Origin of the sequence: Catenovulum sp. SX2 (assembly GCF_052056295.1) — a bacterium.
Taxonomy (GTDB): Bacteria; Pseudomonadota; Gammaproteobacteria; order Enterobacterales; family Alteromonadaceae; genus Catenovulum.
Genome location: NZ_CP182493.1, coordinates 2,998,917 through 3,114,259, shown reverse-complemented (window position 1 = coordinate 3,114,259; position 115,343 = coordinate 2,998,917). Strand labels below are relative to the sequence as shown.

Genomic DNA, 115,343 nt, shown 5'->3' with positions numbered 1-115,343 from the left:
AAATAGTCAAAAATGGCGGCAAACTGAGGTTGTAAAATCCATTTATCATCGTCGATATCCTGCAGCATTGGCCGAATACCTTTAAATACTGGATTACTCGCAAAATCTTGTAACTGCGCAAATACCTGCTCATCAGCCAAATTAACCCAACCAACAACGCCGCGAATAAACGAGTGCTCTGCGGCTAATGCCAACATATAATGAGTTTCCGCTGTTGTTTCAGCCGCTTGCACCAATACTGTTGCTTGCACATTTGCTTGCTGCATATAAGGCATTAGCTGCTCTGGTAAAAAATCCTGATACAGCTCAGTTAACTCAGCTGTTAACCAATGATAATCGTTACGAGCAAGAGACCAAAAATGCTGATGTGAATCTATTTTGGCAATCTGCTTTGATGATTGAATGTGTTGTGATGCATTCATTGGCAGGGCGCATCCTCGGCAATTAACCCTAGGTTTTTTAGCGCTAACCAAAATTCAGGATCTATCTTTAAGTTAAAGTTTGTGACTGTATTTTGCACTTGCTCGGCGCTGCTCATACCCGGAATAACATTAACCACAGCTGGATGAAACAGTGGAAATTGCACAGCAGCGGCGGCAAGCGGTATAGCAAATTGTTGGCAAACTTGTTCGATTTGTTCAACTTTATCAATAATCTGCTGGCTAGCTGGCGCATAGTTGTAATACAGAGGTGCATTTGTTTGTGTGCCACTGGCTAAAATGCCCGAGTTATATGGACCACCTAAAATAATAGAGCTATTGTGCGCTAGGCATTTAGGTAAAAAGCTGGTTAACGCAGCTTGCTCTAGTAAGGTGTAACGGCCGGCCAATAAAAAACAATTAAAGTAGCCGTAATCCATAGCTTGTTCACATACTTGATACTCGTTAACCCCCAAACCAATGGCTTTAACTAAACCTTGCGAACGCAACTCATCCATTGCTTTATAACCGCCTTGCATAGCCGTTTTAAACATTTGAGCGTGTTGCTGTTGGTGAGTCACTTGACCGATATCATGCATCAACAAAATATCTATTTTGTCTAAACCAAGTCGCTGTAAGCTATCTTCAAACGAACGCATAACCCCGTCGTAGCTATAATCATATACAGACTCAAATGGCATAGGTGAAGCAAAACCATGACGGTTTTGGCTGACGTCTTGTTTACTCGGTTTCAGCAAACGCCCTACTTTGGTTGAAATGACATATTGGTTATTTGGCTGCGCACGCAATACATCACCTAATCTACGTTCGCTATAACCAAAACCATAATAAGGCGCTGTATCAAAATAATTAATCCCACAGCTAAGCGCTTGACTAAGAGTAGCCTGCACAGATTCATCCGAGACAGCTTGATACAAATTGCCTAACCCAGCACAACCTAAACCGAGCTGGGTAATTTGAATATCTGTATTGGCAATTGTGTTTTTAATCATGGTTTATTCCATTAATGCGGCAAACAAGCCGGTCCTAACTTATGAAACTGTTTATAGGTTAATAAGAATTCTTGATGGCCTAGTGCTTCCGATTTACTCTTTTCACCTTGCGCTAACTGTAATGTTAGTTGGTAAATTTCTTCACCGACCGAGTCGACACTTGCTTGACCTAAGATAATTTTGCCAGCGTTTATATCCATATCTTCAGCTAATTTTGCGTAAGTTTCTGGGTTTGCACATACTTTAATAACTGGTGATATGGCAGAGCCAACTACAGAGCCGCGGCCAGTGGTAAATAATATAACGTGGCAACCAGATGCTATCATCTCAACAATTTCAGCATTGTCGGCAATATTTGGAAAACCAAACCTAGGCTCGCCGTCTGGTACAACATCCATTAAATATAAACCATGCTCGGGGGCTTTTTCACCAGGCTTGATAATACCTTTAATTTTAGATGCACCCGATTTTGCATAAGCGCCCATAGATTTTTCTTCTTGGGTAGTTAAACCGCCTTCTGCATTACCCGGGGCAAAACTGCCATAACCCATAATGCGATAGTAATTTTCCGCTTTTTCAACACACTCAATAATTGCTTGGCCAACTTCATCATCAATTGCTCTGTCTGCCATAATTTGTTCGCAGCCAATTAACTCGCCGGTTTCTTCAAAAATACAGGTAGCTTGTTCAGCAATTAACTTGTCAAATGCCCGCCCCACAGCAGGGTTGGCACTAATGCCGCTGGTGCCATCTGAGCCACCACAAATAGTGCCGACTATTAACTCTGATATTGCAAAATCAACCATAGGGGTTTGCTGCGCTTTGGCAACTAAATTAGCAACACATGCTAAACCTTTATCTATGGTTGAACGAGTACCACCATTTTGTTGGATAACTAAAGTTTCGCAATCTCGTCCACTGGCAATAATTTGTTGTTGCAGCGCTTCGCGATTAAATCCTTCGCAACCAAGCGACACCAACAAAGCACCTGAAACATTAGCGTGGGTGCAGAGTTTTTTCATCATATCCAAGGCATATTCATTTGGATAACACCCCGGAAAGCCAATTAATTGCACATCGGTATTGTCCGCCAGAGTCACTATTTTTCTCGCAACATGGTGAGCACATTCAACTAAATACGCCACCACCACGACATTGCGAATACCTTTTTGCCCATCGGCTCTTAGATAAGCTTTCATTGACGTTTTTCCACTTGTTGAGCACGCGTGTGGCTAGAAATGTAATCACTTTGCATATTGTGCATATGTACGTGTTCACCTATGGCTAAGTCTTGTGTTGCAGAGCCAATAGGTGCGCCATACTTGATAATTTTTTCGCCTTTGCGAATAAAAGTTCGAGCTATTTTGTGCCCTACTTGGATCTCGCAACTCAAGGGCACCTGTAGCTGTTCTATTTGCACTAACTCTCCACTTGGGCTGTTTTGACAACATACAAGTACATTGTCACGTGCATCCAACAGGACAAACCTTTTATCAATGGCGCTCATAACTCAACATTTTTGTTAATTAATTTTTATATAGCTACATTATTAATACATTTAAAATAATTTACAAGTGAAATACATTTAATATATAAAACACAAAGTTCTTTTAATGAACAATTCTTGTTATGTTTGCTTTAGTTGTTCATGCATAACTATGATTCGGTTACACTGCTTCACACACTGCATCTAAGCCGTTTAAATACAGATATACCTAGAGTGAATTGATGGAAGAAAAAAACAAACGAACCTACACAGCGCCTGCGCTAGAAAAAGGATTTGAGATTTTAGAATTGTTGGCTGAAAAACAAGATGCGATGTCGTTGGTGCAAATTTCGGCTGCACTCAATCGCTCGAAAAACGAGTTGTACCGCATGATCACAACACTTGAATCTATGGGGTATTTAGCCAAAGAAGAAGGCTCTGATTACTATCGAATTACCAATCGCTTGTTTGATTTGGGCGTGCGTGTACCGCCCGTTGGTACTTTTATTGAATCTGCTTACCCTATTTTAAAAAACTTATCGGCAGAAATTTTTCAATCTAGCCATATTGCGGTTGAAAGCCAAGATCGTATGGTGGTGGTTGCTAAAGCAGATACCCCTGCAAGTGTTGGTTTTACTGTGCATTTAGGCCATCACTTGTATTTACATGAGTCAGGCTCGGGAAAAGTTTTACTCGCATGGAAAAGCCCAAATGTTTTGGCTCAAACTTTTGAGCGTTTAGCCGAGCAAGCGCCTGAGTATAATTTTGTTGAGTTAACCAAGGAGCTTCAGCAAATTCGCCAAGCTGGTTTTGCATTAACTGCCAGCCCAATAATTGAAGGTTTAATTGATATTTCATACCCAATTTATGCTGGTAGTAGTGACGATATTGTCGCAGTACTAACCGTGCCTTATTTAAAAAATAAAGCAGCCAAATTGGATATTGAGCAAGCCCAACAAATTATTGCGACAGCCGCAAATAAACTATCTAGTTTAACTGTTGCTTATGCTGGTAGCCTTTAGCAAGTATAACTTAATAAAAATACGTACAAACAAGGAATTAATATGAAAAATGTACTGATTACAACGGCATTAATCACAGCTTTGGCAAGCAGTTTAAGCGCCTGCTCAGACAAAGAAGTGGGTGATGTTTCGCTGGGTTTATTTACTACTAAAGATATCAAAATATCGTCTATGCAAGATCCGCTTGTGCCCGGTGTTACTTGCCATGTTGCTTCTATTGAAGCTGATTTAAGTTTATCCGACCCAAGCGATAGCTCAATTTCCTGCCGTCAAACTGGTGAAATTACCGGACAAATGCTCACCAATATAGATAAAAGCAAATCAGGTGATGTTGTATTTAAACAGTCGAAAAGCATCTTTTTCAAAACTATGAAAGTTAGACGTATTTATGATGCTGAAAATCAAACCTTATTGTATTTAAGCTACACCACCAAAGAAACCGACGGCAGTTTTAAACATAGTTTATCAACAGTGCCACTGTGGGGCACAGCGGCGTATGTTGAACCGGTAGAGAAACCTTAATCTGATATTAGCTGCCTGCGGGCAGCATATTGGCTAAACTAAGCAGCAAATATTCATCAGCGCATTCGTTTTTATCTAACTTTGCAAAGTTACCTTGTTGGATGTTAATCAGCTCATCATTGCCTGATGAATAGGCAAATATCATTAATAAAAAGCCTAAATGGCATTGTTTTGAATCTGGTTTAGTTTGATAAAAATATTCAATTGGCTGCTCAGCCGCTTTGTTTGCTTTTAGCGCGTTAACGAAATCAATTTCCCAAGGTTCGGGTTCTAGCGCCATTGCGTTATCCAACAATTCGGGCTTAGGCTGCCCTTCGCCTAAATACATCAGGTATTTAAGTAATTCATCATCTGCAGAAGTACACGGAAGCTCCTTTTCAAACCTTTCTTGTAGCTTTGGAAAAAAGGCGTCGGCTTTTGCAAGCCAGTTTTGCCAAGTATCACCAGTTTTATAGGGTGAAAAATAGGCAGTTTCAGCTAAAGAGCCGGATGAGTAATAACCAGCACAACCCCATTCAGTGCCGGTTTTGTAGGTTTCTGTATGCAAGTAAATTGCTTTTTTCGGATTGATAACTGTGTCATCTTGCCCATAAAAATTTTTATAAGCCAAAATATTCATGCAAGCCGCATGCTTCATTTCAGCACAATATTCTAGATAACGGCTACCGAGCAAAGTATCCTCTAGCAGAAATAACGCAGCAGAGTACATACTTCGATACAAATACTTATCTGGTGCCTCTTGCATAACAAACTCTAAGTCGTCTATCGCTAGCTTAATTTCACTCTTACTAACCTCACCTATATCGGTCACATCTCCATCAACTTCCCCTTGGTGAACACCATTTCGCTTGTGGTTTATCGCAATTAAAGCAAGTCCTCTAGCTTTGCGTAAAATACGAAGGGATTCATGATTTAAATTTGGTCTCTCTAACATAAATTGATCAATTTGTGCTAATGCTTCTAGCGACTTGACCATATCTATCTCTTTTCTTTTTGCTTTGTGTGTATGTTTTCTCAAATATCGCATAGCAGTGTTCACTGTATCTGCCGAAATTGGAAAATTATCAAATCTAAGTAAAACTTCTGTTTTTTGCGCCTCTTCTGATGCTAGGTAATAACCTTTTTCGCATATAGGGGAATAACGCCATTGCTTGAGCGCTTTAATAGCAGCATCTTCATACATCCCAGCAGGCTCAGATTCAAAGATTTCTATATTTTTTGGATGACCCTTTTTGTCGACTTTGAATCGCGCTTTGACAAATCCTGGCTGATCAGCATTAGCAGGATATCTTGGTTCAACCTGCATAACACTTTTAACTTTGTTAGTAGTCATAGGTTTGCCCGAACGACTAGTGCATGATGAATCGTATTCAGGTGTGCTAACACAAGCAATTAAAGAAAAACTAACTAGCAGTAAAATGATATTTTTCACGAAAGTAAACTCCCTGTTTTAGCTGGCTAAATGTCCGAACTTTCTGGTAACCAACTGGCGTAATTAAGCATTAAATACTCATCTTTACATTCTGTTTTATCCAAGTCCGTAAAGTTATTTGTTTGAATTTTTATAAGCTTGTCATTATTTGTAACATGGGCAAACGTAACCAACAACATGCCTAGATTGCATTGAGTTGGCTCTGCTTTAGTTGAGAAAAAATATTCGCTCGGCTGGTTCAAATCTGTATTGGCCTTTAATGCATTAATTAATTCTATTTCCCAGGCTGCAGGCTCTAACGACAGAGCGTTGTCAAGATAGTCAGTTTTGACCACACCCTCTCCTAAATAGGATATGTATTTAAGTAAGCCAACATACGCTGAAGAACAAGGCACATCTTTATTAAATTCCTTTATTAGAATTGGCAAGAACTGCTCACCTTTTTTATACCAGTTCTGCCAAGTATCACCTGTATTAAATTGAGTAAAATAAGATATTTCAGCAAGATGCAATGCAGAAAAGTAGCCTGCACAACCCCAACTAGTAGCTAACTTAAAAGTTTGTTTGTGCAAATAAATCGCTTTTTGTGGATTAATAACATTGTCTTTCATTCCGTAAAATGAATAAACAGCAAGTATGTTCATGCACGCAGCATTTTTCATCTCGGCACAATACTCGTAGTACCTATTACTTAGTTGATAATCTTTTAGTAACACGCTCGCCATACCAGCCATATCTCGATATCTTTCACTATATGGTCTGGCTTGGTTAACAAATTCTAAGTCGTCAATTGCCAGCATAACTTCTTGTTTATTAACCTCAGCATCCTGCTCATTAGCAGTTGATTCTTCAATTTGGTCGGTATTGATGTAGTGTCTTTTGAAATTTATCGCTTTTAGTCCATACCCTCGCGCTTCTCGCAAAATCTTTAGCGTCTCATTTGACAAGTGGGGGTTATTATCTAAGTAAGTGGTTATTTGCTGTAGTGCTTCGCTAGACGCCTCTAAGTTTATATCTTCAGCCTTAACATCATTTGTGTGTGCTTTCAGATATTGCAGTGCCTTATTAACTGTATCCATAGTTACCACAGGCCATGTAAAGCTCAGCTTCACCTCAGTTTGCTGAATATCATTTGGCGCTGTTACATAAATTCCATTCTGACAAACGGGTGTGTAGTGCCACTGCTTTATTGCATTTATCGCCGCACTGTCGTACAAATCAGCTGGTTCTGATTCAAATATTTTAATGTTTTGCGGCCGACCATTTTGATCCACAGAGAATCGAGCCCGTACATAACCAGCTTGATTTGCGTTTGCAGGATAAATTGGTTCAACTTTAACGACACTATTCACTGTGTCAGTAGTGAGAGGTTTACCCGAGCGACTAGCGCAATGTTTGTCATATTGAGGCGTATTAATACAGGCAATTAAAGAAAAGCTAAGCAGCAGTAAAATTATATTTTTCAAACGATTGATTCCAAATTATGGCGCTAGGTTTTATTCAGCCTTGAATCAAACCTTATCCATTAGCTTAAATTTAAACGTCAAAATAAAACATAATCAATCACAAATCAACATACCTATTGCTAGTCCGCAGTATGGACTTAGTTCTTAAAACACCCGGAGATTATCATGGTAAGTACCATTGGAAAACGAGTTCCTTCGCTTCGTTCGGCACTAATGGAAGAGCAGCCAAACCTGAGATACTGGCCCAGATTAATTCATACCGATTCAACGGATTTTGTGTCTCTAGTTCGGGTCCTAGACCCAATTTAGCATCAAATTTTTCTGTAAAGGAAAGGTAAAAGTGTTCTTGTCTTCCATGGTTTAGCAAACAAAATAACGGCAGAACGTTAACTAATTTATGTGATGTTTCTTCTAAGGTTTCCCTTATGGCTGCATCTGCCAAAGATTCACCGTCCTCAACCCCGCCACCTGGGAAAACCCAATACACTCTGTTATCTTTTCTACGTTTTATCAAAAGTATTTCGTTTTCAGGATTGACGATTATTAAGCTTACCCGAGCTTTAACCTTTGTTGATAATTGGCTTGTTGTCATTGATGGCTCATAGTCTAGTTTCAATGTGCTGTTTGATATCCAACAAATCTTGTTTGATCATTTTCTCCATCGAACCTTTCATTAAAAAGCCCATACAGCATGACATTATTTTGCCGAATAGTGTTTGTGCTTGGCCATTAAAGGTCATGGTGAGTTTAGTGCCATCGGCAATTTCTTCGACAATCAAACGGCTGATATAAATAGCACCATGGCTTTCAGCACGTGTTTGGTAGTAGTGGTTTTCTTCCGCGTCGGTGATCCACATAGTTTCAGTGGCGTCTTTGCCAAACATTTTACGTGTTTCCGACCATTTAAAACCGATTAGTCCTTGCTCTGGTTGAGCCAATACTTGTAAGTCGGTTATCGCATTAATAACGTTTTTTGCATTATTGAAGTCGGTAATAACAGACCAGACGCTTTGTTTATCTGCTTTGATATCAACACTTACGTTCACTTGCATTTTGTTCTCCTTGCCTAACGACCAGCACTGCTCAAGAGTTTAATACAAGTATGCTAAATTGCTAATTTCTAAAATTTCATAAATTCAGCGAGCAGCCATGGATTAGGGAACAGCGCTTGTGGTTATGTGCTTTCAACACATAATATAAATGGGGTATTCCTCACAAAATCGCTTTTAACTCATCCTTGAGCCGCTCCCACAAGATGTCCCTCTCTTGTGAAGTTTTGTTCGAAACACTCCCATCTATATTATGAACATTTTTGTCGCGGCACATTTAATCTAAGTACTGCACAAAGCTGAATACAAGTATGCCGAATTGCTAACTTCTGCATGGTTAGCAAATCGCTCAGCATTATCGGCTCATAGGACTAGGGTTAGGTTTATATAAGCAGACCGTACAAATCGTGGATGATTTGTCTCGAGCTTCCACGGATGGACTTACAGCGAGTCTGCGTTAGAAACCTAATCCTAGGCCGACAATATTGCACTATTTGTCTAAGCCGCATTATTTATATAACCTTACCAATAACGCTAACCCAATAGATTAACTCATGAATCTAGCACTGTTTGATTTTGATGGAACAATCACAAAGCAAGATACCTTTACCAAATTTATCTTCTACGCCACACCTAAAACTAGATTAATCATCGCTGGTTTATGTTTATTACCGATCATACTGCTATACAAACTAAAACTTCTCCCGGCGAGTATAACTAGACCCCTAGTCGCCAAAGCCGCATTTATCGGCCGATGCCACAAAGCAGTTAATCAATCAGCCCAACAATATGTTGATGAATATATACCCAGCGTTTTGCGCCAAAGTGCAATTGCACAAATAAAGTGGCACCAACAGCAAGGTGACACTATTTATTTAGTTTCAGCGTCACTAAATCCTTATTTAGAATTATGGTGCAAACAAATGGGCTTAAGGCTCATTTGCAGCGAACTTGAAGTAAAAAATGGCAAATATACAGGACGCTACGTACAAGGAGATTGCAGTAAACAGACCAAAGCCAAATTGATTAAACAAACAATTCAATTAGCCGACTACCAACAAATATATGCCTATGGTGATACCCCAGAAGATAAACAAATGTTGGCATTGGCTGATGTACGCTTTTATCGCGGCAAGCCTATATCAAACTATGATAATTGATTCATATGAACCTTTTTAAAATTCGCTTCGTCTCTAATAACAAACCCCATATAAGCTAAGGAATTCAGTGCAACAAGCGGAAATTGATTTACTGGTAATGTCAGCACAAAGTGGCAACCAAGCGGCGTTTGCAAAATTGGTTAGTAGCTTTAACCAACCACTGCTGCATTTTGGTTATCGTTTATGTGCGAACCCAGAGTTGGTCAAAGATGCCGTGCAGGAAACTTGGTTAAACACAGCCAAAAGTTTGCATAAGTTAAATGATCCCAGCGCGTTTCGCTGTTGGTTATATCAAAACTTGCGTTGGCGCATAACCGACTTAGCTAGAAAACAACAGCTAGTCGATCACAATGAAATCACAGACAAGCTTGATGATGTTGCAGCACAAAACAAACAGGCAAGTAATGTTAGCGATGAATTGACCAAAGCCATTGCGCAGTTAGGCGACATTGAACAACAAGTACTGCACTTATTTTATTTGGATGAAATGAAAATGGTCGAGATTGCCGCTGTACTCAGTATTCCAGTTGGCACAGTTAAATCTCGACTCGATAGAGCACGTAAACAGTTAAAAACCTTATTGGAAGATTAGGAGAAGCGATATGAAACTTGATGAGCAAATTAAACAGTCTTTACAGCAAGAAGCACAACAACTAGACGCGATACTTGCGCAACAGCCGGGTATTTTTGGCATGATAAATAACTCGTACCGCGGCGCGTTGCGCATTTGGTTAATCATAGCCAGTATTGCCGGTGTTATCGCCACTGCTTTATTACTTTGGTGTGGCTATGAGTTTGTTATGGCCGAATTAGTTATTGATAAAATACATTGGGGTATTTGGTTTATTGTCAGTTTATTTATTCAAGCTATGTTGAAACTATGGTTTTTTATGGAAATGAACCGCAATTCGACGGTGCGTGAAATAAAACGTTTAGAGCTAGCAGTTGAGCGCTTATATAAAAGGTTAGAGAGTTAAGTTCTATACAGTTCAACTCAATTAAGGTGGGCTTACTTGCGCAGCTTAGTCCACCTAATTTCTATTCGTTCAATACAATTAGGCTTTTAAAATCTCAGGATTAATAGTCACACTAGCAGAGTCTGTTGATAACCAAATTTCGCCATCTGTGATATTACATTGAATATTCATATTGCGTTGTGCAAGTTCAGCCAGCGCCTGTACGCTGGGTTCAGGAATATTAATAATGGTTAAATTAGTATAACGCGCCAACGCTTGCTGGTTTTGTTGCCACCAGATTGGCACACTTTTACCACCATAAGTAATTAACAATACCTGTTTGGCGCGGCCACAGGCTTTACGCAACCACTTTTCGTCGCTCTGGCCAAATGCTACCCATAAATTAATTTCGCCACTTAAACTTTTATCCCACAACTCAGCTTCGTCATCATCTGACGACAGTGCTTTGCTAAAACACAAAGTTTCGCTGGCGCGCATCATAAAAGCTAATAAGCGCACCATCATGCGAGCATTATTTTCCGACGGATGCTGCGCTATGGTTAATTCGTGATCTTGATAATAATTTCTGTCCACATCCACTATGTTTAATTTGGCTTTGAATATTGTTGCTTTTAATGCCACAGGATTTATTCCTCAATTAATTTAGCAGTGTCAGTTTGCTCTACTTGAGCCGCTTCTAACGCTTGTTTCTCGCGTTCAGCCTTTGAAATATATTTGGGTTTGGAGCTACGTACATTTTTAGCATTGGCTTTTTTCGCGCGTTTTTTCAAAATGGTAAAAATTTTTTTCTTGCGGTTCATTTCAAACAACTTAGATTCAAAGAAGGGAATTGCGCTAAATTATATACAAAAAAGCATAGATAAGCATGCGTGGATAAATGGTTTAGCTTGAGATATTTAACCTGAACTCTGGATAACAACCTGCTTTCTAGGGGGTATTTAGATAAAAAGCCTTTGTCCACACATGACAAAGGCTTTTGCACACAACAAAATGTGGTAACCCACGAACACGACTCTACCCTATACAAAGTAAAAATTTGGTTAAGGCAAACTAGAATGTGCTCAGCTACAAATAAAGATGTGTGCCATTGCGCTCAATCACTGAGCTACGTGAAAGGTTAAGACTGTCGCCAAACATCAGCATAAACAGTTGTTTTTGGGTTTGGTATTGAGTGATTTTCTGCGAAAAGCAGCTGTCTGAATTGTCGCTGCAGCCCAATAATTGTGGATTTTGTGTAAGCACAGTTAAATCGGCAATAACGTATTCTGGTTGATATTGTTTGAGTAGTTGTGCCGTTTTGCCTGCGTCTTGTTCTGCTATCAAGAGCACTAAGTTTTTTGCTTGCCAAGCAGGGAGTTGCTGCAACTTAGTAAATCGCTGCCAGTCGGGTTTAACGCCAAATACACTGGCGGCAGTCGACTGTTGATATTCAAGCAATCGCGCCAGTGATACTTTTTGCCCTTGTAAATAAAAACTCGGCACAGCATTAATTTGATAAGCGTCGACATATTGAGTGTTTTGTACCATTAAATCACTCTGTAGTTCACCATCACATTGTGGTTTTTGCCGCTGTGCAACTGCGGCCAATATAGCTTCACTGACTGGGCGCTGACATTGAAAAAATTCACTGCTTCTTTGTTTACTAGCAGAGCCTAATATGGGTGCCCAAAATAGATAAATATTGTAGCCAGCGAGTTGGTCAAGTTTGGGTATTACCTTAATACAGTAGGAGCAAAATGGATCTTTAAACACTAATAAGTTTGGTCGGTCGGCACGCCAGCTATTGAGTAAAAAAGCCTGTTGAGTGACAGGATCGGGTATTGGCATCACCTGCTGCGCCCGCGCAGGCAGCAACAGGTTAACCACCAATACAGCTATAAACAGCCAGTTAATTGGCTTGATCAATATTAACTTGCTGCTCATGCTGCATTTGCTGTAACGCAATAGGTAACACAAGTTCATTATACTCAGCCAATTTCTGATGAAGCTTTTGTTCTATTTGTTGCTTTTTATATCTGTCACTTAAGTTTTCATCCAAGTCAGCCATCAAAACTTCAATTTCAGCTTGTTTGAGCGCAACTTGCTGTTTGCGCTCACTCAACAGTTTGGCGGAGTCAGTGACACTTTCAGGTTTGTTATCCACCAGATCTTGCTGAGATGAGTCAACTCCTTGCGGCAAATTTTGCACTTGCTCAACATCACCGCCTCCCCCCTGTTGCTGTTGCACCGAAGGTGAATGTTTGGAGGCTTGTTCAGTCGGCCATAACTGATACAAAAGCACACCAACACATACACCTATGAAGACTATGAATATTGCTTTTAACTTTTTCATATTAATCACATATTCCTATTGCTTTATTCCGCTGTGGTAAAAGTACGCGTGCCACCATTTCGTGTATTACCCACTAAGTCTGGCACATAGTTATACAGCTCAACAACATACTGAGTGTTGGCTTGTAAGTCTTCATCAGGGTCGAGCGTAATTTGGCTGCCATTAACTGTATAACTAACCGCCACTAAGTTACCGCCTTGTTTTAACAGCGGCGCTGCGCGTAAATCGAGGGTTTCGTCATAATCCAATACTATATTGCTGCCAACCGCAATACCTGTGCTGTTATGCTCAGGCGTTATTGTTTGTAGTGTTGGGCCGCCAGTATCATTACTGCTATTCGCATTAGTGGTGAAACTCAAAGTATAGTCTGTTAACTTATTACCAGCGTAGTCACAAACATCTGTTAATGCCAATTGATAACTGCTTTCTGTGGCAAAACCTGCGGCAGCTTTTACCGTTAAAATATTGCGGCCATTAGTTAAACTCAGTGTTGTAGCAACATCTTCGCCACCTAAGGTCAGGTCAATACCATTGGCAAGTATGCAAGCGCCACTTAATGGCTCTGACATCTCTAATACTAGCTGGCCATTAATCGGCATGTCAGTTTCGCCAGTTGCAATATTGCTGCGACTTACAGCTGGTGCTGTTTCATCCGCTTCAGTATCCGTACCAGTAACAAAATATTTGTAGTTATTTGTTGCGATACGATTGCCGGATAAATCAGTCAGGTAAGGGCTATAGCCAACATACAAATAATAAGTATGTTCTGCGGTTAACAAATCATCTGGCGTTAAAGTTAAAGTCATACCGTCTGCGGTTAAATCCCAACTGCTGGCGATGGTCACTCTATCTGTGTTGTCCCACAAATAGAAGGTATTGCCATCAATTGTGGTTTTATCCACCCGCTCAGCGAAATGCACTTGCAACAATGGATTCAGCGCCACACCTTGGGTGTTATTATTGGGTATACCCCAATGTGCCACGCCACTGGTATGGAAGTCGCCGGTACCACTGGTCGTAAAATCAACCACCAAATCAGTTGCTAATGTATTGCCACTGATATCTTTGAGACCTGTCACAGTTAAGCTGTAGTCAGTATCAGCCATCAATAACTGTTTTGGCACTATGGTTAACAAGGTGCGGCCACGAGAAAGCGATAGATTAACCGGCACATCTACACCTAAAGCAGTTTGTAAACTCACTGCATTATCCACCAGCGGATTGAGCGATTCACTAAAGCGTACGTTAAAGCGTAAGTTAACAGGTATACCGCTTTGTCCGTCTGTCACACTTGTGCTAACAACTGTTGGCGCTGTTTCATCTGCAGCGGCACCTGTGGTGAAATAACGATAATGATTACCCAGGGTATTACCGCTAAGATCACGCATATAATAAGCATAGACATAATACTGACTAGCGGTATCTAGTGCTTCATCAGGTACAGTAGTTAAACGCATACCATCCGCGGACAATTGTGAGCTAGAAGCTATGGTTTCTCTGGTGGTATTGTTGTACATATACACACCAGAAGCCGTTACACTAACTGGATCAATTGGTTCGTTGAATATCCATTCCACCACAGGATTAGTCGCCACATCTTGTTGATTATTACTATAAGCAACATCTACAAGCTCAGGTCTAACAAAATCAGGCCCAGCTAGTGTAGTAAAGGTCGTAGAATCTTCTACCACTTGATTTTCCGCCATATCCAACATGCCAGCAAAAGTTTCTGTATGTTCAGCTTCTGAAGGTAGAGGGGTTAATTTACGGTAAATCACCACTTGGTTATTTTCGCTAAACTGCACACTAATGTTGGCACCATCAGCATAATCAAAAGTCAGTGGGTTCATTGGTTCATCAAAACGTACAGCAAACAAGGTATTCACCCCAACACCTGTTTGTTGATCAGGTGGGCTTAAGCTACTGATCATAGGTTGTCTATCATCCGCAACTGCATCTGCCGCTGTGTTAAAGTAAGTCGCATAATTAGTGCGTAAATTATCACCATCAGTATCTTTAATTGCATTTGAATACCAAACGTAATATTGGTTATCCGCAACTAAAGCTGCATCAGGGGTTACACGGATTATGGTGCCAGTTGCATCTAGCTCAGCACTGCTCGCCAATACAGTCCAATTGTCTGTGACATCATATAAAATAATGGTTTCAGAGCCGAAGGTGCTGCTATCTAGCGGTTCGGTAAACTGTGCGGTTAATATCGGATTCAGTGGTACACCCGCAGTATTATTAACTGGATGATAAGCGACAATTGTTGGCTGAGCGCCTACTCCGTCGGTCGCCACACTGGTATTAACATAACTACTATAGGTTTGCAGCGCATTACCTGTGGTATCCACAACTGAACTGTCGAGGTATAAACTGATACGACTAGAATCTGGGAAGTTACCATCAGTTGGTGTTACACGAATAGTGCGACCGTCGCCCATTAATGCCACATCTACAGGTAACAATACTCCATCGTCAGTCACCTTGATTGCAGCATCTATGCTCGCCAAAGTTAGGGCTTCAGATGCATACAAGGTAATTTCTTCTAAGCCAATCCAATTAGAACTACCATTGGCTGGAATTTGCGTCACTATAGTTGGACGTGTGACATCATTAGTCACTGTGCCTGTGGTAAATGAGCTGATAAATGGCGCAACTGCATTGCCAGCTAGGTCTTGAACATTCTCAGTCACTATAACACTGACTAAACTTGCATGAGGTAACGAAGCTGAAACTGTCACATCGCGGCCATCAGCCGAACGGAATACACTTGGTGTAATCACAACACCGTTCGCATACAGAGCAATATTTTGATTAGTAATACTGCTAGATAACATAGGTTCACTGAAACTCAGCACTACACTATGTGCTGGGTTCACATCAACACTATCCGCTGCAGGTGATATTGCACTAACAGTTGGTGCAACGGAATCAGCAGCTTCTTGCGTATTAAAGTAACGTGTACCAAGGTAACGAGTATTACCGGCTAAATCCGGCACATTGTAATACAGCTCGATGGTATAGCGAGTATTGCCTGCTAGCGTAATAGCCGGAACAAAGGTAATAACATTCTCTTCAACCGTATATTGACCAGGTACTGTAATACCACCACCTGTAACTGGCGGACGACTGCGCGCATCAATTGCTTCATCAAAAGTCATCACAATTTCAGTTAACTCAACCTCAACTTCGGTTGCTTGATGAATTGGTGAAATAGTCGATAAACTCGGTCCAGAGCTATCCGCATCAGCACTCACCAAAGTGGTAAAGTTAACTAAAGTTTGCGCCAACTCATTACCTGAATAATCACAAATACCATTAACGGCTAATTGATATTCAGTAGCAGCTTGCAAGTTTTGTTGGCCTTGAATGGTTAAGGTTCGTCTATCGTTTTCCATTGATACTTGAATATCAACCGCTTCGCCGCCAGTAGTTAAACTAAAGGCAGGTGCTATTTGGCAGGTATCGCTGAGGCGCTCAGAAAGCACAATCACAACTCGGCCATTTACCGGTACATCAGTATCCCCTTCAACCACACTAATTTGCTCTAATTCAGGTGCAGCTTCATCTGCACTGTCACCTGTGTAGAAATAGTGATAGTTATTCTGTCCAACTCGATTTCCTGCGTAATCATGTAAATAAGGTGAATAACCCACATAAAAATAATGTAGATGATTTGCTCTAAGCGCTTCGTCAGGGACAAAGTTAAGGGTTAAACCATCAGCTGACAACACCCACTCACCAGCAACACTAATACGCGCATCATTGTCGTATAAATAGAAGGTATCCGTATCTATAGTTGCTTTATCAACAGGCTCACTAAAGTGCACTTCAAGGTTAGGATTGAGTGCAACACCACGGGTATTATTTGGAATACTCCAGCGCACTATGCTTCCAGCAGTTAAATCAACCGTTGCACCTGTTGTGAAGTTGAGCATTAGCGTTTCAACTTGTTGGTTACTACTTAAATCAGACACACCTTCTATGGTTAACAAATAATCTTGCATTGGTGCCAATAAGTGGCGTGGGACTAAGCTCACTAAACGGCGTCCACGATTTAAACTAATATGCACAGGCACAACTTGACCACTAGAGTCGGTTAAGACAATGCCACCTAAATCAAGTGGATTGAGCATTTCGCTAAAGCGCACATTTAATCTAACATTGGTTGGTAACTCTGTTTGACCATCTATTATGCTGGTGTTAACCACTTCAGGTGCAACTACATCTTCAGCAAAACCTGTAGTGAAATATCTATAGTGATTACCTAAATTGTTACCGGCCAAGTCGCGCATGTAGTAGGCGTAAATATAATATTGACGACCAGCTAACAGTGCTTGATCAGGCATTAAGATTAAGCGTTTGCCATCAGCGGATAATTCATAACTGCTGGCAATAGTCACTCTATCAACATTGTCGTAAATATATACGCCTGAGCTAGTCACACTAATAGGGTCGATTGGCTCACTAAAGGTCCATTCAAATGCACTATTTAATGCAATATCTTGCTGATTATTAAATACGGATACATCTGTCACGCTAGGTTGAACAAAGTCTGGGCCTGTTGTGGTGGTAAACTGAGTTTGACTACCGACCGCCATATTACCGGCTAAATCCGCCATTTCAGGACTCATAGCAGTAATTTCACTTTCGCTCGCCAAAGGTTGCAACATGTTGTAACGCACAGTTAGATTGTTTTCCGCAAACTGCACATTAATCGCACCTTCTGCTGCAAAGGTTATTGGATTAATTTGTTCACTAAAGCGTGTCGCAAACCAAGCATTGGTGCCGACATTAGTTTCACCATCTGGTGGACTCATAGCTGCAACTGTTGGTTGGGTATCATCGACAATTGAATCAGCATCAGTTTGGAAATAAGTTGCTGAGTTACCTTGTAAATTATCGCCATCTGTATCCAACAAGGCGGTCGAGAACCATAAATAATATTGGTTGTCGGCAACTAAACCATCATCAGCAACTACCTGTGCAATTCGCCCTGTATCATCTAAGGTAATGGTACGAGGCATCACACTCCAATTGTCTGTGACATTATAGAGAATGGCACTTTCGCTGGTGAAGCTGGTTAAATCCATTTCTTCGCTAAAGCGCGTTAAGATAATGGCATTCAATGGCGTACCTCGGCTGCCATTGTTCGGGAAGTAAGATTCAACTCTAGGTCTAATACCCAAATTATCTGTGGTGGTTGAGGTATTAAAGTATGAGTTATGCGCATGTAATGGGTTGCCAGATAAATCTAATACACTGCTATCCCAATACAATTGAATTAACGCATTGTCGTTAAAATCTGTATCTTTAGTCACACGTATAGTGCGGCCATCACCTAACACATCAATTTCAACCTGAGCTAACACACCATCTTCAGCTAGGTTAAATGCATCGGCTAAAGTACTTTCATCCACAGCTTCATCTGTGTAGAAATACACTTGATTAATATCTGTCCAGCCACTTGAACCATTAACTGGCGTCTGCGCTATGATGCGTGGGCGAGTATTGTCGGTATCGGCTACGCCTGTGGTGAACGAACTCACAAACGGAACTATCGCGTTACCCGCTAAATCTTGCACACCGTCTGTCATGACCACAGAAACAATTGCTGAATGCGGCAATGAAGCAGATAGCGTCACTTGACGTCCATCAGCCGAACGGAAAATATTAGAACTGAGCACAGAGCCGTTATAGAACAGTGCTAAGTTATTGGCATTTAACGTATTTAAATTAACAGGTTCATCAAACGACAACACCACATTTTGTGCAGGATGAATATCATTCGACATATCCGCTGGTGAAATTGCCAAGACACTCGGTACTTGGGTATCTTCAACTACTTGGGTATCAAAGTATCTTGTACCACCATAACGTGTGTTGCCTGCTAAATCAGGTACATTGTAATAAAGCTCCACGGTAAAGCGTGTACTGCCAGGTAATAAAATATCTGGGGTAAAGGTAATTACCGCACCATTTACTTGATAACTACCAGGCACTGTAATGCCAGCACCTTTAATTGGTGGTGCAGAGCGTAAATCAATCGGCTCATCATAGGTCAATACAACTTGAGTGGTTACATCTATATCTGACGTTGCATTGGCAGGGCTGATATCTAATAAACTTGGACCACTAGTATCTTCAGCTTCGGCATCAACTGTGGTGAAAGACAATTGATATGTTTCAGATGCATTACCCGCATAGTCACATAAACCATCTAGGGTTAAGGTATATTCAGTCAAGGCTGTGAGATTTTCTTGCGGCGTAATGGTAATAGTGCGGCGATCATTCGCAAGGGCCGTATCAACTGCAATTTGCTCTTCACCTGCCACCAACTGAACCGCATCCGCTATCGGACAACTGTCGCTGATAATTTGATCCATATACAAGACCACTCTGCTATTGAGCGGCGCTTGGTCATTATCCATACCTAAATTACTGGCACTAACGGCAAGAGTTTCATTGTCTAAATCACGGCCGGTATAAAAATAATGATAGTTATTTTGTGCAATCAAATTACCCGCTAAGTCTTGCAAATACGGTGAATAACCAACGTATAAATAAAACAGGTGGTTTTCACGGAGAGGTTGATTTGGTACAAAGGTTAATCTGCGACCATCTTCGCTGAGTATACGTTGGCCAGCAACCGATAAATTGGTGCTGCTGTCGTATAAATAAAAACTGCTGGAGTTAACACTGCTAGGATCGATAGCTTCTGAAAATTCAACCGCCAATAATGGGTTACGCGCAACATCGCGTGAATTATTTGGAATACTCCAACGTATCGCTGAGCCAGTTTCAGTGTCGGCGACATCACTGGTCATAAAGTTAATTTCAATAGGATTAGCTAACAAGTTGCCACTTAAGTCCTGCACACCGTCTATCCATAAGGTATAACTTTCATTGGCATTAAGATTTTGTACTGGCGACAATACAACTCTGCGTCTGTCATTGCTTAAACTGCGACTGACAGCAACCTCAGCACCAACTGAGTTAAGCAATTGGATTTGGGTTAAATACAGCGCATTTACTGCTTCATTGAAACGCACAGCTGGTTGGACATTGACCGGAATATCCGTTGCTTCGTCGAGCATGCTAGTCGCAACCACTTGTGGGCCACTGCCATCTATATCAAACGAGGTATCAAACCAACGTGATGTACCAACAAAGGGGTTATTGAAAGTATCTTGAATGCCACTGGTTAGGTAAACATAATGACGACGGCCAACCAACAAAGGCACATTCGGAATAAACGAAATCGCTGAGTTATTTTCTGCTATGTCTAAAATACCACCTATGCGTTGACCACTAGATTGGTCAACCACATACATAGTGTCTTCAGTAACAGTTACAGGATCGATTGGCTCACTTAAAATCGCAGTGATCACGGCATTCACTGGAATATTGGAACTGCCATTAACTGGACTGATATCAATCAGAGTTGGTCTTTCTTCATCAACACAATTACCTGTGGTAAAGGTTGAAGTAAAAGTTTCAGCCAAAGGATTACCAGCTTCGTCTCTAACGCCACTGACTTCGATTGTGTAGCTACTATTATCCGCCAACAAATTGGTTGGATTAAATATCAGCTCAGTATTGCCAGTTGTTAAACTTTGCACACCAGATAACACTGTGGTGTCTTCAGCAATTAGCTGAATACTGAGATCGGTTAACGAACGACGTAAAATAGCTTCATTAAAGATCACACTTATATTGCTGTTTTCACAAATATCGGTCGCTGCATCTGCTGGGTCAATTGAGCTCACTTCAGGTGGTGTGACGTCCGGATTAAGTGGATCTGTGCCAGCGGCGACTTCATCACCATCGGTTCTTTCATCGTCATCTGAGTCTGTGTCGAGCGGGTCTGTTGCTAACTCTATTTCTAAACCATCAAGTAGACCGTCACCATCTGAATCTGGGTTTTCAGGATCTGTATTCCAAGTAAATACCTCTTCATTGTCACCTAAACCATCGCCGTCTTCGTCTGGTTCGACGGTTAACAACGCCAGATCGTCGCCAACATTGTTACCAAAATCGACCGCTTCGACCAGTATATTCATACTGGTGATGCCAGCTGGTACAGTAATAGGTACTTCGTATGGTCTGGTTGTATCCGAGGCAACTATAGTGCCATTTACCCGTATTTGCACAGTTGCAACTGCCACATCATCTGTTGCTTCTGCTCTGACTAAAATACGGCTGCCTTCAACCACAACATCACCATCAGGTGGTGATATTACTTCAACGCTCGGGGGGATACCTTGGTTGTCATTTAAGATTCGATATTGCGAAATATATAATCGACTGGTGGCGGTTGAATAAACAAACCCAGCATCAATCGATAGTGAGTTTGCATCTCTATCACCGAACTGACGAATATCAATCACACCTTGGAAGATAGAATTTTCAGGATCGGCTATGTTGACAAAAGGCACAGCATTAACAAACAAGATGTCGCTAAAGAAAGCAAAGCCATTGGTCAATTCAACATCCGATGGGTAAAAACGTGTATCACCACCCACTATAGTTGGGCGCATTGGGTCGCTAAGATTTATGACTTTGTAACCACAGGTATAACAGGCGACATAAGCATAATCACCGTCCATCACCACAGCACGAATGTTGCCTATATTGATGCTACCTAGGCGCATAGGTGAAGCTAAATCACTAATATCTAATACGATTACAGCTGAACTATTGGCAACAACGGCTCTATCGTTTGAGACATCCACGCCGATAATTTTGCCTAAATTATCTAGTTTAGCCACGCTAAATGGTGCAGAAACATCTTCAACATTAAATATTTCAAAACCACCACTCTCATTGGCGACAAATATATGGCTATTTTGGGCAGCTAAGTCGACCGCAATCCCATTACTGCCTATGTTGCTGACTAAAGTAGGTTGGCTGACATCAGCAATATTAATAATATCCAAACCCGCATTTGCGACAGCAACAAAAGCATAAGTGCCAACAACTTTGACATCTCTAGCTGTACCACTGGTGACTAATGTGCTGACAATTTCAGGGTTGGTTTTGTCGCTGGTATCGACTATGTGTAAACCTGCACTACCGGCAGCTATATAGACATAATCGCCTTGCACATCATTGTCATAAGCAGTGCCACTAAATGACAAAGTTGATATGCCGGCTGGTTGAAAACTTTCAACTGTTACTGGCACTTCAACCGATAAATCAAACAAAGACACTGTCACTGTAGCATTGCCTTCCGCACCACCAAATATTTGTCCGTCGGTAATACCAAAACTGACTGTGGCTAAGTCGCTCGATTGATAACTGGTGCCATTTGATTTAGCGGTAACATCTAAACTTGTGCCATCTAATACTGTTGCTGTCACAGTTAGTTGAGTGCTGACTTCGCTGTCGATACCGTTAAAAGTCATCACCACATTTTCGGGTACAACACTAATAGCGGTAATCGCATTTTGATAATCGGCTTCGCTGCTATCTGTTGGTGATGAGCCTAATGTCACTTCAACAAAATCAGATAAACCATCACCGTCTGAATCTGCTAATAATGCATTGGTAATAAACCCATCTTCACCTTCAATAATTTCTTCACCATCGTCTATGCCATCACCGTCTGTGTCGGCTAAATCAATGTCTGTGCCTGCTAGATATTCATCTAACGCACTTAAGCCGTCGTTGTCTCTATCTTCAAATGCATCTGCCGGATCGTTCGGGTCTAATCCATTAGCGCTTTCATAATCATCGGGTAAACCGTCTCCATCCTGATCACCAGTGAAACTGACTCTAACTAAACGTGTTGCCACTTGGCCATCTTTGCTAGCAGTAATTAATGCGTTACCACTGCCAACCGCAGAAATTAAACCATTGGCGTTAACACTCGCGACCGCAGAATTAGAACTGGTGTAATTGGTTCCAGAGGTGGCAGCGGTAACATTGTCTAATAAACCGCCCGGATATTCGGCGGTAACGTCAAGTTGATAAGTTTGCCCAAGTGCGGTTAGGCTAATTTGAATTGTGGTTAAAAAACTTATGCGTACCGGCACAGGCTCTTGTTCAACGAATTGAATTTCGCCAACCCGAGTTATGCCATTGGTAAGCAGGTTAAAATAACCTGATTGACCGGATAAAGTAGTGCCTTCTTCGCCAACACAAGTTGCCCTAGCTCTGACTGCACCTTGATTAGAAGGTACGTTTGGTAGTGACCAGCCACCATCTTCTGCCACCTGTATAGTGCGGTTTAAAATATTCACCACACAGTTTTCATCCAACTCTTCAGCTTTGGTGGCTGTCACCAAAGCACTACTTAAAAAGCAGGCTGTCAGCAGTATTCGTCCAGTCTGGATAAAGTTTTTCATTAGCTGATACCGTAGTCTGTATTTTTGGTTACAACTCCAACCACTCTGCAATTTGTTGTTTAATTCCGATATTGCGTTTGACATTGCCAAAACAAATATCAGAATCGACTATTGCCTTACGTTGATCTTTCACTAGCAGATAAACAGCGCCACCTCGCGCATATCTGCCACCTTTGCCGTAAACCATTTCTACTCCCCTGACATCCTTCAGAGAAAACCAATCTTCCGATTTAATCCATAAAAACCGCGTATGTAACACCACAGTTTTATTGTGTTTGTCGAACATTGTTTTGCGGCTGCGCTGAATTGCTAAAACAACCAAACAAACACCATTAAAAATTAAATAATCTTCTAGCTTTAAATCTTTGTCGCCAAAAACTGCAGCCAGCCAAAACAGTGATAAAAAGCCGAAAACCAGCAAACTGATACATTTGGGAAATGCGCTAACCACAAGTCTGTCACTGTCTTGTTGTAGAATTCGTGCCATATCAACCTGCCTGTGCCATATGTAGTTTTTCTTTGCTCAACCTTTCTTTGAGCTTTTGAAAAAACACTGCATTCATATAAGCTTGGTCAATGCGCCAGCGACCATTTTCGAGTTCAAAAGGTAACAAGTGATATTCGCTGTCTATTTGCACACCTATCAAGACATACTGACCCATCAAGATAAAATCTTTCAGCTGTGCAACCGACTGTTTGGTAAAAGTGGCGCGCCAAAAATTGTAAACACGGCGGGCTTTTTTCAGCTCTACTTTCGCTTGCCAATCTTGCAAAGTGGCTTGATTCCAACTAGTTAACCACCAATCAAAATTATCTTTACGCAGTGCTGATAAAAATTGCACTAACTGACGATCAGCGCCCTCATTAACATCACGCATTTGTATATCAAACTGAGTTAACACCACATCTGTGTACTGCATACGTTGATATTTGTAGTGTTCAACTAAAGTAAAACTGCGTTCGCCTTCATCTTGAAAACGTGTTGCCACAGCACCAACCAACATAGGCATAGTGAGCAACAAACAACAAAACGACTTGGTAACCTGTGTGATTAACTTATTCATATACAATCACCTTTCTGTCTTCACCATTTATCCATGGGCTGTAACGCAACAAAGGTTCGCGGCGTAAATCTAAACTGACTAACCACTGTTGTTCACGCTGGCTAAAAACCACAGGTAAATCTATCGGACCTGGTTTGCCATTGGCTCCAGCAACGTTGTAAATAATGATGATGTGCTGAGGTAATACAATTTTTTGTTTAAAGGTGATTTTTCGCCCAACAAACTGTTTTTGCCAAGTATCCAACCAATAACTTTGGTTCAGACCTTTGCTCGAAAAATACTCAAGTGCTAAATGTTTCGAATCCCCTTCCCAAGTATCTAACCACCATTGATAATCGAGCGATGCAATCGCTGACATACGCGAAATAAAAGCTTCTTCAGCTGAGGCCATAGACGAGTATTTACGTTGGACTAAACGCACTTTTTCGTAACCTTTTTTGGGCTCGTATAACTGATAGTGATAAACCTGTTCAACACTGATCACACCTTCTGTTGCTTCACCCACAGCAAAGGTGGGTGTCGCCCAAAAGTTATTTTGTGCCACCAGCGAAAAACTAATTAACATCATCCATAAATAGGTTAATCCACAACAAACTTTCACTTCTGCCTCCTTAATCTGGCAATGGAATATCAATAGTGGCAATGCTGCCTGAGTTCACTAGTTGAATACTTGTGCTGCCGCCAGTTTCAACCCAAGAGCCTTCAGCGACTATAATAGTTGCTTCGGCCGACACACCATTGTGGCCTATACCACCAGTGACTTTTTCGCAATTCACCCCAGCTTGAATATTAATGCCGGTTTTGAGTTTGCCTTCAATACGAATAATGTCGCATGGGCGTTTATCGTTAGGAGGTCCACATTCGGTTGGTGACGAAGCTGGATTTGGCACACTACCAAATGGGCCACCACCTACACCTAAATCACCTTTCACTTCACCACCCCAACAGTTGTCGCCCTGACATTCACGTTTAGTCCGGCTAATACTAAATTTGCCATCAAAACCCACTTCAAAACGAATGCCGTAGGCAATGCCAATTTCTCGGCCTAACACACTAAAGGTATAGTCACCCGACCAAGGAGGGATAGTCGGTGTCCATGCGTAACTCCAGCGCGGGAATATCACAGTGCCTTCGTCTTTTTCTTCACGGGTCATAACACCATTTTGTTGAGTACAACAGACCTCTTTAATACTGTTGCTTAACGACAAGGCTATTTCTGGGATTTTTCGGTCGGCACCTAAAAAGTCGAGCACTTTATTCACATCAGCGATAAAGTTTTTCACGCCATTGAAGGTGATAGAGGTACTACTAATTTCGTTGTCCGGTTTTTTCGTTTCTTTACCGTCTTGGCAAATAATACATTTATCTTCGTCTGGAACGTGGCCATCAGGTTTTGGTTCAGGGCCCTCATCACCACATGTGGTACACAAACTTTCATCTGAATTATCCACCACTTGCATTGACGAGCCATTTTCACAAACAAAAGATTTACAGTCGCCAGTTTCATCATCCGGTGGAACATCAGCATCGTCATTGACGTTAGTTAATGTGCCTTCTTGGCATTCTGGTTTTTTACAATCACCTTGTTGATCCATTCCTGCAAGCCTTGGATCACCTTCTGCTGGCACACAGTTACATTCTCCATCACAGTCCTGACAAATTGGACAGTTGTGCGCACATGCTTGACCACCAGGTTGTGAACCACAATGCCAACCAGCTTTAATAACACCGACACCTTGGTTCGAAGCGACAACTGTGCCATCTTCACTGACAGTACCTAAACCAATAGCAACAAACTCTTCGAGATCATGGTCGAATGAATACATTTCCACCTGCGCACCCGCTTCGTGAGCATCAACATTGGGTAAGGTTAATCTTGCTGGTGGATCAAATCTTGTACCTGTTGGTTGTATGGTCACAATAAATTGTGGCTGCATACCATTAGGTGGTGCCATGGGCACAGTACCGGCATTGACAGGGGTAACAGAAACAAAACCTTGGCGACTACCATCTGGGAAAGTGACTGAATCTTTTTTGATATCCAGTTTAAAACCAGGAAATTCATCTAGGGTTAAGGATACATCTTCAGCACCTGCATAAACTGCGTTATCTGTGTTGAGTTTCACCATATAAATGGGCGCGGATAATGGATTAGCCACCCCAGCAACTGTCACTAGGTTGTAACCCAAAGATGGAAACTCACCTTCCACAGTTGTGGTAGAACCATCAGCAATTAAATGTACTGGGCCAACCGGCGCTTGGGTGATCACAAAACGACCATTTTCATTGGTGACTGCTTCACGGGTGCTGCCTTCAACCCGTATAGTCACATTGGGTATAGGTGTTTCTTGATTATCTAACACCACACCAGTAATAGTGGTTGCACCGGGATCTGCAGGTACAAATGCAGTTGCACTAAAACCAGCAGTAATAGTTTGACCTTCAGGGGCATCAATTAAGGTGGCGGTTATGCGCTGTGCATCTATGCCAGTTAATTGACCTAATTTATAGGCAACCGACGCACGACCATCCGAATCTGTCGTGCGTTCAATTGAGGTTTGTTGATTGCTAGAAAATACTCCATCCCCTTTAGTTACCGCAAAACGCACACGCGAATTTGGTACTACATTGGCGCCTGCATCTGTCACCACAACCACCATAGCTTCAGGTAACACATTACCAACAGCACCACGTTGATTATTGCCAGAATTAACACTGAGTTTGTTACCAATTTGCCCATTTGCCGAAGCACTGAAAGTGATAGTGCCTGTGTATCCCACCACAGCGGCTGTCACTTTATGATTGTTAACTCCAGTTCTTGCACCCAGTTTAAAGGTAGTTGAGGCTAAACCATTTTCATCTGTATCAACCACAACTGCACGCCCTTGGTTTTCAGTACCAATAGCAACTGCACCTGAGCCTTGTGCGACCCTAAATACCACAGAGGCGTCTTGCACTGGATCGTCATTATCATCTAATACTTGCACTACCAGAGGGTCATTCAACTGATTGTTGATGACTGCATCTTGACCATCACCACTTTCGAGCAGTACACGTTTGCCGAGTAAAATTTCATAAACAAGGTTAATCTCTAGGCTATTGGTATTACCAACCTGATCTGAACCTCGCACTGTGATGGTATTATTCCCTTCTTGCAAAGTTACATTGGTCGCAGAATAACTACGGTTTTGAATATTGGCTTCAACGCCGTTTACCGTTACATTTGCTTGGCTGTCTTCAATGGTGCCACGCACTATATCGTTCACTAATCCAGTAATAGTAACTGTGCTTGAATAAACAGTTTGTTCATCTTGGTGAGAGTCTATGGTTAAGTAAGGTGGTGTTTTATCCAGCGAAACAGAGATGGTATCTGTTTGTATTTGTTGACCATCAACAGCTCTTGCTTCTATGGTGTTTAACCCTTCTTTTAATGCAACTTCACCGCTAAATACGCCATTGTCATTGGTAATAGTGACACCGTTTAAGGTAATAACTGCACCGGCTGACACACTACCAGTTACAGTAATAGGTGAACTACCAACTGTGATTAACGAATCAGGTGTAAGAATTTCAACTGCAAGTAGATCAATTTCTTCATCATCTGGAATACCATTACCGTTATCGTCGTCATCGGCCATCATGCCTAAATCTATACAGGCTTGATCACAATCGTCTGGAATACCGTCTTTATCTGTATCAACTAAATCACCAATTGCGATAAGCGGATATCCATCATCGACATCAAGAATTTGGTCGTTATCATCATCTGTATCTGCGTTATTGCCTGTGCCATCCATATCTGTATCAACAGATTCTGTTGCATCTAGTGGGAATGCATCATCAACATCGGCGACTTGGTCGTTATCATCGTCCGTATCAGCGTTATTACCTGTGCCATCCATATCTGTATCAAGCGATTCTGTTGCATCCAGTGGGAAGGCATCATCCACATCGGCAACTTCATCGTTATCATCGTCTGTATCTGCGTTATTGCCCACGCCATCCATATCTGTATCGACTGATTCGGTCGCATCCAGTGGGAATGCATCATCAACATCGGCAACTTGGTCGTTATCATCGTCCGTATCGGCGTTGTTACCTATACCATCCATATCCGTATCAACAGACTCGGTTGCATCTAATGGGAATGCATCGTCAATATCTGCAACTTGGTCGTTGTCATCATCTGGATCGGCATTGTTACCTACGCCATCCATATCTGTGTCAATAGATTCAGTTGCATCCAGTGGGAATGCATCGTCAATATCTGCTACTTGGTCGTTATCATCGTCGGTATCGGCGTTGTTGCCTATGCCATCCATATCTGTATCAACAGACTCAGTTGCATCTAGCGGGAATGCATCATCAATATCTGCAACTTGGTCGTTATCATCATCTGGGTCGGCGTTGTTACCTATACCATCCATATCCGTATCAATAGATTCAGTCGCATCCAGAGGAAATGCATCATCAACATCGGCAACTTGGTCGTTGTCATCGTCAGAGTCAGCGTTATTACCTATGCCGTCCATATCTGTATCAACAGATTCATTTGGATCAAACGGAAATGCATCAACTACATCTAACACACCGTCATTGTCAAAATCTTGGTTTTCACCACCGACGTTTACTAAGTTATCGTCTTCGATAATCAGCGTAATAGTTGCATCCAATAAAGTGGCATCTTGGCTATTCACAAAAGCTTCAAAGTTTTGTTGCGAAACTTCGTCTAACACCAAAGCTAATGTGTCGTTCACACCATCCGGCAAACTATATTCTGCATTATCAACCACTAACTTTATCAGCGCGGAGAATTTGAGCTTATCAACCACATCTATTCCACTGAGAAGAGTATTCAACTCTGCTTCTGTGGTTACCTCTGCACCTTGGTTGGCGCGTTGTAATAAAGCCGCTTCAGCTGTGGTGACATTGGTTATATTGATAGAGAAATTATCTTCAGCCGACAGTATGCCGTCATCACCGGCTTGGCTGCTTAAGGTCGAAAATGCTGGCAACTGGGATACAAACACAACACCGGGATGAGTTGTTGGATCACCTTCAGCAATTAATTTAACTAACTTATTAATATTGCTTTGGTCCACTTCAATTAGCAGCGAATAACTACCATCAACACCAGCTTGCACCTCAAACTCATCAGAGCCAACAATAATTTTCACTAAAGCATTGGCTAACGGCGCATCCGTCACCATACCTGTTAAAGTAAGAGAGCTTGTGATACGACTGACAGTAAAAGAATGACTATCAGTTGCGGTTGCACCATCGTTATCTGTTACCACAACAGACACAGTTACTTGACTGTCGGCTGTGATATCTTGAGTAGTGATCTGCAAACTGCTATTAGTGCTGGTGCCTAGGGTTACACCATCACCACTTTGCAAGGTCCATTGATAACTTTGCACTGAGCCGTCAGGATCACTCGCATTTGCTTGCAGAGTTAAATTATCCCCTTCAGTAACTTGGGTATCACCAGCAATGGTTACTGTCGGCGATTGATTGGGCATTGGGGTTTCTGGATCTTTGTCGTTTTTGCTACAGGCGGGTAAAAGCAGAGTGGTTACAAGTAAACACCCTTGAAGCCAGCGCAGATTGTTAGTTCCGAACAACATCATTACGCTCTCCAACAATAGTTGTGGCTGCAAGCAACCTAGTGTTGGAATATGCATAGTCCAGCTGAAATATTATTAATCCGTTAACTTACAGCTTTGCGCCTTCTGTACTAATAAAAGTAGGCACTTAGCTGACATCAAGCTACTACAACAAAATTACACCAGTTTCATCTGAAGAGACACATTCCAGAATGATTAATATTTGACCATGGCATCCATAAGGTATAGTCAAATAACTAAGACATAGCAACTTGCATTTGGATATTTTTTAGACAAGACTTAAAGCAGGAATTTGCCACAGATCTGACAGCCGATAAGGAACTAAAGTCATGGCATTTGTACTGTATAAACAAAGCGTTAAAATAATATCGAGCATATTTTTTATGCTGGCTTTAATTATGCTTGTGCTTATTTTAATTGCGCTGTGGCATGATAATTCGGCAACTTATGTTTACGAAAGTACCCCGAACTCACAAACTAATATTGAACTTTCGCCACTCAAGTTTGTTGACGTGAGCTTAACCAGTGGGTTGCAACACAGCCACACCCAGCATACAGGCAAAATCACAGATTTAATTGATTCGCTCGCCGCAGGTGCTTGTGTAGCTGACTTTGATCAAGATAACTGGGTTGATTTACTCTTTATTAGCGGCGCAGGACAAACCCGTTATTATGGCAACAAAGCTTGGTGGCACAAACACAATAGTGTGCAAATTTATCGTAATAACCAAGGATACTTTCATTTACAACAAGGCGCTCTAGCCACTCACCCTGTCAGCCATGCATGTGCTGTCGCCGATTTTAACTTGGATGGATTACCAGACATTATCATAGCGACACAAACCCAGGATATTCTTTATCAAAATTTAGGTAACTTTAAATTTAAACAAATAGACGCTTTTTCCAAGCTGACTTTGCCAGCTTGGACATCACATATTAGTGTTGCTGATATTAATCTTGATGGTTTGCCTGACATTCATTTGAGCCATTACCTCAAATACCAAAAAAATCAGAAAAACCTTGAAGAAGCCGCCGGTTTTACCGAACAACACCATAGAGAATTTCAGCCACAAGCTTACGATGGTATACACAATCAAGTATTGCTCAACCAAGGTAATTGGCAGTTTAAAGACATCAGTAGCGACCTTGGTTTAACTAAAATTACCGAACGCACTTTGGCGGCGATTTGGTTAGATTTAAATAATGATGACTGGCCTGATTTACTTGAATTTAATAGTGCTGACCAAGCTGTTCGTGGTTTTATTAATAATCAAATGTCGTTTAAACCTATGGCAACTGACTTTCTGCCAATTATTGCCAACGACAGTCGTTACGCATCTTTTAACAACCAGCTCAATGATCCTTTCTCTTTGTTATTTATTAGCCGCAATAGTGGTTTGGCTAATTTAGCGCTGGATATTGCTGCAGCGCCGAACCAGCGACAGCAAGCAAGTGACTTAAGTTGGCCATTACAACTCAACCAACATAAATACATTTATCAAACGCGTTGGGGTCATACTTTTGCTGATTTTAACAACGACGGTTTCAGCGAATTTATTTTAACCACAGGTAATTTAATGCCAGATCCTTTTAGCCCACAAATGGGGCTTGGCTCTAAAAATCATTGCCTACAATTGACTAATCAACCAGCAAGTATTCAGCCTGTAGCCTTTCAAACAACAGACTGCTTGCCCACTAATTTAGACTCTAGCCGCAGTGTCATTCGGCTTGATTTTAACAATGATGGTAAACTAGATATTCTGTTCACCAACAATAATGCTTTCCCACAATTATTGTTAAATACCAGTGCTGATAAATCAGCACAAAACAACTGGCTCAATTTAACTATCCCTGACAATACTAAGATTGAATATATTCAGCTTGAAGATAAAAAAATAGCCAACAGCCAAATCAATCGCCAAGCTTTATTTGGCCAGCACGATGCTAGATTACATTTTGGTTTAGCGGATAAACAATCGGTCAAAGTAACCATAAAAAGTGCAGCAAAAACTTACGTGCACTCCCTAGCTGCAAATGTTTTTTATCAATGGCAACATAATCAATGGCTGCCTGTCGCCAACAAACCAGAAACCACTGCAGAGCAACCAGCGGCATTAGCCGAGTTCACCCAAGAGTTAGATTTAACCGATTATTTACGCCGTAACCAACAGCAAACTTTGCATTATGCTGTGTTAGAAAAACTTAAACAGGCAAGTAGCACAGCCAATCAAAATGAATTGGCGGTATTAGTCGCAAGCACAGCACAAGATAATTGGTTAGCACTTTATTTATATTGGTTAGAAACAGCCGAAGGTCAATTACAACAAGCAGCAGCTAGTGCGCTAACCCAGTTAGAAGCAGAGCAAAGTACCCGTTATTTATTAAGCCTATTGGATACTAAAGACACCCAAACATTTTGTGCAACCGCCAATATATTCGCCTATTGGTTTAGCCAAGAAGAAGCCGTGGTTCGCAGTAAAAATAAAGCCCTGCCATACTTATTTAAACAAATTCAAAGCAAAGATGCTGCCACAGTAAATTGTGCAGCACTCGCTTTGGCCGAAGCAGAGCACCACAATTCAAGTAGTGTAATTATTGAAGCTTTTGCCCAAGCGCCTGTATCGAGTCGCGCCACTTTACTCAATGCACTTGGCAAAATAAGACAAACTGAAGCGCGGCCGCTGCTGCTACAAAGGTTAGCGCACAGCGACAATTATCAAGAAATTCAACAAGCCTTGATTGCACTAACCCGCTTAAATACTGAGCTAGATAGTCTGATAACTCAGTTGGCAGCCAATAAAAATATTAATGTGTTTTTGGCTTTAGCTTTAATGTTGCAAGCAGAAGATGCGATTGTGCTCTCACAACAACAAGTGCAACACTGGTTAACTCAGTTTAAAGTTAATTATGCTGATATGCAGAGCAGCAAGCAACAAATCTTATACTTAACCGCAGCACAGCAAGGTGCACTCAATTTGCCTGATTTTGACTTATTTAAACAAACAAAGATAAAGCCAGATGTGCGCAATGCAGCCTTAGCTTTATTGATTCATAAACCACAAATTATAAACTCAACAGACAAAAAATATTGGTTGGGCCAACTACTAGCTTTGCAGTTAAATCAGCAAGAATTACATTTGCTTGGTAACAATTGGTTAGAAGATATTATCCAGCTGGATATCAAACAACTGAATGCAGCACAAACTAATAACCTAGTTGCATTATTTAGCAAACTGACGAAAAAACAGCAGCAAACGCTCGTACAAATATACCAACAACTCGGTTGGCAAAGTGGCCTAAGTAAAATGCAACAACAAGCGCTGTTGCAAAGCTGCTTTAACCATGCACAAATGATAGATAAGTTAGACATCAGCACAATTGGGAGCGAGTTTGTTTTATGTAATATGCTGGCACAAAGTAAACTGCACCCAAGTAATAAAAAAAGCGCAAATGACTTAGTTAGTCAGCTCCATAATTGGCTCGCCAGCGTCGACACGCCTGTCCATTTTCAATTATTAAGCTTGTTAGATTTACCGTTACAAACCCGCAAAACCTTAGCTTACCAGCGTTTATCAGCGGCTATTATCACAGCGCCGAACTTAGCTACACCAATAAAACAAACTTGGGCGCTACACCAATATAAACAAGACAAATTCAGCGCCAATTGGTTATTACAGCAAATCAATGCTGGCAATAATGCTGTGTTATCCAGCGTGATCACAGCGGGTGATTATCCTTGGTTAGCCGCAACACAAGATATCAATAAAATAATGGAAAATCAGTTATTTGCCACGCATGTACGCGAAAAACTAAAAAGCTACTGGTTACAGGAAAATAGCTTACAGGAGAAAGTGCAATGACTAAATCAGCCCATTTAGAATCTCATGCTTTTGCATGGTTGGTGGTATTGTTTTTTGCACTGGCTATCAGTGGTTTTGTTAGCTACTTTTTACCGCACCATGTATTTAATCAAATTAACAGCCTGCTGCACTTAGTGTTTGGCAGTTTATGGGCGCTGCTCATTGTGCCTTATAGTTTTGTCCATTTTAAACGCATACTCGGTGTACGTCGGTCAATGGTGTTTGTTAGTGGCTTATTAACACTAGCGGTAATGTTAACCGTAGTTTTTACCGGTATCGAGCTAGTCTACCAAGGCCAGCGCGAAGACAATAGCAGCACTTACCAATGGCACTTTTTCAGCGCCATTAGCATAGTTTTGTTTTTAGTTATTCATATACTGCTACATTTTGTCACTCATAGAAGCCAAGCCAACAAACGTTTTCAAACCAGTTATTACATTCCAAGCGTCTTTGCCAGTGTTGCCCTTTGTTCTATTGTCGCTGGCGGTGTATTGTGGTGGGCAGACAAAACTACAGAACAGCCCTATTCAACCCAAGCAATTGTTGAAAATTATCAATACAATTATGGCCCTCACCCATTTCGCCCGAGCCAAACCGACACAACCAACAATATTTTTATTGATGAAAAAGCCTTAGCAACCACAGATAAATGCGCCAGTTGCCATATGGATATCGCCAAACAATGGTATCGCTCAGCACATCGCCAAGCAGCATCGGATAAAACTTATGTCACTAACGTGACACTACTCGCAACTAAAAAGGGTATTGAAGCAACACGTTATTGTGAAGGTTGCCATGCACCATTAGCTTTATTAACCGGCCAGTTATCTGAAGGCGGTGAACATGCAGGTATAGTTGGTAGCCTTGCCAATGTAGAAGGGGTCAATTGTCAGTCGTGCCACGGCATTAGTAAGTTAGTCCACAACAAAGGTGTAGCGAGTTATCATTTTGATATCAATCAGCCATATATTTTTGAAACTGCAGAGCAGACTATGTTGCAGCAACTCAACCGTTTGGCGATGCGTTTTAATCCAGCACAACATAAACAAGATATGGCACCCGCTTTACTTGGCACGGCAGAATATTGTTCTGCTTGCCATAGTCAGTTTATTGATAAAGATCTCAACGGTTGGGGTTGGATCAAAATGCAAGATGAATACACAGCTTGGTTAGACAGCCCCTACTCAGGCAACAACGATCCTAAATTTAGCCATGCGCAGCAACAGCGCTGCCAAGATTGCCATATGCCTTTGGTTAAAAGTGACGATCCATCCGCGTCGAAAGATGGTTATGTACGCAGCCATGAATTTTTTGCTGCCAACAGTATGTTAACTACCCTAAGCAAAGACTACCAAGGCCAACAAGCTATCGCACAATTTATGCAATCAAACAAGGTGCGTATCAGCATCGAGCCGCCGCATAGAAAAGACGCAACCATTAATAAAATGCCGATAAACCCAAATTTACGCCATGCAGCAGTACAGCCTTATTATTTTTACAAAGGTGAAAACGCCAGTATTAAAGTAATTGTCGCTAACACAGGTGTTGGGCATAACTTCCCCGGTGGCACAATAGATATCAACCAAGCTTGGGTGGCAGTGCAAGTTGTTGATGCCGAAGGCCATGCAATTTTTAATAGTGGTGATGTAGATGAAGCTGGATATCTTGAACAAACAGCCTACCAATACCGTTCATTACCTACAGATAGACAAGGGCAAATTGTGTGGAAACACGACTTATTTAATATGGTCGGCAAAGCTTCAGTAAACGTAATCCGAGCCGGCGAATCCGATGTCATTGATTACCAATTTAAAATTCCATATTGGGCAAAAAGCCCTATCTCTATCAGCACCCAAATTAACTACCGTAAACTCAATACCCGTTATGCAAAATGGGCGATGAAAGAGCTTTATGAACCATTGCCGATTATTGAGTTATCCCGTGCGCATTTAGCAGTTCCGCTGCGCGATAAACTCGAAACAGTAGATAATTTAACTGTATCTAAATTATTAAACTAATTAGTTTAAACTGTTGCGCACCACGGCTTTAAAACTTGCACAAAAGTCATCTAACTGTTGTTGGCTAATTTGCTCGGCTAATGGATGGTAATTATCTGGTACTAAGCCTTGGCCTAACATAACTTGCTGCCAGCTCGATTCAGAAAAAAGCTCATCTTGCTGGCGAATTACTTGGCCGGTTTGCCGGAATAAATCTAGCTTTTGTTGCAAGCTCTCTGGGATCGGCATAGTACGCATATGTTGCCAAAACTTACTGTCGCCTCTTTGATTTAAAAAATAATGCAGCACAATAAAATCACGAATGCGTTCAGCTTCTACTTCAGCAAGTTGGTTAAACATATTTTGGCTGGCTGGGGTAATTTGTCCATTTGGCATCAGTTTTAGTAATCTTAATAAACTGCTTTGCACCATATGCAAACTGGTTGACTCCATAGGTTCAACAAAACCACTCGCAAGACCAACGGCAATAACATTTTTATGCCAAGGTTTAGTATAACGACCAGTTTTAAATTGAATTATTCTTGGCTGGTGTAAAGTTTGCCCTTGGCTAGCGTGCAGCAAAGTGTTTATGGCCCAGTCGTCTGACGCAAATTTTGAGCTATAAACTAAACCATTTCCGGTGCGCGATTTAAGTGGAATTTGCCACGACCAGCCAAATTTATGAGCATTTGCTTGCGTATATAACAAAGGTAATTTGGCATCGGTTTGTACAACAACAGCACGGTCAGCGGGTAAATAGTGCGACCAGTCTTGGTAGGGGGTATTAAGGCTTTTATCAATTAATAATGCTTTAAAACCCGAACAATCAATAAACAAATCACCTTCAATTATTTGCCCATCTGCCAGTTTCAAAGCACTGATATCCAAGGTTTGTGGGTTTTGGAGCACCTCAATCACTTCCCCTTGAATGTGGCTTACTCCATTTTGCACACTAATACGTTCTAAAAAGTCAGCGTATAAAGCTGCATCAAAGTGATAAGCATAAGTTAACCCGGGCAACCGAGTGCCCGCTAAGTGTTTTGCTTGCACAAATTGGTTTTGTGCTGCAGCTTGGGCATTTAAGCTATATTGCCAAAAATCATCGACGGATAACTGCTGTTGTTTGGCAGCTCGTAGCCAATAATGAATAAATGGAATTAGCCCAAGTGGTTTGCCAACCTCACCAAACGCATGCAAATAACTTTGCCCCTGTTTGCCCCAATGATTAAATTGAATGCCCAATTTATAGGTTGCATGTGTGTATTGGATAAAGTCTGCTTCATCAATTTTTAAAATTTGATTAAACAGTTGGATTGGGGGTATGGTCGCTTCGCCAACACCAACAGGAGCATACTGGTTAGATTCAACTAGGCTAATTTGTAGATTTGTAAAAACTCGGCTTAAAAATGCTGCGCACATCCAACCAGCCGAACCACCACCTAAAATCACAACTTTGTTAACCATAAACTCACCCCATTCATTGCATGAGTCAGGTATATAAAAGTTGTGGTTACATTTAGGTTACCGACAGGGTTACTTTTCGGCCAGTTGCATATTCTTCTACCTGATAATTAAGTTTTAACCGCTCCATTACCCGTTTAACAATTTCAAGGCCAATGCCAAAACCATCGTGTCGGCTAGCATTATCCGCCGAGTTGTTTTTATTATGAATAACAATAAGCTGCTCAGTTACTAGAATGTCTATCGAACCCACTTGGGTATTTTGCAAGGCGTTGCGGATCAGGTTATTAATGGCAATTTGCAATAACATGGGTTCGGTTTGCCATGCAATGTCATGTTTTTGCCAGTGTTTATTGATCACCACATTTTGTTCGTCGTGATAAATGCGGTTTTCATCTAACGATTTTTCAATCAACGACACAAGCTCACACTCTTCTATGCTCGACAGTTCACTTTCTTTACTTAAACACAGCAGTGCGTCGGTTTGATATTTCATATCTTCTACCGCCAATAACATGCGATTCAGGGCTTTGCGCTCTGCCGGTTTTAAGTCTTTCATTATAAATTCTAGAATATCCATATTGGCAGACAATACCGCCACATGGGTGCGCAATTCGTGGCTGCTAAAACGCGCAAATGCATGTTCTTGTTCTAAAATTTGGCTAAAGGTATTTAAACTTTGATCTAACGTATGCGCTAGATAATTCATGCCGCCAGCTGCCACTTTAGGCGGGGCAGTAAACTGTTTTGAATGCGCCATATCATCCGCCCAATCGACTAAAGCATTGACTACTTTGTTTACTCTATAGGTTTGAACAAATTGAAATACAAATAACACAGCAATAATCACAATTGAAACCAACAAAGCAGGTTGCATACGTCCGTGTAAATAACTGTTTAGCTCTAAATTATTAAAATCTGTGTTGTTGTGAAAATAGGCAAAGTATTCTTGCTGGTTATGCTCAAAACTATAAATCAGCATTATGTCAGCAGCTGTAACCACAGCGCCTAGACGGCGCAAAATTAAATTCACTTGCTCCGCCACTATTTGCTCGCGCTCTGGTGCGTCAACTAAATGTGTTTTTAGCTCTTGATAGCTACTGACAAATTGCATTCTGTCATCACCTAAAATAGTCGCATTTGCGCCTAAATATTGCTGTGGATTAGTCATTACTCGGCTATAAGCGCGTTCAGCAAAACCTTGCAGTACATTGCTTTTTTGCTGGATAAACTGCCATTGATAACTAACCGAGCTATAAACTAAGTAACTCAACATCAAGCCAACTAATGCGAATGCAACCACTATTGTCAGCTTAAACTGAGAAACTTTAGCAACTGAAATGGCGTGCCAATTAAGCGCCATCTGATGCTCCTAACCCAAGCTTAACGCCAAAGCCACTAACTATGTGTACTATGGGTTGCTCAAATGGTTTGTCTAATCTTTGCCTTAGCCTATGAATATGAACTTTCAGTGCACCGCCATCTGGTGCATCTTCCCCCCAAATAACATGCTCTAAATCGCGTTTGCTGACAGCTTTAGGATAAGCCCGCGCTAAGGTTTCTAAAATGCGCCAACTTGAAGGCGTTAATTGCACGGGTTGATTTTGCCGACTAGCTGTGTGTTGATCTAAATTTAATTCTAACTGGAGCTCTGCAATAGATAATTTGCTCACTTTGCCACTGCGGCGTTTTGATAACGCAAATACCCGCGCAACCAATTCACGCATTTCAAATGGTTTAGTTAAATAATCGTCTGCGCCACGCTCAAACCCAGTTAACTTGTCGTTTAAATGACTTAACGCGGTTAATAAAATAACAGGTGTATCCACGCCGTTTTCCCGCAAGGCTTGGCACATGTCTAAGCCGTCTAATTTAGGCATATTAACATCGCTGATAATCACATCGTATTGATTATCCGACAGTAAATTGAGTCCCATGCGGCCATTGTGGCAATAATCAACAAGTATGTCGTTTAGCTCTAAAAATTGAGTCACACTTTCGGCAAACTTTTTATCGTCTTCAACAAATAAAACTCGAGTTGTCACTATTACCTCACTTGCATTCGTATGCACTCAGCTAAATACCACTTGGGTTTTGTCGCCACTTCGTTAAAATATTGTAATAATATTTAGTCAATAAAATCCACTTAAATGAAACACAGCCACCGCAAACTTTCTGTTATTCAGCTTGTACCAGCGCTTGCCCTTTTGCTCGCTGGCTGTGAAATGCATTTTACCTTGCCCCAACAATTTTCCGCGCCAACCAGCCAAAGTGAATTTGACCAACAAACAGGTTATCAACTGCCTTACGCTATTCACCTACCCAATTCATATACAGGTTGGCAGCCAAATGAACTTAACCAATTTGTTTATGATGCCAGCAGCCAAAGTTATTATGTAAACAACATAGAACTCAACAACAAGCAGGTCGACAGTTGGGGCTCTCGCTTTAAAATCGCCAGTGCCGACTGGACTCACGAGTTTGGCTTTAGCAAAGCGCACGACACGCCTGAACAGTCTAAATTTGGTATCAGCGAAGCGGGTTCTATCGTCCACCTGCAACACATTTTTTATGCATCAGATATGTATTTTGAGCTACCGCATAATACGAAAGCTCGCTACCTACATGCGCGTTTTAAAGTACTAGAAAATTCAGCAACACCAACTGCGCTACTTTCAGTTACCTTGTCTGCTGAAAAAAAAGCCCTTACTCAGTAGAGCAAGGGCTTTTTGCACACAACAAAATGTGGGGATACCACAAGCAATAAATTAATCCCTTGCAGGTAACATTTGGGTTACACAATGCAAATTATTTGTTTTATTTAACTTTTTGCAAAATAATCGCAGCCCCACCACCTGCGGCTAAATTAATACTGAGTTTGTCTTGTTGTGTCAGTTGCTGTTGTTCAATCACATATGCTTCTGGATTAGTTTGATAATGTGCATCTGCAGCATCTTTAAATATTTGCGCTTGATAAGTCGCATTAGCGTCGAGAAAATCTAGCTCTATTTGCGCTAAGCGGCTTTGTGAATTGGTCGCTAAACCTATATACCAAGTATCGCCTGTTTGCCGCGCAAGATAGATATATTCACCGACTTCACCGGCGAGAATTTTGCTGTCATCAAAATCGACATTGAGCTGGCGAATAAACTCAAATGTTGGATGGCCTTGGTAATTTTCCATTACATCTGCGGCCATTTGAATTGGGCTATACAGCACCAACATATTAGCTAACTGACGCGCCAAAGTGGTATGTACACGATATTCAGACTTTTGTGGATTACCCCACCAATCGTAACGTTTTCCTGCAAAGTTACTGTAGTCGATATCAAACACGCCCGGCGTATAATCCATAGGACCAGCCAATAAACGAGTGAAAGGCAAAATCATAGTATAGTCAGGCGAGTTGCCTGCACTCCACGCATTCCACTCACCGCCGCGCGCGCCTTCTCGTGTCATCATATTTGGATAGGTGCGACGAATACCTGTGTCTTTCACCGGCTCATGCACATTTAACATAATTTTGTATTTGGCCGCCAATTCAACAATTTTACGATAGTGATTAACCGCAAATTGCCCATGATGATTTTCGCCGTTGGCAAAACCCTGTTCAGCGACATAACCGGTTTTAACCACGTTAATACCCAGCTCGCTGTAAATAGAAAATATTTCATCCACATGCGATTCGTATGCTTCAATATTGCCGCCTGTTTCATTGTGGCCAACAATAACTACGCCTTTACTTTTGGCATGATTAGCGACTTTTGCTAAATCGAAATCGTCAGTTGGCACAACATAAGCTTCGCGTGTGCCCCATTGTTCCCAACCTTTATTCCAACCTTCAAACAATACAGCTTCAATATTGTTTTCTGCGGCAAAGTCTATATAGGCCATGGCTCTTTCTGTGGTGGCACCGTGGCGTGGCCCTTCTTTCCACGTGTGTATACCCAAGTGGATTTCCCACCAAATACCCATAAACTTCATTGGTTTAATCCAACTGGTATCAGCTAGTTTATTGGGTTCGTTTAAGTTAATAATTAAGTCAGATTCAACTAATTTCGCGGCACTATCGGCAATTTGTATAGTGCGCCACGGTGTTTGAAATGGCACTTGTGCCTTAACTTTGGTGCCATCAGCCCAAGGTGCTAGTTCAGCTTCTAATACTGTGTCATTAGTGCGGACTAACGACATACTCGCATAGTCGGTTAATGCAGCTTCGTGAATACTCAAATGCAAACCATCTTGCCCTCGCATGGTCAGCGGCGTTTGCACATGCTTTATCTTGTTTAATTCACTGGTTTGGTAAGGTTTTTCATAGCTATTGTAATCCGCCTCAATCCACCAAGTTTGCATATTTTCTGCTAAGTTAAACTGAGTTTTTTCGTCGGTAATAACAAACTTCGACATCGCCGCTTGCTGCGGGAATTCGTATCTAAAACCTAAGCCATCATCAAACAAGCGAAAACGCAGATTGAGTTTGCGCTGGCTATGTTTGTCTTGTAACAAAACAAATAACTCATTGTAGTTTTGTTTTATCTGTTTACGCTCACCCCATACGGCTTGCCAGCTCGATTGATGCGAACGCATTTGGCTATCGAGTAATTGGAACTGAGTTAACGCAGGCTGTTTAACAAACTCAAAACCAAGTTGTGACGGCTTAACTATCACTTGTTGCCCACGCATGATTTGATAAGTTAACTCACCATTGTCTGCTAATTGCAGCTGTATTTGGGTTTGTTTATCCGGCGAACTCACACTTAAGTTTTTTTCAGCTGTGCCACAACTGGTTAAACTTAACCCCAACAAACTGCTGAGCAGAATTAATATAAATCGCATATTTTTCCTCAATAAAAAGTGCTTTAAACCCATTTGAAACCAGTTGGGGTTACAAATGGGTTAACCTAATCACTTTTGTTTTCACAAACCTGAATTATTGCCTTGATCGCTGACAGCAAAACCTGAGTTGTCCATACCACCGCTAAGGGCATTGCTGACACTAACCTTGTTAAGCGAGATATTGCCTCCACTCACCACAGTTTTAATTCCCCAACTGCCTGCGCCATCAATCACCACATCCTCTAGTTGTAAATCAGCGACATTTTGATTGTAGCTGACCAATACACCTTCGTATGTTGCCTGATTAATTTGTATATCGCGCAGCACAATAGGAGCGTCAATTGCACTATTGTCGGTAAATACCCAGATACTGCCAAAACTGGTATTCCAGCCATAATCCCAACCACCGGTGCGCGTTAACGTATTGCGTTCAATAAGGGTTGTGCCACTAAAAGCATGAGGTGCAAATCTATGGCTAATGGCAATGCCCGCGGCAGACACTACAGTGTCGCTGACTAGGTTGTCTGTCACTAAATTAGCTTCACCACCATAGATAGCAAAGCCGTTGGCCAAGGTTGGAATTTGCACTGTGTTGAAGCTAAATTTATTATTGCGATTTTTGATTTGTAACGATTTTTCCGACCACATGGCAAATGCATCATCACCTGTATTACGCACATTAAACTGGCTGATTTGGCTATTAATCACTCCACCATGAAAATTAAAACCATCCGCATAAGTATTGCGCACTCGACCATCTACTAGATACAAACCATTGGTGCCTTGGGTGAACCAACCACCAACTTTCATATGTTCAACCCAGACAGATTGAATCAGTGAATTTTTGCCAAAATTGCCTTCAAACGCCGCGTGATCATCTGAGTCTTTGCGAATTTTCGCATCACTGGTTATTTTGAGATCTGCTATGGTATTTCGACCACCATTGGCATAAAAACCACCTTTGCCATTAGTGCCATGTAATTCGCTATGCCAAATCCCCGCGCCGCGTATATGTACATCTTTAATATCAATTCGATTGTTAATGGTAAATTTTCCAGCGGGTAGCCACACACCAGTATTGGCAGCTTTAGCATCGACAATTGCAGCTAAAATGGCTTGGGTGCTATCAGCAACGCCAGTAGCATCGGCCAAATATGGCGCTGTTGTAATATCAATAAAATCAGCTGGTTTGATATAAGGCGCAGGCGCTTGTTCAAGGTTGATTAAATCTATTATGTATTCAGCTGCTTGGTTGTCGGCATCTTTTTGAATGCGCACTGTGGTGTTGGCGGCAATATCAAGGGCGAAAGCCGCTTCATCGTAAAATCTGTGCGCACCGCCTTGCGCGGGTATATTGGTATAAGGATAACTGCCATACACCCAAGCATGTTCACTCGAAAGATTAACACTGGTTTTAACCCCATCTACATACACACTTAAGCTTTGTATTTGCCCTGCGCCATCAGTTGAATCAGGGATAACATAACGCAAGACTAATTGATTGCTCTGTGCCGGCGCAGTGAATTCGATATAGTCGCCTTGCTGCTGTAATTTAACCGCTTGGCGAGCAGAAGATTCAGCCGCAATTGTGCCGTAACTTGTATCAAAGGCTAAAATGCTTGCATTGGTGGTTAAGTTTTCAGCCTCTAATTCGTGATAAGGCAAAGTGGCTCCGCGCTCTGCGAGTGGCTCACCACCCGCCACATAGATAGAACCAATAAAGACTTTGCCTGTGTTGTTTTCATCTGAAATTAAACTAATGGTATTAATGCCTGCGCGTAAGGTTAAACTTTCGCTGTGACTTGCCCATGCATCCGCGCCGGTTGCCGCCAAACTAACCTGTTTAATGTATAAACCATTTACATACAAAGCTAAGCTTTGCGCTTGCGCTAAGGTATTGGCGTAACGAATGCTCACATCTGTTGTTTGTGCGCTATTGCTTAACAGGGTAAATATCACTTGATCATCCGCTTGAGCAAAACCGCTGATATATGAGTCAGCAAGTTCGACCTGACCACTGACAAACTGAGCTTCCGCTTGATAACGCTGAGCTGTAAGGTTGGTATCGTCTGTTTCCGCAAGCGACGGATTTTGTTGTTCTACAGGTGTCGGCGTTGGGCTGGGAGATGGATTAGGTGAAGGTGAAGGCGATGGCGTTGGGCTTGGGGTCGGTTTTGCATCAGATCCACCACATGCGGTTAATAATAAGCTGAAAGCGATAGCGGCTGAAATAGCTTGAATTTTCATAATAAAACCTATCGGGCAAATAAATTTGGGCAACAAGTCAAACACCACAAGCGACTTGTGGTGTTTGCATTCACGAGATTAGAACTTATAACTAGCCGACAATAACAAGCTGCGGCCGTATTCTTGATAGTCACTAACCAAAGCTTGGTTGTTGGCAACATAAGCTTGATATGGCTGGTCGGTTAAGTTGTAACCTTGCAACATAAGAGTTAAGCCTTGCAGCGCTTGAATGTTTGAATGTTCAAAGCTATAGCCAATTTGTGCATCAACTAAAGTTTCCCCCATTACAGTTTTTGCGGCATTGTTGTAGCCCAATGAATCAGGGTATTCATCGCGTTTACGCAAACTAGCGCGAATTTGCCAACCGTGGTTTTCGTAATAAGTGGTAAAGGTATAAACAGAGTCAGATAAACCCGGCATACGTAATTCGCCTCGACCTTCTATATTTAAACTTGCGTCTAAATAAGTTGCACTAGCAATTACCCCAAAACCGTCTAAAGCGTCAGCAAAAATATGCCCAGGCAAAGCTAAGGTAATTTCTAAACCATCTATATTACCGCCATTTACTTTGCCCCACTCCCATACATAACCTTGGAAATATTCAATTTGATCAGCTGGTACAGGCGCAAACTCTGCATACTGAGTAAAGTCGATTTGGCGTGGTACTGGCTCCTGCCAGTTTTGAATATCTTTATGGAAGTTAGCCACTGAGATATAACCGTCGTCGGCAAAATAATATTCGTACGACAAGTCGTAATTAAGTGCCTCGTACGGCTCAAGTTTTGCTGTACCCGCATTGGCACTCCATGGTGTCCAGTCTAACGAATAATCTTGCCCATCATCTGTGACAGCTTCGTTGTAATTAATTGAGAAAGACGGCGACAATCTGTCCATACGTGCGCGAGAGATGGTTTTAGCAACAGAAAAGCGCAGATACACATCGTCAAACAGATTTAAATTTAAGTTTACCGACGGCAAAAAGTTCGCATAGTCATGCTCATCAGTAATAGGTGAACGCTTCACTACTTGCGCTGGAAAACTTGCAGTGGGGTTTGGAATTAATGAGCCAACATAACTTAAACCAGCTTGTTCAGTGCGAATGTACTGTGCGCCGACACTACCGCTAAAAATAGCTTGTGATGACATTTCATGTTCAAAATTCGCTTGAACAAAAGTCGTTAATACTTGCTCTTCAATTGTCCAAGAGTTCGATGCGCGGAATAACTCAGTTTCATCACTGACAGCTTCATCAAAATAACCTTGGTCGTATAAAGCTTTTGAGTCGTAACTCAGCATATTACCCATACCTAAAAATTCTAATGAGGTAGGTGCCAGAATCAGCTCATCTGGGATATCCAGCATTTCAGGATAAGCTTTTAAGGTTAAATATCGACCTGTGTCTAATTTAGATTTTTTGCGATCGCTATAGTTAATACCATAGTTAATTTTGCTGATAAATCCTTGTTGGAAGCTTTGCTCTGCGGCTAATTTCAAGGTGGTTAACTCATCTTCAATTTCAATGATAGATAAGAATCCGTCTTGGTCGTCAGACGCTTCGTACAGTGGGTTACCACTGCCCCAACTTAACGCGGCACCAATTTTATATACGTCGGTATCGCTATAATCTTGATCAGACTTAAATACCACACCTTGGTTGCCATCGCGCATCCAAAACTCGATATTTTCAACTGCACCAACACCGTCACCACGGCCACTGCCCGCGTATGTTTCTAACTGCCATTTATCACGGGTTACTTTGGACGTAGCTGCATCAAATTCAAGGGTTAAACTGTCATTCACTTGATACTGAGTGTTTACGCCAAGTGCATATAATTTTGAGTCTTCGCTTTGGTAGTCACCATGTAATACCGAACGAGTATTGCCAATTTTACCGTGACTAACAACACCATTAGCCGTGTCGTAAATTTCCATGTTGGCACCGCTCCACGCCGCTGGAGTTTCAATGCCGCGTTGAATTTGTTCATCTTCAAAATCAATAATTAATGCGTCAGCAACTATGTGTAAATTGTCAGAAGGTTTAAGCTCAACTACACCCATTATGGTGTCACGCGTTTGCAAAGTTGAACGCACACGCGGATTTGCCCCACCTAAAATATATACATCTTCCCCTTCATAATTGCGCGTCGGCCAGTTGTCGTCGCCCCAAGCTAACCATTTTTTCTGTTGGGTTGGTGAGGTCATATGGTTAACCGATAAAGCCACGCCTATAGTGTCGTTAGCAAATTGGTCGATATAAGATAAATTAAAGCGTTTCCCTGTATCTTCGCCGTCTGGGTTTAAGCTGCCCAAGGTGTTTTTTTCAAAGGTCGCGCCTAACTGCACCGTTTGTTCACCATGCGCCAGTGGTTTAACCGTTTGTAGGTCAACCACACCAGCTAAACCTTGAGTCATTAATGTCGCATCAGATGATTTATATACAGTCACACCCGACATAATTTCCGCTGGATATAAAGAGAAGTCGACCCCACGGTTGTCGTTTAGTGATACTTGTTCACGGCCATTAAAAGTTGTGGTGCTAAAATCTTCATTTAAACCACGAATAGAAATTTCAGCCGAACGGCCATCAACGCGGCGAGCGGCAATACCCGGTAAACGGGTAATAGTTTCAGCAATGCTTGGGTCGGGCAATTTGCCGATATCTTCAGCTGTGATAGCTTCAACTATCGCTGAGCTGTCTTGTTTAACGGCTTGCGCTTTAATTAAGCTGGCGCGAAAACCTTGTACTTTTATAACTTCAGTACTGTCTTCATCTTGTGTTTGTTCTGCCGCCTGTGTGTTGAAAGTTAGCAAACCTGCAGTGGCAAGTGCTAGAGTGATAGCTTTTGGTTTAAAGTTTTGCATCTTTGTGCATCTCCAAAATTCTGAATGTTTAGTGACGGTGAAATTTCAACCGTTTAAACACTCTAGAATTTTGTAGGTTACAAAAAGGTATCAATTTGTTTTTATTTTGTAGCTCAATAGCGTGGCAAGTAAAATAAGTACAACAACGAAAAATAGCGCAGTTGGCAAACCAAATGCTTGCGCGCCAAAACCTACAAGTGCCGGGCCTGCTAATACACCCACATACCCAAGGGTGGACACAGCAGTAACCGCCACTGATTCTGGCATAACCTGTTGTTTACCTGTCGCCGAAAACATAATAGGCACCACATTCGAGCAGCCCAAACCTATACAGGTGTAACCCACTAACGCCACCAACCAGTGCTCAATCGACAAACTTAAAATAAAACCAAACATGGCGAGCAATGCACCGCCCACCACCATAAAACGCGCGCCAAACAACACCACGGCCTTGTCACCTAATAAACGGCCAAAGGTCATAGCAACAGAAAAACATGCAACGGCCAAGCCTGCTGATGCAGTGGATACATCACGGTATTCGGTTAAAAATATGCCACTCCAATCTAATACTGTGCCTTCTGCCAAGAAAAAGACAAAACAGACAATACCAATAAAAAACACTGTGCCTCGTGGCATTGCAAACATTTGTGATTGTTCGCCAGCTTTATCCGAGCGCAAACCCGACTCTGTTGTCAGCAACAACAATAAAACAAATATCGTAGCAACAATACATGCGGCTAACGTGGGTACATTCATTGACATCAATAGGGTTAACGTGAGCGCCCCAAACATGCCGCCTAAACTATAAAAACCATGAAAACCTGACATCAAAGGTTGCTCAGCATCTTTTTCAACTGCCACCGCTTGTATGTTCATTGCGCAGTCGGTAATACCTATGCTCATACCAAAAAAGATCAGCGTTAGTGTGAGCAGCGGCAGTGTATCGGCAACAATCAACACTGGGTATAACAAAGCAAAAGCTGACACTGCAGCTAACAAAACTGCTTTGCAGCCATATTTATTGGTGAAATAACCAGCGATTGGCATACCAACCAAAGCGCCCCCACCTAAACACAACAGCATTAAGCCCATAACAGCATCATTAATGCCGACTTGCGCTTTAATAAAAGGGATAATGGCTGCCCAAGCCGCGGTAATAAAACCGGCACTAAAAAAAGTCGCTTTGGTCGCGATGCGATCAAATTGAGGATTTGACCGAGCAAGAACTGAAAACATCTATATTCCTATGTAACCGAAACTGATCACTATCATACAGATCAATCCAACAAAGTGAACACAAACAAACAAATAAAAGTTTATTTATGTTCATTTAAACTTATTTAAGGTAATATCAAACAAAGGCTAAACACAGAGCAACAAAATGGATAAGTACTCACCCGAAGAAAGGCACCAATTAATCATTCAACTTTTACAGTCAAACAACAAAGTAATGGCTGTAGAGTTAGCACAGCAGTTGGCCACAACAGAAGCAACCATTCGGCGTGATCTGCGTTACTTAGCCGAAGAAGGTTATTGCAAACGCATTCATGGTGGCGCTATGTCGTTCGCCCCACCTTCGGGGACACAAGAAGAACGCCTTGCAAGTAATAGCGCGGAAAAACAGCAGCTTGCCATTGCCGCATTAAAACTCATAAAACACGGCCAACTGATATTTCTAGATGCCAGCAGCACACATATTCTGCTAGCAAGCGTACTACCCGACAATTTAGATTTAACCGTGGTCACCAATAGCCCAGCGATTGCCGGTCGATTATTAGAAAGAAAAACCATTAAAACTATAATGATAGGTGGCGAGTTAGATTATAAGGTAGGTGGCGCAATTGATATTACCGCAGCCAATGCTTTGGCTAAATTCCGCTTTGATATTTGTTTTTTAGGTGTGTGTGCTTGGTCGTCTGAAATCGGTTTTAGCGCAATAAACTATCAAGACAGTAACTTTAAACAAAAAGTCGCCGCCCAATCTAGCTCAGTGGCTGTGTTATGCACCGACAATAAAGTAGAAGTTTTATCTGCCTATCCGTTTTTGCCATCACAAGATGTCGACTACCTAGTGTGCAATAAAACGGCCACCGCCCTGACAACTCATTTACAGAATTACGATTGCCAGATTATAGATTGTTAGTTTGAGTAAAAGCGCCCACCATTACCATTGCTAAAAGTCAGGGTTTGCTGAAATTGGTTATCGACATATAAAGGTAAAGATTTGGCACTGCCAGTAAAACCTGCATGTTCTGTTTCAAAAGCTGCACCACCCGCATAGTTTACTTGCTCAGCTTCATATTGATAAACCAAACTACATAATAAAAACCTAACTTCATGAATCTATTTGATTAAAAATAGAAGCCGAACTAAATTTAGATTTAACGGCAGTGCCTTTATTGCACTATTAACAATGTATAAAGCTATGGAGAGTATTATGAAAATTTTAACAAGTTTGTGTCTGCTCGTTTCATTCAATATTCAAGCAACAACTTGGGCTGACTCTGAAGTGGATGATCCACTTTCTCCCGGAAAGAAATGCAAAGTTTCTGAACCCATGAGCTCTGGCAGTTACATTTACCATTGGCCGTCTAAATATGATCAAGTTTTTTGGCCACTCACCACATCACAGGGGATTTGGCACTGCCAAGATTCCGGTTTTATCGCTTTCATTGGCGATTTTGAGAATATTACCGATGCTGAGAAAGAAGCGATAAAAAGTTTCCTACAAAAACGTGCGCAATCAGCCGAAGAAGATAGTCTAACCAAACTACAACTACTTGAATCAGTTTACGCTTTGCGTAACACAACAGCTGAGTTTAAAAATAAACTAAAAAGAGTTTTAGCTTACACGTATGAAAGCAAGGGAGAAATTACAACTGCAAATGAATTTAGAGCGAGTGCGCTTGCAGATATAAATAACGCGTTAGATACAGAGTTGGAAGAATTTACCAAACTTGAATACCTCTATCTAGCTGCAAATTACGAACGACAATTGGGCAATGTAGCCCAAAGTGACAATAGATTAACCGAATTAAGAGCAGCGATAAAAAACATTAAGGATGAAGGGTTAGCAGGCTTTGCTGGGTATTTATCAGAACTTTTAGAGCACACCAGCAAAATAGAGACTGGCGGGATTTTAGCGCCGAAAAAGCCCAAATAATGCGACTAACAGTCTTTAAGTGCACATTAAAGATGTTTGGCTATAATTAGCGAAGAATGAGCGCAAGCCAAGCTTTTACAGTCCGCTTGATTGCTTTGCTAGTTGCCATCACCACATACTGTTTCATAAGCATCTCGGATTGACCAACCAACCATTGTAGCAATAGTAGGTTCTTGCTTAACATACTGAATTATCATTTGATTAAAACTATCTTCCGACCATTCATGCAACTGTAAGCGCTCAACTCTAGATTTGGCAGTAACACGGTGTAAAATTTCATTGACCCACTTCATTTGCGATATTTTCGTTGCATCAGAAGTTTTTTCATCAGACCAAAAATCTCGAACCGCGATCGTTAAACGATGAGCCAATAGTTCGTAAAATTGAATTTTTTGCTTCGTGGTAAGTGAGCCTATTAGCTTTGGGTAATCGGATGATTTAATTTTATGCCTCCTTGGCAACTAAGCCTTGGTAACGGGATTGCTGTAGCGGATCTTGCATGTGGTAAAGTGAGCGCAGCCTAACGCCGCAATATGGGGCTGATAATAGCTTGCTAAAATGTGTAGCGAAGCGGAACCGGTCAAGCAGTCAGCAGTCCCGTCTTGAGCGACTTGTTAGCTGTATTTACTAATATATATCACCATTTAAATCTAATTGTGACTTATGAAGTAAAAATAACGCTACTTTTTTATATGAATTATTTAGATAAGATTGCCTATCAACCGAATGGCTTCGATTTAAATCTGCCCCTTCTAAAATCCATCTAGCCCCATCAAATGAGATCAATATCTCACCGTTATCTTTTGCCATTTTATCTTGCAATTCTTTTTCATTTAACAAATTCCAAAAATCTAATTGGTTAAGCAAAGATTTAAACTCAGCAAACTCGATTGGAGATAAATTAATAGATTTTGTTTCTACAGCATTACCCGGTTCATAGCCTCCTTTTCCATCTAGCCTTATGCCAGATAAACTAATATTGTCACCTTGTTTAGAAAGTGTAATAAAAATAGGATTATGAAATGTTCTTAACCAAGTAAATCGATATTGTTCTATCTCGCTACTGTCTGTTTTGCATAATGGATAAATATTAGCTGCATCCATTTGTTTTTGATACCAATTAGCAGCCAATTGATATACTCCACTGCAATTACTTTGGTGGAGTGACACACACCCACTCAAAAAAACAATAATAACAATGGTTAAAATCTTCACTTTGATGTCCTTATACAGCTAACGCCCGCATAAGTGGCGCATAAAAGCTTGGCTATAATTAGCGAAGAATGAGCGCAAGCCAAGCTTTTTGCGTCCTTTCTTAACGGCCTTGTTATGCCTTTGGTGGCACAATTTCAATTAACGAAACCTTCTGCTCTTTATCAAGAGAAACATTGACCAAAGCAGTGTGCCCTTTGTCAAAAGTTACTTTGTAATTTAAAACTAGTTGCTCTTTAAATTCACCAAAAGGTTTATAATATTGATACCTTAAATAGGTAGTGTTCTCTATAAATCCCAGCTTCTCTTGAGTGTTTTTCGGGGTTTTCAAGAAATAATCTTTGTAATCGAGAGGAAGCTGTTGAGAAAGATCCTTGCGAAAAACTTCTGTGTCACCACTATTTAAGAACTTTTTGAGCCATTGGGCTTTTTGAACAGATTCCTTTTCTTGCAACTCCCAAACCGAAGCATGGTTTTTAGCCATTATAGGAATATGTCTTTCAAATTCTTTTTTTATTGAGTCAACGGCAGATGACTTTAAATTGCTATTCGATATTACATAAAATACTCTAAAATAGGAGATATTTTCGTCAGATGGGCGAACATAACCGGGTTGAACACCAGAGCCATTTTCTTTGGTTATGCTTGGAATGTGATGCATAAAATAAGCAGGTGAATAATACATTAATGCCTGAGCAACTTGATCATTTTGCTCTTCATCAGGCAAAGCTTTTATTTCTATTAATTGCATATCCTTGGCTTGAAAATTACATCCAGCCATTAAGATAGTGAACAGTAATAAAATTAGTGATTTGCTTAAATGTGCCATGAGACTCCTTGAGGCATAACGCCCGCTTAACAGGCGCATAAAAGCTTGGCTATAATTAGGAACGAAGTGATGCAAGCCAAGCTTTTTTGCGTCCTTTGTTGAAGCGTTTGTTAGGTTGAGTTATGAATTATCGCCTGTAAACCACAAGATCTCGCATTTTGAACACATGTATAATATTGGTAAATCACTGCCATTTGTTTCTAAAGGCTTTGCTATAGGTTCATCACACTGTTTGCATTTGAATACACATTCAAAATCATTTTTCGAAGCCAAACACCCAAGAAAAAAACCGCTCAAGAATAGCGATATTATAAAAATAGCTCCCAATATTGCCCAATTAGTATCAAATAAACCAGTCTGATTAAAAATATATGTGAACAACGCAGCCAGCAGAACACCACCTACTGAATAAATAATAACTTTAGCATGTGCCTTCTCATGGAAAGCTGTCGCGTATTCAACTCTCATTGCCATCTCAACATAACAATTTAACATCACCCACAGGGTCGCTTTTATCCTGTCACAGGGGGTATGGTCGTTTTTCTAATTTTAATAGTGATAACAAATAAATAGAATATACGCCAGTGCTATTTTTCCTGAGCATCAGCTTTCTGTAATAGGGTTTGGTATGAAAGGTGAATATTGACGACCGCTTTTAGCTCAAAGTGCCTATCAGAAGATAGTCTAAATCCATTTAGCTAAACTGAATGACCAGATATGAGCTACTACAGCTAATCTGACAAAAAATATTTTGTTAACTTGGCTGACAAATTATTTTTTGTCAGCCAAGTATTTATACACAACAACTATTGCTTATTTCCCAGCAACAAACACTCGATACGACCATGGTGCTAGCGTTAACTCAGTATCAGTAGAAAAGCTCGCTTGGGTTTGAGTGAAATACTCAACATAGTTGCCGTGATACAAACTTTCGGAAAATCTAACCTTTTGCGGCTGTGCAGAAAAATTAAATACCGCAAAGAGCTTTTGTTGCTGATTCTGGCGCACAAAACTCAATACCTGATTTGCTTGGTTATTGGGTACATGCTGCATAGGTGCACCCCATTTACCATTCCACAATACAGAGTTTTGTTTTTTCAGCGTGAAGACTTGTTGGTATAAATCGCCAATTGGGTGTGGCTGCCAGTTAATTGGGTCACGCTCAAAAAATTCTAGGCGTTTGGCATTACCCGCTTCTTGGCCGTTGTAAATCATTGGCAGTCCTTCGCCAACAACAGACAACACGATTGAAGCAGGTAAAGCATCGGCAAATGCCTCAAACTGAGTCGCTTCCCACGCATTTACATCATGATTGCTTATATAAGTTAAACGCATGGACATAGGCGGATAATAACCAGTGTTCCACGAGTAATAATTGTATAAGGCGTTTACGTCTTTTTTGCCTTGAGCAATGTCATGCACGGCTTGCCACCAACTCCACGCATAAGTGGCGTCAAACGCTTGTTCGTGAAACTCTTTGCCTTCCCACTCTGCCAACATAAATACAGGTTTAATTTGTTCTAATTCGTGGCGAACATCAGTCCAAAATTGCAGAGGTACTAAACCAGCAGCGTCACAGCGGTAACCATCTATGCCGATATCTTCCACCCAATAACGCATAGCTTTAGCCATGTATTGGCGTAGCTCTGGTTGATTAAAGTCTAAGTCGATAATATCAGCCCAGTCATACCAAGGTGTTGAGGTAAAGTCTCCTTTATAATCGCGCTCGTACCACTCTGGATGATTAAGCTTCATCTCATTATCCCAAGCAGTGTGATTAGCCACCCAGTCTAAAATCACATACATACCGAGTTGATGCGCTTTATCAACAAAAGCTTTGAGATCTTGCTCTGTACCAAATTCTGGATTAACCGCAAAGTAGTCTTTAATTGAATATGGGCTACCCAAGGAGCCTTTGCGATTTACTTCACCAATTGGATGAATTGGCATTAACCAAAGGATATCCACACCTAATTTGTGCAAACGCTCTAATTGCTCTGTTGCCGCAGAAAAAGTACCTTCAGGGGTAAATTGACGGGTGTTAATTTGATAAATAACTGCGTCTTTTAACCAAGTTGGATGCTTAACTTTTACATAATCACTGACTTGATGTTTGTTGGATTGTGCTTGAGTTAATGTTTGTGATGTAACAGCACAACTGGCTAATACAGCAACAAACATCAGCACAAGTATTTGCCTTAAATTATCCATATTCCTATCCTCTTTTTATTATTTTTGCACTACAGCTGGCAAAATGCAGGTATGTGGCGAATACACTTACCTGCTTTGTAATTAGACTGGTTCGTTTGCTTTACAACACTTTAAATATTGCAGCGGTTTTACCGGCAAGTTTTAGCTGAATTTGCTGTTTCGACAACGAGCTTTGCTCAGCATTAAATAGTGGCTTAATTCGCTTAACATTTTCAGCTTCTAACCGAATTGTTTGTTGATTAGTTTGGTTATTAAACACCACCCAAATCGTTTCCCCTTGATAACTACGAGCAAATGCAAATACGTTATTTGCATCATCAGCTTTAACCACTTTGAAGTCCCCTAGCTGCAATGCAGTATGTTGGTTACGAATTTTAATTAGCTGTTGGTAATGCTGCTTAAGTGCCATGTTAGCTTTAACTACGTCAGCTTTGCGCTTGCTGCCATCTGGGTTAAATACTTCGTTTTGATACTGAATATCGTCCCACAACATAGGTTTGCGGCAATCAGGGTCATTTGCGCCCCACATGCCAACTTCATCACCGTAATACAACATAGGTGCGCCAACATAAGTCATTTGCAACACAGCAAAATATTTTTGCAAATGAATTTCGTCCGCGTTTGGTTTACGTACTTGATAAGCTGGGTTATTTGCCGCTTGCGAAGTACCGAAATAGTCGCCCCAATATCTAAAGTTACCAATACCACGGTTAACTATATGCGAGCCGATACGGTTTGAATCGTGGCTACCAAACAGGTTTTGCACAACATAAGCAACACCTTGTGGATATAAGTCACGCAGCTCAGCAAGTTTATCGGCAAATTCGCTGGCGTTAATATCCATGCCTTCAGGGTTAAACATAAATTCAGCGGCAGCAAAAGCAAAGTTGTAGTTCATTTCACCGTCGAACTCATCCCCTTGAAAATAAGGAATAACGTTTTCTGGTTTATCGACTATCTCGGCCGTTAAATAGGCTTCAGGGTTAAGTTGTTTTACATGTTTGCGCCAGTCTTTCCAAAAACCATGTGCTATGCAAAATGCCACATCTAAGCGCCAGCCATCGATACCGTACTGCGCGCCTTTACCTTTAGGATTCATCCAACGTTCAGTTGCGGCAAATACATAATCTTTCGGGCCTGCTACTAAACCATTTTCATCCTCTTTAAATTCGGGTAGCGATTTAACCCCAAACCAGCCTGCATAATCGAATTTTGTTCCGGCTTGTTTGTCATCAAAACTGGTTACGCTAAACCAGTCTTTATACGGTGATTGTTGCTGATGTTCGGCCAAATGTTGGAAAGCAAAACTATTAATGCCCATGTGATTAAACACGCCATCAAAAATAATGCGAATACCTTTTTGATGCGCTTTTTCGATAAGTTCTAAAGCTAATTCGTCCGCTTTAGTCCACACCCAAGTGTCGGGGTCGAGCGGATTTTCTTGCTGGATTAATTTACGGTCGCCTTCTGGATCTGGGCCAAAGTTTGGGTCTATATGGTGATAACTTGCACCATCGTATTTATGCAATGAAGGTGCATCAAATACCGGGTTTAAATAAATTGCATTAATGCCTAACTCAGCTAAATAATCGAGCTTATCTATCACGCCTTGTAAATCACCACCATAACGGCGGCGCAATAAATGCTTCCATAATTCTGGTTCACCATTGGCTTTTTCGTAACCTTGTAACTCGTACCAATCACTGCCCCAAGGATGAATTTGCCATTGTGCAGGCGGCTCAGCTGGGTCGGCTCCAGCTATATCTTCAACTTTTGGATCGTTCGACGGATCACCGTTGCGAAAACGCTCGGGAAAAATTTGATACCAAACGGCACTTTTGGCCCATTGGGGTACAAATTCATCATTGCTGATTTGATTAGCTGATTGCTCAGGAGTATGTGTTAATTGCATAGTGTTAGATGTTGTAGAACATGCGTTTAACAGTAAATTCGCAATTAATAGGGTAAGCACTTTTTTCATAAATTTACCTAGAGTGAACTTAGTTAAAAAGTGATAGTAAGTAAGCAAGGGTTACATTGCGGTTACCGTTTAAATTGGTCGGTATGAAAAACTGTGTTAAAAATGAACTAATACTGAAAACTGTTTTCAAAAAATAAATTTAGTTTTTACTAAGGGACATCACAAATGAATCAGCACGAAAAACTTAACTACGTTGAATTTGCCGCGTACGACTTAACCGCAACAAAAAACTTTTTTAGCTCGGTATTCGGCTGGGATTTTGTTGATTATGGCCCTGAATATACAGCTTTTAGTGACCAAGGGTTAGATGGCGGTTTTTACCAAGCAGATTTAGCCAGCAATAGCCAAAGTGGCGGTGCTTTGTTGGTGTTTTATAGTGCAGATATTCAAAGCACTTTTGCCAAAGTAAAACAGCATGGTGGCACCATAGTTAAAGATATTTTTGAATTTCCGGGTGGCTGCCGTTTTCACTTTTCCGAACCAAGTGGCAATGAGTTTGCAGTTTGGTCAGAGTTAGTGTCGGAGCAAAAATAAAAAACACTACTGACACTACGCTGTCAGTAGCCCCTGTTTAAGCTTCTTATTGTTGCTAGGTCATCAGTCAAACACCTAAGCAATAATTTTTAACTACGGAAAAGGAGCTTAAAATGACCTCTACAGTAATCGAATTTATCACCTACAAATTCAAATCAAATATTGATCAAAGCCAGATAGATCAAATGAATAACGAGCTAAATGCCTTTTTACTTGAACAGCCGGGTTTTTATTACCGCTCATTAAGTGAAGATGCCAATGGTCTGCAGCACGACATTATTTATTGGCATGATATGCAACAAGCTAAACAAGCGTCGGAAGCTTTTATGCAGTTGCCTGTTTGCAAGTTGATTATGGATTCTACAGTCGCAGACACTGTAAACATGCAATATATGCAGGTACTATCAGAGGTATCGACACTCATGAATGAACCAGCATAGTTAGCTGAAAATATAACACCATGCGAAAAGCCGAACGTCTCTTTCAGATATTAACTTATTTACGCAGCAAACGTGGCGTAGTCACTGCTGAACAATTAGCAGAAAACTTGCAGGTTTCGCAGCGCACTATCTATCGAGACATTCAGGCTTTATCATTATCTGGTGTACCGATTGAGTCGGAAGCAGGCATTGGCTACCGGCTCAAACCCAACTTTAATATGCCACCCATAATGTTCGACCAAGCTGAGTTAGAAGCGTTAATGTTGGGTGTGCGTATGGTGGAAAGTTGGAGCCATCAAGGCATGGCAACAGCGGCATCTTCAGCGCTTGCCAAAATTCATGCTGTGTTACCCGAGCAGTTACATCATAAAGCGACAAGCCAACCCGAATGGTTAATTATTCCTAAATTTGTTTCAAAAGATTACCAACAAACCAGCGAACAAATATCCAAAGCAATTAAACAAAAACTTGAATGCAATCTGCATTACCAAGATGAAAACGGCAATAAAACCAACCGTACTATTTGGCCGCTTGGCATGATCTACTGGGGTAAAACCTGGACTTTAGTTGCCTGGTGCAAAAAACGCGAAGATTACCGCATGTTTAGGTTAGATAGAATTGAGTCGATTTGTCTAAGCGAACAAGTTTTTGTACCGACTGAAGATATTAGTTTGGAAAATTATATTAATAAGTGCCGTGAGGCGTATGGTTAAAAATCTAATTTAACACAGCTCTTCAAGTCGCGGCTTTCAAGCGCATTTTGATTTACATGATTAATTAATTGTGGGAAAAACTCTAAAAATAGCATTTCTAGTTCGTCATAATGACACTGGATATCTTCAACGGCACCTGAAAAATTATTAGTAAAACGAATGCGTTTAGCTATGTTATCCAGTGCTCCGCCTATACCTGTTAGCGTTTCATACTCTTTAAACCAATCATTTTTGATCATGCTATTGATAACATTTTGCATTCTACACGGCATATCAGGAATACGTTTATGCAAAAGTTGATAGCTATTTTGTTTAAACACTGCCAATGGTTCTTGGTTGAACAGCATCCAATTTTTAATCAGGAAGTGATCAAATACTACGTCAATCGCAATACTCGCGAATCGTTTACGCGGTTTGGAAAAATACCCTTTAGCTTGCTTAATTGCCAGGTGGTTATCTGTAAATTTATCGACTAAATAATGATTATCTAATGCTTTTTTCACTGTAACCGGCATATGCTTTACATCCCTTTTACCACCAAAATCTCCTAGAAGATTGCCAAAATGAGAGTCTGCATTTGGCTGAGCTAAGTAAAGGTGCGCTAGATAGTTCAAGGTAATTATCTCTATATTTGATGGGATTCAGACCAAATCCTAAGTTCATCTAAAATACTCAGTGCGGTTTTACCAAAATCAGTTAATTCGTAAGTTACAGCGACAGGTCTATCACTTATCACTTTTCTAACGACCATCCCCTCACTTTCTAATTCCTTCAGGCGTTGGTCGACCATTTTTTTGCTAGCACCACCAAGCATACGAGTTAAGTCATTAAACCTCACTGGCTCGTCTTTCAGGTGGTAAATAATGGAACCCTTCCACTTTCCGCCAATTAAACGCATGCCTTTTTCAATAGCACAAGGTTCAGTGCATGCGTTTAAAACTTTTTTCCTGCCTTTACTATCTGTTTTTACGACACTTTCCACTCTTTTACCTCACAAATTAACTAGGTTACTAAAAGTATACTAATTGATTACCTAAATCAGGTAACTAATATATACCACACATCAACTGAGTTTGAGAGTGTTTCTCTTACTTGTTTTGACAGAAACTTAATTTGGAGTTGTTTTATGAGCACGACTGATTCGAAGAACGTATTAATTATTAATGCCCATCAATATTACCCATTCTCACAAGGTAAGTTAAATGCAGCTTTAATTGATAAAGCGATAACCATACTAGATAGCAAAGGTTATAACACTCGCGTAGTTACCATGAGTGACGAATATGATATCGACGAGCAATTAGCCCATCACCAATGGGCCGACATTGTGTTTCTGCAATCACCAAGCAATTGGATGGGCGTTCCTTGGTCATTTAAAAAATATATGGATGAAGTTTATACCGCAGGTATGGGTGGTGCTTTATGTGTTGGGGACGGCCGCAGTGAACAAGCGCCAAAGAAAAACTATGGTACGGGCGGCACCTTAACCAATACCAAATACATGATGTCACTTACCTTTAATGCGCCGGAAGAAGCATTTAACGATGCAGACGAGTTCTTTAATGGTAAATCAATCGACGACTTAATGTTCCCTATGCATATGAATTTTAAATTTTTTGGGATGAAGCCAATGGAAACCTTTGCTTGTTTTGACGTGATGAAAAATGCCGATGTCGAAAATGACTTTAAACGTTTTGAAGCGCACATCCATAAACATTTTTAACCTGAAGTCTGGATAAAAAATTTGCTAATGCTCTGTAATTTATAGCAAAGTTTATTATTAACTATTCTAGGGGCTATTTATCCAGAGTTTAGGTTTCTTAGGAGGCTAAGATGAACATTGAATATACCAACAAATTGCATGCTGGTGCTGACTTCCCTGTAATTGAAGCAAAGTTACTAAATGGTGAAGTGAAAAAACTGTCTACACCTGAAAATGGTTTGGATTGGAAAATGCTTGTGGTTTACCGAGGCCAGCACTGTCCTCTTTGTACGCGATACCTGAACCAATTAGAAAGTGCGAAAGACTTACTTGCGGAAACGGGTGTGGATTTAATCGCAGTTTCTGGCGACAGTAAAGAACAACTAGAAAGTCATATGGATAGACTTGATGTTACTTTTCCAATTGCCTACGGCCTTACTCTTGAACAAATGAAAGAGCTTGGCTTGTATATATCAGATCCAAGATCACCCGAAGAAACGGATCATCCATTTGCTGAACCGGGACTGTTTGTTGTTAACAGTGAAGGTAAAGTGCACGTAGCGGATATTTCGAACAACCCGTTTGTAAGACCAGAAATTCAGTCATTGATTAGTGGCCTAGGATGGATACGCAATCCAGCTAACAATTACCCTATACGTGGTATGCATAAATAGACGCGCTAATGTTACTTATTACGAACCTGAAACGGCAATATTAGTTTGAAAAATTATATTAATGAGTGCCGCGAGGCGTATGGTTGAGAAAACAAGTGCTTGTTTTCTCAAGCGCGGTTTGACTTGCCACCAGCTCAAGTTTATAACTTAGTGCAAGCTTCTTTACATTCAGACCATGCCAATGCGTAAAATTTTAACTACATTCCTATGCCTAGCTTCTATCAATTCTAACGCCGCTAGTTTTGTGCAAGATTTTACTGACGCGGCACTAGAACGAACAAGCAAACAAATTACCTATGATGGCTCATACATCGCAATTCCCTACCCCAACGGCGACGTGCCAGCACATATTGGTGTGTGCACTGACGTAGTTATTCGCAGTTATCGAGCGCTTGGTATAGATTTGCAGCGTTTAGTCCATGAAGATATGCGAAGCAACTTTAATCTCTATCCATCAAAACGTATTTGGGGATTAACTTCAACCGACAAAAATATTGACCACCGCAGAGTACCAAACTTACAAACTTTTTTTGCGCGTAATGCGGTCGAATTAGCGATCACGAACGATAAAGAAGATTATCAACCAGGGGATTTAGTTACTTGGATGTTGCCAGGCAATTTGCCACATATAGGCATAGTATCAAACAAAGTATCACCTATTACTGGCAACCCGCTAATTGTCCATAACATTGGTGCGGGGCCAAAACTAGAAGATATGTTATTTGCATATAAAATAACCGGCCATTTTAGGTATGAACCCGCCAGCTATAAGCAGCCAACCGAAGAAAGTTAGCAGCTTGGATTCTCCCCCTAAAATTATCGTTGCATTTTCATTAGTCTAGGCTTAAGTTTATGAAAATATTTAATTTAAAACTAATTGGAATGGCGTTGATAGACTCAACACTGAAAAGTTTTATACGCACTTCTGATTATTAAGCAGTTAAATTCTTAGGGAAATATCGCTAGTGGATCTGACAAATATAGATAGCAAAATATTGCTTGGGATAATAACGCCAATCCTATTAGCTGTCGGCTATTTTTATCGCGCAAGAAAAGAGAATATAAAAAACAGAAAGATAGCCCTTTATATCCTTCTTGAAATCTGGCATCGAATTTCTGTTTTTTACAGGAAGGACTTCGATGATGTGTTTGAGCAAATAATTGGAGAAATAAAAAGGCAGTTTCCGAGTGAAAATATTTCAGAAAGTGAAATTAATGCTTCTAAGGCTCACTTCACTCCGATATTAATGGAGACTGTAAGAGGGATTGCTCTTTCCGACTTAGATGGTTACCAAGAAAGATATCAAGAAGCTATTTCGCTCATATCTTCAGATGATCCAATTTTTGCATATAAAATTAGCTCGGCCAGTAAGACAAAGAAGTTCCTCAAGTTTCTTGACTCGTATCTAGAAAAATCTCTAGCCCCAATTGAAGAAAATGACATTGGTAACGTGCTATCTCAATCGCTAAAATCTCATATGACCAAGCATGCCGAACTTGATTCCATAAAGGATCTCGAGTCAGATATTCGGAGACTTTCCTTTAAGGTTGGGCTTTCCACCTATATGTCATCAGCTTTGCTTATAAGGAAACGGAGACGTAATTTGGCCAAAATAGCGAGTGGAGAAGTGGAACATTTGGTTGTAAATGTATTGGCGCCAGCAATGAAAGAATTTAACAATTCAATCCAGCTGACCGCGAACACACCGGCTGATTGAGGCGTTAGATATCACAATGAACGGAGCTGAAATTATAATTTCCAATGCGCTTTTGCTGGGTGCGCTATGTTTTCTATTAAAGCTTTGGATCGAAAAAAGGTTGAGCTTATCCTTAAATGAAAAGCTGGAGAAATTTAAAAGTGAACTAGCTAAAGAGGTTGCAAAGTCATCTGTTCAGCAAACACATAATTACGCTAAAAAACTCGAAATATGCGCCACGCTAAACGAATTAATGACTGAAGCTGATTTTGAGTTAAAAATGCTCTATTTCAATGTCGCATCTAAACATTATAAGAGCATCGAAGAGCGGAATAAAAATTTTGCTGAAAAATATCTTGAAATAAACGCTCTTTTACATAAAAACGAACTTTATATTGAAGACGAAATTATCGCTATGGTACACGAAGCATATCGACCAATATTCGATATCGTATCAAATGTAATGGGTAGCGGTGACATAGCGCATTACGAAACATTAAAGCTGTCTGGCTCTATGGACAGCGTTAGCAAAAAGGCTGAGACGCCGAGAAAAACAGTAATAGCAAGGCTTAAAGAGATTTATGGTATCAATACCTAACAAACGCCTGTTGGTCGGGCGTTGTTTTCAGATAAACCATAGTCGTTATGAAACTAAATCACTATGCATCCAAAGCAATAATGAATGAGACGTACAAATCAAGCTAAGTCTTATTCAAATAAAAACTTCAGAGGTAGCCAAAAATAAATCTCAGCTACCTCTGATATATCTAGTCAGACAGGTTTTACCAACAACTAACCATGACTCACAACAATCAATCTTAAAGCATCTAATTTAACCCTAGCTTGGGCTAAATGTTCTTCTAGCGATTTTTGTTGTTGCAGCAAAGACTCTAATTCGATTGGGCGAATATTTGGGTTAACCGCTTTAAGCTCAGTTAAACGGCTAATTTCTTCACCTAATTGTTTAGCAACCTGCTCTTTTGCTGCATCAATAATAGCGACTGATTCAGCAGTCGCTTTTTGTTCAGCTTGCTGAATTAACTCATGCACTTGTGGCTGCAAGGCAGTTGCTAATTGTGACGCTACTTGTTTATTTACTGGTTTTAACTGCTTGTTTAAGCCATCAAAACCCACTTTTGCAGCTAAGTTATTACCAGCTTTATCTAGCAATAATCGAATTGGGGTTGGTGGTAAAAAACGCCCCGGTTGTAATTGTTTTGGTGCGCTAGTTTCAACAACATAAATTAACTCTAACAAATAAGTGCCTTCTGGCAACGCTTTGTTGTTGAGAATACTTACGGCGTTGTTGCCCACTTCACCACCGGCGATCATTTCAAAGCAGCCTTGCACCATAGGGTGATCCCAGCTGATAAAACGCACATCTTCACGTGATAACGCGGTTTCACGATCAAAGGTAATTGTCATGCCATCGTCATGCAATTCCGGGAAATGCGGCTCTAACATATGCTCGGTTGGATTAACCGCTATACATTGTTCACCTTTATCTTCTTGCGATACGCCGTACACATCAAATATTTGCAGCATAAAAGCAACTAAGCGAGTGTCGTCGTCCATTTCTTCAATTTGCTCAGCAATGGCTGCACCATCAAAACCTTTTGAATTCAGCTCTAATAAAATATCGCGGCCTTGCTCTAGCTGAGTATTTAATTCAGTAATTTGTGTTTTTGCTGATTCAATTAAACCGCTGATTTGGCTTTGTTCATATTGATTTGTCGCTAGCGCTTGCAATAATTCGGCTTGCTGTTGCTCAAATACTTTAATCCCTGCAGGGCAAGTATTGGCATAGGCGTTAACACCATGGTGCTGCCAGTTAAACAAAGTTTGGCTGGCTGAGTTAACAAAATATGGAATATGTATTTGAATATCGTGGCGCTGACCAATACGGTCTAAACGGCCAATACGTTGCTCTAATAAATCAGGGTTTAGTGGAATATCAAATAAAACTAAGTGACGAGCGAATTGGAAGTTACGCCCTTCTGAGCCAATTTCCGAACAAATAAGTAACTGACAGCCTTCGTCTTGGTCGGCAAACCAAGCAGCGGCGCGGTCACGCTCAACTATGCTCATGCCTTCGTGAAAAACAGCAGCATTTAAACCAAACTTAACCCGTACAGCTTGCTCTAAGGTTAACGCCGTTGATGCACGCGCGCAGATAATTAAAAACTTTTCATGTTTGTTTTCTTTTATCAGCTCGGCTAAATATTCAACTCTAGGGTCAACTTTCCACCATTCAATATCACCACTGATCGCACTTTCGTATAAAAACTCAGGGGTTAATAATGGCGCAACCGTTTTAGCCGATGCATCATCAGGGTGGCGGCTTAACCACCAGTCAGCCGCAGCTTGATATTCTGATGGTAACTCCATTTCTACCGGCAATACACAACGCACTGGGAAACCTTTAACTGATGCACGCGTATTACGGAATAACACGCGACCTGTGCCATGTTGGTCAATCAGTTTTTTCAACTCGGAAATTTGTGTTTCGGATAAATCTTCATTACTGGTGATTTGTTTCGCTTGCTCGGCTATTTGGCTATAACCCGCTTCTTCGGCAACAAATTTGTCGTAGTCGTAAAAACGTTCTGGGTCTAACAAACGTAAACGCGCAAAGTGGCTTTGGTGGCCAAGTTGGTCTGGTGTTGCGGTTAATAGCAATAAACCAGCACAAATGCGTGATAGTTTTTCTACCGCTAAATAAGCAGGGCTTGCGCCATCTGGGTGCCAGTCTAAGTGATGCGCTTCGTCAACTACCACTAAATCCCATTGTGCTTGGCTTGCTTGTTCTAAACGTTTGTCAGAATCTGCCAACAATCCTACTGGCGCAATAATTAGCTGCTCAGTTTCAAATGGGTTTTCTTCGGATGAATCGTATTCGCCACATCTTTCTTCATTAAAAATCGCGAACTGTAAATTAAAGCGGCGCAGCATTTCGACCAACCACTGATATTGCAAACTTTCTGGTAATAAAATAAGAATGCGCGAAGCTCGGCCAGTTAATAGCTGCTGATGAATTATCATGCCTGCTTCAATGGTTTTACCTAAACCGACTTCGTCAGACAATAAAACCCGAGGCGCAACACGACTACCGGCTTCTTTAGCTATATGTAGCTGATGAGGAATAAGCGCAGTACGTGCGCCCGCCAACCCAACTAACGGATGGGTTTGATATTCGTATTGTAGTTTGCGTGCTTCGTATCTAAGTGTGTACCAGTCGTTGCGGTCGATTTGTGCTGTGAATAATCTATCTTGTGGTTTATTAAATTTAAGATGGTGATTAATACGCGTTTCAATAAGTTGCTCTGGCTCGTTATTATCTGAACGAATGCCTAGGTAAATATTTAAACCATCTTCGTTGATAACCTGCTTAACCTCTAGGCTCCAACCTTCAGCACTTTCAACATTGTCACCCGGATTAAAACTTACGCGGGTTAAAGGTGCACTGCCAATTACGTATTCTCTTTGGTCGCCTGATGCGGGAAATAACATGGAAATACGACGACCATTTAAGGCAACGACTGTGCCTAAACCTAAATCTGATTCTGAATCACTGATCCAGCGTTGTCCTAATGCAAATTCGCTCATTAGTTTTTCTGTCTCCTCTTTGAAGGGCGCGTATGTTACCCAAAGCGCTGGTCGCTTTCATCACAAATGTATTAATTTTCTTGGTTTTTTCGATACACCTCGATTTCACCATCATTTGGGTTACGTAAATTAGGTACTACATACAAAACAAGATGGTGCAAAGCTATTACAAAAAAGCCAACCAAGTATATTAAAGGTAGCAGGTCATTTGGTTTTACGGCATATACATGATGCAAATAACTCAGTGCCGCAATTAAATAAATTGATTTGTGCAGGCGAAACCACCAAACACCTAACAATAATCGCGCAGTATTGAATGAGGTTGCAGCCAATAAAGCTAACAGAAAGAGTGCAATCCAGCCGTAGGGAATAAAATCGCGCTCGAATATTTCTAGCCAAACAAACTGCCAATCCCAATCCATTTCTAACCACAAATACACAGTCACATGAACTAATGCATAAAAGAAACACCATAAACCTAACTGTTTGCGCTGACGAATTAAAAAATTCCAGTCTGCCATGCGTTTGCCAAACTTTAACTGCCGAGACGATGCGAGCCAACAAAACCAATGACGAAGTGGTGCTATCGCTAAGGTGAGCAGTAAACAAATCATAAATATGTGTGCTGAATCATGAATGAGTGTGGCAAACGGGTTATAAACTTCCGTCCATCCGACAACAACAGAAAATAAGTAGATGGCAGGGAGCAAACATACAATAAATATGAATAGCGAAAACTTCTGATGATACTGATTTAGTTTAAATACAATATTCATCAGTAGTCCTTAGTTAAATCCATATTGCGATACAAAGCGGAAACTTGGTCGGCAAAACCGTTAAACATTTGTGTGCGCACTTTTTTCAGTTCGCCTAATCTAACTTCTTTGCGTTGACTCCACCTTGGGTGGGCAACTTGTGGATTCACATTGGCATAAAAACCATATTCACTTGCCGCGATTTGATTCCAACTAGTTACAGGTTGGTGCGCAACCAAGTTAATTTGGCTAATGGCTTTAATACTTTTAAAACCATATTTCCACGGCACTAATAATCTAACCGGTGCGCCATTTTGTTTTGGTAAATCGTCTCCATACATGCCAGTGGCCAACATGGTCAGTGGATGCATGGCTTCATCTAAACGTAAACCTTCGGTATAAGGCCAAGGCAAAACATCACGCCTTTGATTGATCATTTCACTAGGCCGAAACGTGCCGACAAATTCAACAAATTTAGCTTCTGCAGTTGGTTCAACTAGCGCCAATAAATCTTTAAGCATAATGCCGTGCCAAGGCGCAACAAACGACCAACCTTCAACACAGCGCAGTGGGTAAACTCTGTCTACGCGCTCCAATTGTTTGAAATCGGCTAAATCAATAACCAGTTCTTTTTTAACCAAACCACTAATCTTAATTTGCCAATTATCTGTTTGGAAATCTTGGGCAATTACATGCACTAGCTCTTTGTTACTGCTAAATTCATAGTAGTTGTTATAACGTGTCGCTTTGGATTGCGGGGTTATGTGTTTATTAGCACCAGCCAATACTTCTGGTGCTAATAAACCAAATGCAACGCAAGCTCGAATAAACTGACGTCTATTAAAATAAACTTCTGCAGGCGTCGTTTGTTGCATAACTAGTCTCGAATGGATTGCAAATACAAAATCACGGATTCAATTTCTAGTCCATTTAGTTGATCACCCCAAGGTGGCATTTGCCCTGAACGCCCCACTCCTTGACCACCTTTAGTGATAATCAGGCGCAAATAATCGTCAGGTACTCGACTGGCGGTTAAATCGGCTGGCGGCGGATTCTTAATAACCTTAGCCATACGGCCATCCCCTTCACCATATTTGCCGTGGCAAAGTTGGCAGCGACTAGAGAATACTTCCTGACCAACCTTTTTGGTGGCTTTTTTCATATCCGGCAGTTTAGCCAATAATGCGTTGGCTTTTGCTTGATCTTGCCTGAGCAATAATACAAAGTTCACCACTGACTCAATTTGAGTCCATGTTAAGTCGTTACCCATAGGTGGCATTAAGTTCGATGTGTAGCCAAGACTGCCGCCATAAACAATGATTTTATGCACAGTTTCTCTATCGGTTGGATATTTAGGTTTCATTAAATTGGTATTTGGGTAATTTTTAAGTTTAATCGGCAATAAACCATCACCCATACCGGCGCTACCATGGCATAAACTACAGCGCTGATAATACACTTCAGCGCCTTTATTCAGGTTTGGAGTTGGGTCTTCTCCGTTTGCAAACAAGGCCATAGGCCAAGCAACAAACAACCAGCACCCTAAACGCAGAAATTTCATGGTTATTCCTGTACTTCTATAACCATCTGCATATTTGGATGGATAGCACATTCAACATCTACAGTGCCGGCTTCTTCAAACACAACATCACGCGAATCGTTTTGCGGAAACGAACCTAAGTCGAATAGCTTAGCGTCGCTTAAACTAAACACATTGTGAAAAAAGGGATCAAGATTAACAAATTTAACTGTGTCACCTTTTTTAATGGTGATTTTTTCGACCGTAAACTCTTTGTTTTTTTGACCCACTTCGTGCTCAGCTGCGGCCACGTTAAAACTAAATAATGTGATAAAAAATAGAATGAATTTTTTCATGATTTTTCTCCTGGCTAGGACAATGGTTGTTTTTTACAAAGGCAAAACTGGCAATGTAAAAGGCTTAGGCTCTGTGGTTAACGCTTGCAAAAATGCGACTAAATCGCGTTTTTCTTGCTTGGTTAAATTGAGCGCTTTCATATTGGGAGATAAATTAGTCGTCACCTCGCCACCTTTGGCGTAATGCTCAACCACTTCTTCTAGGGTTTTCGCACTGCCATCATGAAAATAAGGTGCTGTTAAGGTTGCGTCTCGAATGGTTGGTGTTTTAAACGCGCCTTTCATCAAGCGTAATGGTTTTTCGGTGTAACGTCCCATATCAGCATTTTCATGTCCCCATGAAGCTAAACCTATGTTATGGAAACCATTGTCAGTGAAATTAGGCGCAGAATGGCATACTTCACAATTGCCTTTTTCAGGATCGACAAAAATTTTAAAGCCGCGTACTTGTTGTTCAGTCATGGCTTTTTTATCTCCTTTTACCCAAAGGTCAAAAGGCGAATTTTTGCTCACCAGTGTGCGCTCAAAACTTGCGATTGCTTTTGAAACTGTCTCTTCATTCACACCTTCGCCAGGAAAGGCTTTTTCAAAATGGCTTTTGTAAACCTCATTGGTGCGTAAAAAGCTCATCAACTGGCCAATATTCATGTTCATTTCAACATTTGAGCGCATTGGGCCCATGGCTTGATCTTCTAAAGTTTTTGCCCGTCCATCCCACATTTGAATCGGGTTGTAAGCTGTATTGACCACAGTTGGACTTGCTCTTCCCAACACCTTACCTAAAAAACCTTTAGCGGTTGCTAGGCCATCAGACCAACCAAAGAGTGGACTATGGCAAGTTGCACATGACATTGTGCCTTCACCACTCATACGTGGGTCAAAAAACAACATTTTGCCAAGCTCTACTTTGGCTGGTGTTAACGGATTATTTTTCGGTACTGGTACTTCGCCAAGTAGCCATTCTTGTAGTGACGGGTGTCCGGCCTGATAAACATATTTATCAGCCGCATAACTTGCGGGTACAACAAAACCAAGCAAGATACAAATAAGGAGCAATTTGTTTTTCATTTTTACTGGCCTGCTTTATTAAAATGAGACACAGCTTTTTTCATGTCCTTAGAAACTGCGCTCAGCGTTTCTGATAAGTGTTCCAAATCCTGTACACCGTTTAGGGTACTTTGCGCAAGGTCTGCCAGTGTATGGCTATTATTAGAAATTTGTTCGAGTGAACCATGTTGTTGATGACACACATGTTTTACCGTGTCTATTTGCTGCAATGTGCTGTCGGCATTCTCCAACGCTTTTTGCGCAGAAGCAGCTGTGGTTTCTATATCCCCCACATTTTCAACAACCAAATTGTTTGCACTATCCAAAGCGGTAACTGTATCACTTACCGTCGTAGTCATTTCGCTGGCTAAATTCGATATTTCATTAACCGCTTCATTTGACCTTTGCGCTAAACCTCTTACTTCATCGGCAACAACTGCAAAACCACGCCCCTGTTCGCCTGCACGAGCAGCTTCTATCGCTGCGTTTAATGCAAGCAAATTGGTTTGTTCAGAAATTGCGCGAATGGTTTGAGTAATTTGTGAAATCGTTTCTGCGGAAGCTTGCAACATTTGCGTTTTATCAACCGCAAGTTGCATGGCTTTTTGAAAACACTCGAAGCGACCTAAAGCAGCATTCATAGTTTGGCTAGCATGACGGCAAGCATCAGCGGTTTCAGCGGATGCTACTTCACTTATCTGCAATGATGTTTGCACCTGTTGAGCCCCAGCGAGAAGGCTAGCAACTAGCTCTACTATCGACTCAACGCTGCTTTGTAACACATCCGCATTGTCCGCAGAACTTGTCGCCGATTTACTAATTTGTTGAGCATTGTCATCTAGCTCACGAGATTCTTGGCAAATACTATTTACAATTGTCTGTGTTACTTGTGTTGCATGCTGCAACGCCCGCACAGTTTTACCAAGCTCGTCGTCACCTTGGACAGTATATTGAAAACTTAAATCACCTTGAGAGAAGCGCTCCATTCCGTTATTTACTTGACGAAGTGGCACCAACAATAGGTTATTAAAGTAGCGAGCAACTAAAACGCCAAAAATTACCGCTATAGCAATAAATATCAGCATGAATTGAATAAACTGCATACCTTCTTGCTGGTTTTTCAGCGCTAATTCAGCAATTTTGGTTTGTTCGTCACGCAAAATAGTTTGTGATAACTCGACTATTTCAGTAACTGAATCTGTGATTTGATTAACGATTTCATAAGCTTCACCGTCGTTATTGCGTTTAGCCGCTGAAACAATTTTTAGCAACGAAGGTTTAACCGACTGCAAAGCATCAACAAGTTGTGTAACTTTGGCATTACCTTTAAGGGTATTAGATAAAAGTTGCAATTGTTCATCAACCACGGATGAAGCTTTAATCGATGCTATGGCTTCGCGGCGAATATCTGATTTTTCATCAGCGGCAATCAAGGCTTGAATATTTCTATCCAACTGCATGATTGCCAACATAGCGGTTGACGCGCGATCTTGGCTCAACTCTGATTGAGTCAGTTGCTCGGTAATTAACAAGTTTTGTCGATAAATTGTCGTACTCGCGAGCACAGCTATTGCCAGAACAATCACAATAAAAATTCCGGACAACAACGCCAGTTTATATTTCCACGACAGTGATAATAACCAGTTCAATTTACTTCTACTTTTCTTACTAACCTGTAGCAAGTGTAGAACAAGCTTTTTACATTTGCTTAATTTACGTACAACCAAATTTAGCTCAGCTTGCAATCATGAGTACAACGGATACCAGCAAATAAGGTTGCAGATAAATTTTATTAAAACGATAAAGTGCGAAGACAGCCACATAACCACAATGCCAACATTGAAATGTCAGCCTGTGCCGCCAATACTATTTAGCATCTTGTTAGGAAAACAGTAATAGAGGTATTTCAGATGAAAGTTTTAACCTACACATTATCAAGCCTTGCTTTAGCTATTGGATTAGCAGCATGTGGCTCTTCTAGCGTTGATATTTCAACGGGCGGTGATGACGACACTGCACAATTTTCTCTAAGCGTTTCAGATGCCGCAGTTGAAGGTGCAACCGAGGTTAATATATTCGCCACCCAAGTTACTTTACGTAGCGCTGGCGGTGAAGACACAGTTTTCGCAACTTTAGATGAAAATGATCAGCCAATTAAAATTAACTTATTAGATTTCCAAGGTAGCCAAGCTTATCAATTAATCAGCAATGAAGAAGTCGACCTCGGCAATTACGAATGGCTACGCATTGATGTTGTTAATGGTGACGAAAATGACTTAACCAATACCAGCCATGTGGTATTTCCAACCGAAACTCGCCCGTTAGTTGTTGAGCGCAAAGGCAATGATGGTGTTGGTGAAATTCAGTTAGATGGTTTTAATTTAAACCAAGGCATTAATGAATTTGTTGCCGAGTTTGATTTAAAACGCTCATTGGTTGACCCAAAAAATCCAAACGACGACAGCATTAAACTAAAACCACGTGGGGTACGTTTACAAAACTTAACCGATGCAGCTAATTTAATGGTGACGGTTGATTCAGCGGTAATCGGTACTTGTGAATCAGACTTTGCAGCTTCTGCATCTGAATTAGACAGCAGTTTTGGTCACAGCGTTTATGTTTATTCATCTGGTACAACTGCGGATAATGCGTTAGATATTAATGCAGATGATGATTCTGTCAGCATGAGTCCTGTTGCAACCGCTAATTTAACTATGGATGATGTTTCTGGCGATTATATGGCGGAAATTGGCTTTTTAGGCGAAGGAAATTATGCTCTGGCTTATACCTGTTTATCGCATTTAGATGACGCTGAAACAATAGACGATGAAGTTGTTGTTTATGCTTTCAAAACCAGCATTGACGTAACAGGTGATGCAAGCACAAGTGTCATTAGCAATGACGTTGTTTATGTCGCACCAGTTGTTGAGGCAGCAGAATAAAACTTACGCTTCGATAACTTGATTAAACTTCTTTGACATTTTGATGGGTAGAGATCTTAATCTCTACCCATTTTTTATAGGCTTTTTCTATAGATTAAGCTAATGACTGTTTAGTTACCCAAACACTATTTTCTTCACCTTGTTTAACTCTTTTAGCAGTCTGTTTAGCAAAATAATAAAACAGTGCGGCTAAAACAATTGCGACCAGTTCTAAGACTATATCTGACAATGAATCTGCTGGCCAAATAGCTAAACTTGGCAACATTAATGCGATAACTGAGTTTGCCGGAATAGCTAAACAAGTGATCACCAATAAACGCAAAATAATCACCGCACTTTTGGCTGCACCTTGCAGATAAGCGCTGAGCATGCAAGCAAAAAACACTGCGTAATACACCCACATGTGCGCGTAGTTCAGTGCATCTGTATAAGCTTTTATCCATTTAGCCGATGCAAAACAGGCAGCAACCGCCAACATAGAGCCCAAACAAATACCAACTGTTGCACTGGCCATCCACCTAACATTACGCGCTTGTTCTGGGCCTTTTTTATTGCGGCGTTTTTCTAACCACAATAAATTGCCTGAGTAGAACAAAAACGCCCCCATAATGCCTAATACAAAATAAACCCAACGCCCCAGCTCACCACCATAACTACCAAAATGCAGGGCGAAGAAGGTAGCAACAGTTCGAACCCATACACCTTCTGGCGCAGGGTTGAGTGTACTGCTTAAAATTTGCTGCGAATAAGGCTGAATGAATACATAGTCATGCACTGGGCCGCGCATAGTCGAGTTTTCATCAAATACCCCCACTCGAATGGTTGCGCGCGGTGTGGTTAAGTTGCCATAGTTCATCGACAATATTTGATGTTCCGGCGCGATTGTTTTGGCTATATTTTGCAGCTCAGCAACACTGGGGACATTCTCTAGTGTGTATTCAACTTTAGGTGGTGCTGGTCGAGTGAATAAAGGCTGTTCACCATACACTATATGCTCTAGGCCATCATATAATTGGTCGTGAAAGGCAAATACAATAACAGTTAAACTTATCACTATATGAAATGGCAAACTCAAAATACCCACAGCATTGTGAGCATCTAACCAAAATCGGCTCGAAGTTTTGTTTTGGCGCAAACTAAATAAAGTTTTAACTAAAGTTGGCAATAAGAAAATCACACCAGAGACTATAGCTAAAAAATACAAAAAGGATGCTATACCCAGTACATATACACCTAATTCTTCGTGGCCAACTTCACCAAATATACCAGCGGTTCTGTGCAACATATCTACCAAGTCAGCTAATACGCTTGGCTCTGCTACTTGGCTAACTAACTGACCATCTTGGTCAAAACTCGCTTGTCGAACAACACCAGCTAAATTGAGTTCTCGGTCTGAACCTTGTTCAAACCACTCCATCGGCGCTTTATCAGCATGATCAAAATTCAGGGTAAAACCTTTTTCTGCGTCTGGGTATTGTGCAACCGCTTGGGCAATTAAATCGTCATATTGGTGAGTAGCAATTGGCGCTAAAGCTTCTGATGGTGGAGTCATCCATTGATTTATTGCATCTTTAAACATGGTTAGTGAACCAGCGTAAAAACCAATAAACAATACCATGCCGCTAATAATACCAGTCCAAATATGTAAGGATTGATAAATTCGTAATATATCGCTTCTAACTTTCATCTGCTTACCTCAACAAAAAGAGCGCTGCATAGGCCAACACATTTGCCCCACCCAAGTACATCCAAGCTTGTTTGCCGTTATTAAACAAATAAACAAAGCTCATTATCGGCAACCAAATAGCTGGCGTGATCCACATATTAAATTGCACTTTGCTGTCAGCGGTTATGCCACCTGGGCCATACCAAGCAAAACAGCCAACCAGCGCAAATGAAAAAGTTAACCCGAGTAATACACCCGCTAGGGTTTTACTCCACCAATCTGGTTGAATTTTTTTATCTCTGCTCGCCATATTAGTGTGTCCTTTTAAATAAGCTTACAAATGGCATGCAAGTAAACACCAGCATGTTCATTGCTAACCAACCAAAAATAGCTGAGGTTGTGGTAAACACTGCTAGTTCACCACCCAAAGCAACTAGCTGCAGTGATAAAGCTACATAGCGCCAAGGTTTTATCGCCAAAGGTTTAGTTAACCACAGCTGATTTTTATGGCTGGCGTAAATAAGTGCCGCACTGGTGCAAATCAATAAAAAATAAACTCCGTGCCAAATCATCATTATGTCTCCATGGATAAGTGATTTCTTTGTTGCTGCTGAAGCAAAAAAACTGTGTTGCCACAAAAAGCGGCAACACAGTTGGTTTAGGGCCTGTTTATCTTTCGAGTGCAATTTTGCAGCAGTTTGTTTGGTATTTATCCAAGGCATAGCGATTGACGTGTAGTGAGCTACATGAATGAGCTATAACGCAGAAGAAATACCAAACAAACGCTGCCCTTCGGGTTCGTTCTAAATACTTTTTACTCTTTGTTGCAGCATTTTGACTTAATCCATTAGGCCTTCAATGCTGCGCCTTGATTAAAAAGCATTTAGTTAGAACAAAATTTGTCCTCGAAAGACAAACAGGCCCTTTAGAGAGCTAGCTTGAAAGTGTCTAATTAAAACTTAACTGTTGCACCAACAAAGTATGCGCGGCCACGCATAACCATATCGCTACCAAACACAGTTGTACCTTCGCCGTTAACATAAGTTGGATCATCAACTAAAGGTTGGGTATCGGTTAAGTTAGTAATACCGGCACGCAACTTAACTGCATCGCTTACATTAATATTTACACCTGCGTTGATTGTGGTGTAGCCATCTAACTCTTGGCGACGATTACCAATGTGCGAACCACGGTAATTTAAGCTAGTAAATAGTGACACCATGTCTGAAACATTCGCGTTCACTTTTACATTGGCACTATGTTGTGGGCGGTAGGTTAATTCGTTACCGTTTTGATCTTCTGTATCTAAATAGGTGTAGTTAAAATCAGCAGAAATCACATCAAAGTTCACGCCGAAACCTGCTTCTAAACCTGTGATATCAACTTCGTTTAAATTAACCCAAGCACGGTTGCCATCAACCAAAGAAGCAACAATCATGTCTTCAACTTTATTTTTAAAGATAGTTGCCGACACATCCCAATCGCGTTTGTCGACAAGTACACTTACTTCAGCATTAATGCTGGTTTCTTCGCTTAAGCTTGGGTTACCTTTAATTTCACAACTACCACCACAACTTACAGTTACGAAAGAAGGTGATGATTGATATAAACTTGGTGCTCTAAACGCGGTACCAATACCACCTTTAACAACTATATCTGGTGTTGCTTCAAACACAACGTAGGCACGTGGGCTGGCGTGAGTACCATATGAATCACTTTTATCTACGCGTACACCAAGTGTGGTTGATAAATTATCAAGAATAGAAATTTCATCTTGAGCAAAAATAGAGCGAAGTGATTGAGAAGCACCACCCGTTTCAGGATATTGCACAGCATCAAGAATTTCAGTGTTTAGATATTCTGTACCAACAGTTAACGTGTGGTTGGCAATGTTGGTAAATGCAGTTGCACGGAAAGTGGTAAAGATTTCATCGATATCGCGACCTAATGGCGGTTGTACCGCATAACGAGTATTGTAGTCATACAGCTCAGCCCAAGATTTATTAACTAAAACTTTAGTACCAAAACCATCCCATTCAGAATTAAGGGTTAAACCAAAGGTATTACGGTCTATGGTTTGAGCACGATCTGCACCACCATAATTGGTTACTGGCACATCATCTTCATCTTTACTAATATCAATGTCTAAAGAGTGGCCATCTTGCAAAGCAACACGTAAAGTTGAATTAAACTTGAAGGTTTCACGTGCTTCAGTTGTATCGTAAGTAGGGGTTACTTTAGGATTCACCCAAATATCTTGGTCAGCTTTTTCAACACTAACAGTTAAACCTAGTTTGTCACCTAATTTACCCGCAGTATAAACATTCGCACGATACTGGCTACCGCCGGTACCTTCGTCTACTTTCGAGTATTCTGCATTAAAAGTTGTTTGCCATTCATCAGTTGGGTTACGAGTAATAATATTGATTACACCACCTACTGCGTCTGAACCATATAGTGCAGACATAGGACCACGTACTACTTCTACATGGCTGATTGATTCTAGTGGAATAGAAGTGGTATCGAAGTTACCACCACGCCACAAACCATTGCTTGATGAAACTCGTTTGCCATCTACCAAAAACAATACGTAAGTTTCATCTAAACCACGCATTTTAATGCCGTTACGACCACCCGCCCAGTTATCAACTGCAATACCGGCCAAACCTTTTAAAATATCACCTAAGTCACGAATTGGCGCTTGGATAATTTCGTCTGCTGATACCACGCTGATAGATGCGGGGGCAGTTTTCATAAGTTGCTCAAAACCAGTTGCTGTTACAACAATAGTTTCGACTTTTTCTTCTTCAGCTTTTACTGACATGCTAGTTAATAATGCAGCGCAAACGCTAGATAACACGAACGTGTTCTTCATTTATTTATCTTCCTCTTGAAATATTTCCTCAGAGATTCAAATACTTCGTAATGGCGCAAGCTCACTTCCAGATGAATCCACTAAAGACGAACTGAACTGGCTGTTTGCTAGTTCAGCTTATTTTTGCTTTAAATTATATCGGCGGCAATAATATTCTAAATGAGAACTATTTACAATTGCATTTTTATTAACTTATATTAAAAAGGTAAATTCAACACGCAACTAAAACTGACGGACATGCAAAACAACGCACTAGAAAATTTGCCAGCAGAGCTTAGTTCTCCTGTGATTAAAAAATTAAACACAGGTAAACAAGTAACTGAAAGTGGTATTCACCAAGATTTTGAAATAACTTTTTATTGGCAACAAAGCAGCCCCAAAAAAGACAAAGACAAAGACAAAGAGATAACAACAGTCGTATTAGAAATACTCGGCGTAACAGATCACCACGCAGCGCAACTCTGCCAGTTACAGCCTGTTGTTGATAAGTTTGGTGCGCATACTGGCGTTTGGTCTAAGTCGATAAAATTAAAGCTGCCGCGTAATTGGCAAGGCAGTTATTTTTATATTCCAGTGTGTAAAAAAATGGCTGATGTCTTAACGTTGACCGCTAACAATAACAGTCGCCAACGCTGGCTCAGTTTATTGCCCTATCGGCAAGTAGATAAGCTCAATAACAAGCAGTTTACCTGCGGTGAATATGCAGTTAAACAGTCGATAATTTCGCTAAATAACCAAGAACTGGCGAGTTATTTACAGCCAATAACCAAGCAAAAAGCTCAACTGAAAAAACGCCTGTGGCACAGTGACATTTTAGCCAATAGCCGCCAAATCAGTTTATTGTCAACGCAAGTTGCGTCCGCTAAAACAACTCAGCACAACAAGATAAAACCCTTAATTATTTTGTTAGATGGAGAGGTATGGACTGAACAAATTCCACTAGCGGACAACTTACAAGCTGCAACAGAACAAGCTTATTTACCAGCAGCTGATTATTTATTTATCCCGAATATCAGTGGTAAAACACGCACACAAGAACTGACGTGCAATCCGCGTTTTTGGCAGGCTATCAGCCAAGAGTTATTAAGCGATTTTTCAGCCCAGCCAATTGTTTTAGTTGGGCAAAGTTTAGCTGGACTCGCTAGTTTATATGCCAGTTTAAACTGGCCGCAGCGTTTTCGTTTTGTGGTTAGTCAATCAGCTTCGTTATGGTGGCCGTTAAAAAACTTTCGCCAACCTCGTAATCAACAACAAGGTTTATTAAGCCAATTTTTGGCACTGCAACGGCAAACACCTAACCCTAGTTTTCAACATTTACATTGGTTGCTGCAATACGGCAGCCAAGAGCACAGCATAGCTGCACACCATTTGCCTTTTGTTGCACATGCAGCCAAACAGCACATTCAGTTTATGCAAACAATTTATCCCGGCGGTCACGACAAGTTTTGTTGGTATCAACAAATTTTTGCTGGCTTACACACACTTTTCCAATCTAGCGACTGGCGCCAAACTCAGTCCAACTAAGAGATTTTTTCATGCAAGATCAATATCAAAATCCATTCGACAATTCAGATTATTCATTTTTGGTTTTAAAAAATAATTTAGGGCAAATCAGCTTATGGCCTGAATTTAAACAAATACCGGCAGGTTGGCAGGCAATTTATGGTCCTGAGTCTCGCAGTCAATGCATTAACTTTATTGAACAGGACCAAGCCTAATGAAACAACAGTTACCACTAACGGGCAGCCAAAGTGGCATTTGGTATGCCGACCTCTTGGCCGAGCAACAAAACCGTTTTGCGGTTGCACAACTAGTGAAGATAAGCGGCGAGATTAATTTAGCCGTATTAAAACGCGCGATTTGCCAAACCTTAATGCAAGCAGACACAGTGCAATATGCATTTAACCAGCAAGATGGCGAAATTAGCCAAACGCCTCAACAATTAAGCCTGAGCGAAATTGAACAATGGGTACAAATATTAGATTTATCTGAACAACAAGCCAAACAAGTGATTAAACATGATATTGAACAAGCTCACTCTGTGGCCTCAGGTAACATCAGCTGTAAACATTTATTAATTAGAGTTGAGCAACAAGTGTATTGGTATTCGCGTTACCACCACTTGATGTTAGACGGTTATAGTTTTAGCAGTTTAACCCGACAAATTAGCCTGAACTACCAAGCTTTGTCCGCACAAAAACCTCTGTTAACTTGGGATTTAACCCCGTTTTCTCAGGTGATAACCGAAGAACAGGCGTATAAAAAGTCGGATAAATTCCAACAAGATAAAAACTTTTGGGCCGATTATTGCCAAGACTTACCCCAAGCACCACAAATTTATGCCGGCAAAATAACCGACAATAACGCGCAACAAGGGTCAGCTTACCAACAAGTACATAGACAAAATTTACCACTTGAAGCAGAGCAGGTTGAGCAGTTACACAGCTTAGCTAAACAACTTAAATGTTCAGCGGCTGATGTTGTCAGCGCTGCAATATTTGTGTATTTGCACAAAGTCAGTAAACAAACCTCTATCTGTGTTGGTTACCCTTTAATGCGCCGCTTGGGCTCAGTGGCGATTAATAGTTTAGGCACAACAGCCAATGTATTGCCGTTAAAACTGACAATAGATCCACAAGCTTCTTTTGTGCAACTAACCAAAGATTTAATAGGCCAACTGCGGCAAATTAAACGCCATCAAAAGTACGACGCTGAACAAATTCAGCGCGATTTAGGCTTAACTGGCAGCCAAGCACAATTGTACGGCCCTATGCTTAATTGCAAAGTATTTGATGCAGCCTTGGCCTTCGACAATTGCCAAATCAGCAGTGAGCAAATTGCCACTGGTCCAATCGACGATTGTGAATTTGCTATTTATGCCAGCAGGCAAAATATTGCGTTAGAAGTCAGTTTAAATAGTCAAAAATATCCAGCAGCAACTGCCGATTTACATTTAAGCCGCATCCAATTATTGCTCAAACAAATTTGTCTAGATGCACAACAAAACATTCAACAGCTTAACTTTGTAACACTCGCTGAGCGCAGCCAAATAGCTGAATATAGCCAAGGTAAACTGTTAGCAGTAAATGCACTGCAACAAAAATATGGAAACAACTGTTTAGACTTATTGGTTAAACAGTTAGAGCAACAAGCTGACAGTATTGCACTACGCTGCTTTGCACCGCATTTACAGCAGCTCAGTTATGCCCAATTAGCCATAGCGGCACAAAAAATCGCCAATCAATTACAAGCACAAGGGGTTAATCAACACAGTATTATTGCGGTTGCATTGCCACGCGGCTTAACCAGTTTAGTCAGTATATTGGCGATATTTAGTTTGGGCGCAACCTATGTGCCACTCGACCTAAACTACCCTGCTGAGCGCTTACAAGTTATTTGTGATGATGCGCAACCAACATTTATCCTGTGTCAGCAGCAATTTAGCCAATCACTTTCTAATGATTATTCACATTTTTTCATTGAAGATGATGTTATCTGTGACATAGCAGAGCCAGATCAGACACAAATAGATCAAGTAACAGGCTACTTTAAACAAGCAGCCGCTGCCATTGTACATAAACAACGTGCGTATATTTTTTATACCTCTGGCTCTACTGGTAAACCAAAAGGCGTTATGGTGCCGCATGCGAGTTTATTAAATTTAGCCGCAGCTATGGATGATGAGATATATCCAGATGCCAACAGTCGCCTAACCACTGACAAAAGCCGCCTCAACGTTACTTTAACCGGCTCTTTTAGTTTTGATACCTCGTGGGATCCTGTTCTATTAATGCTACTTGGGCATAGGCTCGACATAGTGTTGGATCAAACCAAACAAGATATGCAGCAGCTAATTGAATATTTGAGCCTTGAACAAATTGATGTCATGGCGTTAGCGCCATCACTTGCTACTCAGTTAATTGACGCTGGTTTATTTACCCAAGCTGAATATTTTCCAAAATTATGGAACATCTGTGGCGAAGCCATTTTGCCGCAATTGTGGCACAAGCTACAAAAATTAGCAGCCGACCCAGCAATAGGCTTAAACGCTTACAATATTTATGGCCCAACTGAATTTACCGTATATGCAACTTATGCCAAGGTTTGCCAACAAAGGCCAGTGCCAAGCATAGGTTACCCTATGCTCAATACCCAAAGCTATATATTAGATGAGCAACTGCAAACAGCTGCAATAGGCGTCGCCGGTGAACTTTATCTGGCTGGCGATAATATGACGCTAGGCTACTTAAACCGCCCTGAAGTTACCAGCAGCCGTTTTGTTGCAAATCCATTTGCAACTGGCCAAGTTATGTATGCAACCGGTGATTTAGTTTATTGGAATCTTAACGGTGAAATTGAATTTATCGGCCGCTGCGACAATCAAGTTAAAGTGCGTGGCCACCGCATTGAATTAGGCGAAGTAGAAGCGGCATTATCGTCGCTTAAACAAATTAAAGAAACCGCAGTAACCTGCATTAGCAGTCCATCTGGTAACCAATTGGCTGCCTATGCAACTTTGCATAAAACACTGCCGCAAACGTCAGAGGACAAAGCCCAGTTAGTCAAAACTTTACAAGCTGAATTAGCACAAAGTTTGCCGAGCTATATGTTGCCAGCTAGCCTAACCTTGTTAACTGAATTTCCGCTAACCGTTAGTGGCAAACTGAATAAACAAGCCCTGCCCAAACCTGAAATATTACAACAGAACCAATATATAGCTGCGGAAACAGCCGCTGAAAAAGCTTTGTTAACTAGCTTAGAAAATGTGTTGGCGCGCGAGCGCATTGGTATGCTAGACGACTTTTTTGATTTAGGCGGCGACAGCATTAGTGCCATGCAACTCAGCCAAGGTTTAAAACAACAAAACTGGCAACTAAAAGTTAAAGATATTTTTGCCAGTCGCCAACTGAATAAAATGGCGCAATGCATGTTGGCAATCGCAGAAGCTGCCCCTCAAGTAACAGCCTCTGCACAACTAAGCGCAGAACAAAGCGCAAAACTAAGCGAAGCGCAAAGCCGAGCAAACATTCAATATCAAGCAGATAAACACAAGTTATCGGCTGATGCCATTAGTGCGGTATTACCTTGTTTACCACTACAAACAGGCCTGTATTTCCAGTCACAATTAAACTCTGTGCATGGATATACTTTTTCAACTCAGCTTTATTTTAGCCAAGCGCCAGATGCCGGCATTTTGCAGCAAGCGCTTAATTTAACCTTGCAGCAATACCCGCAATTAGCCGCTTATTTTGCACTAGACCAACAAGGCCAAGCTTGCCAAATTATTCCAAATTTAGCCGATGAGCACAGTGCCACCTGGCCAATGCAAGTATCTAATTTTACCTTGTTAACCGCTGAACAAGCCCAAGCGCGCCAGCAACAACTGATTTATCAAATGGCGACGGCTAAATTTGATCCAGCTAAATCTTTAGCCCAACAACAAGCTATGTTAAATGCGCACTTAATCTCAAATGGCGATCATAGCGTATTGATTGTTAGCGCCCATCACTTAGTGATTGATGGTTGGTCTTTGCCTGTGTGTTTAAAAGCGCTGCAACAAAACTACCAAAGTTTACTGCAAGCTCAGCCTGTGCAGGCTGAATGTTTTGCCAGCAGCTACCAAGCACTAGTGGAGCACATTCACCACAGTGACAAAGCACTGGCACTTGACCACTGGCAAGCATATTTGGCCGACTGCCAAGCTTGTTTGTTATACCCAGGCCATAACGAAGTTGCTCAAATCAATGAATTAGATTTTCAGATAGATGAGCACACCACAGCACAACTCAACCAACTGGCTTCGCAGGCAGGTGTTACGCTAGGTAACTTATTGCAAACCGCTTGGGCAACTTTATTAAGCCAGTTAACCAGTAGTGAACAAGTGTTATTTGCCCGCCCTGTATCTGGTCGCAGCCAAGGTTATGCCAGCCAATTTGATATCAACAATCAGGTTGGTTTGTTCAGCAATACCTTACCGGTCAAAGTTAAGTTAAACCCAAGCCTAAGCTTATTGGCCAATGCGCAGCAAATGCAGTTAGAACAAGCTGAATTACTTGAGTTTGATTATGTAGGTTTAACGGATATTCAACCTCTGAATAAAAACTGTCAGTTCGACACTTTATTTGTAGTTGAAAACTATCCGTTTGATAAAAAGGCCGAACAAAACAAACATGCCTTACAGATTAAGCATGTTGAAAACAAAGGTTTCACCCATTTTCCATTAACCATATTGGTCTTGCCGGGCGAACAAATTCGCATCCTGTTTGAATACCAAAACAATGTCAGCAACGCCCCTGCTATCGCCGAGCGTTTTGTTCAACTGTTAAATAATTTACCAACCCAAACTACAACAGAATTGGCTCAGCTAGATTTACGTGCAACCGATGAAAAGCACCTAATTCATGCGGTTAACCAAACGGCTTACGCAACTAAAGCGGACAATTTACTCACTTTATTATCTGCCGCCGCCCACCAGCATGCGGCACAAACCGCGTTAATTGATATTCAGCAGCAATTGAGTTACCAGCAAATGCAGCAGCAAATAGCTCAATTACAACAGGCTATCTCCAGCAAGGTATCGGTTAAACCAGGGCAAATTATTGCGGTGTGTTTGCCGCGTAGTGTTGAGCTGAGTTTGGCACTACAAGCTGTTATTTATTCAGGTGCTGCCTATTTGCCGCTCGACAGTGAATATCCACAAGACCGGCTGAATTTAATGTTAGAGGATGCTAATGCAGCTTTGTTAATAACAAATAATCAAACCAGTGAGCAGTTTAGCCATTTAAATATCAGCCAATTAAATTTAGATGCACTTGGTGCTGAGAATACCGCGGTAGAGATAGAACAAGCTGAAGTGAGTTCGACAGATCCTGCTTATGTTATTTACACTTCAGGTTCAACTGGCAAACCAAAAGGTGTTGTGGTTTCACATGGTGCAATTGCTAATCGACTATTGTGGATGCAACACATGTATCCAATTGGGGTAAGCGATAATGTACTGCAAAAAACCCCAGCCAGTTTTGATGTATCGGTTTGGGAGTTTTTCTGGCCGCTGATGCAAGGTTCAACTTTAGTGATGGCACCACCAGCGGCACATAAAGATCCGCTGCAACTGCGCCAATTAATTGATGACTATCAAATCACTACACTGCACTTTGTTCCGTCAATGTTGGATGTTTTTGTCCAACATTTATTTAGCGAAACTAGCGATTCAACCAGCGCGCATTGCCCGAGTATCAAACAAGTATTTTGTAGTGGCGAAGCGTTAAAGTCGCAAACAGTTAACCAATACGAACAAGTATTAACTGCGCCATTACACAACCTATATGGCCCAACTGAAGCTGCGGTAGATGTGAGCTATTTTCAAGCAAATGCAAGCCATAATGCATACTTAGCCAGTTTGCAAAGTGTGCCTATTGGCAAACCAACTTGGAATACCCAATTACACGTATTAGACCATTGGCTGCGCCCAGTTGGGATAAATTGTATTGGTGAACTTTATTTAGCTGGTGTGCAATTGGCAAATGGCTATTTAAATAGACCCTCGTTAACTGCAGACCGTTTTGTTGCTAATCCATTTGTCAGCGATTCGAATAACTCGGCTGCGCTTATGTATAGAACTGGCGACATGGTTAGATATTTAGCCGATGGTCAGATTGAATATCTTGGCCGCTGCGACGACCAATTAAAAATACGTGGTCAACGCATTGAATACGGTGAAATTGAACAAGCTATTTGCCAACTGCCAGGCATAAAACAAGCTGCTGTCCATGCTAGGGTGTTAAACAAAGTGGCCAATAATAGTACAGCCGATGCGCGCCAATTGGTGGGTTATTATGTCGCAACAGACACGGCAGCCAATAGTTTAAACAGTGAGCAAATGTTAACTAGCTTGGCAGAGTTTTTACCGGCGCATATGTTGCCAATTGCCTTAGTTGCAGTCAGCAGTTTACCTATGAGTGCCAACGGCAAGTTAGACAGAAAAGCGCTACCTGATCCACAACTTGCTGGTAACAGTGCAGGTCGAAAACCTTCACCTGGTATAGAAACAGACATAGCTGAAAGCTACGCAGATGTGCTGCAAATAGACGCAGTAGAATTAACCGCAGACGACGACTTTTTCAGCTTGGGTGGCCATTCGTTGTTAGCCATGCAACTAGCGGCTAAGTTGTCAGAAAAACTAACCTTTCAAGTTTCTGTCGGGCAAATATTGGTTTCGCCAGCAATTAACGAACTCGCCGCTGTACTGCAGGATGACGCCCTGCGCAGCGATCCAACCAAAGCGGGTTTTGGACAAATATTGCCAATTCGCCCACGAGGGCAAAAAAGCTTAATTTGTATCAACCCAGGTTCTGGTTTTGCTTGGCAATACACTCAGCTATCGCAACATTTAGACAAACAATGGCGCATAGTAGGTTTGCAGTCGCCCCGCCCTTTGGGTGCAATGGCCAGCAGTGACGACATGCAAAATGCGTTAACTCAGTATCTAGATTTGTTGAAACAAGTGCAACCGCAAGGGCCATATTATTTATGTGGTTACTCCTTTGGTGGCACAGTGGCGCAGTCGCTTGCTGCTATGTTGCAGCAACAAGGTGAAGAAGTGGCGTTGTTGGCGTTATTTGATACTTATCCACCAGAAGGACAAAAATGGAAAAAGCCAACCGACGCTGAAGCACAGCAAGAAGTTGAACGCGAAAAACGCCAGTTTTTTGCCGCCACAGAACAAGCATTTGCCAATGAAGAAGCCAGAGCCATTCAACAACAAATGTTTAGCGATATAGTGGCAAATTACGCAGATGCTGTGCGTTTGTTGTCTAAAGCTCAGTCGCTTAGTTATCAAGGTACAGCACATTTATTTGTTGCCGAAAAAACCGTACCGGCCGACTATGTGATAGAACAACACTGGCAACCCTTTATCCAAAACTTGCAGCAGTATAAATACGCTTATTCACACGATGATATTTTATCTGCACAAGCTTTATTGGAATTAGGCCCAAGGCTGAATGAGTTGTTGAACAGCAACAACTCATAAATTAAGCGGCAAACCTCTAAAAACCGCTACACAAGTAGCGGTTTATGCCTACGCAAAAAAGTAAATGCATTAATTCACAGTCCACTGCATAATCAACCGAGACTCTGGTTGCCCAGAGCTAAAAAATAAAAAAACGAACTCTGGATAACACCAAGTAGAAGGACTATACGTGAAAATTTACAAACGAAAAACCGTCATTTCAGCCGCTATCATCTTAAGCTTAGCTGGCTGTGGCTCAACGCCAAATAACACAAATACATCGAGCACAACTGCAGCGAGCAACATACAAATATCTAGCCACCAAGACTTATTGACCCGAGCAGCCGTAGGAGATGTACTTGCTCAATACTTAGTTGGTGAAAACCACTTAACCGGTCGAGATGGCGCCACAGAAGATTTTATAGAAGCCGGCGCTTGGATATTTCTTGCGTATGAAAATAGCCAGAGACAAGATATTTACCATCAATTTTTACTCCATTTTGGCAATCTAGATGAGGCAACAATAGTTGCGATAGAAACCCGCTTAGCCGAATTAAAATCAACATATGGCAAAGAGGCGATTAGCCAACAGTTTGCGCCCAAACTGCTGTCAGATGAAGAATGTGAAGAGCGACAAATACATAAAAGTATCAACCGAATTAACCCTGAATATCCCAGAAAATTAGCCAGATCAAAACAACTTGTTGAAGGTGCAGTTGAAGTAACATACACAGTGTCGGCACAAGGTCATGTGCGTGATGTTGAAACCTCGTTATATACCAATGAACACTTTTTGACCAGCACACTAGATGCTTTATATCAGTGGCGCTACAGCCAAGCCCCATTACATAAAGGCTACAAACTGCACATGGTATACAAGGTTTCAGGCAATACCACATATAGTAGAGCGGTAGAATTGTTGCAAGATCAATATGCCGAAGCCACTCAAAAAGGTGCAACCGAACAGTTTAAATTTGGCCGCCAGCTGTATGTACTGAGACAACTGATAGACGAACGCAGCAAAAGCGAATTTGCCTATTGGGCGAGAAAAAATGCCAATATTCAGCACTCCCCTTTTGAACATCAAGAAATCAATAAATGGTTGTTAAAAGCTGCACAAAACGGTCATCCTCAAGCTCAATACGAGTTAGGGATGAACATTCAAAACGGCCAAGGGTGCGAAGCTGACCAGCTCAAAGGCCAAGCTTGGTTGCAAGCAAGTGCGTTACAAAATTTCTTACCGGCAAAGCTGTTAATCGCCAATAAAAAATTAACTACAAGTGATTTGGCTGAGCATAAAGTGGCGTTAGATATATTGCGCCAATCTTTGGTTGGCCACAGTGTTATACCCAAGTTAGAACTGGCTTGGCATTTAGTCGCATCTGAATTTAGTCAATTAACAAATCCACAAGAAGCACTGACAATTTTGGACGATCTACCATTTCATCAAGTAGATAAAGTGCGTTTTATCGAAACTAAAGCCGCTGCCTATGCAGCATTAGGTGACTTTGACCAAGCGATTGAAGTTCAACTTGAAGCTAAAGAGCAAGCCGAAGAGCTTGGCTGGCAAGAAATACCAGACATTGAATTTCGCCTGCAGCAATATCGTGATAAACAAGTAAGTAAGGGTAGTTATTATTTGTAGCTAGCGCTCAGCTAAAAAGATTAAGGCTCCACTCGGCCGGAGCCTTAATCTTGAGGACACAAAAGTTTAGTAGTCGTATCTAACGCTTAACGAGTAAGTTTTAGAATAACGACGTGTATCACGGTTAAATATGGCGGCGTTACCAAAGTAATCTTTATATTCACCTCCAAACAAGTTGGTACCATCTAATGTTACTGTTAAATTGTCTGTTAAATCGTAACTAACTGAAACATCGGCAATATCTAACTCATCAACCATTATATCGATAGGCATTGAACAACAAGTGTTTTCACCACTCTTATAGGCATCACGATAAACATATGAGAAACGCGCTGAAACAGGGCCTGTTTCATATATCAAAGCACCGGTATATGCTCTTTTCGATACATTGGTGATCGGCAAACCATTTCTATCAGCATCGACATAAGTATAGTTAGCTTGGAAGCCGAATCCGTTTAAGAAACTATCGCCGAAATCAGGGAAGTAAGTAATACCTGCTTCAAGGCCGGTAGATTTACCATCTTCTCCATTAACCGGACGAGTCAATTGATAAACACCAGTGAATAGATCATTGGTTAAATTAACATTCTCCGTACGGCTGATAATTAAACCTTCAATATCACGTTGGAATACTGCGAAATATACATTGCTGTCTTCGGCAAAATAGTATTCAAAAGATACATCTAAATTGGTAGATAGAATCGGTTTTAAATCTGGATTACCACCCGCACCAGTCCCCTGCTGAATCTGACCATCGATTGGTGCTCTTAATGTCATTGAAGGGTTTAGATCGGTAAAGTTAGGGCGAGTCAAAGTCTTACTCGCGCTAGCACGGATCCAAAAATCATCCGATACCTCTAATGTGGCTGTTAAGCTAGGCAAAATTTCACTATCACTAGAATCTATCATTCTAGGTTTGGCACCCTCATCATCTATTTCAAATGCATTCAACTCAGAATCAGTTTTAACATAGCGCACCCCAGCTTTACCGGACAAATACATATCACCTATATCCGCAGCAAAACCTGCCTGCGCGTACACAGCAATCGAATCTTCAGTAATATCAAAATGTTCAGTCGGTAATACAGCAGGCTTAGCAGGATCACCGTTACCAAAGTTTTCACGCATATAACCTTGGTTAGCTAATAACCAATCTGCATCAGGAGTAGACCACTGAATTGGATATGTTTGTTCGCCTTGGAAGAAATCGCCAGGTGTTGTTCCCATTAATACTTCTGTTTCGTTAAGTGGTGTTAGAGTACCACCATATACTGAATCAGCTTTGTCTTGCTCTGCACCTCTAGTGTCTAGTCGAATACCAGCTTCAACTTCAGTAATGAAACCTTCAGTTAAGTAGCTGATATCTGCCCGGAATGAGGTCGAATGGCCTGTTCCGATATCGTTACCATCAAAATAAGTGCCTGAAACAAACTTCGAGTCCTCCTGTACCAATGATCCTTCAGAACCGTCTGCATTAAAATACTGTAAAGAGGCGGTTCCAGAGCCATTATTATTAAAGTCTGTTACTAGATAACCTGGATAATCCTGGTAAATATCAAAAATTTGCCATAGATTTTTGGTTTCATTGCGTAAAACTGATAATTCAGCACTAGCAGTTAATTGATCAGATAGAGACCATTTACCACCTAATGCGCCTTGAATGCCGGTTGTTTCACCCATTCGAGCTTGAGAACTTAACAGTACAAACGGGTTGTCAGCTCTATGGCTTTTTACGACGTTTGTCCCTTCAAAAAATAACCAATCTTCATCTTCTGTTGATGCGTTGTCCCCATCAACTCGGGTAAATAAAAATGAATTATTTCGAGTTTCATCAAATTTATTGTAAAAAATATCTAGGTAATATTCTGAAGCATCACTTGGCTGCCACTGCAAAGAAGCACTTACCGCTGGACGTTCACGTTCGCCCCAATAATCAATGGCTCCCATCGCGTCTCGCATAATTACATACTCTTCAATCTCTCCAGAAGTCGGATGAGTTAGGGTAGAGCCAGGAGTGGTATCGAGCTGAATTCCACCTTCTATCCCCGTTCCGGCTACGTATGGGATCATGGCCCCAGTTTCACGGTTATAAGGGAAGTTGCCGCCGGTCCAGATTACGTTATCGCGAAAATTTAACCTTTGGTATGAAACATTGACCAAAGCACCAACTTTACCAATGTCTGTTTGCCAAGTATTGGAAAGCAATGCGGTAATGTTTGGATCGAATTTATCTGACTGGTCACTGTAGGTCGCTTTGGCGTTTACCGAGAATTTAAAGCCGTCAAAATCAAATGGTCTCCAAGTTTCAACGTCAATCATCCCTGCCATACCACCTTCAACCATATCAGCAGTAGTTGTTTTGTATACTTTGGCTGATTTAACCAAGGTAGCTGGAATGTCTTGTAAGGCAAAATTTCTATTTACTCCAGTAAAGATATTTCTGCCATTCATGGTTGTACCAACTTGCGAAAAACCACGAATTACAATTTCAGAAGCTTCACCTGTTGTTCTTGGACCAACTTGCACACCTGTTACATGCTGTAAAGCTTCAACAACATTGTTGTCCGGAAACTTACCAATGTCTTCAGCTACTATGGCGTCAACAATTGCAGTTTCCTCTCGCTTAATATCGAGCGCTTTAGCCAAACTACCACGAACCCCCTTGACCTGAATTACTTCAGTACTTTCTTCTGGATTAGCTTCAGCTGAAAACGCCATGTTAGGTAAAATAGCTAATGCTATTGCCGTACTTAAAATGCTCTTATTAAATTTCATTATGTATCCCTTTTACGCTTATTTAGTACTACTATAGTATGATAAACATAAATAAGAACAAACTACAACACTTTATTTACAACAAATATACATTTTCAATTCTAAGGGGTAGTTATCAGTTGAGTGACGCCAATATCATTGGCAAAGAAGTCAAAAAGGGTAGAAGTTTAATACCATTAACACTTCTGAATATGACCAAATATTCAAATTATTTCCGCCAGACGATTTAGAAAAATGAAGGAGAAAGCTTTAACAATTTAACGAATCAAGTTATGTTTTTTCAGTTGAACTTTACGGCGATGACAATGGCAAATAATATTTAAGCCAAGTAAAAATACAAGATCACGGATAGAATGAAATACTGGCTTGCTGCATCCATTATTATTGGTGGCTTTGTTCTATATTTTGCCACGGGTTCCTTAGGTGAAATAACAAAGCGTCCGATAGAAAATACCAGCACAGCTACACCTGTGCCAGAACCCGACAAACAGAGCCTTACAGCTGTCTCCGAAAAACCAGTCGCAAAAGAGATTGTTTGCAAACTAGATCTGCAAACTTTTGTGCAATCACCTCAATGGCAAGCAGAAAAATTAGCAGCGCTAGATTTATTAATAAGCGACATCAACCATCAATCAAAACAAGTTTTAGTTAACTTCCTTCAGTACACTGGATTAACCACTTGGTACCAAGGGGACATAGCATTACGCAGTTTAATTCCGAGTGCGCTAGCGTTAAATTCAGCTCAAGACAACGAGCTTATTCTGACCCTTATTCGCGACAGCAAATATTACGAGTTAATCGAGTTTTACCAGCAAGATAAAATTACCCACAAGTGGTTATATCTCACAAACCCAAAAACACTTGTTTCGCCAATTGCAACAGTACTGAAATCAGAGCTAGCAAAAGATCAGGCTCAGTTGCTAAACCTGTTAACGAGTTTAATCGAGTCAGGTGTTCCGGTTTATTTTGTAGACTTGGTAGTGGCAACTGAACTTGGTCTCAGTGAATCTGTTATTCAATTATTGCAGTTAAATAGTCAATTTGAACTCGATGTTTACTTCCAATACCAAGGAGAAATTCATAATTTGTTCACGCTTGCCAGAGCTAAAGAGCAACTGGCAGTAGCTGAGTATTGGCAGCACACCAATAACTTATCTCATCATCAAAGCCTTGAATTAACCCAAGCTCTCGACAGCTTTACCCAAGTAATGCTTGATGATAGAGCACCTTTGTTCAACTTGACCAACCAGCCTATAGAGTGCCAATTCGCAGCAGCAAAAGTGTTGGCAGCACAACTGCATAGACCCATACAACAAACTAACACAAGCACGAGCTTTGATTCAGCTGTAAGCTACCAAACACTTGTATCGCAGCAATTACCTCGAGCGCAAATAATCGAAACATTAGCCGCTGACGGAAACAAACAAAATAAACAACAACTATCTGAATATATAGGTAAATATCCTGTTGATACCGATTTAAATGTATTGCAATTTATTGAAAGTGAAATCGATAATGTTGATGAATTAGCAGATGCTTACAAACTCGCTCTTGCAGTAGCACAAGGTGATATAAATGAAAGTTTAGCTCTGATATATAGAGGGGTTAAAATACTGCCAGATGTGCCTATCAACGCAGTTGCAACGACAAATTTAGCTGTTGTAAAAGCCCTGCATCAGCACGGAGCGGATTTAAATTTCGTGACTGCCAACAATGAAAATGCCATCACTCGAGCTGCATCATTGCAAAAGTATCAAATACTAGAATATTTGCTCGACAGTGGCATAAGCGTAAAACCGACAGAATATGGTTACGACCCACTAGATTTTGTATTGAGCGACTTGATGTATGAAAGCAAGCAACAAGAAAAGCTACTTGAACTAACCATTGCTCTATTGCAAGCAGGCGCAATAATTGAAACTAGTCACCAACAAACACTCGCCCTGCTGTTGAAATCTAAGCCCAATATTGCCGAGCGTTTAGTAGACATATATCCAGAGCTAGCGAACTTGTAAATTCGCGAAAGTCATTAACTTCAACTCAGCTTACCCGCAGTTGAGGCTAATTAGCTATCGCTGCTGTCTCGCTGAAATATCTGGTAGGTGTAATCAATATTAGAACTAAATTTCTGTTCAAACACTAAAGAAAACCCCGCAGGTAATTCGGGAAAGTATATATCCCCAGCTACATTTTTATGGATAGTTGAAAGGTGAATTGTTTCAACTTGTGGTAACAACATCTTGTATATTTCACCGCCTCCTGAGACAAAAACATGATCGGTAATCGTCTGTAAATGTTCAAGTGCTTTTTCTGTACTGGTAAAGTACATAACATCCGGATCATTGGATTGATGCTGACTCCGACTGATAACTGCATATTTTCGATTAGGTAACTTGCCCATAGAAGCAAAAGTTTTGCGCCCAACAATCAACCATTGATTGAATGTCATTGCTTTAAATAACAGTTGCTCACCCTTAACCTGCCAAGGTATATCCAAACCACAACCTATTATTCCATTTTCAGCCACAGCTGCCATTAACGATAATTTCATTTACCCCTCCATTACCCAACTAAAAACCATATCTTGTTGCTGTATCCAACTGACTATAATTGGCTGGTCAGCTAAGATCTTTCGACCAGCTAGCGGAAACATTTCAGTCAATTTAAATACCAGTTGCCCCTTGTCTATTGAAGTTAATTCAACTGCGTCAAACGAGAAAAACGTCTGAACTAACGGGTAATAAGCTTTATAAATCGCTTCTTTGGCAGAAAAAACCAAACTAACCAATAGGGCAAAGTCGTGTGCAGAAAAGTCACCACTGCTGTTCAGCACAGTTAATTCATCTGGATTGATAAACTCTTTGTATAAAGTCTGTGCTTTGTCGTTTGATAATATTTGTTCTATATCTATGCCAAGCGAACTTTGCTCAGCTGCAGGCTTAACCACAACCACCACATGACCATTAGAATGTGAAATACTGCCAACCACACCTTTAGGCCAGATAGGCGCCCTATCTTCACCAATTGGTAAAACTGCCTGATTTTGACCAGTGAGTTGTTGTAAAGCAAGCCAAGCTAAATAACGCCCAGCGACAAACTCAGCAGCACGTTTTTGGCGCATTTTGCTAATATCAAGACCATGTTCGGCCATATGCTGTTGCCAAACCAACAAATTGCACTCTGCAACATCAAACTCGGCTTGCAAAGCGACCAATTGCTCAGACGGTTTTCGACTGCACAATAAGTCTAATTTAGCTATATTTTTTATAAAGTTAGGTTGCTGATAAAACATAAAATAAAAGTGTGGTTTACTACTGTGCTCAACTAGCTGCGCATAATAACACTGAACAAGGCAGTAAATCTGCATAGAGCGCGATCAGCCAAATCTTCTATTCCCTGATAAAACATTAAATGATAATTGTTTTTATTTAGATCTTTATTTATACTTATTAGCAGTTTTACAACACAGATACACATATTGCCAATGAGCAAATACATTAAGTATCGGCTCATCATCTTGTAAAGATTAGCAATGCAGCTAGTTCAAGAGGACACATACATGGACACACAACACACACACATAAGCCTGTTTTCCGCAGGTGATGACTTTTTGCTGTGTAAAGGGATTTACCAGCGAGTCAAGGGTTCACTGTCGCATGGCGATTTAGTCACAAAAATAAATCAAGCTTTGGCAAATGCAGCGAATGACGGTTTAGACAATCCAATAGTTATAGGTGCAATTCCATTTCATTCTGAGCAGCAATGTAATCTAATTATTCCTTTGCAATACCAAAAGCTAAACCAGCAACAAGTACTTGAGCTTTTTAGTAAAAATAAAAAAGATTATCAGGTTGTTAGTCAGCAAGAAGTGCCCAACCAAACAGAGTTTTGCCATGCGGTAGAACAAGCATTAGCTAAATTCGCTCGTGGCTCGTTAGAAAAAGTAGTGTTGTCTCGCACCCTACAAGTAGAGTTAGACACACATATTGAACCGCAACAAATTGTCAGCCAACTGATTGAACAAAACCCCAAGGTTTATCACTTTTTAATACCAACCGAAAACCATGGTTATTTGTTGGGGGCAAGCCCAGAGTTATTGTTAGAAAAACAAGCTGATAGCGTGATTAGCCACCCACTTGCAGGCACGATTAAACGCAGCCAAGATCCGATTGAATGCGAACAAAATTATCGCTATCTACAAAACTCAGAAAAAGACTTACACGAACATAGTTATGTTGCTAACCAAATAGGCAAAGCACTTGGCCCCTATTGCAATACGTTAGCAGTACCTGAAGTACCAAGCATAGTTGCCACCGCCAATTTGTGGCATTTAGCCAGCCGAATTGAAGGTCAGCTAGAAAGTGAGCAAATTCATATTATCGACTTGCTCAATGCTGTCCATCCCACGCCTGCGATTTGTGGCACACCAACCGCCTTAGCCCACCAAACTATCAATGAATTGGAACCCTTTGATCGTGGATTGTTTACAGGCTCTGTCGGTTGGTGTGATCTACAAGGAAATGGCCAGTGGGCTGTCACTATTCGCTGTGCAGAGTTGTCTGGTAACAAGCTGTGTTTATACGCAGGCGCAGGCATAGTTCCAGCTTCCACACCGCTCGCCGAGTACCAAGAAACTGGCGCAAAATTACAAACATTTTTAAATGCGTTAAACCCTTAAAGTTTTTGTTAATGAGGTCAACCGTGTCTACACATACAGCTTTCCCTGCAGAATTTGCAGCTAAATATAAAGCAGCGGGTTATTGGCAAGACAAGCCACTCACCGACATTTTATTTGATCAAGCCGCTGCTAACCCTGAGCAAATTGCCATTATTGATGCCAGCCAAGTGCCAGCTCAACAATTTAGTTATCTACAACTAGCAGAGCAAGTAGATAAACTGGCAGCCTTTTTCAGTCAGCAAGGTTTACAAGCGCAAGACACTGCAATAGTTCAACTACCTAATTGCCAGCTGTTTTATACAATTTATTTCGCCCTGCTCAAAATTGGTGTTTTACCGGTAAATGCGCTGTTTAACCACAATAAAAAAGAGTTAGATAATTACCTTGAGCAACTAAAGTCCAAGTTGGTTATTTACTCAAATACTCACAAGCTATTTCAAACGACTGAGTATCTTGATCAAGTTAAACAGAATTACCAAAATACAATTTGTTTCAGCGACCAAGAGTTGAAGCAATACTTAACACAAGACAGCGAATTTTCAGTAGCAAAAACGCTTGTTTTAAACCCAGATGCCGTAGCCTTTTATCAGTTGTCAGGTGGCAGTACTGGCACACCCAAACTGATCCCTCGTACCCATAACGACTATTTTTACAGTGTCCGTCAAAGCATTGAAGTCTGTCAGTGGTCATCGGTAACGCGTTATTTATTAACTTTGCCCGCAGCACATAATTTTAGTTTAAGTTCGCCCGGTGCTTTAGGAGTATTTATGGCGGGCGGCACTTTAGTGATTGCCAGCGATCCGTCACCCACTAGTTGTTTTCCATTAATTGAAAAATACCAGGTGAATTGGACCGCACTTGTACCACCAGCATTATTGTTGTGGTTAGATGCAGCTAAGCGCCAACGAAATAAACTTGCAAGCTTGCAGTACATTCAAGTGGGCGGCGCTAAACTCAACCCCAATGTTGCAGAACGAGTAGAGCCTGAGTTGGGCATAACTTTACAGCAAGTATTTGGTATGGCGGAAGGCTTGGTTAATTACACCCGTTTGGATGACGACGAATGGACCCGACTAAACACTCAAGGCAAACCTATGAGTGATTTAGATGAAGTAAAAATAGTGGATGTGAATGGTGCAGAAGTTGGCACAGGTGAAGTTGGTTTATTAACCACCCGCGGTCCATATACCTTTAGAGGTTACTACAATGCACCTGCTGCAAACCAACAAGCTTTTGATCAAGGTGGGTTTTATTGCAGCGGCGATTTAGTTAAACAAACCGCGTCCGGCCATTTAATTGTGGTTGGCCGTGAAAAAGAGCAAATCAATCGCGGCGGTGAAAAAATTGATGCACAAGAAATTGAGAATGAATTATTGTCGCATCCAGATGTACAAAACGTCGCGCTAATTAGCATTGACGATGCCCTGCTCGGTGAGAAAAGCTGTGCGATTATCGTCAGCCGCAGTGATTTATTAACACCAGTCGCCATTCGTAAATATTTGCGTGTGCAAGGTGTGGCTGATTATAAAATTCCAGACCAAATTAAGTTTGTTGATGAGCTACCACTAACCGCTGTTGGCAAAATTGATAAGCGCACTTTGCGTTTACGCTGTTTATAACTGAGGTTGATATGTCATTATTAAACTTTAGTTTTGCCAATAAAGTTGTCTGGTTAACCGGCTCTGCACAAGGGATTGGCTATGAAATTCGTCAGTCTTTTATTGAAAATGGCGCAATTGTGGTTGGATTTGATATTCAACCACAAACCTTAGAGCACAACTTTTACCCTGTCGAGCTAGATTTAGCCAATGCTGCAGACATAGCTGAAACCATTGAATATATACAAAAAAGCCAACCGGAAGTTGCCGCACCGGATATTTTTGTTCATGCCGCTGGCGTGTTAAAAATTGGCTGCACTGACACTATTTCAATGCCCGACTGGCTGACTAGCTTCAATGTTAACTGCCACAGCGCTTTTGTATTTTTACAAAGTTTAGCGGCTAACTTTAAAAGCAAGCCTGCCAATGTGGTGGTTATTGGCTCAAACGCGGCGCATGTTCCTAGGTTAAATATGGCGGCATACGGCGCAAGCAAAGCCGCGCTAACTCATTTTGTTTTTACTTATGCATTAGAGTTAGCCTGCTTTGGTTTACGAGCGAATGTGGTTTCGCCCGGTAGTACAGACACGCCTATGCTCAGAGCTTTATATCAAGATGATTCTTTTATCAATGCTGCTATTGAAGGCAGTGCGAGCCAATTTAAATTAGGAATTCCCCTTGGCAAAATAGCCATACCGTCGGACATAGCTAATACTGTGCTATTTTTAGCATCGGATTTAGCTGGGCATATCACTATGCAGGATATAGTGGTTGATGGTGGCGCTGTGTTAAATGGCTAAGGGTGAAGATGCGCTTGCATTCTTGTGCAAACTCGCTCACTGAAAGTGTAATTTATTTCTCTCACTTGGAGAATCGTGCTGGTATTCCTGTGCAAAAGCGCCCACTGAAAGCATAATTTTCCAAAAACGCTGTACACCTTCCTTGGTCGCTCCCAAATGTCATCCATGACATTTGAAGTTTTGGAAAATTAGCGTTTCAGTAGACTCAATTGAGCTATTTTATTGCTGCGCTCAAAACGAGCAGCACTATCAATACCAAAAGATGGTTGGGAATGTGTTTTTCAAAACTTCACAAGATAGAGACATCTTGTGCGAGCGAGCCAAGGACGGCCTTGAAGCGCTTTTGAAAAATACATCCCAACCAGCTTGCCTTCCATGCCATCAAACTGGCAACACAATACAGCAAACGTGTAATTTGCAGTTCTCAATTGGAGAATAGCGCTGGCATTAATGTGCAAGCTCGCCCACTGAAAGCATAATTTTCCAAAAACGCTGTACACCTTCCATGGTCGCTCCCAAATGTCATCCATGACATTTGAAGTTTTGCAAAATTAGCATTTCAGTAGACTCAATCGAGCTATTTTATTGCTGCGCTCAAAACGAGCAGCACTATCAATACCAAAAGATGGTTGGGAGTGTGTTTTTCAAAACTTCACAAAGTCCATACTGCGCTAGTAGCAACTCATTTCAGGAAAGTACTAGAGCGATAACTTAGAGCAAAATCTCTTATTTATGGGCGAATCAGAACCGAAGCACCGCTTCGCAGTCTGATGAGGTGGAGCCAAGGACGGCGACAGGGCCTGTCCTTCAAGGATGAATAGTCTACTCAAAGCTTGCTTACATCCAGAACAGCGTTTTTGTGAAAGTTATGGTCTAGTAATTTCCTTATGTTGCACATAACTCTCAGCAACTGACAAAACACATCCCAAGCAGCTTGCTCTTCCATGCCACCCAACTATTAGCTCGCTTTCCGCACCAACCAAATAAACACCACAGGGTGTAAACACATAAACACAATTGCAAATAATGCCAACGAACTCATGCCGGATAAATCAACCACTGCAGCAGTATCAGCAAGCTCACTACCAGCAGATAACCACTGCGCGGCAAATACACTAGCAACACCCGCTGCTAATTGCGTAACTGTATTCTGTAACGACATAAAACCAGCGCGCTCAAAAGGTTTAGGAAAGCGCGATACATACGCCATAGTCGAACTTGTCCGTGAAGAGGTGGCGGCCATAAATAGCATAAAAGCAAAAATAACCGGTACAACTGTGGTTTCAACAAATAGCAAGACAATGGCCACAATAATCACCACAGACAGCGCAATTATTAACGACACAGGTGAACGCTGATCCATCCATTTGCCGCTAAATTTAAGCGCTAATAGACTCGCAATACCACCGGCAAAATATAAAACCCCTAACCAATCTCGTGGGTAATCTAAATTAAATACTAAATGCGTTGCAATGTTTGGCACCAACATAAAATGGCCAAGCATATGACAAGCAACTAATACAAAAGCGGCGATAATTTCAGGACGCTTAAACAGTGCAGAAAAAGGCGGTTTCGACTGATTTTTATGTGCAGTTAAACTTGGCAATACTCGCCATACCAACAAAGACATCACAATGGGTAATACACCAATAATGATAAATACCTGCTGCCAACTAAACATATGCGCTAGCTGCAGAATAACCGGAATACCAACAATTGCCGAGATAGAAAACGCCGAACCAACCAAAGCCATAGCGCGCCCTCGCCTTTGAGGTGGCACTATATCAATGACACTCGCCATTAATGCAGAGGTCGCTGGCCCTGCAAATATTGCAGACAACACCAACCAAACAATAAGTTCTAGCCAAGACTGACTAAAACCGGCTGCGACAATAAATACAGATTTAATAATAGTGCTGATCACCAATAAAGGACGGCGATCAAATTTGTCTAAAAACGGCGCGAATACAATGCCAGACACAGCCGCTGCCAAGGTAACCGCTGCATTTAAATACCCGACATAAGCTGGGTTCATTTGTAATGCATCGCTAATATCAGGGCCAAGTGGCATAACCATCATAGCTGTGGTTAAAAATACGCAATTCAGTGCCAGAATTATCAATAAAATAGTTCGCTCGTTTGCATGCTCTACCCATTGCGGAGCTGATGTCGGCGCAGATGGTGCTGTAGCTTGGTTGTCAATTTGCATATAAATATCACTTCAACTTTTAAAATTAACTGCATTTTATTGCAAATGATAACCATTGTCATTTTTATTGTATTTAACTGACTATAAGTTTAGCATATTAATACATACACAAACCCAATTAGGAGTACGCAGTTGAGCATTCCAAAAATAGCCAGTTACACACCACCACAAGCAAATGAATTTACTAATAAAGTTTCATGGACTTTCCAACCACAACAAGCAGCCTTGTTAATTCACGATATGCAAGAATACTTTGTGCGTTTTTATGGCGATAACAATCCACTAATCGAACAAGTGATCAGCAAAATTGCGCAGTTGCGTGCACAGCTAAAAGCACAAGGGGTTAAGATTATTTACACAGCCCAACCCGAGCATCAATCGTTAGATGAGCGCGGTTTGCTCAATGATATGTGGGGGCCTGGTATAAATAAATCACCAGAACAACAAGCAATTGTGGCTGCGCTTGCTCCAGAAGAAGATGATATTGTTTTAACCAAATGGCGCTACAGTGCGTTCGTCCGCTCTGAGCTTGAAGATATTTTAAAAAGCCAAGGTATAGACCAATTAGCCATAGTGGGCATATACGCAAATATCGGCTGCATGATCAGCGCAAACGACGCTTTTATGCGCGACATTAAACCTTTTATGCTCGCAGACTGTGTCGCTGATTTTAACCAACAAGAGCATATTAAAGCGCTTGAATTTGTCTCAGGCCGCTGTGGTTTTGTTTGTGATAGTCAGAGTATTTTGAATAATGTTGCAAGCACAGCAACTGATCCGCTACTAACATTAGCGGGTTTACAACAAAATATTGCGGATATGCTAGAAATGCCAACAGAAGAGTTACCAATAGACGATAACCTGTTGGATTATGGCTTAGATTCAATTCAAGTGATGCAACTTATTGAAAAGTGGCAAGCTTTAGGTGTTAACGTAACTTTTCAACAGCTTGGGTTAAATCCAACCATTCAAGCTTGGTATAGCCTATTAGAAGAAGCCAAGGCTACTTCAATTTAGCCCAGCTTAATGTGGCCGCCGCGACTACAGATACACCATAGTCTAATAAACAAGTGGCAATTGAGTTAAGCGTAGTGCCTGTGGTTACAACATCATCAACCAGCAAAATACGTTTACCTTTAACTTGCTCGACAAATTCGGCTTTAACTGCATAAATATTCTGTTTATGCAGTCTACGTGCACCTCCAGACAATCTTGCTTGGTGTTGAGTCGCTTGCGTTTTTCGCAGTGCATCTAAAACTTGCACTTGTGTATGCAAACCAATCTGTTCGGCCAACCACTTTGATTGATTAAAACCACGCAACCACAATGCGGTAAAATGCATAGGCACAGGCAACAAATAGTCGTAGCTTTGAAGCTGTACTAGTGGAGAGTCTTGCCAGTTAGAAAAACTGGCAGATAGCAGCTGTGCCAAAGCCGTCCTCGCGGTTAAATCTCTGCGGTATTTATAATTGGAGATTAATTCACTGACTGGACTGATATGTTCAGTTAAACAAAAAATATGCTCAAGTTCGTCAATCTGCATACTTTTTTGCGCTGCAAAAACACTGGTAATATCTTGCCAAGCCAGATATTCAGAGCTTAGTTGCCAATCATTTAAACAATATAAACAAACAAGATGCTGAGCTTGTGTTGCGCTTTTACAACTGAAACATTGACTGGGTAGCTTTGCACAAACTTGTGCTAAAATAGCCGGCAGTTTTTTTAATCCACTAAAGTAGTTTTGCAGTTCCATGGCAAATAATCATCCAATTTATTTTATACACGGTTGGGGCATGAACCGTGCAGTCTGGCAACCGACGTTTGAGCAACTAAACAAACATACTAACCGGCCGCTCATCGCACTCGACTTGCCCGGTTATGGCAATAGCATCAATCAATTGCCAACTAACTATAACCTAGCTGAAATCAGCCAACAAGTTGCCGCGCAAATGCAAACACCAGGTATGATTATTGGTTGGTCATTAGGTGGCTTAGTTGCGCAGCAAATTGCCATCTGTCAACCAGAGTTGGTAGAGCAGCTAGTACTAGTTGGATCTACACCGTTTTTTGCAGCTAGCGACAACTGGCCGGGCATACAAAATAAAGTACTAAGCAACTTTCAGCAGCAACTAAAATTAGACTATAAAAAAACCTTAGAAAGGTTCTTAGCCATTCAAGCTATGGGCAGCGCGGATGCAAAACAAGATATCAAAACGTTAAAAGCCTTATTGCTAAGCTGTGAAGAGCCAAATGCAGAAGCACTCGCAGCTGGATTAGTCATATTACAGACTGCTGATTTACGTGAGAAAATTCAGCAAATAGCTGCGCCGACCTATCGTCTATACGGCAAATTAGACAGCTTAGTGCCAAAAGCGGCTATCAGCCAAATCGAGGGCTTACACCCACAAAGTACGAGTTATGTGTTTGACAAAGCGTCACATGCGCCGTTTATTTCACATGCTGATGAATTTTGTAAATATTTGCAGACGCTGCTCAATGGTTAATTTGTCGTTTACAGCTTTATTTTCAACCCATTTTGATTAATAATTAAGCATTGGTTGAGTAGTTGAGGTGGTTTGATGGAAATTTCATCCGGGTCTTTATCTGGTGCTTTGCAGAGTAGTTTGCAAGGTTTACAGAAAAGCAGTGACGGCATAACAGAACATGCGCGTGATATTCGCGATAATAGTTTGCCGACTCAAGCGGATGCCGATCAAAACCAACAAACAACTTCAGCGCCTTCTACAACCGATAGTTTAGTCGGTTTAGTTGAAGATAAAAATTTAGCTAGTGCTAACATTAAAGCTTTGCAAACTGAAAACGAAGTTTTAGGCAGCATTATTGATATTAAGGTTTAACTCGCAATGAACATTGTGACTCAGTTTCCAGTTAACATTAACTTGAATATTGCCAACCCGCAAACTGAAGCGGCGCGCAAAGAAGCTTTGTCACGTGATGCTATTACCCAAGCTACTGAAAACGAGCAGTCAGCTAAAGAGTCTGGTGTAGGCTCAGAGCGTGAACGTGCCCAAGCAAGAGCCAATCAACCTGTTACCTACGAATTTATAAAACATGAGCGCCATGAACAGCATATTGAACAGCGCCATGCCAAAGATCATTCAGAAGATAATCCACAAGACGATAGTAGCGACAAACAAGCGACAGACCAAAATCAACAACAAGGCAAGCAACAAAAAGGTGCTGCTGGACAACAATTATCCGAAGGTGAGCAGCAAAAAGTTGATGATTTAGAAAAACGCGATCGTGAAGTTAGAACACATGAACAAGCGCACGCTAACATTGGTGGTCAATATGCAGGTTCTCCGAGTTACGAATTTGAGCGTGGACCGGACGGTAAAAACTATGCTGTTGGCGGCGAAGTAAAAATTGATGTATCTAAAGTTCAAAACGATCCACAAGCAACTATCCGTAAAATGGAACAAGTGCAACGTGCTGCGTTAGCGCCTGCGGAACCATCAGCTGCGGATAGACGAGTTGCCAATGAAGCAGCACAAAAAGCACAACAGGCTCGCGCTGATTTACAGCAAGAACAAATTGAAGAAATTCAAAGTGTCAGCAAAGTGGCTGAGCCGACTCAAGTTGATGGCGTTGCTGCCAATAGAGAAATCAATCAAGCTGAAGCAATTGCAACTATCTTCGGGGTCAAAGATGCTATCCCTAACTTTGAACCAAAACAAAGTTTAAATATTGAAGAGACAGTGCAACCACGCACAGAAGATTACGACCCAAGCGTTAGTGCCCGCGCATTGCGCATACAGAAGTTTTACAACAGCACAAGTGTGCCACAATCCACTCATTTTACCCGTTACGCCTAACCCTAATTAAATTTCTTGCTATACTTGAGATAAATTCAATTGAAATAATAGGTTAGGATGGCTATCTCAAAACAAATTCAGCTAGCATTTACACTTTGCGCATCTTTGATCGCAAGTGTTCAAGCAAACACGCTCGATAGCGCGATCATCCCCCAACTACAAAAACCTTGTAGTGAAATTACTAACAATGAAAAACGCCTTGCCTGTTTTGATGCGAAAAGCCAGCAAAACAAACAAAAATCATTACAAAAAGAGCGGCGAGAGCTCGAAAAAGCCACCTCAGATACGCCGTTTATTATGCAATCTTATCGCCCGAGTTATTTTTTACCGCTCAGTTACAACCCTAAACAAAACCCACGCGATCCAAATATTTTGTTTAATAGTCCAAAAGAAGGTATTGGCATTGATGATGTTGAAGTAAAGTTCCAGATTAGTTTTAAGCTACCTTTGGCCAAAAATGTTTTGATGGAAAATGACGTGGTTAGTATGAATTATACTCAGCTGTCATTTTGGCAACTTTATAATAAAAACGCATCAAAACCCTTTCGCGAAAACAATTACGAACCAGAAGTTATGTGGATGTTAGATTTTGACAATAAACAACCACCTAGTTTGTTCGGCTTACCAATTGATAGTTTTGGTGTTTCGTTTAATCATCAATCTAATGGTCGCTCCAATAATTTTTCGCTTGGTTGGAATCGGGTGATCTTTCACTTAATGTTCAGCGATAAAAACTGGTTAATCGCCTTTAGGCCTTGGATACGTATGCCGGGTGATCATCTAAAAGTGCATGATACTTCAACTGACCACTATATGGGAAAATTTGATTTATCTGCTGCGTATAAGGTCGGTAAACATACCTTTTCAACTAAGTTACGCAACAACTTAAACACAACCAAAAATAAAGGTTATCTTGAGCTTAATTGGAGTTTTCCACTGCCAGTGAGTCAATTAAAAGGGTTCGTGCAATATTCAACTGGGTATGGTGAAGCTTTGATTGATTACAATCACAAAGTTAATCGAGTGAGCTTGGGCTTTTTACTTGCAGACTGGTTTTAATAAAAACAAGGTAGTCATCACTACCTTGTTTTATCGGGGATTAACTAGGCGATGCCGTATTGAGCGCGGTATGCCTGAACTTTTTCTAAGTTGATTTGACTTTGCGCGTCTTGGCTGTTTTGTTTTAAGTATTCAATTAAATCGGTTAATTGAATAATTGAGATAACTTGTGTGCCGAAGTCTCTTTCTACTTCTTGAATCGCAGAAAGTTCGCCTTTGCCTTTTTCTTGGCGGTCTAATGCGATTAACACACCAGATAAGTTTGCACCTTGCTGCTGAATAATTTCCATTGATTCGCGAATTGCGGTACCAGCTGTGATCACATCATCAACCAACATAATGTTACCAACTAAGTCAGAACCGACTAAAGTACCACCTTCACCGTGATCTTTTTTCTCTTTACGGTTGAAACAGTAAGGTACATCTTTTTGATAGCTATCAAACAAAGCTATGCTAGTGGCACTTGCAATAGGAATACCTTTGTATGCTGGGCCAAATAACACGTCAAATTTAACCCCACTATCTTGCAAGGCTGCTGCATAAAAACGACCTAATTGTGCTAAATCACCACCGGTTTTAAATAAACCTGCGTTGAAAAAGTATGGACTAGTACGACCTGACTTTAGGGTAAACTCACCGAACTTAAGCACACCGCGAGATAACGCAAATTCAATAAAAGCTTTTTTGTAATCTTGCATTTCGGTCACCTCTTAAGCTAAAGCCGCTTTTTGGATATCAAAAATTTCTTTTAATGCAAGGCGCGCGTATTCCATCATTTCCTGCATTTCTTCAAAGCTGTACGGTTCGCCTTCAGCTGTGCCTTGAACTTCAATTAATTTGCCGTTTTCAGCCATAACTACATTCATGTCTGTTTCAGCATCTGAGTCTTCTAAGTATTCTAAATCAGCTATTACTTGGCCTTTGTATACACCAACAGAAATCGCGGCAATCATATGTTTTAATGGATTGGTTTTTAGAATACCTTTGCTACGCATATGCGCTAAAGCATCAACTAAAGCAACACAAGCACCTGTGATAGAAGCAGTACGTGTGCCACCATCCGCTTGAATAACATCACAATCCAAAGTTATGGTGTTTTCACCTAATGCTTTTAAATCAACCGCAGCACGTAATGCACGGCCAATTAGACGTTGAATTTCTAATGTGCGGCCACCTTGTTTACCACGAGCTGCTTCACGATCACAACGCGTATGGGTTGAGCGAGGTAACATGCCATATTCAGCCGTGATCCAACCTTCACCTTTGCCTTTCATAAATCTTGGTACACCTTCAACAACTGAAGCGGTACAAATAACTTTAGTTTCACCAAACTCGATTAATACTGAACCTTCAGCATGTTTTGTGAAACCACGGGTAATAGTAATAGGGCGTATTTGGCTAGACGTTCGACCACTTGGGCGCATGAAACTCTCCTGTCAATTTTGAATTGGCGACATTATACCGAAATATGCTAACGCTGCGACTATATGAAAAAATTAAAAGCTAAATAAAGACTATTTCAACCAATTCTGTGCTTGCGCTTGATCACTTTCTTTCGCATCAACCCAATGACTGCCCTGCTCGGTTTGCTCTTTTTTCCAAAACGGCGCTTGGGTTTTGAGTATATCCATAATAAATTGCCCAGCTTCAAAAGCTGCTTGCCTATGTTGACTAGTAACACCAACAAATACAATTTGTTCACCGAGTTGCATTGTGCCCACTCTATGCACCACTGCAACACGGCCTAACGACCATTTTTCGCGCGCTTGTGCCACTATTTGTTTGAGCACTTTTTCTGTCATAGCTGGATAATGCTCTAGCGTTAAACTCTTAATACTTTGTTGCTGGTTGAAGTCGCGCACTAACCCGACAAAAAATACTACTGCACCATCTTGTTGGTTATTTTCAATCAGCTGTTGATATTGTTCTGCGACACTAAAGTCGTTGTTTTGAACTTTGATTAAATCAGTCATGCTAGCCAACTCTTATCAGATACTAATAAACCCCATTTTAACGCTATTTCTGTGTAATGTTGTGATATTCGATAAATTATTGATACACCACAAAGATAAACATTCTCTGCATAACATCACATTTCATAGTTTTGCCTTTGACTATTCATACCGCTTGTATATCATGCGCGCTATAACATAAGGAATAAGGATCAGATGATGAAATATTCTCTAACCACACTTTGCGCATCTCTTTTAGTCAGTCACTCAGTTGCTGCTAACTATCTAACTGCAGATATCAGTAATGATGCGTTTAAAGCCGAAATAAGTTCAGATAAATTAGTGCAAAACGCACGAATTACCGCAACAGGTATAGCTACAGATGATGATGCAAACCTATTTGCGGTAAGCGCTGTTGTTGCTGGGCCTGTACAAGAAATAGAAAATGTAACTGCTGGTTTAGGTGGCAAACTTTATTTTAACGACGTTAACGATGAAAACATGCAGGCATTTGCCTTAGGTGGGTATGCTGAATACCAAGTACCAAATGCTAAAAACGTTTCATTGTTAGCTGAGTTTTTCTATGCCCCTGGTATTACCGCAAGTGACGATATTGATTATCAAACAGACTTAAACTTGCGAGTAAGCTACCAATTATTGCCAAATGGTGCGTTTTTTGCGGGTTACCGTCGAATCCAAGTTAATATTGAAAATGGCAGAAATGTTAGTTTAGATAAAGGCTTACATTTAGGTTTTGAGTTTCAGTTTTAAGCTACACCGCTACGCACCATTGCAAACGATAAAAGTGTTTAGCGGAGTCTAGCTGAATGCTAATTTTTAAAACCTCTTTATCAGGGGCGAATCAAAACCGAAGCACCGCTTCGCAGTTTGATGAGGTGGAGTCATGGATGACGACAGGGCCTGACCTTCATGGATGAATAGTCTGCTCGGAACTGGATTAAGCCCCGAACAGCGTTTTTAAAAATTATGCTTCAGCTAGGCTTGATTGCACTTTGTCGAACAGCAATATCTAAGCAGCTTCAACTTCAATACCACTATGGCGTAACAAAGCATCCACTTTAGGCTCACGCCCTCTAAAAGCTTTAAACAATTCCATAGGCTCCTGCGAACCACCTTTTTGTAAGATATGCTCTAAGAAATCATGGCCTGTTTTGGCATTAAAGATCCCCTCTTCTTCAAATCGTGAAAACGCGTCACTCGATAATACTTCAGCCCATTTGTAGCTATAGTAACCAGCAGCATAACCACCAGCAAAAATATGGCTAAAACTATGCTGGAAACGGTTAAATTCAGGCGGTCGAACCACTGCAACCGTTTCACGGACTTGATTTACTTTTTGCTGAATATCAAACCCAACATTAGGTTTAAACTCATGGTGCAATTCAAAATCAAATAATGAAAATTCTAACTGGCGCATCATCATCATAGCTGACTGGAAGTTTTTCGCTGCCAACATTTTATCCAACAAATCTTGTGGTAAAGATTCGCCGGTTTCAAAGTGGCCAGAGATAAATCCAAGTGCTTCAGGCTGCCAGCACCAGTTTTCTAAAAACTGACTTGGTAACTCAACCGCGTCCCAAGCTACACCATTAATGCCCGCAACTGCACTTACATCCACTTGGGTTAACATATGGTGTAAACCATGGCCAAATTCGTGGAATAAAGTTTCTACTTCGTTGTGGGTGAATAACGCAGGTTTATCACCGACTGGTTTGTTGAAGTTACAGGTTAAATACGCAACTGGTAATTGTAATTCACCATCGTTTTTACGCATTTGACCAACACATACATCCATCCATGCACCACCGCGTTTGCCTTCACGTGCATATAAATCGAAATAAAAGCTACCTTTTAATTGACCATCATCCGAGAAAATATCGTAAAAACGCACAGATTCATGCCAAGTTTGCACACCCTCTCTTGGTTTAATTTCAATCGAAAATAAACGCTGTGCTGTGGCAAATAAGCCACTAATGACTTTTTCTTCAGGGAAGTATGGGCGTAAAACTTCATCGGAAATTGAGTATTTTTGCTGCTTTAGTTTCTCAGCGTAATAACTCATATCCCAAGCTTCGAGTTTATCAATACCATGTTGCTCACGGGCAAATTCGGTTAATTCAGCCAATTCAGCTTGTGCTTGTTTTTTACTCTTGTTAGCTAAATCATACAAAAAGTCAGTCACTTGCTGTGGGTTTTCCGCCATTTTAGTCGCTAAACTTAAGTCGGCATAACTAACAAAATCAAGTAATTGTGATTTTTCATATCTAAGCTCAAGAATTTGCTGCATCACTTCTGAGTTGTCCCACTTACCTGCATTTGGGCCTTGATCTGACGCGCGCGTAGCAAATGCACGATACATTTCTTCACGTAAACTGCGATCATCAGCATACATCATCACAGGCAAGTAGCTTGGGAATTCAAGATTAAACAACCAGCCATCAACTGATTTTGCTTCCGCCGCTTGTTTAGCTGCAGCAATCGCACTTTCAGGTAAACCAGCTAATTGTTGCTCGTCAGTAATTTCTTTGCGCCAGCCTTGAGTTGCATCTAATACATTGTTGGAAAACTTAGTAGTTAACTCAGACACAGCTTGGCTAATTTCACCAAAACGCTTTTTCTTTTCATCCGGTAAACTGACGCCGGATAATTTAAAACCACGTAACGCATCGTTAATCGCTTTTTGCTGCGCTTGAGAAAGAGCGACAAAATCTTCGCTATCGGCTATTTGTTGATAAGCTTGGTACAACCCCTGATGTTGGCCAACCCAAGTACTATACTCAGATAACAAAGGTAAACAAGCTTCATATGCTTGGCGCAACGCTTCGCTATCCGCAACTGAATGCAAATGTGACACTGGTGACCAAATGCGACTAAGTTTGTCGTCTACTTCATCAATAGGTTGGACAAAGTTTTGCCATGTATAGTTTGATTGTTGCACCACTTGCTCGATAACAGTTTTGCACTCTGCTATCGCTTGCTCTACCGCAGGTAAAATATGCTCAGGTTTAATATTGGAAAATTCCGGTAAGCTCGCTTCAGATAATAATGGATTACTCATTTAGGATCCTTTGTTGTTGTACGCTATTTAACTATAGAGCTAAATCAATATAAATAGCGATAATCAGCTGGAGATAAAAGCCATTTAGGCAAGGCAAGTTGGCACAGACATAGTGGTTCTATGCCAAGCCTACTTAACGCAGAATAAATGGCTTTTAGCCCAGCCTTTTAGGAGCCTCACAGACAGCCCACTTCTGTGTTGTATCATTTTGAAAGGTACCTACATTCCTACAATGATACGCCTTGAATTGAACTGTCTGTGATGGCTCTGATACTCGTAATTTATATTGATTTAGCTCTCGCCATATTATTCTTAGTTATTTGGTTGAATAGAATAAATTACAAGGTAGGTAAGCGGATCTTTTTATAAATTTTAGGCTGGTATAAACAAAAAAGGTTTGCGTAAAAGCAAACCTTGAAACACAGAATATGAATGTGGCGTGAAGTTATTTCAGACCATTTTGCAAAGTTAGAGTTGCAACGTCAGCAACAAAGGTAATTTTGATATTACGTTTGTTGTCACCCCAAACACATTGTTTAGTGCCTATCACTTCTGAGCATTCGTCTGCTGAGCCAATAATAGCTTCAACTTCGTCTAGCTCCATACCAACTTTAATCTTATTGTAATTATCGGCGGTTATTTTGCTGCATCCACTGCAAAAGCTTATCAAGGCAACCAAAATTGCTAAGCGCTTTAACATAACATCTCCTACTTTCTATCAAATCAAATTTAGGTCAAATATCTAACCACAAAAAAGTAACATAGATGTTAAATATTTTTTAAATTATTACAAGGTTTAATTTAAAAAATAGCACAATGAATAGTTAAGCAGCTTAAAAATCAGGCTGGTTTTAGTGGCTATGATAGAAGTGTAAAGTTAGCAGCCGCAATTCATAACGGCTGCTACTAGAGGTATGCAAGAGATATTGATTAAGGACGGATCTGACCTTCGCCTTGTACAATGAATTTCTGTGTAGTTAGGCTTTCTAAACCCATAGGACCATACGCATGCAGTTTAGAGGTGGAAATACCAATTTCAGCACCTAAACCAAGTTGGCCGCCATCAGAAAAACGCGAAGATGCATTCACCATAACAACCGCACTATTTACTCGACGCGTAAACTCGTTAGCTCTTTGGTAACTTTGGGTACAAATCACTTCAGTATGGCCTGAGCTGTAAGATTCTAAATGGCTAATTGCCGCGTCAAAATCATCAACAATGCGTACCGCAATTTCTAAAGCCAAATACTCAGCATGCCAGTCATCTTCAGTTGCCAGCTCTGCACCAGCAAAATAACCTATGCTTTTTTCACAGGCGTGAATTTTCACGCCCTTTTCGGCTAATGCTTTAGCTGCAATTGGCAAAAAGCTATCCGCTTGAGCTTGATGTACCAACAAGGTTTCTAACGCGTTGCACACACCAGTACGCTGAGTTTTACCATTCAACAGTAAATCCAACGCCATCTTGTTGTCAGCATCTTGGTCAATATATAAATGACACACACCTTTAAAATGCTGGATCACAGGAATGCGGCTGTTTTCAGTGACAAAACGAATTAAACCTTCGCCACCACGTGGAATAATTAAGTCGATATCATCTGATAAGGTCATCAATTCATTCATAATGGCGCGATCAGGATCAGGCACAACACAAATTGCATTTGGATCGATATTTTGTTCAACCAAAGCTTCATGCAAACACTTTGCAATCACTAAGTTAGAAAACAAAGCTTCTTTACCACCACGTAACACCACAGCATTGCCTGATTTCAAACACAAGGCTGCAGCTTCCGCTGTTACATTTGGGCGCGCTTCGTAAATCATAGCAATTACACCTAGTGGTATACGCATACGACCAACACGCATGCCATTTGGTCTAATTTTTAAATCAGACACAGTACCAACAGGATCGGGTAAAGTAGTTACTTCAATTAATGCATTAGCTAAATCTTTAACTCGCTCAGGGGTTAAACGCAAACGGTCAATCATTGCATCGGTCAAACCGTTTTCTTTACCTGCGTCTAAATCTTTTTGGTTTTCAGTTAAAATTAACTCTGTGCGCTCAATTAATTTTTGCGCCATTGCCGATAATGCGGCATCTTTTTGCGCTGTACTCAAATTGGCAACCGAGAAAGACGCTTTACGCGCATCTTTAGCCATTTGTGCAATTGAAAAACTCATCTTTATACCTTTATTTGTTACAGGATCACCAAATCATCTCTATGAATAATGACATCACTTGGGCAATAACCCAAGACTTGGATGATTTTTTGACTTTGTAATCCTTTAATTTTATCTAACTCTAAATCACTATACTGACAAATACCTTTAGCTAAAGTTTTGCCAGCTAAATCTTTAATATAAACAGCATCACCTTTATTAAAGCTGCCGTCTGTTTCTTTAATACCAATGCTCAGTAAAGAAGCGCCTTTGTTAATCAAAGCATTTGCCGCACCATTGTCTACTATGATTGCGCCTTGTGCTTTTAACGTGTATTGCAACCAATGTTTACGCGCTTTTATCGGGCTAGCTTGACGTTTAAACCAAGTGCCTTGTGGTGCATGTTGCAACAAACCATCAAATACTTGGCCTTTGGTTCCGTTAACAATTAAGGTGTGTACCCCATTAACTGTGGCTTTTTCCGCTGCTTCAATTTTTGTGCGCATGCCACCTGTGGCTATTTTATTGGTTGTACCACCTGCGAGCGCATAAATTTCAGGGGTAATGCTTTCAACGGTTGGGATTAGTTTAGCATCAGGGTTACTGCGTGGATCGGCGGTAAATAAACCGTCTATATCACTGCATATCATCATCATATCCGCATCTGATACTTGTGAGACTAAAGCGGCTAAGTTGTCGTTATCACCCACTTTTAATTCTTGTGTCGCAACAGTGTCGTTTTCATTAACTATAGGTAAAATACCGTTGTTTAGCAGCTCACGAATGGTGTTTTTAATATTGACGTAACGGCGGCGATCGGCCAAATCATCATGGGTTAATAAAATTTGAGCACAAGGAAAATCAAAAAAGCGCGCCCAGTTAGCCATCATACGCGTTTGCCCAACGGCTGCCATAGCTTGTTTTTCGGCAATTGAAGGGATGCCACTATGCGCAATAATGCCACGGCCAGCTGCGACACTGCCACTTGAAACTAAAACAATTTCTTTCCCTTGTAACCGGCATTCAGAAATATAACGAGCTATGGGCAACAAATACTGACCACTACACCCTTTTCCGTCAGGTGCTATTAGTGCACTACCCACTTTAATAACAGCTCTTTGCCAGTCAAACCAACTCATGTTGTGACAACCTACTCAAATCTAAAAACAACATTATACCCTTATTCAGATTTTAGGTGCAGGGGGCGATAACAATTAATATGATATTGCTTGCGAATTAACCACAAACCATCTATGTTGCATTATGGCGAAACGATTATGATTGTTAGACACTTACATTGTGACAGCATGCTTCCAGAACACTCACATTTTAAATTTGATTTAGCGTCTGAAAAAAGTACCTCGCAGACCGAGCACAGCCCGCACCACAATCAACCTTCAATGGTGTTTTTTAGTGGTGGTAGTGCATTAGCTGGATTTAGCAAAGCATTAAAACAGTATAATCAAAACCATAGCCATATAATTACCACATTAGACTCTGGCGGTTGCACAGCTAAATTACGTCAATGTTTTTTAATGCCTGCAATTGGTGATATTCGTAATAGATTGCTCGCGTTAGCAGACGACAACAAAAAAGATGTTGCCGCGGTCGCACGCATTATGGGATTAAGATTCGCTAAACAAGGTAGTGCGGCGACACTTAGGCAATCACTACATGCATTTAGTGATAGCGATCACCCTATGTACGCACAGCTGTCTGCTTATCAGCAACTGACAATTCAAAGTTGCTTAGAATATTTTGCTCAAGTCATCCCTGAAGACTTTGATTTACGTAATACCAGCATAGGCAATGTTTGCATTGCGTCAGCGTATTTAATGAATAATAGAAGTTTAACCGCAGCGATCGACCTTTTTAGCCAGCTATTGTCAATAAAAGGTCAAGTTGTTCCTATGCTTGATGGCTACTGTCACCTAGCAGCACATCTTAGTGATGGGCAAGTCATACTCGGCCAGCACAACTTAACCGGCAAAGAAGTGTCGCCGATTAGCAGTAAAATCACTAAAGTTGAACTATCAAGCAGCGCCGAATATTTATCAGAGTTGCACTGTGAAACACCAGCTAATGTGGTTCACACTGTTGAGCAAGCCCAACTAATTTGTTACCCCCCAGGTAGCTTTTATTCAAGCTTAATAACCAATTTATTGACCCAAGGTGTCGGCAAAGCTATTAGTCAAAGTAAAGCTAAAAAAGTATATGTGCCAAACTTACAAAACGATCCAGAGCAGCTTGGCATGAGCTTATTTGACTGCATTAATACGCTAATCCACTATTTAACCAAAGAGCTCGCTGAACATACGCCTATCAACACAGTATTAGATAGCATATTGCTCGACCGCAGCGCGCAGAAACAGCTAACCGCAGAGCAATATCAAGCGTTGGCAGAATTGGGCATAGCAGTGGAGATTTTGCCTCTGGTTAGCGAACAGTCTGCACCATTTTACGACCCGCACAGACTGAGCCAAGCACTTCTAAATTTGTGCCGCTAGACTTTAAAAGTCTTACAAGTTATTGGCAATAAAATTTGGTAATTTACTGCTTAGCTGGTGAATATCCGCGTTATAGTATTCTAATTTCTCAGCAAGCATAGCCGCATCATTAACTCTATAATTGCCTGCATCAGCAGATTTCAACGCCATAGTGCACGTCCAAGTGCCGCCGGGGTAAATAGGTTTAGGGAACAACAGAGTTTGCAATTGAATAAAACCTGCTTTAGCCATATTGTCGCGGGTGTTTTTAATCAGGTGTTGATGCAACAGCGGCGAGCCACTTTGTTGGATTAAAATTCCCTGTTCAGTCAATGCAGCAAAGCAGGCTTGATAAAAATCTTGGTGGGCTGAATCTTCATTTAGGTCAACCGCATGCATTGAATCGATAATAATAATGTCAAAACTATTGCTGGCTAATCCATAGACAAAATCAACACTTTGGCTAAATAATAGCTCAGCCCTATCATCTTGATTATTAGTAGATAATTCTGGAAAATATTTTTTTGCCACCTCAGTAATTAAACTATCCATCTCGACTTGAGTAACTCGTTCCACCTGCGGATGCTTTAATACCTGCTGTAAACAGCCACAGTCGCCACCGCCAATAATCAAAACGCTTTTTGGTTGAGGGTGACTGAATAACGCAGGATGAGTCATCATTTCATGATAAAAAAAATTATCGCGACTACTTAACTTAGTGCAGCCATCTATGACCATCAAATAACCAAAATCTGTCGTTTGATAAATTTCTACTTTGTGAAAAGGTGATTGTTTTTCTACCACCTTATGCTTCAGTCTTAAAGACACGGCAGCTCCGGCCGCTTGATTTTGTTCTGAGTACCAATTTTGAGTTGAAGTGTCCGCCATACAATGTCCTTCAATTTAACCAAGCAAAGTTAAAAAACTAAATCAATTATAGCTCATAC

General features: G+C 41.0%; 91 protein-coding genes (1 of these 91 only partly in view). 34 read left to right on the top strand and 57 right to left on the bottom strand.

All coding sequences use genetic code 11. The annotated features are described in order from the left end of the window. The 4 genes in view from ACMZOO_RS12975 to ACMZOO_RS12960 are tightly spaced (at most 11 nt apart) and all read right to left on the bottom strand, a layout consistent with a single transcriptional unit that may run on beyond the window. Positions 1 to 422, bottom strand: the start of a protein-coding gene (locus ACMZOO_RS12975; protein ID WP_440903759.1) for an amidohydrolase family protein. Its footprint begins 472 nt before the window's first position; 422 of the gene's 894 nt are visible here — the first part of the coding sequence; it begins with the start codon at positions 420 to 422; its stop codon lies beyond the left edge, outside the window. Next, positions 419 to 1,432, bottom strand: coding sequence for an aldo/keto reductase (locus ACMZOO_RS12970; RefSeq protein WP_440903758.1), 1,014 nt, complete (start codon positions 1,430 to 1,432; stop codon positions 419 to 421). The genes ACMZOO_RS12975 and ACMZOO_RS12970 overlap by 4 nt, the downstream gene beginning before the upstream one ends. A gap of 11 nt (positions 1,433 to 1,443) precedes the next feature. Further along, entirely contained in the window at positions 1,444 to 2,631 is a 1,188-nt protein-coding gene (locus tag ACMZOO_RS12965) for a UxaA family hydrolase (protein WP_440903757.1), read from the bottom strand. Continuing rightward, positions 2,628 to 2,939, bottom strand: a complete 312-nt coding sequence (locus ACMZOO_RS12960; protein WP_440903756.1) for a UxaA family hydrolase — start codon at positions 2,937 to 2,939, stop codon at positions 2,628 to 2,630. The genes ACMZOO_RS12965 and ACMZOO_RS12960 overlap by 4 nt, the downstream gene beginning before the upstream one ends. A gap of 221 nt (positions 2,940 to 3,160) precedes the next feature. On the opposite strand from ACMZOO_RS12960, the gene ACMZOO_RS12955 reads away from it, so the two are divergent. Both ACMZOO_RS12955 and ACMZOO_RS12950 read left to right on the top strand, forming a co-directional pair. Further along, positions 3,161 to 3,940, top strand: coding sequence for an IclR family transcriptional regulator (locus ACMZOO_RS12955; protein WP_440903755.1), 780 nt, complete (start codon positions 3,161 to 3,163; stop codon positions 3,938 to 3,940). Positions 3,941 to 3,982: 42 nt separating this feature from the next. Beyond that, positions 3,983 to 4,462 carry a CreA family protein gene (locus tag ACMZOO_RS12950; protein WP_440903754.1) on the top strand — a complete coding sequence of 160 codons (480 nt, stop codon included), beginning with the start codon at positions 3,983 to 3,985 and terminating at the stop codon, positions 4,460 to 4,462. Between the two features lie 7 nt (positions 4,463 to 4,469). Here the strand turns inward: ACMZOO_RS12950 and ACMZOO_RS12945 are convergent, their stop codons facing one another. The 4 genes from ACMZOO_RS12945 to ACMZOO_RS12930 form a co-directional block, all read right to left on the bottom strand. After that, complete coding sequence (locus ACMZOO_RS12945) at positions 4,470 to 5,894, bottom strand: energy transducer TonB (RefSeq protein WP_440903753.1); 1,425 nt, start codon at positions 5,892 to 5,894, stop codon at positions 4,470 to 4,472. Between the two features lie 26 nt (positions 5,895 to 5,920). After that, complete coding sequence (locus tag ACMZOO_RS12940; RefSeq protein ID WP_440903752.1) at positions 5,921 to 7,360, bottom strand: energy transducer TonB; 1,440 nt, start codon at positions 7,358 to 7,360, stop codon at positions 5,921 to 5,923. Between the two features lie 163 nt (positions 7,361 to 7,523). Then, a complete protein-coding gene (locus ACMZOO_RS12935) occupies positions 7,524 to 7,952 on the bottom strand; it encodes an NUDIX domain-containing protein (RefSeq protein ID WP_440903751.1) in 429 nt (142 codons plus the stop codon). Between the two features lie 7 nt (positions 7,953 to 7,959). Then, the gene (locus ACMZOO_RS12930) at positions 7,960 to 8,412 is read right to left on the bottom strand and encodes an SRPBCC family protein (RefSeq protein ID WP_440903750.1); all 453 of its coding nucleotides are present in this window, start codon (positions 8,410 to 8,412) and stop codon (positions 7,960 to 7,962) included. A gap of 551 nt (positions 8,413 to 8,963) precedes the next feature. On the opposite strand from ACMZOO_RS12930, the gene ACMZOO_RS12925 reads away from it, so the two are divergent. The 3 genes from ACMZOO_RS12925 (at position 8,964) to ACMZOO_RS12915 (ending at position 10,546) form a co-directional block, all read left to right on the top strand. Beyond that, a complete protein-coding gene (locus ACMZOO_RS12925; RefSeq protein ID WP_440903749.1) occupies positions 8,964 to 9,569 on the top strand; it encodes an HAD-IB family hydrolase in 606 nt (201 codons plus the stop codon). Positions 9,570 to 9,636: 67 nt separating this feature from the next. Then, positions 9,637 to 10,161: an RNA polymerase sigma factor gene (locus tag ACMZOO_RS12920; protein WP_440903748.1), complete on the top strand. Its 525-nt coding sequence runs from the start codon at positions 9,637 to 9,639 to the stop codon at positions 10,159 to 10,161. Positions 10,162 to 10,171: 10 nt separating this feature from the next. After that, positions 10,172 to 10,546: a DUF6768 family protein gene (locus ACMZOO_RS12915; RefSeq protein ID WP_440903747.1), complete on the top strand. Its 375-nt coding sequence runs from the start codon at positions 10,172 to 10,174 to the stop codon at positions 10,544 to 10,546. A gap of 78 nt (positions 10,547 to 10,624) precedes the next feature. Here the strand turns inward: ACMZOO_RS12915 and ACMZOO_RS12910 are convergent, their stop codons facing one another. The 9 genes from ACMZOO_RS12910 to ACMZOO_RS12870 all read right to left on the bottom strand — a co-directional run bounded on the left by ACMZOO_RS12910 (position 10,625) and on the right by ACMZOO_RS12870 (position 29,819). After that, positions 10,625 to 11,167 (bottom strand): YaeQ family protein, encoded by a 543-nt coding sequence (locus ACMZOO_RS12910; protein ID WP_440903746.1) that lies wholly within the window; start codon positions 11,165 to 11,167, stop codon positions 10,625 to 10,627. 5 nt (positions 11,168 to 11,172) lie between these two features. Beyond that, on the bottom strand, positions 11,173 to 11,346 hold the full coding sequence (locus ACMZOO_RS12905) for a DUF2986 domain-containing protein (protein WP_440903745.1): 174 nt from the start codon (positions 11,344 to 11,346) through the stop codon (positions 11,173 to 11,175). A 265-nt stretch (positions 11,347 to 11,611) separates the two neighbouring features. Then, the gene (locus ACMZOO_RS12900) at positions 11,612 to 12,469 is read right to left on the bottom strand and encodes a DsbA family protein (protein WP_440903744.1); all 858 of its coding nucleotides are present in this window, start codon (positions 12,467 to 12,469) and stop codon (positions 11,612 to 11,614) included. Then, positions 12,435 to 12,878, bottom strand: a complete 444-nt coding sequence (locus ACMZOO_RS12895) for a hypothetical protein (RefSeq protein WP_440903743.1) — start codon at positions 12,876 to 12,878, stop codon at positions 12,435 to 12,437. Before ACMZOO_RS12895 ends, ACMZOO_RS12900 begins: the two co-directional genes overlap by 35 nt. A gap of 23 nt (positions 12,879 to 12,901) precedes the next feature. Beyond that, positions 12,902 to 23,233 (bottom strand): Ig-like domain-containing protein, encoded by a 10,332-nt coding sequence (locus ACMZOO_RS12890; protein ID WP_440903742.1) that lies wholly within the window; start codon positions 23,231 to 23,233, stop codon positions 12,902 to 12,904. A gap of 28 nt (positions 23,234 to 23,261) precedes the next feature. After that, complete coding sequence (locus tag ACMZOO_RS12885; RefSeq protein WP_016957426.1) at positions 23,262 to 23,720, bottom strand: hypothetical protein; 459 nt, start codon at positions 23,718 to 23,720, stop codon at positions 23,262 to 23,264. Between the two features lies 1 nt (position 23,721). Continuing rightward, positions 23,722 to 24,297, bottom strand: a complete 576-nt coding sequence (locus ACMZOO_RS12880; RefSeq protein ID WP_440903741.1) for a hypothetical protein — start codon at positions 24,295 to 24,297, stop codon at positions 23,722 to 23,724. Further along, positions 24,290 to 24,898, bottom strand: coding sequence for a hypothetical protein (locus ACMZOO_RS12875; protein ID WP_440903740.1), 609 nt, complete (start codon positions 24,896 to 24,898; stop codon positions 24,290 to 24,292). The genes ACMZOO_RS12880 and ACMZOO_RS12875 overlap by 8 nt, the downstream gene beginning before the upstream one ends. A 10-nt stretch (positions 24,899 to 24,908) precedes the next feature. Then, positions 24,909 to 29,819 (bottom strand): PKD domain-containing protein, encoded by a 4,911-nt coding sequence (locus ACMZOO_RS12870; RefSeq protein ID WP_440903739.1) that lies wholly within the window; start codon positions 29,817 to 29,819, stop codon positions 24,909 to 24,911. Positions 29,820 to 30,253: 434 nt separating this feature from the next. Here ACMZOO_RS12870 and ACMZOO_RS12865 point away from each other — a divergent pair, with 434 nt between their 5' ends. Together ACMZOO_RS12865 and ACMZOO_RS12860 are read left to right on the top strand one after the other, a co-directional pair. Continuing rightward, on the top strand, positions 30,254 to 33,784 hold the full coding sequence (locus ACMZOO_RS12865; protein ID WP_440903738.1) for an FG-GAP-like repeat-containing protein: 3,531 nt from the start codon (positions 30,254 to 30,256) through the stop codon (positions 33,782 to 33,784). Continuing rightward, positions 33,781 to 35,802, top strand: a complete 2,022-nt coding sequence (locus ACMZOO_RS12860) for a multiheme c-type cytochrome (RefSeq protein WP_440903737.1) — start codon at positions 33,781 to 33,783, stop codon at positions 35,800 to 35,802. Before ACMZOO_RS12865 ends, ACMZOO_RS12860 begins: the two co-directional genes overlap by 4 nt. Here the strand turns inward: ACMZOO_RS12860 and ACMZOO_RS12855 are convergent, their stop codons facing one another. From ACMZOO_RS12855 to ACMZOO_RS12845, 3 genes are read right to left on the bottom strand one after another with little or no spacing between them, the layout of a single operon-like run. Further along, positions 35,803 to 37,245: a tryptophan halogenase family protein gene (locus tag ACMZOO_RS12855; RefSeq protein ID WP_440903736.1), complete on the bottom strand. Its 1,443-nt coding sequence runs from the start codon at positions 37,243 to 37,245 to the stop codon at positions 35,803 to 35,805. A 52-nt stretch (positions 37,246 to 37,297) separates the two neighbouring features. Beyond that, complete coding sequence (locus ACMZOO_RS12850; protein WP_440903735.1) at positions 37,298 to 38,605, bottom strand: sensor histidine kinase; 1,308 nt, start codon at positions 38,603 to 38,605, stop codon at positions 37,298 to 37,300. After that, the gene (locus ACMZOO_RS12845) at positions 38,595 to 39,287 is read right to left on the bottom strand and encodes a response regulator transcription factor (RefSeq protein ID WP_440903734.1); all 693 of its coding nucleotides are present in this window, start codon (positions 39,285 to 39,287) and stop codon (positions 38,595 to 38,597) included. The genes ACMZOO_RS12850 and ACMZOO_RS12845 overlap by 11 nt, the downstream gene beginning before the upstream one ends. Before the next feature lie 105 nt (positions 39,288 to 39,392). Here ACMZOO_RS12845 and ACMZOO_RS12840 point away from each other — a divergent pair, with 105 nt between their 5' ends. Further along, positions 39,393 to 39,959 carry a hypothetical protein gene (locus tag ACMZOO_RS12840; RefSeq protein WP_440903733.1) on the top strand — a complete coding sequence of 189 codons (567 nt, stop codon included), beginning with the start codon at positions 39,393 to 39,395 and terminating at the stop codon, positions 39,957 to 39,959. A gap of 100 nt (positions 39,960 to 40,059) precedes the next feature. Here the strand turns inward: ACMZOO_RS12840 and ACMZOO_RS12835 are convergent, their stop codons facing one another. From ACMZOO_RS12835 to ACMZOO_RS12820, 4 genes are all read right to left on the bottom strand, one after another. Continuing rightward, positions 40,060 to 42,078: a glycoside hydrolase family 97 protein gene (locus ACMZOO_RS12835; RefSeq protein WP_440903732.1), complete on the bottom strand. Its 2,019-nt coding sequence runs from the start codon at positions 42,076 to 42,078 to the stop codon at positions 40,060 to 40,062. Between the two features lie 81 nt (positions 42,079 to 42,159). Then, positions 42,160 to 44,325 (bottom strand): hypothetical protein, encoded by a 2,166-nt coding sequence (locus ACMZOO_RS12830; protein ID WP_440903731.1) that lies wholly within the window; start codon positions 44,323 to 44,325, stop codon positions 42,160 to 42,162. A gap of 78 nt (positions 44,326 to 44,403) precedes the next feature. After that, entirely contained in the window at positions 44,404 to 47,187 is a 2,784-nt protein-coding gene (locus ACMZOO_RS12825) for a TonB-dependent receptor (protein ID WP_440903730.1), read from the bottom strand. Between the two features lie 90 nt (positions 47,188 to 47,277). After that, the gene (locus tag ACMZOO_RS12820; protein WP_440903729.1) at positions 47,278 to 48,423 is read right to left on the bottom strand and encodes an MFS transporter; all 1,146 of its coding nucleotides are present in this window, start codon (positions 48,421 to 48,423) and stop codon (positions 47,278 to 47,280) included. A gap of 145 nt (positions 48,424 to 48,568) precedes the next feature. Here ACMZOO_RS12820 and ACMZOO_RS12815 point away from each other — a divergent pair, with 145 nt between their 5' ends. Further along, positions 48,569 to 49,330 carry a DeoR/GlpR family DNA-binding transcription regulator gene (locus tag ACMZOO_RS12815; RefSeq protein WP_440903728.1) on the top strand — a complete coding sequence of 254 codons (762 nt, stop codon included), beginning with the start codon at positions 48,569 to 48,571 and terminating at the stop codon, positions 49,328 to 49,330. Here the strand turns inward: ACMZOO_RS12815 and ACMZOO_RS12810 are convergent. Further along, a complete protein-coding gene (locus ACMZOO_RS12810; protein ID WP_440903727.1) occupies positions 49,327 to 49,500 on the bottom strand; it encodes a hypothetical protein in 174 nt (57 codons plus the stop codon). The genes ACMZOO_RS12815 and ACMZOO_RS12810 overlap by 4 nt on opposite strands. 124 nt (positions 49,501 to 49,624) lie before the next feature. On the opposite strand from ACMZOO_RS12810, the gene ACMZOO_RS12805 reads away from it, so the two are divergent. After that, the gene (locus ACMZOO_RS12805) at positions 49,625 to 50,350 is read left to right on the top strand and encodes a DUF2225 domain-containing protein (RefSeq protein WP_440903726.1); all 726 of its coding nucleotides are present in this window, start codon (positions 49,625 to 49,627) and stop codon (positions 50,348 to 50,350) included. 98 nt (positions 50,351 to 50,448) lie between these two features. Here the strand turns inward: ACMZOO_RS12805 and ACMZOO_RS12800 are convergent, their stop codons facing one another. From ACMZOO_RS12800 to ACMZOO_RS12775, 6 genes are all read right to left on the bottom strand, one after another. Continuing rightward, on the bottom strand, positions 50,449 to 50,643 hold the full coding sequence (locus ACMZOO_RS12800; RefSeq protein ID WP_440903725.1) for a hypothetical protein: 195 nt from the start codon (positions 50,641 to 50,643) through the stop codon (positions 50,449 to 50,451). 334 nt (positions 50,644 to 50,977) lie between these two features. Next, complete coding sequence (locus ACMZOO_RS12795; RefSeq protein WP_440903724.1) at positions 50,978 to 51,565, bottom strand: hypothetical protein; 588 nt, start codon at positions 51,563 to 51,565, stop codon at positions 50,978 to 50,980. A 112-nt stretch (positions 51,566 to 51,677) separates the two neighbouring features. Further along, positions 51,678 to 52,391 carry a hypothetical protein gene (locus ACMZOO_RS12790; RefSeq protein WP_440903723.1) on the bottom strand — a complete coding sequence of 238 codons (714 nt, stop codon included), beginning with the start codon at positions 52,389 to 52,391 and terminating at the stop codon, positions 51,678 to 51,680. Positions 52,392 to 52,511: 120 nt separating this feature from the next. After that, positions 52,512 to 52,859, bottom strand: coding sequence for a hypothetical protein (locus ACMZOO_RS12785; RefSeq protein ID WP_440903722.1), 348 nt, complete (start codon positions 52,857 to 52,859; stop codon positions 52,512 to 52,514). Between the two features lie 345 nt (positions 52,860 to 53,204). Beyond that, complete coding sequence (locus tag ACMZOO_RS12780; protein WP_440903721.1) at positions 53,205 to 54,602, bottom strand: alpha-amylase family glycosyl hydrolase; 1,398 nt, start codon at positions 54,600 to 54,602, stop codon at positions 53,205 to 53,207. A gap of 100 nt (positions 54,603 to 54,702) precedes the next feature. Continuing rightward, on the bottom strand, positions 54,703 to 56,583 hold the full coding sequence (locus ACMZOO_RS12775) for a glycoside hydrolase family 13 protein (RefSeq protein ID WP_440903720.1): 1,881 nt from the start codon (positions 56,581 to 56,583) through the stop codon (positions 54,703 to 54,705). A gap of 165 nt (positions 56,584 to 56,748) precedes the next feature. Between ACMZOO_RS12775 and ACMZOO_RS12770 the strand changes: the two genes are divergently transcribed. The 3 genes from ACMZOO_RS12770 (at position 56,749) to ACMZOO_RS12760 (ending at position 58,270) form a co-directional block, all read left to right on the top strand. Then, entirely contained in the window at positions 56,749 to 57,117 is a 369-nt protein-coding gene (locus tag ACMZOO_RS12770; protein ID WP_440903719.1) for a VOC family protein, read from the top strand. A 113-nt stretch (positions 57,118 to 57,230) separates the two neighbouring features. Continuing rightward, positions 57,231 to 57,557, top strand: coding sequence for a hypothetical protein (locus ACMZOO_RS12765; protein WP_440903718.1), 327 nt, complete (start codon positions 57,231 to 57,233; stop codon positions 57,555 to 57,557). A 20-nt stretch (positions 57,558 to 57,577) separates the two neighbouring features. After that, positions 57,578 to 58,270, top strand: a complete 693-nt coding sequence (locus ACMZOO_RS12760) for a helix-turn-helix transcriptional regulator (protein WP_440903717.1) — start codon at positions 57,578 to 57,580, stop codon at positions 58,268 to 58,270. Here ACMZOO_RS12760 and ACMZOO_RS12755 read toward each other — a convergent pair. Continuing rightward, entirely contained in the window at positions 58,267 to 58,884 is a 618-nt protein-coding gene (locus tag ACMZOO_RS12755) for an ACP phosphodiesterase (RefSeq protein ID WP_440903716.1), read from the bottom strand. The genes ACMZOO_RS12760 and ACMZOO_RS12755 overlap by 4 nt on opposite strands. Positions 58,885 to 58,895: 11 nt before the next feature. Beyond that, entirely contained in the window at positions 58,896 to 59,252 is a 357-nt protein-coding gene (locus tag ACMZOO_RS12750; RefSeq protein ID WP_440903715.1) for a winged helix-turn-helix transcriptional regulator, read from the bottom strand. Between the two features lie 144 nt (positions 59,253 to 59,396). On the opposite strand from ACMZOO_RS12750, the gene ACMZOO_RS12745 reads away from it, so the two are divergent. The 5 genes from ACMZOO_RS12745 to ACMZOO_RS12725 all read left to right on the top strand — a co-directional run bounded on the left by ACMZOO_RS12745 (position 59,397) and on the right by ACMZOO_RS12725 (position 62,941). Next, positions 59,397 to 59,993 carry an NAD(P)H-dependent oxidoreductase gene (locus ACMZOO_RS12745; RefSeq protein ID WP_440903714.1) on the top strand — a complete coding sequence of 199 codons (597 nt, stop codon included), beginning with the start codon at positions 59,397 to 59,399 and terminating at the stop codon, positions 59,991 to 59,993. A gap of 110 nt (positions 59,994 to 60,103) precedes the next feature. Then, positions 60,104 to 60,646, top strand: a complete 543-nt coding sequence (locus ACMZOO_RS12740; protein ID WP_440903713.1) for a peroxiredoxin-like family protein — start codon at positions 60,104 to 60,106, stop codon at positions 60,644 to 60,646. A gap of 181 nt (positions 60,647 to 60,827) precedes the next feature. Continuing rightward, positions 60,828 to 61,439, top strand: coding sequence for a DUF1287 domain-containing protein (locus ACMZOO_RS12735; RefSeq protein ID WP_440903712.1), 612 nt, complete (start codon positions 60,828 to 60,830; stop codon positions 61,437 to 61,439). Positions 61,440 to 61,611: 172 nt separating this feature from the next. Continuing rightward, positions 61,612 to 62,364, top strand: coding sequence for a hypothetical protein (locus tag ACMZOO_RS12730; RefSeq protein WP_440903711.1), 753 nt, complete (start codon positions 61,612 to 61,614; stop codon positions 62,362 to 62,364). A 16-nt stretch (positions 62,365 to 62,380) separates the two neighbouring features. Next, positions 62,381 to 62,941 (top strand): hypothetical protein, encoded by a 561-nt coding sequence (locus ACMZOO_RS12725; protein WP_440903710.1) that lies wholly within the window; start codon positions 62,381 to 62,383, stop codon positions 62,939 to 62,941. A 194-nt stretch (positions 62,942 to 63,135) separates the two neighbouring features. On the opposite strand, the gene rapA is transcribed toward ACMZOO_RS12725, so the two are convergent. The 7 genes from rapA to ACMZOO_RS12690 all read right to left on the bottom strand — a co-directional run bounded on the left by rapA (position 63,136) and on the right by ACMZOO_RS12690 (position 71,212). Beyond that, positions 63,136 to 65,949 (bottom strand): RNA polymerase-associated protein RapA, encoded by a 2,814-nt coding sequence (gene rapA / locus ACMZOO_RS12720; protein WP_440903709.1) that lies wholly within the window; start codon positions 65,947 to 65,949, stop codon positions 63,136 to 63,138. 71 nt (positions 65,950 to 66,020) lie between these two features. After that, the gene (locus ACMZOO_RS12715) at positions 66,021 to 66,725 is read right to left on the bottom strand and encodes a sulfite oxidase heme-binding subunit YedZ (protein WP_440903708.1); all 705 of its coding nucleotides are present in this window, start codon (positions 66,723 to 66,725) and stop codon (positions 66,021 to 66,023) included. Continuing rightward, positions 66,725 to 67,579, bottom strand: a complete 855-nt coding sequence (gene msrP, locus ACMZOO_RS12710) for a protein-methionine-sulfoxide reductase catalytic subunit MsrP (RefSeq protein WP_440903707.1) — start codon at positions 67,577 to 67,579, stop codon at positions 66,725 to 66,727. Before msrP ends, ACMZOO_RS12715 begins: the two co-directional genes overlap by 1 nt. 2 nt (positions 67,580 to 67,581) lie before the next feature. Further along, positions 67,582 to 68,265, bottom strand: coding sequence for a c-type cytochrome (locus ACMZOO_RS12705; protein WP_440903706.1), 684 nt, complete (start codon positions 68,263 to 68,265; stop codon positions 67,582 to 67,584). 2 nt (positions 68,266 to 68,267) lie between these two features. Continuing rightward, positions 68,268 to 68,579 carry a plastocyanin/azurin family copper-binding protein gene (locus ACMZOO_RS12700; protein ID WP_440903705.1) on the bottom strand — a complete coding sequence of 104 codons (312 nt, stop codon included), beginning with the start codon at positions 68,577 to 68,579 and terminating at the stop codon, positions 68,268 to 68,270. Between the two features lie 33 nt (positions 68,580 to 68,612). Then, positions 68,613 to 69,647: a cytochrome-c peroxidase gene (locus ACMZOO_RS12695; RefSeq protein ID WP_440903704.1), complete on the bottom strand. Its 1,035-nt coding sequence runs from the start codon at positions 69,645 to 69,647 to the stop codon at positions 68,613 to 68,615. A gap of 2 nt (positions 69,648 to 69,649) precedes the next feature. Then, entirely contained in the window at positions 69,650 to 71,212 is a 1,563-nt protein-coding gene (locus tag ACMZOO_RS12690) for a methyl-accepting chemotaxis protein (protein WP_440903703.1), read from the bottom strand. Positions 71,213 to 71,536: 324 nt separating this feature from the next. Between ACMZOO_RS12690 and ACMZOO_RS12685 the strand changes: the two genes are divergently transcribed. Next, entirely contained in the window at positions 71,537 to 72,568 is a 1,032-nt protein-coding gene (locus ACMZOO_RS12685) for a DUF4382 domain-containing protein (RefSeq protein WP_440903702.1), read from the top strand. Between the two features lie 94 nt (positions 72,569 to 72,662). Here ACMZOO_RS12685 and ACMZOO_RS12680 read toward each other — a convergent pair whose 3' ends face one another. The 4 genes from ACMZOO_RS12680 to ACMZOO_RS12665 form a co-directional block, all read right to left on the bottom strand. Beyond that, complete coding sequence (locus ACMZOO_RS12680; RefSeq protein WP_440903701.1) at positions 72,663 to 74,255, bottom strand: PepSY-associated TM helix domain-containing protein; 1,593 nt, start codon at positions 74,253 to 74,255, stop codon at positions 72,663 to 72,665. A gap of 4 nt (positions 74,256 to 74,259) precedes the next feature. Further along, positions 74,260 to 74,544, bottom strand: a complete 285-nt coding sequence (locus ACMZOO_RS12675) for a hypothetical protein (RefSeq protein WP_440903700.1) — start codon at positions 74,542 to 74,544, stop codon at positions 74,260 to 74,262. Between the two features lies 1 nt (position 74,545). Beyond that, a complete protein-coding gene (locus tag ACMZOO_RS12670) occupies positions 74,546 to 74,809 on the bottom strand; it encodes a hypothetical protein (protein ID WP_440903699.1) in 264 nt (87 codons plus the stop codon). Between the two features lie 377 nt (positions 74,810 to 75,186). Next, entirely contained in the window at positions 75,187 to 77,109 is a 1,923-nt protein-coding gene (locus ACMZOO_RS12665; protein ID WP_440903698.1) for a TonB-dependent receptor domain-containing protein, read from the bottom strand. Positions 77,110 to 77,346: 237 nt separating this feature from the next. Here ACMZOO_RS12665 and fes point away from each other — a divergent pair, with 237 nt between their 5' ends. From fes to ACMZOO_RS12645, 4 genes are all read left to right on the top strand, one after another. Continuing rightward, positions 77,347 to 78,633 carry an enterochelin esterase gene (fes, locus tag ACMZOO_RS12660; protein ID WP_440903697.1) on the top strand — a complete coding sequence of 429 codons (1,287 nt, stop codon included), beginning with the start codon at positions 77,347 to 77,349 and terminating at the stop codon, positions 78,631 to 78,633. Positions 78,634 to 78,644: 11 nt separating this feature from the next. Continuing rightward, positions 78,645 to 78,827, top strand: a complete 183-nt coding sequence (locus tag ACMZOO_RS12655; protein WP_440903696.1) for an MbtH family protein — start codon at positions 78,645 to 78,647, stop codon at positions 78,825 to 78,827. Next, positions 78,827 to 86,140: an amino acid adenylation domain-containing protein gene (locus ACMZOO_RS12650; RefSeq protein WP_440903695.1), complete on the top strand. Its 7,314-nt coding sequence runs from the start codon at positions 78,827 to 78,829 to the stop codon at positions 86,138 to 86,140. The genes ACMZOO_RS12655 and ACMZOO_RS12650 overlap by 1 nt, the downstream gene beginning before the upstream one ends. Positions 86,141 to 86,309: 169 nt before the next feature. Then, positions 86,310 to 87,764 (top strand): hypothetical protein, encoded by a 1,455-nt coding sequence (locus tag ACMZOO_RS12645; protein ID WP_440903694.1) that lies wholly within the window; start codon positions 86,310 to 86,312, stop codon positions 87,762 to 87,764. 66 nt (positions 87,765 to 87,830) lie between these two features. Here ACMZOO_RS12645 and ACMZOO_RS12640 read toward each other — a convergent pair whose 3' ends face one another. After that, on the bottom strand, positions 87,831 to 90,539 hold the full coding sequence (locus ACMZOO_RS12640; protein ID WP_440903693.1) for a TonB-dependent receptor: 2,709 nt from the start codon (positions 90,537 to 90,539) through the stop codon (positions 87,831 to 87,833). Positions 90,540 to 90,892: 353 nt separating this feature from the next. Between ACMZOO_RS12640 and ACMZOO_RS12635 the strand changes: the two genes are divergently transcribed. Next, positions 90,893 to 92,554: a hypothetical protein gene (locus ACMZOO_RS12635; protein ID WP_440903692.1), complete on the top strand. Its 1,662-nt coding sequence runs from the start codon at positions 90,893 to 90,895 to the stop codon at positions 92,552 to 92,554. Between the two features lie 50 nt (positions 92,555 to 92,604). Here the strand turns inward: ACMZOO_RS12635 and dfrA are convergent, their stop codons facing one another. Together dfrA and ACMZOO_RS12625 are read right to left on the bottom strand one after the other, a co-directional pair. Next, positions 92,605 to 93,090, bottom strand: a complete 486-nt coding sequence (gene dfrA, locus ACMZOO_RS12630) for a trimethoprim-resistant dihydrofolate reductase DfrA (RefSeq protein ID WP_440903691.1) — start codon at positions 93,088 to 93,090, stop codon at positions 92,605 to 92,607. Next, on the bottom strand, positions 93,091 to 93,906 hold the full coding sequence (locus ACMZOO_RS12625) for a 4'-phosphopantetheinyl transferase family protein (protein ID WP_440903690.1): 816 nt from the start codon (positions 93,904 to 93,906) through the stop codon (positions 93,091 to 93,093). It lies immediately after the preceding gene. Positions 93,907 to 94,098: 192 nt separating this feature from the next. On the opposite strand from ACMZOO_RS12625, the gene ACMZOO_RS12620 reads away from it, so the two are divergent. Genes ACMZOO_RS12620 through dhbA form a run of 3 tightly spaced genes read left to right on the top strand, consistent with a single transcriptional unit; the run spans position 94,099 to position 97,615 of the window. After that, on the top strand, positions 94,099 to 95,217 hold the full coding sequence (locus ACMZOO_RS12620) for an isochorismate synthase (RefSeq protein WP_440903689.1): 1,119 nt from the start codon (positions 94,099 to 94,101) through the stop codon (positions 95,215 to 95,217). 23 nt (positions 95,218 to 95,240) lie between these two features. After that, positions 95,241 to 96,836 (top strand): (2,3-dihydroxybenzoyl)adenylate synthase, encoded by a 1,596-nt coding sequence (locus ACMZOO_RS12615; protein ID WP_440903688.1) that lies wholly within the window; start codon positions 95,241 to 95,243, stop codon positions 96,834 to 96,836. Positions 96,837 to 96,847: 11 nt separating this feature from the next. After that, a complete protein-coding gene (dhbA, locus tag ACMZOO_RS12610; protein ID WP_440903687.1) occupies positions 96,848 to 97,615 on the top strand; it encodes a 2,3-dihydro-2,3-dihydroxybenzoate dehydrogenase in 768 nt (255 codons plus the stop codon). Positions 97,616 to 98,573: 958 nt separating this feature from the next. Here dhbA and ACMZOO_RS12605 read toward each other — a convergent pair. Next, the gene (locus ACMZOO_RS12605) at positions 98,574 to 99,824 is read right to left on the bottom strand and encodes an MFS transporter (RefSeq protein WP_440903686.1); all 1,251 of its coding nucleotides are present in this window, start codon (positions 99,822 to 99,824) and stop codon (positions 98,574 to 98,576) included. 132 nt (positions 99,825 to 99,956) lie between these two features. Between ACMZOO_RS12605 and ACMZOO_RS12600 the strand changes: the two genes are divergently transcribed. Further along, positions 99,957 to 100,841 carry an isochorismatase family protein gene (locus ACMZOO_RS12600; RefSeq protein WP_440903685.1) on the top strand — a complete coding sequence of 295 codons (885 nt, stop codon included), beginning with the start codon at positions 99,957 to 99,959 and terminating at the stop codon, positions 100,839 to 100,841. On the opposite strand, the gene ACMZOO_RS12595 is transcribed toward ACMZOO_RS12600, so the two are convergent. Further along, complete coding sequence (locus ACMZOO_RS12595) at positions 100,828 to 101,577, bottom strand: ComF family protein (protein ID WP_440903684.1); 750 nt, start codon at positions 101,575 to 101,577, stop codon at positions 100,828 to 100,830. The two genes, ACMZOO_RS12600 and ACMZOO_RS12595, sit on opposite strands and share 14 nt — an antisense overlap. On the opposite strand from ACMZOO_RS12595, the gene bioH reads away from it, so the two are divergent. From bioH to ACMZOO_RS12575, 4 genes are all read left to right on the top strand, one after another. Then, positions 101,576 to 102,328, top strand: coding sequence for a pimeloyl-ACP methyl ester esterase BioH (bioH, locus tag ACMZOO_RS12590; protein ID WP_440903683.1), 753 nt, complete (start codon positions 101,576 to 101,578; stop codon positions 102,326 to 102,328). The two genes, ACMZOO_RS12595 and bioH, sit on opposite strands and share 2 nt — an antisense overlap. Before the next feature lie 75 nt (positions 102,329 to 102,403). After that, positions 102,404 to 102,682 (top strand): hypothetical protein, encoded by a 279-nt coding sequence (locus tag ACMZOO_RS12585; RefSeq protein ID WP_440903682.1) that lies wholly within the window; start codon positions 102,404 to 102,406, stop codon positions 102,680 to 102,682. Positions 102,683 to 102,688: 6 nt separating this feature from the next. Further along, a complete protein-coding gene (locus ACMZOO_RS12580) occupies positions 102,689 to 103,660 on the top strand; it encodes a putative metalloprotease CJM1_0395 family protein (protein ID WP_440903681.1) in 972 nt (323 codons plus the stop codon). A 57-nt stretch (positions 103,661 to 103,717) separates the two neighbouring features. Then, on the top strand, positions 103,718 to 104,719 hold the full coding sequence (locus ACMZOO_RS12575; RefSeq protein ID WP_440903680.1) for a phospholipase A: 1,002 nt from the start codon (positions 103,718 to 103,720) through the stop codon (positions 104,717 to 104,719). A 44-nt stretch (positions 104,720 to 104,763) separates the two neighbouring features. On the opposite strand, the gene pyrE is transcribed toward ACMZOO_RS12575, so the two are convergent. From pyrE to moaE, 3 genes are all read right to left on the bottom strand, one after another. Next, complete coding sequence (pyrE, locus tag ACMZOO_RS12570; RefSeq protein WP_440903679.1) at positions 104,764 to 105,417, bottom strand: orotate phosphoribosyltransferase; 654 nt, start codon at positions 105,415 to 105,417, stop codon at positions 104,764 to 104,766. Between the two features lie 12 nt (positions 105,418 to 105,429). Further along, positions 105,430 to 106,143, bottom strand: coding sequence for a ribonuclease PH (rph, locus tag ACMZOO_RS12565; RefSeq protein WP_016955176.1), 714 nt, complete (start codon positions 106,141 to 106,143; stop codon positions 105,430 to 105,432). 90 nt (positions 106,144 to 106,233) lie between these two features. Beyond that, positions 106,234 to 106,692, bottom strand: a complete 459-nt coding sequence (gene moaE / locus ACMZOO_RS12560; protein ID WP_440903678.1) for a molybdopterin synthase catalytic subunit MoaE — start codon at positions 106,690 to 106,692, stop codon at positions 106,234 to 106,236. Between the two features lie 195 nt (positions 106,693 to 106,887). Between moaE and ACMZOO_RS12555 the strand changes: the two genes are divergently transcribed. Beyond that, a complete protein-coding gene (locus ACMZOO_RS12555; protein WP_440903677.1) occupies positions 106,888 to 107,442 on the top strand; it encodes a YfaZ family outer membrane protein in 555 nt (184 codons plus the stop codon). A gap of 259 nt (positions 107,443 to 107,701) precedes the next feature. Here the strand turns inward: ACMZOO_RS12555 and prlC are convergent, their stop codons facing one another. The 4 genes from prlC to proB all read right to left on the bottom strand — a co-directional run bounded on the left by prlC (position 107,702) and on the right by proB (position 113,049). Then, positions 107,702 to 109,750, bottom strand: coding sequence for an oligopeptidase A (gene prlC / locus ACMZOO_RS12550; RefSeq protein WP_440903676.1), 2,049 nt, complete (start codon positions 109,748 to 109,750; stop codon positions 107,702 to 107,704). Between the two features lie 445 nt (positions 109,751 to 110,195). Further along, a complete protein-coding gene (locus ACMZOO_RS12545) occupies positions 110,196 to 110,450 on the bottom strand; it encodes a DUF3862 domain-containing protein (RefSeq protein ID WP_440903675.1) in 255 nt (84 codons plus the stop codon). A gap of 230 nt (positions 110,451 to 110,680) precedes the next feature. After that, on the bottom strand, positions 110,681 to 111,931 hold the full coding sequence (locus tag ACMZOO_RS12540) for a glutamate-5-semialdehyde dehydrogenase (RefSeq protein ID WP_440903674.1): 1,251 nt from the start codon (positions 111,929 to 111,931) through the stop codon (positions 110,681 to 110,683). Between the two features lie 17 nt (positions 111,932 to 111,948). Then, positions 111,949 to 113,049, bottom strand: a complete 1,101-nt coding sequence (gene proB, locus ACMZOO_RS12535; RefSeq protein ID WP_440903673.1) for a glutamate 5-kinase — start codon at positions 113,047 to 113,049, stop codon at positions 111,949 to 111,951. Between the two features lie 138 nt (positions 113,050 to 113,187). Between proB and ACMZOO_RS12530 the strand changes: the two genes are divergently transcribed. After that, positions 113,188 to 114,417 carry a GAK system CofD-like protein gene (locus ACMZOO_RS12530; RefSeq protein WP_440903672.1) on the top strand — a complete coding sequence of 410 codons (1,230 nt, stop codon included), beginning with the start codon at positions 113,188 to 113,190 and terminating at the stop codon, positions 114,415 to 114,417. A 12-nt stretch (positions 114,418 to 114,429) separates the two neighbouring features. On the opposite strand, the gene speE is transcribed toward ACMZOO_RS12530, so the two are convergent. Continuing rightward, positions 114,430 to 115,284, bottom strand: a complete 855-nt coding sequence (speE, locus tag ACMZOO_RS12525; RefSeq protein WP_440903671.1) for a polyamine aminopropyltransferase — start codon at positions 115,282 to 115,284, stop codon at positions 114,430 to 114,432. Positions 115,285 to 115,343: the final 59 nt, after the last annotated feature.

What these genes read in the sequence shown, in the direction of transcription:
- bioH (WP_440903683.1), top strand. Translation starts at nt 101,576, where the DNA reads ATGGCAAATAATCATCCAATTTATTTTATACACGGTTGGGGCATGAAC.
- ACMZOO_RS12835 (WP_440903732.1), bottom strand. Translation starts at nt 42,078, where the DNA reads ATGCGATTTATATTAATTCTGCTCAGCAGTTTGTTGGGGTTAAGTTTA.
- ACMZOO_RS12880 (WP_440903741.1), bottom strand. Translation starts at nt 24,297, where the DNA reads ATGAATAAGTTAATCACACAGGTTACCAAGTCGTTTTGTTGTTTGTTG.
- ACMZOO_RS12740 (WP_440903713.1), top strand. Translation starts at nt 60,104, where the DNA reads ATGAACATTGAATATACCAACAAATTGCATGCTGGTGCTGACTTCCCT.
- ACMZOO_RS12725 (WP_440903710.1), top strand. Translation starts at nt 62,381, where the DNA reads ATGAACGGAGCTGAAATTATAATTTCCAATGCGCTTTTGCTGGGTGCG.
- speE (WP_440903671.1), bottom strand. Translation starts at nt 115,284, where the DNA reads ATGGCGGACACTTCAACTCAAAATTGGTACTCAGAACAAAATCAAGCG.
- ACMZOO_RS12885 (WP_016957426.1), bottom strand. Translation starts at nt 23,720, where the DNA reads ATGGCACGAATTCTACAACAAGACAGTGACAGACTTGTGGTTAGCGCA.
- fes (WP_440903697.1), top strand. Translation starts at nt 77,347, where the DNA reads ATGCAAAACAACGCACTAGAAAATTTGCCAGCAGAGCTTAGTTCTCCT.
- ACMZOO_RS12545 (WP_440903675.1), bottom strand. Translation starts at nt 110,450, where the DNA reads ATGTTAAAGCGCTTAGCAATTTTGGTTGCCTTGATAAGCTTTTGCAGT.
- ACMZOO_RS12620 (WP_440903689.1), top strand. Translation starts at nt 94,099, where the DNA reads ATGGACACACAACACACACACATAAGCCTGTTTTCCGCAGGTGATGAC.
- ACMZOO_RS12820 (WP_440903729.1), bottom strand. Translation starts at nt 48,423, where the DNA reads ATGTTTTCAGTTCTTGCTCGGTCAAATCCTCAATTTGATCGCATCGCG.
- ACMZOO_RS12900 (WP_440903744.1), bottom strand. Translation starts at nt 12,469, where the DNA reads ATGAGCAGCAAGTTAATATTGATCAAGCCAATTAACTGGCTGTTTATA.
- ACMZOO_RS12785 (WP_440903722.1), bottom strand. Translation starts at nt 52,859, where the DNA reads ATGAGAGTTGAATACGCGACAGCTTTCCATGAGAAGGCACATGCTAAA.
- pyrE (WP_440903679.1), bottom strand. Translation starts at nt 105,417, where the DNA reads ATGCAAGATTACAAAAAAGCTTTTATTGAATTTGCGTTATCTCGCGGT.
- ACMZOO_RS12640 (WP_440903693.1), bottom strand. Translation starts at nt 90,539, where the DNA reads ATGAAATTTAATAAGAGCATTTTAAGTACGGCAATAGCATTAGCTATT.
- ACMZOO_RS12685 (WP_440903702.1), top strand. Translation starts at nt 71,537, where the DNA reads ATGAAAGTTTTAACCTACACATTATCAAGCCTTGCTTTAGCTATTGGA.
- ACMZOO_RS12530 (WP_440903672.1), top strand. Translation starts at nt 113,188, where the DNA reads ATGATTGTTAGACACTTACATTGTGACAGCATGCTTCCAGAACACTCA.
- ACMZOO_RS12925 (WP_440903749.1), top strand. Translation starts at nt 8,964, where the DNA reads ATGAATCTAGCACTGTTTGATTTTGATGGAACAATCACAAAGCAAGAT.
- ACMZOO_RS12960 (WP_440903756.1), bottom strand. Translation starts at nt 2,939, where the DNA reads ATGAGCGCCATTGATAAAAGGTTTGTCCTGTTGGATGCACGTGACAAT.
- ACMZOO_RS12935 (WP_440903751.1), bottom strand. Translation starts at nt 7,952, where the DNA reads ATGACAACAAGCCAATTATCAACAAAGGTTAAAGCTCGGGTAAGCTTA.
- rapA (WP_440903709.1), bottom strand. Translation starts at nt 65,949, where the DNA reads ATGAGCGAATTTGCATTAGGACAACGCTGGATCAGTGATTCAGAATCA.
- ACMZOO_RS12705 (WP_440903706.1), bottom strand. Translation starts at nt 68,265, where the DNA reads ATGAAATTTCTGCGTTTAGGGTGCTGGTTGTTTGTTGCTTGGCCTATG.
- ACMZOO_RS12655 (WP_440903696.1), top strand. Translation starts at nt 78,645, where the DNA reads ATGCAAGATCAATATCAAAATCCATTCGACAATTCAGATTATTCATTT.
- msrP (WP_440903707.1), bottom strand. Translation starts at nt 67,579, where the DNA reads ATGCAACAAACGACGCCTGCAGAAGTTTATTTTAATAGACGTCAGTTT.
- ACMZOO_RS12650 (WP_440903695.1), top strand. Translation starts at nt 78,827, where the DNA reads ATGAAACAACAGTTACCACTAACGGGCAGCCAAAGTGGCATTTGGTAT.
- ACMZOO_RS12850 (WP_440903735.1), bottom strand. Translation starts at nt 38,605, where the DNA reads ATGGCGCTTAATTGGCACGCCATTTCAGTTGCTAAAGTTTCTCAGTTT.
- ACMZOO_RS12715 (WP_440903708.1), bottom strand. Translation starts at nt 66,725, where the DNA reads ATGAATATTGTATTTAAACTAAATCAGTATCATCAGAAGTTTTCGCTA.
- ACMZOO_RS12775 (WP_440903720.1), bottom strand. Translation starts at nt 56,583, where the DNA reads ATGAAAAAAGTGCTTACCCTATTAATTGCGAATTTACTGTTAAACGCA.
- ACMZOO_RS12930 (WP_440903750.1), bottom strand. Translation starts at nt 8,412, where the DNA reads ATGCAAGTGAACGTAAGTGTTGATATCAAAGCAGATAAACAAAGCGTC.
- ACMZOO_RS12765 (WP_440903718.1), top strand. Translation starts at nt 57,231, where the DNA reads ATGACCTCTACAGTAATCGAATTTATCACCTACAAATTCAAATCAAAT.
- ACMZOO_RS12605 (WP_440903686.1), bottom strand. Translation starts at nt 99,824, where the DNA reads ATGCAAATTGACAACCAAGCTACAGCACCATCTGCGCCGACATCAGCT.
- ACMZOO_RS12830 (WP_440903731.1), bottom strand. Translation starts at nt 44,325, where the DNA reads ATGAAAATTCAAGCTATTTCAGCCGCTATCGCTTTCAGCTTATTATTA.
- ACMZOO_RS12790 (WP_440903723.1), bottom strand. Translation starts at nt 52,391, where the DNA reads ATGGCACATTTAAGCAAATCACTAATTTTATTACTGTTCACTATCTTA.
- ACMZOO_RS12735 (WP_440903712.1), top strand. Translation starts at nt 60,828, where the DNA reads ATGCGTAAAATTTTAACTACATTCCTATGCCTAGCTTCTATCAATTCT.
- ACMZOO_RS12695 (WP_440903704.1), bottom strand. Translation starts at nt 69,647, where the DNA reads ATGAAAAACAAATTGCTCCTTATTTGTATCTTGCTTGGTTTTGTTGTA.
- ACMZOO_RS12955 (WP_440903755.1), top strand. Translation starts at nt 3,161, where the DNA reads ATGGAAGAAAAAAACAAACGAACCTACACAGCGCCTGCGCTAGAAAAA.
- dfrA (WP_440903691.1), bottom strand. Translation starts at nt 93,090, where the DNA reads ATGAAATTATCGTTAATGGCAGCTGTGGCTGAAAATGGAATAATAGGT.
- rph (WP_016955176.1), bottom strand. Translation starts at nt 106,143, where the DNA reads ATGCGCCCAAGTGGTCGAACGTCTAGCCAAATACGCCCTATTACTATT.
- ACMZOO_RS12855 (WP_440903736.1), bottom strand. Translation starts at nt 37,245, where the DNA reads ATGGTTAACAAAGTTGTGATTTTAGGTGGTGGTTCGGCTGGTTGGATG.
- ACMZOO_RS12595 (WP_440903684.1), bottom strand. Translation starts at nt 101,577, where the DNA reads ATGGAACTGCAAAACTACTTTAGTGGATTAAAAAAACTGCCGGCTATT.
- prlC (WP_440903676.1), bottom strand. Translation starts at nt 109,750, where the DNA reads ATGAGTAATCCATTATTATCTGAAGCGAGCTTACCGGAATTTTCCAAT.
- ACMZOO_RS12825 (WP_440903730.1), bottom strand. Translation starts at nt 47,187, where the DNA reads ATGCAAAACTTTAAACCAAAAGCTATCACTCTAGCACTTGCCACTGCA.
- ACMZOO_RS12895 (WP_440903743.1), bottom strand. Translation starts at nt 12,878, where the DNA reads ATGAAAAAGTTAAAAGCAATATTCATAGTCTTCATAGGTGTATGTGTT.
- ACMZOO_RS12780 (WP_440903721.1), bottom strand. Translation starts at nt 54,602, where the DNA reads ATGGATAATTTAAGGCAAATACTTGTGCTGATGTTTGTTGCTGTATTA.
- moaE (WP_440903678.1), bottom strand. Translation starts at nt 106,692, where the DNA reads ATGACTGATTTAATCAAAGTTCAAAACAACGACTTTAGTGTCGCAGAA.
- ACMZOO_RS12540 (WP_440903674.1), bottom strand. Translation starts at nt 111,931, where the DNA reads ATGAGTTTTTCAATTGCACAAATGGCTAAAGATGCGCGTAAAGCGTCT.
- ACMZOO_RS12915 (WP_440903747.1), top strand. Translation starts at nt 10,172, where the DNA reads ATGAAACTTGATGAGCAAATTAAACAGTCTTTACAGCAAGAAGCACAA.
- ACMZOO_RS12580 (WP_440903681.1), top strand. Translation starts at nt 102,689, where the DNA reads ATGAACATTGTGACTCAGTTTCCAGTTAACATTAACTTGAATATTGCC.
- ACMZOO_RS12840 (WP_440903733.1), top strand. Translation starts at nt 39,393, where the DNA reads ATGAAACACAGCCACCGCAAACTTTCTGTTATTCAGCTTGTACCAGCG.
- ACMZOO_RS12635 (WP_440903692.1), top strand. Translation starts at nt 90,893, where the DNA reads ATGAAATACTGGCTTGCTGCATCCATTATTATTGGTGGCTTTGTTCTA.
- ACMZOO_RS12585 (WP_440903682.1), top strand. Translation starts at nt 102,404, where the DNA reads ATGGAAATTTCATCCGGGTCTTTATCTGGTGCTTTGCAGAGTAGTTTG.
- ACMZOO_RS12950 (WP_440903754.1), top strand. Translation starts at nt 3,983, where the DNA reads ATGAAAAATGTACTGATTACAACGGCATTAATCACAGCTTTGGCAAGC.
- ACMZOO_RS12890 (WP_440903742.1), bottom strand. Translation starts at nt 23,233, where the DNA reads ATGAAAAACTTTATCCAGACTGGACGAATACTGCTGACAGCCTGCTTT.
- ACMZOO_RS12700 (WP_440903705.1), bottom strand. Translation starts at nt 68,579, where the DNA reads ATGAAAAAATTCATTCTATTTTTTATCACATTATTTAGTTTTAACGTG.
- ACMZOO_RS12815 (WP_440903728.1), top strand. Translation starts at nt 48,569, where the DNA reads ATGGATAAGTACTCACCCGAAGAAAGGCACCAATTAATCATTCAACTT.
- ACMZOO_RS12905 (WP_440903745.1), bottom strand. Translation starts at nt 11,346, where the DNA reads ATGAACCGCAAGAAAAAAATTTTTACCATTTTGAAAAAACGCGCGAAA.
- ACMZOO_RS12745 (WP_440903714.1), top strand. Translation starts at nt 59,397, where the DNA reads ATGAGCACGACTGATTCGAAGAACGTATTAATTATTAATGCCCATCAA.
- ACMZOO_RS12865 (WP_440903738.1), top strand. Translation starts at nt 30,254, where the DNA reads ATGGCATTTGTACTGTATAAACAAAGCGTTAAAATAATATCGAGCATA.
- ACMZOO_RS12575 (WP_440903680.1), top strand. Translation starts at nt 103,718, where the DNA reads ATGGCTATCTCAAAACAAATTCAGCTAGCATTTACACTTTGCGCATCT.
- ACMZOO_RS12965 (WP_440903757.1), bottom strand. Translation starts at nt 2,631, where the DNA reads ATGAAAGCTTATCTAAGAGCCGATGGGCAAAAAGGTATTCGCAATGTC.
- ACMZOO_RS12680 (WP_440903701.1), bottom strand. Translation starts at nt 74,255, where the DNA reads ATGAAAGTTAGAAGCGATATATTACGAATTTATCAATCCTTACATATT.
- ACMZOO_RS12555 (WP_440903677.1), top strand. Translation starts at nt 106,888, where the DNA reads ATGATGAAATATTCTCTAACCACACTTTGCGCATCTCTTTTAGTCAGT.
- dhbA (WP_440903687.1), top strand. Translation starts at nt 96,848, where the DNA reads ATGTCATTATTAAACTTTAGTTTTGCCAATAAAGTTGTCTGGTTAACC.
- proB (WP_440903673.1), bottom strand. Translation starts at nt 113,049, where the DNA reads ATGAGTTGGTTTGACTGGCAAAGAGCTGTTATTAAAGTGGGTAGTGCA.
- ACMZOO_RS12870 (WP_440903739.1), bottom strand. Translation starts at nt 29,819, where the DNA reads ATGCCCAATCAATCGCCGACAGTAACCATTGCTGGTGATACCCAAGTT.
- ACMZOO_RS12665 (WP_440903698.1), bottom strand. Translation starts at nt 77,109, where the DNA reads ATGAAGAACACGTTCGTGTTATCTAGCGTTTGCGCTGCATTATTAACT.
- ACMZOO_RS12625 (WP_440903690.1), bottom strand. Translation starts at nt 93,906, where the DNA reads ATGCAGATTTACTGCCTTGTTCAGTGTTATTATGCGCAGCTAGTTGAG.
- ACMZOO_RS12770 (WP_440903719.1), top strand. Translation starts at nt 56,749, where the DNA reads ATGAATCAGCACGAAAAACTTAACTACGTTGAATTTGCCGCGTACGAC.
- ACMZOO_RS12675 (WP_440903700.1), bottom strand. Translation starts at nt 74,544, where the DNA reads ATGGCGAGCAGAGATAAAAAAATTCAACCAGATTGGTGGAGTAAAACC.
- ACMZOO_RS12805 (WP_440903726.1), top strand. Translation starts at nt 49,625, where the DNA reads ATGAAAATTTTAACAAGTTTGTGTCTGCTCGTTTCATTCAATATTCAA.
- ACMZOO_RS12860 (WP_440903737.1), top strand. Translation starts at nt 33,781, where the DNA reads ATGACTAAATCAGCCCATTTAGAATCTCATGCTTTTGCATGGTTGGTG.
- ACMZOO_RS12760 (WP_440903717.1), top strand. Translation starts at nt 57,578, where the DNA reads ATGCGAAAAGCCGAACGTCTCTTTCAGATATTAACTTATTTACGCAGC.
- ACMZOO_RS12970 (WP_440903758.1), bottom strand. Translation starts at nt 1,432, where the DNA reads ATGATTAAAAACACAATTGCCAATACAGATATTCAAATTACCCAGCTC.
- ACMZOO_RS12800 (WP_440903725.1), bottom strand. Translation starts at nt 50,643, where the DNA reads ATGAAGTGGGTCAATGAAATTTTACACCGTGTTACTGCCAAATCTAGA.
- ACMZOO_RS12670 (WP_440903699.1), bottom strand. Translation starts at nt 74,809, where the DNA reads ATGATGATTTGGCACGGAGTTTATTTTTTATTGATTTGCACCAGTGCG.